102 protein-coding genes, 2 tRNA genes and 2 pseudogenes are annotated in these 93,473 nt (G+C 65.5%); 25 read left to right on the top strand and 81 right to left on the bottom strand.

The window, feature by feature from the left end:
- Positions 1–95: 95 nt before the first annotated feature.
- The 7 genes from cas2 to cas3 all read right to left on the bottom strand — a co-directional run bounded on the left by cas2 (position 96) and on the right by cas3 (position 7,755).
- Positions 96–386, bottom strand: a complete 291-nt coding sequence (cas2, locus tag PARHAE_RS18655; protein WP_126156052.1) for a CRISPR-associated endonuclease Cas2 — start codon at positions 384–386, stop codon at positions 96–98.
- A gap of 1 nt (position 387) precedes the next feature.
- Positions 388–1,422, bottom strand: a complete 1,035-nt coding sequence (gene cas1c / locus PARHAE_RS18650; RefSeq protein WP_126156051.1) for a type I-C CRISPR-associated endonuclease Cas1c — start codon at positions 1,420–1,422, stop codon at positions 388–390.
- Positions 1,419–2,039 (bottom strand): CRISPR-associated protein Cas4, encoded by a 621-nt coding sequence (gene cas4 / locus PARHAE_RS18645; RefSeq protein WP_241232881.1) that lies wholly within the window; start codon positions 2,037–2,039, stop codon positions 1,419–1,421. Before cas4 ends, cas1c begins: the two co-directional genes overlap by 4 nt.
- A gap of 14 nt (positions 2,040–2,053) precedes the next feature.
- Positions 2,054–3,004, bottom strand: coding sequence for a type I-C CRISPR-associated protein Cas7/Csd2 (gene cas7c, locus PARHAE_RS18640; RefSeq protein WP_126156050.1), 951 nt, complete (start codon positions 3,002–3,004; stop codon positions 2,054–2,056).
- Positions 3,001–4,755: a type I-C CRISPR-associated protein Cas8c/Csd1 gene (gene cas8c / locus PARHAE_RS18635; protein WP_126156049.1), complete on the bottom strand. Its 1,755-nt coding sequence runs from the start codon at positions 4,753–4,755 to the stop codon at positions 3,001–3,003. The genes cas7c and cas8c overlap by 4 nt, the downstream gene beginning before the upstream one ends.
- Entirely contained in the window at positions 4,752–5,450 is a 699-nt protein-coding gene (gene cas5c, locus PARHAE_RS18630) for a type I-C CRISPR-associated protein Cas5c (RefSeq protein WP_126156048.1), read from the bottom strand. The genes cas8c and cas5c overlap by 4 nt, the downstream gene beginning before the upstream one ends.
- 76 nt (positions 5,451–5,526) lie before the next feature.
- A complete protein-coding gene (cas3, locus tag PARHAE_RS18625; RefSeq protein ID WP_126156047.1) occupies positions 5,527–7,755 on the bottom strand; it encodes a CRISPR-associated helicase Cas3' in 2,229 nt (742 codons plus the stop codon).
- A 340-nt stretch (positions 7,756–8,095) separates the two neighbouring features.
- Here cas3 and PARHAE_RS18615 point away from each other — a divergent pair.
- A pseudogene (locus tag PARHAE_RS18615) lies at positions 8,096–8,355 on the top strand (transposase); the annotation flags it as partial.
- Between the two features lie 131 nt (positions 8,356–8,486).
- Here the strand turns inward: PARHAE_RS18615 and opgC are convergent.
- From opgC to PARHAE_RS18565, 10 genes are all read right to left on the bottom strand, one after another.
- Positions 8,487–9,620: an OpgC domain-containing protein gene (gene opgC, locus PARHAE_RS18610; protein WP_126156046.1), complete on the bottom strand. Its 1,134-nt coding sequence runs from the start codon at positions 9,618–9,620 to the stop codon at positions 8,487–8,489.
- Positions 9,617–11,716, bottom strand: a complete 2,100-nt coding sequence (mdoH, locus tag PARHAE_RS18605) for a glucans biosynthesis glucosyltransferase MdoH (RefSeq protein ID WP_126156045.1) — start codon at positions 11,714–11,716, stop codon at positions 9,617–9,619. Before mdoH ends, opgC begins: the two co-directional genes overlap by 4 nt.
- Positions 11,713–13,290 (bottom strand): OpgD/OpgG family glucan biosynthesis protein, encoded by a 1,578-nt coding sequence (locus PARHAE_RS18600; protein ID WP_126156044.1) that lies wholly within the window; start codon positions 13,288–13,290, stop codon positions 11,713–11,715. The genes mdoH and PARHAE_RS18600 overlap by 4 nt, the downstream gene beginning before the upstream one ends.
- A gap of 135 nt (positions 13,291–13,425) precedes the next feature.
- The gene (ptsP, locus tag PARHAE_RS18595) at positions 13,426–15,672 is read right to left on the bottom strand and encodes a phosphoenolpyruvate--protein phosphotransferase (RefSeq protein WP_126156043.1); all 2,247 of its coding nucleotides are present in this window, start codon (positions 15,670–15,672) and stop codon (positions 13,426–13,428) included.
- A gap of 63 nt (positions 15,673–15,735) precedes the next feature.
- Complete coding sequence (locus tag PARHAE_RS18590) at positions 15,736–16,992, bottom strand: aspartate kinase (RefSeq protein WP_126156042.1); 1,257 nt, start codon at positions 16,990–16,992, stop codon at positions 15,736–15,738.
- A gap of 100 nt (positions 16,993–17,092) precedes the next feature.
- Positions 17,093–17,725 (bottom strand): SDR family NAD(P)-dependent oxidoreductase, encoded by a 633-nt coding sequence (locus PARHAE_RS18585; RefSeq protein ID WP_126156041.1) that lies wholly within the window; start codon positions 17,723–17,725, stop codon positions 17,093–17,095.
- Entirely contained in the window at positions 17,725–18,129 is a 405-nt protein-coding gene (locus PARHAE_RS18580; RefSeq protein WP_126156040.1) for a DUF1178 family protein, read from the bottom strand. The genes PARHAE_RS18585 and PARHAE_RS18580 overlap by 1 nt, the downstream gene beginning before the upstream one ends.
- Positions 18,126–19,355: a 3-deoxy-D-manno-octulosonic acid transferase gene (locus PARHAE_RS18575; RefSeq protein ID WP_126156039.1), complete on the bottom strand. Its 1,230-nt coding sequence runs from the start codon at positions 19,353–19,355 to the stop codon at positions 18,126–18,128. Before PARHAE_RS18575 ends, PARHAE_RS18580 begins: the two co-directional genes overlap by 4 nt.
- 748 nt (positions 19,356–20,103) lie before the next feature.
- Positions 20,104–20,180 (bottom strand) — tRNA-Arg (locus tag PARHAE_RS18570).
- A gap of 77 nt (positions 20,181–20,257) precedes the next feature.
- A complete protein-coding gene (locus tag PARHAE_RS18565; RefSeq protein ID WP_126156038.1) occupies positions 20,258–21,679 on the bottom strand; it encodes a sensor histidine kinase in 1,422 nt (473 codons plus the stop codon).
- Between the two features lie 273 nt (positions 21,680–21,952).
- Between PARHAE_RS18565 and rpmH the strand changes: the two genes are divergently transcribed.
- The 9 genes from rpmH to PARHAE_RS18520 all read left to right on the top strand — a co-directional run bounded on the left by rpmH (position 21,953) and on the right by PARHAE_RS18520 (position 28,561).
- On the top strand, positions 21,953–22,087 hold the full coding sequence (gene rpmH / locus PARHAE_RS18560) for a 50S ribosomal protein L34 (protein ID WP_126156037.1): 135 nt from the start codon (positions 21,953–21,955) through the stop codon (positions 22,085–22,087).
- A gap of 110 nt (positions 22,088–22,197) precedes the next feature.
- Positions 22,198–22,548, top strand: coding sequence for a ribonuclease P protein component (gene rnpA / locus PARHAE_RS18555; RefSeq protein WP_126156054.1), 351 nt, complete (start codon positions 22,198–22,200; stop codon positions 22,546–22,548).
- Complete coding sequence (gene yidD / locus PARHAE_RS18550) at positions 22,545–22,808, top strand: membrane protein insertion efficiency factor YidD (protein WP_126156036.1); 264 nt, start codon at positions 22,545–22,547, stop codon at positions 22,806–22,808. The genes rnpA and yidD overlap by 4 nt, the downstream gene beginning before the upstream one ends.
- The gene (ttcA, locus tag PARHAE_RS18545) at positions 22,792–23,667 is read left to right on the top strand and encodes a tRNA 2-thiocytidine(32) synthetase TtcA (protein WP_126156035.1); all 876 of its coding nucleotides are present in this window, start codon (positions 22,792–22,794) and stop codon (positions 23,665–23,667) included. The genes yidD and ttcA overlap by 17 nt, the downstream gene beginning before the upstream one ends.
- A gap of 88 nt (positions 23,668–23,755) precedes the next feature.
- The gene (yidC, locus tag PARHAE_RS18540) at positions 23,756–25,582 is read left to right on the top strand and encodes a membrane protein insertase YidC (protein WP_126156034.1); all 1,827 of its coding nucleotides are present in this window, start codon (positions 23,756–23,758) and stop codon (positions 25,580–25,582) included.
- The gene (locus PARHAE_RS18535; protein WP_126156033.1) at positions 25,579–26,340 is read left to right on the top strand and encodes an MOSC domain-containing protein; all 762 of its coding nucleotides are present in this window, start codon (positions 25,579–25,581) and stop codon (positions 26,338–26,340) included. The genes yidC and PARHAE_RS18535 overlap by 4 nt, the downstream gene beginning before the upstream one ends.
- Positions 26,337–26,987: a ribosome biogenesis GTP-binding protein YihA/YsxC gene (gene yihA, locus PARHAE_RS18530; RefSeq protein ID WP_126156032.1), complete on the top strand. Its 651-nt coding sequence runs from the start codon at positions 26,337–26,339 to the stop codon at positions 26,985–26,987. The genes PARHAE_RS18535 and yihA overlap by 4 nt, the downstream gene beginning before the upstream one ends.
- A gap of 76 nt (positions 26,988–27,063) precedes the next feature.
- Positions 27,064–27,963 carry an acetylglutamate kinase gene (argB, locus tag PARHAE_RS18525; protein WP_164555313.1) on the top strand — a complete coding sequence of 300 codons (900 nt, stop codon included), beginning with the start codon at positions 27,064–27,066 and terminating at the stop codon, positions 27,961–27,963.
- 79 nt (positions 27,964–28,042) lie between these two features.
- Positions 28,043–28,561 carry a SixA phosphatase family protein gene (locus PARHAE_RS18520; protein ID WP_126156030.1) on the top strand — a complete coding sequence of 173 codons (519 nt, stop codon included), beginning with the start codon at positions 28,043–28,045 and terminating at the stop codon, positions 28,559–28,561.
- Positions 28,562–28,631: 70 nt separating this feature from the next.
- Here the strand turns inward: PARHAE_RS18520 and PARHAE_RS18515 are convergent, their stop codons facing one another.
- The 11 genes from PARHAE_RS18515 to PARHAE_RS18465 all read right to left on the bottom strand — a co-directional run bounded on the left by PARHAE_RS18515 (position 28,632) and on the right by PARHAE_RS18465 (position 38,867).
- A complete protein-coding gene (locus tag PARHAE_RS18515) occupies positions 28,632–29,420 on the bottom strand; it encodes an amino acid ABC transporter ATP-binding protein (RefSeq protein WP_126156029.1) in 789 nt (262 codons plus the stop codon).
- A gap of 11 nt (positions 29,421–29,431) precedes the next feature.
- Positions 29,432–30,886 carry an amino acid ABC transporter permease gene (locus PARHAE_RS18510; RefSeq protein WP_126156028.1) on the bottom strand — a complete coding sequence of 485 codons (1,455 nt, stop codon included), beginning with the start codon at positions 30,884–30,886 and terminating at the stop codon, positions 29,432–29,434.
- 1 nt (position 30,887) lies between these two features.
- Positions 30,888–32,144 carry an amino acid ABC transporter permease gene (locus tag PARHAE_RS18505; RefSeq protein ID WP_126156027.1) on the bottom strand — a complete coding sequence of 419 codons (1,257 nt, stop codon included), beginning with the start codon at positions 32,142–32,144 and terminating at the stop codon, positions 30,888–30,890.
- 107 nt (positions 32,145–32,251) lie between these two features.
- Positions 32,252–33,268, bottom strand: coding sequence for an amino acid ABC transporter substrate-binding protein (locus PARHAE_RS18500; RefSeq protein ID WP_126156026.1), 1,017 nt, complete (start codon positions 33,266–33,268; stop codon positions 32,252–32,254).
- Between the two features lie 160 nt (positions 33,269–33,428).
- The gene (locus PARHAE_RS18495) at positions 33,429–34,142 is read right to left on the bottom strand and encodes an ATP12 family chaperone protein (protein WP_126156025.1); all 714 of its coding nucleotides are present in this window, start codon (positions 34,140–34,142) and stop codon (positions 33,429–33,431) included.
- Positions 34,139–34,795 carry an HAD-IA family hydrolase gene (locus PARHAE_RS18490; protein WP_126156024.1) on the bottom strand — a complete coding sequence of 219 codons (657 nt, stop codon included), beginning with the start codon at positions 34,793–34,795 and terminating at the stop codon, positions 34,139–34,141. The genes PARHAE_RS18495 and PARHAE_RS18490 overlap by 4 nt, the downstream gene beginning before the upstream one ends.
- Positions 34,792–35,844: an RluA family pseudouridine synthase gene (locus tag PARHAE_RS18485; RefSeq protein ID WP_126156023.1), complete on the bottom strand. Its 1,053-nt coding sequence runs from the start codon at positions 35,842–35,844 to the stop codon at positions 34,792–34,794. Before PARHAE_RS18485 ends, PARHAE_RS18490 begins: the two co-directional genes overlap by 4 nt.
- On the bottom strand, positions 35,841–36,206 hold the full coding sequence (gene crcB, locus PARHAE_RS18480; RefSeq protein ID WP_126156022.1) for a fluoride efflux transporter CrcB: 366 nt from the start codon (positions 36,204–36,206) through the stop codon (positions 35,841–35,843). The genes PARHAE_RS18485 and crcB overlap by 4 nt, the downstream gene beginning before the upstream one ends.
- A 31-nt stretch (positions 36,207–36,237) precedes the next feature.
- A complete protein-coding gene (locus PARHAE_RS18475; protein ID WP_126156021.1) occupies positions 36,238–37,554 on the bottom strand; it encodes a replication-associated recombination protein A in 1,317 nt (438 codons plus the stop codon).
- A gap of 48 nt (positions 37,555–37,602) precedes the next feature.
- The gene (locus PARHAE_RS18470; protein WP_126156020.1) at positions 37,603–38,193 is read right to left on the bottom strand and encodes an acyl-homoserine-lactone synthase; all 591 of its coding nucleotides are present in this window, start codon (positions 38,191–38,193) and stop codon (positions 37,603–37,605) included.
- A 62-nt stretch (positions 38,194–38,255) separates the two neighbouring features.
- A complete protein-coding gene (locus tag PARHAE_RS18465; protein WP_126156019.1) occupies positions 38,256–38,867 on the bottom strand; it encodes a helix-turn-helix transcriptional regulator in 612 nt (203 codons plus the stop codon).
- A 97-nt stretch (positions 38,868–38,964) separates the two neighbouring features.
- Here PARHAE_RS18465 and PARHAE_RS18460 point away from each other — a divergent pair, with 97 nt between their 5' ends.
- Positions 38,965–39,159 carry a hypothetical protein gene (locus PARHAE_RS18460; protein WP_126156018.1) on the top strand — a complete coding sequence of 65 codons (195 nt, stop codon included), beginning with the start codon at positions 38,965–38,967 and terminating at the stop codon, positions 39,157–39,159.
- Between the two features lie 24 nt (positions 39,160–39,183).
- Here PARHAE_RS18460 and rplQ read toward each other — a convergent pair whose 3' ends face one another.
- From rplQ to rplO, 7 genes are all read right to left on the bottom strand, one after another.
- Positions 39,184–39,603 (bottom strand): 50S ribosomal protein L17, encoded by a 420-nt coding sequence (gene rplQ / locus PARHAE_RS18455; protein WP_126156017.1) that lies wholly within the window; start codon positions 39,601–39,603, stop codon positions 39,184–39,186.
- A 112-nt stretch (positions 39,604–39,715) separates the two neighbouring features.
- Positions 39,716–40,732: a DNA-directed RNA polymerase subunit alpha gene (locus PARHAE_RS18450; protein ID WP_103173011.1), complete on the bottom strand. Its 1,017-nt coding sequence runs from the start codon at positions 40,730–40,732 to the stop codon at positions 39,716–39,718.
- A gap of 118 nt (positions 40,733–40,850) precedes the next feature.
- Positions 40,851–41,240, bottom strand: a complete 390-nt coding sequence (gene rpsK, locus PARHAE_RS18445; RefSeq protein ID WP_089386342.1) for a 30S ribosomal protein S11 — start codon at positions 41,238–41,240, stop codon at positions 40,851–40,853.
- A 12-nt stretch (positions 41,241–41,252) separates the two neighbouring features.
- Positions 41,253–41,621, bottom strand: coding sequence for a 30S ribosomal protein S13 (gene rpsM, locus PARHAE_RS18440; protein ID WP_089386341.1), 369 nt, complete (start codon positions 41,619–41,621; stop codon positions 41,253–41,255).
- Between the two features lie 154 nt (positions 41,622–41,775).
- On the bottom strand, positions 41,776–42,447 hold the full coding sequence (locus tag PARHAE_RS18435) for an adenylate kinase (protein ID WP_126156016.1): 672 nt from the start codon (positions 42,445–42,447) through the stop codon (positions 41,776–41,778).
- A gap of 35 nt (positions 42,448–42,482) precedes the next feature.
- Positions 42,483–43,853, bottom strand: a complete 1,371-nt coding sequence (gene secY, locus PARHAE_RS18430) for a preprotein translocase subunit SecY (protein ID WP_126156015.1) — start codon at positions 43,851–43,853, stop codon at positions 42,483–42,485.
- A gap of 109 nt (positions 43,854–43,962) precedes the next feature.
- Entirely contained in the window at positions 43,963–44,442 is a 480-nt protein-coding gene (rplO, locus tag PARHAE_RS18425) for a 50S ribosomal protein L15 (RefSeq protein ID WP_126156014.1), read from the bottom strand.
- A gap of 192 nt (positions 44,443–44,634) precedes the next feature.
- On the opposite strand from rplO, the gene PARHAE_RS18420 reads away from it, so the two are divergent.
- A complete protein-coding gene (locus PARHAE_RS18420; RefSeq protein WP_126156013.1) occupies positions 44,635–45,243 on the top strand; it encodes a hypothetical protein in 609 nt (202 codons plus the stop codon).
- A gap of 1 nt (position 45,244) precedes the next feature.
- Here PARHAE_RS18420 and PARHAE_RS18415 read toward each other — a convergent pair whose 3' ends face one another.
- Positions 45,245–45,973 carry a hypothetical protein gene (locus PARHAE_RS18415; RefSeq protein WP_126156012.1) on the bottom strand — a complete coding sequence of 243 codons (729 nt, stop codon included), beginning with the start codon at positions 45,971–45,973 and terminating at the stop codon, positions 45,245–45,247.
- Between the two features lie 203 nt (positions 45,974–46,176).
- On the opposite strand from PARHAE_RS18415, the gene PARHAE_RS18410 reads away from it, so the two are divergent.
- Positions 46,177–46,860 (top strand): VPLPA-CTERM sorting domain-containing protein, encoded by a 684-nt coding sequence (locus PARHAE_RS18410; RefSeq protein WP_126156011.1) that lies wholly within the window; start codon positions 46,177–46,179, stop codon positions 46,858–46,860.
- Positions 46,861–46,927: 67 nt separating this feature from the next.
- On the opposite strand, the gene rpmD is transcribed toward PARHAE_RS18410, so the two are convergent.
- From rpmD to PARHAE_RS18280, 26 genes are all read right to left on the bottom strand, one after another.
- A complete protein-coding gene (gene rpmD / locus PARHAE_RS18405; RefSeq protein WP_103173018.1) occupies positions 46,928–47,113 on the bottom strand; it encodes a 50S ribosomal protein L30 in 186 nt (61 codons plus the stop codon).
- Positions 47,114–47,125: 12 nt separating this feature from the next.
- A complete protein-coding gene (gene rpsE, locus PARHAE_RS18400; protein ID WP_126156010.1) occupies positions 47,126–47,704 on the bottom strand; it encodes a 30S ribosomal protein S5 in 579 nt (192 codons plus the stop codon).
- A 124-nt stretch (positions 47,705–47,828) separates the two neighbouring features.
- A complete protein-coding gene (rplR, locus tag PARHAE_RS18395) occupies positions 47,829–48,188 on the bottom strand; it encodes a 50S ribosomal protein L18 (RefSeq protein WP_126156009.1) in 360 nt (119 codons plus the stop codon).
- A gap of 12 nt (positions 48,189–48,200) precedes the next feature.
- Positions 48,201–48,734 (bottom strand): 50S ribosomal protein L6, encoded by a 534-nt coding sequence (gene rplF, locus PARHAE_RS18390; protein WP_126156008.1) that lies wholly within the window; start codon positions 48,732–48,734, stop codon positions 48,201–48,203.
- Positions 48,735–48,744: 10 nt separating this feature from the next.
- On the bottom strand, positions 48,745–49,143 hold the full coding sequence (rpsH, locus tag PARHAE_RS18385; RefSeq protein ID WP_126156007.1) for a 30S ribosomal protein S8: 399 nt from the start codon (positions 49,141–49,143) through the stop codon (positions 48,745–48,747).
- A 9-nt stretch (positions 49,144–49,152) separates the two neighbouring features.
- Positions 49,153–49,458, bottom strand: a complete 306-nt coding sequence (gene rpsN / locus PARHAE_RS18380; RefSeq protein ID WP_126156006.1) for a 30S ribosomal protein S14 — start codon at positions 49,456–49,458, stop codon at positions 49,153–49,155.
- A 17-nt stretch (positions 49,459–49,475) separates the two neighbouring features.
- The gene (gene rplE, locus PARHAE_RS18375; protein WP_126156005.1) at positions 49,476–50,036 is read right to left on the bottom strand and encodes a 50S ribosomal protein L5; all 561 of its coding nucleotides are present in this window, start codon (positions 50,034–50,036) and stop codon (positions 49,476–49,478) included.
- Positions 50,036–50,341 carry a 50S ribosomal protein L24 gene (gene rplX, locus PARHAE_RS18370; RefSeq protein ID WP_126156004.1) on the bottom strand — a complete coding sequence of 102 codons (306 nt, stop codon included), beginning with the start codon at positions 50,339–50,341 and terminating at the stop codon, positions 50,036–50,038. Before rplX ends, rplE begins: the two co-directional genes overlap by 1 nt.
- Positions 50,341–50,709 (bottom strand): 50S ribosomal protein L14, encoded by a 369-nt coding sequence (gene rplN, locus PARHAE_RS18365; protein ID WP_010400243.1) that lies wholly within the window; start codon positions 50,707–50,709, stop codon positions 50,341–50,343. The genes rplX and rplN overlap by 1 nt, the downstream gene beginning before the upstream one ends.
- 78 nt (positions 50,710–50,787) lie before the next feature.
- Complete coding sequence (gene rpsQ, locus PARHAE_RS18360) at positions 50,788–51,033, bottom strand: 30S ribosomal protein S17 (RefSeq protein WP_126156003.1); 246 nt, start codon at positions 51,031–51,033, stop codon at positions 50,788–50,790.
- A 10-nt stretch (positions 51,034–51,043) separates the two neighbouring features.
- On the bottom strand, positions 51,044–51,250 hold the full coding sequence (rpmC, locus tag PARHAE_RS18355; RefSeq protein WP_126156002.1) for a 50S ribosomal protein L29: 207 nt from the start codon (positions 51,248–51,250) through the stop codon (positions 51,044–51,046).
- Between the two features lie 194 nt (positions 51,251–51,444).
- Positions 51,445–51,858, bottom strand: a complete 414-nt coding sequence (rplP, locus tag PARHAE_RS18350; protein WP_126156001.1) for a 50S ribosomal protein L16 — start codon at positions 51,856–51,858, stop codon at positions 51,445–51,447.
- A 12-nt stretch (positions 51,859–51,870) separates the two neighbouring features.
- Entirely contained in the window at positions 51,871–52,587 is a 717-nt protein-coding gene (gene rpsC / locus PARHAE_RS18345; RefSeq protein WP_126156000.1) for a 30S ribosomal protein S3, read from the bottom strand.
- A complete protein-coding gene (rplV, locus tag PARHAE_RS18340; protein ID WP_126155999.1) occupies positions 52,587–52,967 on the bottom strand; it encodes a 50S ribosomal protein L22 in 381 nt (126 codons plus the stop codon). Before rplV ends, rpsC begins: the two co-directional genes overlap by 1 nt.
- A 5-nt stretch (positions 52,968–52,972) precedes the next feature.
- Positions 52,973–53,251, bottom strand: coding sequence for a 30S ribosomal protein S19 (rpsS, locus tag PARHAE_RS18335; protein WP_126155998.1), 279 nt, complete (start codon positions 53,249–53,251; stop codon positions 52,973–52,975).
- 3 nt (positions 53,252–53,254) lie between these two features.
- A complete protein-coding gene (gene rplB / locus PARHAE_RS18330; RefSeq protein ID WP_126155997.1) occupies positions 53,255–54,094 on the bottom strand; it encodes a 50S ribosomal protein L2 in 840 nt (279 codons plus the stop codon).
- A gap of 93 nt (positions 54,095–54,187) precedes the next feature.
- On the bottom strand, positions 54,188–54,484 hold the full coding sequence (locus PARHAE_RS18325) for a 50S ribosomal protein L23 (protein WP_126155996.1): 297 nt from the start codon (positions 54,482–54,484) through the stop codon (positions 54,188–54,190).
- Positions 54,481–55,101: a 50S ribosomal protein L4 gene (gene rplD, locus PARHAE_RS18320; RefSeq protein ID WP_126155995.1), complete on the bottom strand. Its 621-nt coding sequence runs from the start codon at positions 55,099–55,101 to the stop codon at positions 54,481–54,483. The genes PARHAE_RS18325 and rplD overlap by 4 nt, the downstream gene beginning before the upstream one ends.
- Complete coding sequence (rplC, locus tag PARHAE_RS18315; RefSeq protein WP_126155994.1) at positions 55,098–55,994, bottom strand: 50S ribosomal protein L3; 897 nt, start codon at positions 55,992–55,994, stop codon at positions 55,098–55,100. Before rplC ends, rplD begins: the two co-directional genes overlap by 4 nt.
- Before the next feature lie 10 nt (positions 55,995–56,004).
- Positions 56,005–56,313 carry a 30S ribosomal protein S10 gene (gene rpsJ, locus PARHAE_RS18310; RefSeq protein ID WP_089386317.1) on the bottom strand — a complete coding sequence of 103 codons (309 nt, stop codon included), beginning with the start codon at positions 56,311–56,313 and terminating at the stop codon, positions 56,005–56,007.
- Between the two features lie 274 nt (positions 56,314–56,587).
- Positions 56,588–57,763: an elongation factor Tu gene (gene tuf, locus PARHAE_RS18305; protein ID WP_126155972.1), complete on the bottom strand. Its 1,176-nt coding sequence runs from the start codon at positions 57,761–57,763 to the stop codon at positions 56,588–56,590.
- Positions 57,764–57,828: 65 nt separating this feature from the next.
- Positions 57,829–59,952, bottom strand: a complete 2,124-nt coding sequence (fusA, locus tag PARHAE_RS18300) for an elongation factor G (protein WP_126155993.1) — start codon at positions 59,950–59,952, stop codon at positions 57,829–57,831.
- A gap of 18 nt (positions 59,953–59,970) precedes the next feature.
- Entirely contained in the window at positions 59,971–60,441 is a 471-nt protein-coding gene (gene rpsG, locus PARHAE_RS18295; RefSeq protein ID WP_103174464.1) for a 30S ribosomal protein S7, read from the bottom strand.
- Positions 60,442–60,453: 12 nt separating this feature from the next.
- The gene (gene rpsL / locus PARHAE_RS18290; RefSeq protein WP_022705687.1) at positions 60,454–60,825 is read right to left on the bottom strand and encodes a 30S ribosomal protein S12; all 372 of its coding nucleotides are present in this window, start codon (positions 60,823–60,825) and stop codon (positions 60,454–60,456) included.
- A gap of 233 nt (positions 60,826–61,058) precedes the next feature.
- A complete protein-coding gene (locus PARHAE_RS18285) occupies positions 61,059–61,901 on the bottom strand; it encodes a glycosyltransferase (RefSeq protein ID WP_241232880.1) in 843 nt (280 codons plus the stop codon).
- Positions 61,901–62,839 carry a DMT family transporter gene (locus PARHAE_RS18280; RefSeq protein WP_126155992.1) on the bottom strand — a complete coding sequence of 313 codons (939 nt, stop codon included), beginning with the start codon at positions 62,837–62,839 and terminating at the stop codon, positions 61,901–61,903. Before PARHAE_RS18280 ends, PARHAE_RS18285 begins: the two co-directional genes overlap by 1 nt.
- Before the next feature lie 223 nt (positions 62,840–63,062).
- On the opposite strand from PARHAE_RS18280, the gene PARHAE_RS18275 reads away from it, so the two are divergent.
- Positions 63,063–63,572, top strand: a complete 510-nt coding sequence (locus PARHAE_RS18275) for an AmiS/UreI family transporter (RefSeq protein ID WP_126155991.1) — start codon at positions 63,063–63,065, stop codon at positions 63,570–63,572.
- An 81-nt stretch (positions 63,573–63,653) separates the two neighbouring features.
- Here the strand turns inward: PARHAE_RS18275 and rpoC are convergent, their stop codons facing one another.
- The 8 genes from rpoC to secE all read right to left on the bottom strand — a co-directional run bounded on the left by rpoC (position 63,654) and on the right by secE (position 75,617).
- A complete protein-coding gene (gene rpoC, locus PARHAE_RS18270) occupies positions 63,654–67,886 on the bottom strand; it encodes a DNA-directed RNA polymerase subunit beta' (protein ID WP_126155990.1) in 4,233 nt (1,410 codons plus the stop codon).
- 49 nt (positions 67,887–67,935) lie between these two features.
- Positions 67,936–72,081: a DNA-directed RNA polymerase subunit beta gene (rpoB, locus tag PARHAE_RS18265; protein WP_126155989.1), complete on the bottom strand. Its 4,146-nt coding sequence runs from the start codon at positions 72,079–72,081 to the stop codon at positions 67,936–67,938.
- A 229-nt stretch (positions 72,082–72,310) separates the two neighbouring features.
- Complete coding sequence (gene rplL / locus PARHAE_RS18260; RefSeq protein ID WP_126155988.1) at positions 72,311–72,685, bottom strand: 50S ribosomal protein L7/L12; 375 nt, start codon at positions 72,683–72,685, stop codon at positions 72,311–72,313.
- A 64-nt stretch (positions 72,686–72,749) separates the two neighbouring features.
- Positions 72,750–73,265 (bottom strand): 50S ribosomal protein L10, encoded by a 516-nt coding sequence (gene rplJ, locus PARHAE_RS18255; protein ID WP_126155987.1) that lies wholly within the window; start codon positions 73,263–73,265, stop codon positions 72,750–72,752.
- A 217-nt stretch (positions 73,266–73,482) separates the two neighbouring features.
- Positions 73,483–74,181, bottom strand: a complete 699-nt coding sequence (gene rplA / locus PARHAE_RS18250; RefSeq protein WP_126155986.1) for a 50S ribosomal protein L1 — start codon at positions 74,179–74,181, stop codon at positions 73,483–73,485.
- Positions 74,182–74,184: 3 nt separating this feature from the next.
- Positions 74,185–74,637, bottom strand: coding sequence for a 50S ribosomal protein L11 (gene rplK, locus PARHAE_RS18245; protein WP_126155985.1), 453 nt, complete (start codon positions 74,635–74,637; stop codon positions 74,185–74,187).
- 74 nt (positions 74,638–74,711) lie between these two features.
- Entirely contained in the window at positions 74,712–75,248 is a 537-nt protein-coding gene (nusG, locus tag PARHAE_RS18240) for a transcription termination/antitermination protein NusG (RefSeq protein WP_126155984.1), read from the bottom strand.
- A gap of 171 nt (positions 75,249–75,419) precedes the next feature.
- Positions 75,420–75,617, bottom strand: coding sequence for a preprotein translocase subunit SecE (gene secE, locus PARHAE_RS18235; protein WP_126155983.1), 198 nt, complete (start codon positions 75,615–75,617; stop codon positions 75,420–75,422).
- Between the two features lie 148 nt (positions 75,618–75,765).
- Between secE and PARHAE_RS18230 the strand changes: the two genes are divergently transcribed.
- The gene (locus PARHAE_RS18230; protein WP_241232879.1) at positions 75,766–76,911 is read left to right on the top strand and encodes an HPP family protein; all 1,146 of its coding nucleotides are present in this window, start codon (positions 75,766–75,768) and stop codon (positions 76,909–76,911) included.
- Between the two features lie 12 nt (positions 76,912–76,923).
- Here the strand turns inward: PARHAE_RS18230 and PARHAE_RS18225 are convergent.
- From PARHAE_RS18225 to PARHAE_RS18215, 3 genes are all read right to left on the bottom strand, one after another.
- Positions 76,924–76,999 (bottom strand) — tRNA-Trp (locus PARHAE_RS18225).
- A gap of 56 nt (positions 77,000–77,055) precedes the next feature.
- Positions 77,056–77,436, bottom strand: coding sequence for an acyl-CoA thioesterase (locus PARHAE_RS18220; protein WP_126155981.1), 381 nt, complete (start codon positions 77,434–77,436; stop codon positions 77,056–77,058).
- A gap of 64 nt (positions 77,437–77,500) precedes the next feature.
- A complete protein-coding gene (locus PARHAE_RS18215) occupies positions 77,501–79,351 on the bottom strand; it encodes an ABC transporter ATP-binding protein (protein ID WP_126155980.1) in 1,851 nt (616 codons plus the stop codon).
- 149 nt (positions 79,352–79,500) lie between these two features.
- Here PARHAE_RS18215 and PARHAE_RS18210 point away from each other — a divergent pair, with 149 nt between their 5' ends.
- On the top strand, positions 79,501–80,004 hold the full coding sequence (locus PARHAE_RS18210; RefSeq protein ID WP_126155979.1) for a ferritin-like domain-containing protein: 504 nt from the start codon (positions 79,501–79,503) through the stop codon (positions 80,002–80,004).
- Between the two features lie 46 nt (positions 80,005–80,050).
- Here PARHAE_RS18210 and PARHAE_RS18205 read toward each other — a convergent pair whose 3' ends face one another.
- The 7 genes from PARHAE_RS18205 to tuf (PARHAE_RS18175) all read right to left on the bottom strand — a co-directional run bounded on the left by PARHAE_RS18205 (position 80,051) and on the right by tuf (PARHAE_RS18175) (position 85,201).
- Positions 80,051–80,464, bottom strand: a complete 414-nt coding sequence (locus tag PARHAE_RS18205) for a GFA family protein (protein ID WP_126155978.1) — start codon at positions 80,462–80,464, stop codon at positions 80,051–80,053.
- Positions 80,461–80,856: a VOC family protein gene (locus PARHAE_RS18200; RefSeq protein WP_126155977.1), complete on the bottom strand. Its 396-nt coding sequence runs from the start codon at positions 80,854–80,856 to the stop codon at positions 80,461–80,463. Before PARHAE_RS18200 ends, PARHAE_RS18205 begins: the two co-directional genes overlap by 4 nt.
- 80 nt (positions 80,857–80,936) lie before the next feature.
- Positions 80,937–82,511 (bottom strand): GMC family oxidoreductase, encoded by a 1,575-nt coding sequence (locus tag PARHAE_RS18195; RefSeq protein WP_126155976.1) that lies wholly within the window; start codon positions 82,509–82,511, stop codon positions 80,937–80,939.
- A 14-nt stretch (positions 82,512–82,525) separates the two neighbouring features.
- Complete coding sequence (locus PARHAE_RS18190; protein ID WP_126155975.1) at positions 82,526–83,047, bottom strand: Twin-arginine translocation pathway signal; 522 nt, start codon at positions 83,045–83,047, stop codon at positions 82,526–82,528.
- A 56-nt stretch (positions 83,048–83,103) separates the two neighbouring features.
- Complete coding sequence (locus tag PARHAE_RS18185) at positions 83,104–83,499, bottom strand: VOC family protein (protein WP_126155974.1); 396 nt, start codon at positions 83,497–83,499, stop codon at positions 83,104–83,106.
- Between the two features lie 83 nt (positions 83,500–83,582).
- Positions 83,583–83,873 carry a ribbon-helix-helix domain-containing protein gene (locus tag PARHAE_RS18180; RefSeq protein WP_126155973.1) on the bottom strand — a complete coding sequence of 97 codons (291 nt, stop codon included), beginning with the start codon at positions 83,871–83,873 and terminating at the stop codon, positions 83,583–83,585.
- 152 nt (positions 83,874–84,025) lie between these two features.
- On the bottom strand, positions 84,026–85,201 hold the full coding sequence (gene tuf / locus PARHAE_RS18175) for an elongation factor Tu (RefSeq protein ID WP_126155972.1): 1,176 nt from the start codon (positions 85,199–85,201) through the stop codon (positions 84,026–84,028).
- Between the two features lie 223 nt (positions 85,202–85,424).
- Here tuf (PARHAE_RS18175) and PARHAE_RS18170 point away from each other — a divergent pair, with 223 nt between their 5' ends.
- From PARHAE_RS18170 to PARHAE_RS18155, 4 genes are all read left to right on the top strand, one after another.
- Positions 85,425–86,357, top strand: a complete 933-nt coding sequence (locus PARHAE_RS18170) for a tellurite resistance TerB family protein (RefSeq protein ID WP_126155971.1) — start codon at positions 85,425–85,427, stop codon at positions 86,355–86,357.
- 150 nt (positions 86,358–86,507) lie between these two features.
- Entirely contained in the window at positions 86,508–86,975 is a 468-nt protein-coding gene (locus PARHAE_RS18165) for a c-type cytochrome (RefSeq protein ID WP_126155970.1), read from the top strand.
- Entirely contained in the window at positions 86,975–87,559 is a 585-nt protein-coding gene (locus PARHAE_RS18160) for a cytochrome b/b6 domain-containing protein (RefSeq protein ID WP_126155969.1), read from the top strand. Before PARHAE_RS18165 ends, PARHAE_RS18160 begins: the two co-directional genes overlap by 1 nt.
- Before the next feature lie 54 nt (positions 87,560–87,613).
- Entirely contained in the window at positions 87,614–88,513 is a 900-nt protein-coding gene (locus PARHAE_RS18155) for an SDR family oxidoreductase (protein ID WP_126155968.1), read from the top strand.
- A gap of 248 nt (positions 88,514–88,761) precedes the next feature.
- On the opposite strand, the gene parC is transcribed toward PARHAE_RS18155, so the two are convergent.
- Positions 88,762–91,014, bottom strand: coding sequence for a DNA topoisomerase IV subunit A (gene parC, locus PARHAE_RS18150; protein WP_126155967.1), 2,253 nt, complete (start codon positions 91,012–91,014; stop codon positions 88,762–88,764).
- Between the two features lie 126 nt (positions 91,015–91,140).
- Here parC and PARHAE_RS18145 point away from each other — a divergent pair, with 126 nt between their 5' ends.
- The 5 genes and pseudogenes from PARHAE_RS18145 to PARHAE_RS18125 form a co-directional block, all read left to right on the top strand.
- The gene (locus PARHAE_RS18145) at positions 91,141–91,638 is read left to right on the top strand and encodes an SH3 domain-containing protein (RefSeq protein ID WP_126155966.1); all 498 of its coding nucleotides are present in this window, start codon (positions 91,141–91,143) and stop codon (positions 91,636–91,638) included.
- On the top strand, positions 91,635–92,453 hold the full coding sequence (locus PARHAE_RS18140; protein ID WP_241232878.1) for an SDR family NAD(P)-dependent oxidoreductase: 819 nt from the start codon (positions 91,635–91,637) through the stop codon (positions 92,451–92,453). Before PARHAE_RS18145 ends, PARHAE_RS18140 begins: the two co-directional genes overlap by 4 nt.
- A gap of 27 nt (positions 92,454–92,480) precedes the next feature.
- A complete protein-coding gene (locus PARHAE_RS18135) occupies positions 92,481–92,681 on the top strand; it encodes a twin transmembrane helix small protein (protein WP_126155964.1) in 201 nt (66 codons plus the stop codon).
- The gene (locus tag PARHAE_RS18130) at positions 92,681–93,253 is read left to right on the top strand and encodes a cob(I)yrinic acid a,c-diamide adenosyltransferase (protein WP_126155963.1); all 573 of its coding nucleotides are present in this window, start codon (positions 92,681–92,683) and stop codon (positions 93,251–93,253) included. Before PARHAE_RS18135 ends, PARHAE_RS18130 begins: the two co-directional genes overlap by 1 nt.
- A gap of 124 nt (positions 93,254–93,377) precedes the next feature.
- Positions 93,378–93,473 (top strand): annotated as a pseudogene (locus PARHAE_RS18125) (electron transfer flavoprotein subunit beta/FixA family protein); the annotation flags it as partial.

Here is a 93,473-nt window from a genome sequence, read left to right as displayed (position 1 = left end):
CATCGCCATGCGTGCTTGCAAGACCGACCGGAGCTTTGAAGCAATGATCTACCTCGCTGCCGCCGTTATCAACTCACGATGAATCCCCACAGACCCTAGAGAATCAGCGGGCTGTTAAGATCCATCGCGGGTTTTGCACCGACATGCTCGACCCGGCGCGACCAGTTCGAACCAAGATAGTAATAGCGCAGGCTGTCGACCTCGGGGCGGATGATCCCTTCCAGGCGCGCCTTCAGCCGGGTCCATTGCGCCGGGTCCACCTCGATCTCGAAGACCGAGAACTGCACCCGCTGGCCGAAATCCTCGCACGCCTTGGCAACCTGACGCAAACGCTTCTTCCCACCGGGGTCCAGCGTCTTCACGTCATAGGTGACCAGGACCAGCATCTCAACTCCAAAACCAGGGCGGATAGGCGTCCAGATCGCCACGCAGATGACGCGCCAGCATCTGCGCCTGAAGATAGGGCACCAAGCCGAACGGCGCCTTTTCCTGCAGGAAAGGATGCTGGCGCTCTTCCTTCTTGCGCTCTTGCCAGGCGGTCAGGACAGTGCGGCGGGCGTCGTCGGTCAGCAGCACCGCACCGCCGTCCATGCGGCGAAAATCCCCCGCTCGCAACTGGCGGCGATTCACCAGGGACAGCGCCAGACGATCCGCCAAGGGTGCGCGAAGCTCTTCCATCAGGTCCAGCGCGAGGCTGGGCCGGCCGGGGCGGTCGCGGTGCAGGAAGCCGACGGCGGGATCCAGCCCGACCGCCTCGCAGGCCGAACGGCAATCATGGGTCAGCAGGGTATAGAGAAAGGACAGGACCGCATTCATCGGATCGAGCGGCGGGCGGCGCGAGCGGCCTGTCCAGCGAAGCTCGGGATCGGGTGAGCGGATGAGGTGATCGAAGACGCCGAAATACAGCGTCGCCGCCTCACCCTCGGAGCCGCGCAACAGATCCACACTATTGTCGGACAACTGCACGCGGCGCAGGATCATGGCCATGCGATCCGTTGCCCGCTCGAGCCCATTACGCGCCTCGGCCGTCATCTCGCCGCCGTAATCGCGCAACGCGCGCCGGATCACCGCACGCTGGTTGGCGATCTTGCCCATGACGATGCCACGCACCACATCCGTCGCGTCGTCGGCAGCCTGATATTGGGCACGCCGCAGCAGGACATTCCCCGCGACCGGCCCCTCGACCCTGGCCTGGAACCGCCCAGCACGATCCAGAAGCACCAACGAGATGCCGCGCTCGGCACAGATGCCGATCAGCGCCGGAGACAGCAGGATCGGCCCGAAGGCGACGACCGAGGCCAGCATATGCAAAGGCACACGCGCCTTTTCGGCCCCCTCGATTTCGGCCACCAGGTTCTCGCCATCCTTCTTCAGGGCGGTCCCCTCGGTCGTGACATAGACGGTGTTCAGCAGCTTCTTCATTCCAGCGCCCTTGCCAGCATACGATCGCGCCATTGCCGCACGGGACGGCTTACCGCCTCGGGCCGGCACAGATCCAAAAGCGAACAGGCCCGGCAGCGGCTGCGATGCGGCGTCGGGGGCGGCGTGCGACGATTGGTCAGGACCGCGGCCAGTTCGGCAGCGGTGCTTTCGGTCAGCGCACGCAGATCGGCATCGAAGGGCACGGTGACTCGGCGTTTGGTCTGGCCGTAGAACAGTGCGCCCTGTGCCACCGGGCGGCCGGTCATCTCTTCGAGGCAGAGCGCCTGCGCGCAAAGCTGCACCTCGTCGGCGCGGTGCAGCTTGGGCTTGCCGCGCTTGTATTCGATGGGAAAAGCGGTCTCGCCATCTGGACCGGGGAGGAACTCGACCAGGTCGGCGGTGCCGGTCAGGTTCAATCGATGGCACGCCAGCGGCAAGGCCATCACCCGCCGCACGCCACGCGCCTTGCGATGACCACCCTTGTCGGCGACGGCGTGCAGGACGTCGCCTTCGGCGGTAAAGCGGTTCTCGGCCCAAAGCCGCTCCAGATGGATCAGCGCGGCTTGGCGCAGACAATAGACCGCATGTTGCAGCGCCGAGAGGGGAATGGGTTCCACGACGCCAGTCGTAGTCACAGCAGCTCGAGGATTTCGACGCCTTCGGGCAGCCTCTCACGGTCGATATGGACGCTGTAGTCGGTGAATTTCCGCGCCGGTGGCAGATTGCTCAGGCCACGGTCATCCAAGGCACGGAATTCGCCATCCACGTTGCGGCCGATCTGAACCAGATCGAACAACCGGTGTGCCGGCGCATTGCCAAGCGCATTCGCATGGCGGAAGACGATCAGCTTGCGCGAGGTCATCTCGCCCCGCGCGGCCGCGCGGTCATGCTCGAACATGTTCGCCAGCGCCTCGAACAGCAGGTCCAGATCTGCTTCGGAAAAGCCCGTACGTTCGGCGAACTTGGCCGAAACGAAACCATGCGCGACATAGAGGCCATAGGGCACGATATGCTTGCGGCCCATCGTACGGTTGTCGGTGCGCTGATCGCTGTCATCCCCCTCGGCCTTCTTCTTTTGCTCGGCCTCGTTGGTGGCCGCCATGCGGGTGATCGAAATCTCGACCGGCAGAACCGGCTCGACCGAATTGGCGAAGGTCATCTGCACCGGCCCTTTGACCTGACCGCAGTTGATGCCCGTGGACATGACGGCACCGAATGTTCGCACGTCGAAGAAATTGCGGCACATGAAGTCACGCAAGGCGGTCGCCTCGGCATCGTCCCTTGGGTTCAGCTTGGCGTCCTTTTTCGACTTTTCGTCGCCACGCAGAGCGACATAGGCCTGGCGGTGTTTCTCGTTGAGGATCGCGCCTTCCTGGACATAGATGTGATGCCCCTCTGCACCCTCTCGCGCTAGTTCGACGTAATTGCGGATCTTCCGCTTCAGGCTGACGTCGGTGACCAGGCCGTGATTCGTCTCGGGATCAAGCCGCGGCAGGTTGCCCGCATCGGGGTCGCCGTTGGGATTGCCGTTCGTCACGTCGAAGATCAGCACGAAATCATGGCGGCGGGAAAGCGTGGTCATTGGGATACCTCGGGGGTCTTGTCATCGTGCTTGCGGAAACTGGCTTGGTGGTAATAGCCCAGTGCAAACTTTGCCTGTGCCTCCTGAGAAAGAGACGCTGGAAAAGGCTCCTTCGAGACGTCGAGCAAATTGGCGATCTCCTGCAATTCAGCTTGCAGATAATGAGCGAACGCCGGCTTGTCCTTGCGGATCCTCGCCAGATGATTAAACGCGTTGCCTGCAAGCGAGCCGAACACGCGCGCTGGCGTGGACGAGGCTGAGCCATAGAACTTGTCGCGAATCGTAGCATTCACACTTTTGCCAAGTGCGGCTCTCTGGATGTTCTCATAGACGGCGAACAGACGCCCCAACACATAGCCCGTGTCTCTGGATGTGGGATCAAGCGCCACCGGGGCCTCCTTATAGTGGAAATTGCGGATCAGGACGGATTTCAGCATGGCGCATCGCAGAGCGTTGATCTCGCCATCGGCGCGCATGCGCATCAGCACCGTAGAAAGCAGGGTCAGCGGATAGGCCGTGCCGGTCAGGATCGCACGCAGCCATTCGCCGGCGATCAGGGGCGGCACATTCTCGCGCTTGCCTTGCGAAGCCAGTTCCAGAAGATAGCGCCACAGCGGCGGCCAGCCATCGCGCGGAGGTGGGTCGATCGCCATATCCGCAAGATACTGCTGGAAGTTCCCGGTCAGCCGACCGAAATCGTCCTGCCAGTAGAAGCGTACCGAAAGCCGGGCGGCATTGGGGGCCAGCCCTAGGATATGAAAGCGCACCCCCTCGGCCAGTTCCGGCGCGACCCGCGACAGGCGCTGACCACTGCGGATGGCATCGAGACGGGACTGGATTTTGGCGGTTTCAAACCTCTCATCCTCGGCAACCAGCTTCTCCTCGGAAGCGGAGTCCAGCAACGCCGCAAAGAAGACCTCTGCCTCTGCGGCCAGGTTCATATCGCTGCAATCCGCCCAGAACACCGTCGAGGCATCGCCGATCTGGATGCGATGGCCGCTATTCTTGTCGAGATAGCGGTTCAGCACCGTGCCATAGGCAAAGGCCGCTGCCTCAGAAACGGGGGCGTTGTCGCCTTGATCGTGACCGTAAGACTCGAAGGCGTCGAGATTGAAGGACACCAGGCTCGCACCCGAGGATTGCGCCCCCCAGACCCCCTTGATCGAGGGATGCAGCCGGGCCACCGGACCGGGCTCGCCCGTCACCAGGCAGACCTGCGGGTCCGAGGCGCCTTCGGCCCCGAGACGCCGCCACAGCGCGCGCGCGGCCGGGCGTTCATGCAGGAAACGCTCGCGATATTCCTCGGCCAGGGCGAAGACGATGTTCTGGTCGCGCATCTCATCGCGCCAGAGGGGTGGAGCGAAGGCGTCCGGGCGCCAGCCGTCCAGGAAGCGCAGGAAAGCCCGCAGGCCAGGATCGTCGATCTCCGCAAGCCATTCCGCGTGGCGAGCGCGGAAGGCGGCATGCTCCTCCGCCGTCCTTTTGCCGTCACCAGCGGTCACCCCCAGCACATAGGCCGACTTGTCCCACAGGAAATTCGGGGCAATGCCGGCGGTCCGCTTTACGGCCTGCGGCACCAGCAGCATCCTGGGGCTGCGTTTCCTGTCGTCGCCGCGCAGATCCTCGACGCTGGCGACCGATCCGTCCGCGTTCAGCAGCACGCAGAAGCCGATCTTCTCGGTCGAGAAGCCGAAGGGCGGTGCATCGGGCAACCGATCATAGGCCCGCACCAACGAGGCAAGCATGCTCATCCCTTCACCTCTGCGCTGCCGGGTTGCGGCACATCCAGTACGCCATCGCGCAGCGCGGCGCGGAAAAACAGCGAGGGCCGACCCGGTTTCCCGTGGTCGATGTCCCACAGCATGAAACCAAGATCGCGTGGCGCGCCGAAACCATGCTCGGCGGTTTCCGCCTTGGGATTGCGGGCGGGCAGCGGCGCCTCCGGCGGGATCAGGTCGAAATGCGCGGTGAATTCACGGGTGCCAAGACAAGGCTGATGAAAGCACTGCCCCCGCGCGGCACGGCGGTTGAAGATGTCCAGATGCTTGCCCGCGCTATCGTCGGGGCCTGCTTTGCCCGTCATGTCGAAATGCGCCTCGATTACATAACGGGGTGCGACCAGGACGGCCGAGGCGCGCTGCTGGCGATCCTCATCAACCAGAAGCTGCAAATCCTCCAGGTCGCCGCGCTTCATCGCCTGCCTGATCTTGCCGGCGGGGGCCTTGTGGCCGACCTCGTTGCGGCGGATGGACTGGAAACGGATCGGCTCCAGCACATGGATGCGGTCGATGACCCAGCGGATGGCGGGCTTCCAGTGGATGGCTTCGAGGATGCCGCGCGCTGCCGAGGGCGTCATCACGTCATAGGACATCCGCTCGACCTTTAACTCGGGACGCGTGAACAAGGCGTGCTGGCCCCAGACATGCAGGCGGATACCGTAAGCCATTATTCCTCGTGCTTTTTTGTCAGCTTATCGCGCAACGAGAGTCAGGCAAGCGGAAATCCGCCTAAAATTACATCGATCACCAGATCGACCGCTCGGTCTCCAGATACTCTGCATGTTCCCACCACAAACCGCTATCCGCATGATAAAGCGCTGTATTGTCCAGCACGCAGAACTGATCCCCTCGCACCGCAGGCTGGTGAAAGGACGCATGGCCTGCCTCGACCAGCAGCGCGCGCGCCTTGGCTGGCATCTGGACGGTATAGACCTGTAGCGCCCGCGCCAGCTTGCCGGAGGAAATATTCTCAAAGGCCAATTCCCGGATCGCGTCCTCTGCCACCGCATCGCCGCGAATGATGACCGGGACCATGGTGGTCTCGATCATGCGAAAGGACTCGGCCATGCTGCGGAAGGGGAAATCCGTGCCGCTGCGGCCAAGGATCATCTGATCGACCATCGGCTGCCCCAGCTGCGCGGACCCGGCCTTCCAGTAGACATGCTCGAACCAGTCGCGGATCGCGGCGGGGGACAGCAGGTCGTCATGCCGCCCGGCAGTGCTGCGCATTGCCTGGGCCAGAGCCTTCACCTCGGCGGGCATCGAACGACCGGGGGCCGAGAAAACCGTCAGCGTGCTGTCTTCGAGCGGCCATTCGCCATTGCGCGACACCCGCCCGGCGGCCTGCACGCAGCTATCCAGCCCCGCCTCGGCCCGCCAACCCTTGGGGAAGGACAGATCCACGCCTGCCTCGATCAGGCTGGTCGCGATCAGCCGGCAGGGCGCGCCAGATTTCAGGCGCGTGCGAATATCGTTCAGAATTGCCCGCCGATGCACCGGATATTGCCGCGTGGTCAGGTGGACCAGCCCCTCAAGTCCCGCAGCCTTGGCGGCGTTGAACAATTCCAATGCATGAGCGCGGCTGTTGACGATGACCATGCCCTGCGGCGTGTCGCGCAAGGCCGCGATCAGGGCGTCGTCGTCCATCTCGCCGCCCTGCACGATGCGGGCGCGGCGCAATTCGCGGGCGAGGCGCACCGGATCGGGGGCCAGTTCGCGGCCTTCCAGCGGCAAGCCGCCCTGCTTCAACTGGCGGCTGTCGAAGGCGGGTTGCGTCGCGGTGCAAAGCACCACCGAACAGCCGTAATGCGCACAAAGCGTGTCGATCATCCGCAGCGCGGGCATCAGCAGCTTGCGCGGCAGGGCCTGCGCCTCGTCCAGCACGATCACGGAACCTGCGATGTTGTGCAGCTTGCGGCAGCGCGACGGACGCGCCGCGAAAAGGCTTTCGAAGAACTGCACATTGGTCGTGACAACCAAGGGCGCGGCCCAGTCCTCCATGGCAAGACGCAGCTTGTCCTTACGCTCCGAGTGGGTCTTTTCGTCGTCGATAGCCGAATGATGCTCCAGCACCGCATCGCCGAAAAGGCCGCGGAAAATGCCGGCAACCTGATCCAGGATAGAAGTGTATGGAATTGCGTAGATAATTCTGCGATGTCCGTGGCGCGCCGCGTGGTCCAGCGCAAAACCCAACGAAGCCAGCGTTTTGCCGCCGCCGGTGGGCACGGTCAGCGTAAAAAGCCCCGGCGACATCGTGGCGCCATCCCGGACATGCGCCAGAATTTCCGCGCGCAGGCGATTGATCCGACCGCTCTGCTCGAACCCGGCCATATGCGCATCGAAGGCGCCTCTCCATTCCGGCAACAGATCGGCCAGGGCCGGCCAGTCGCGATCCGGCCGCGTGCCGTTCAGTCCGGCATAGAATGCCTCGGTGTCGCGGAAATCCGCATCGACCAGACAGGAAAACACCATGCGGGCTGCGACCGACAGGTCGAAGCCGCAAGATGCCGGGCGCATCAGCTTGGCCAGTTCCCTGGCGACCGGGCCAAAATCCGGGCTGGTCGCGGCCGAGATTTCCGGCGCGATCGGGTCGCGGAAGGCATCCAGCCGACGCTCCATACTGCTGTCGGCTCCACGGCGATCGGGCAGCCCGGCGTGATGGCCCAGGATGGCATAGCCGATCACTTCGGAAATCGGTCGCAAACCGGCAGGAGTCCGGGCATGCAGCAGGGCAGCCCCAGCCGTCGAATGATCCACACGCGATTTTTCGCCAGAGAGGATGCGATCAAAGGCGGGGTCGTATTTGCCAAAGTCATGGAAAAATCCCGCCATATGCGCCGCCGCCCGCAGCCCGAGGGGCGCAGCTCGTTCGGCAGCCAGAGAAGCCGTATTTTCCAGATGGTCGGCCAGCAATTGCCAATCGCTTCGATCCTCACGAATACCCGAATGCGCATAGTATTTCAAAATCTTCATTCCTCCAGCCGCAGGCTGTTGACTGGTAATGATTCGAGCAACGAGTATTACCGGCGTTGGGGCAGAGCTGCTCCTACTCGCAAACCAGTGCTTTCCGAGGTCTTAATTCCCAGCCTCGGGTGGATCCGGTTCAGGATGAATCGATCCGGCTCTGAAGTCCAGATTTCGCAGATGTATTCGTAGGGCGTAAGACCACCCAGGGTTAAGACCACCCAGGGTTTTGAGTCGACGGGCAAAGTGTCGGCTGCCATGAAGTCGGCAAGATGCGTGCGCCGTTGCTTATGGCTGTCATGGTGGAAGCGCCTGACAGTCGCCTTCCTAATCGTGCGGTTCATCCGCCCTGCGTCGGACGGATGAATTTCGCAAGGATGCGGTGCGGATCGCGCTGACCAGTGGGCTTTCGCAACGTCAGATGGCGAATGATCTCGCGGTCGGCTTATCGACCTTGAACAAATGGCTGACACGGATGTGGCCTCGGCTGAGGATCGTAACCTGGCGCGAGAGAACGAGCGGCTCCGTCGCGAGAACCGCATCCCCCAGGAGGAGAGGGGCATCCTAAAAAGCCACCCAGTTCTTCGCGAACCACAAGCCGTGAGGTTCATGCCCGTGAACAAAGCAGGGACGTTTACAGGGCTTGTCGGCATTTTCAGCAACGGGCGCAGGATTGCAAATCCGTGAAGACCGTTCGATTCCGGTACCCGCCTCCAAGGTTTCCTTGAAATCCGATGCCGTCAGGCCTTGATTTCGCGGCGAAAGCGGACGGAGAGCTGCCAGGGCGCGCCGAAGGTCAGCCACAGGACGGAAATCCACCACAGCGCGACCATCGCCCAGACATCGACCGCCATGCGGCGCGCGATGCCTTGGTCCAGGGGGTTCATCTGGAAGGCGTCGCCCATCACCGACAGCAGCACGCAGGCCAGGAAGGAAAACAGCCCGCCCCGGCCGATCTGTTGCAGCGCCGTCCCTAGGCGGCTGGCGGCCATGCGCTCCATGATCCCGGCCAGGGGCACGGCGACCAGCCAGCTTGCGCCCATGATCGCCATGTAGCGCGTGCCGTCCAGATCCCACTTGCCGATCTCTCCGCCATAGACCAGGCGCAGCGCGTCCCGCAGGGGCAGCGCGGGTTCGCCGAACTTGGCGGCGATAACGATGGCGCTGCCGAAGGCGAACATGCCCGCCGACAGAATCGTCAGCAGCCGCCTGTGCGGCATCAGGACCGGCATGACCTGCTTGCGGAACAGGCCCATGGCGATGCCCGAGAAGAACAGCATCTGCCAACCGAAGGGATTGAACAGCAGCCCGCCCAGCCGGTGGTTCGGCACGAAGGCGTTCAGGACCGGGGCAAAGCACCACAGGGCAAACGATCCCGCCGCGAAGCTGATCGGATGGCGCAGCAGCAGCGGCACCAGCACCGGGACCGAGGCCAGCAGGATCACATAGACGGCCAGCACGTCCAGCAGGTTCGGCTGCAACCACATGCTTGCCAGCACACCGAAGAACCCGACCGGGTTTTCCAGGATCCACACCGCGTATTGGTGCCAGATCGCAGTGTGGTCCATGTCCAGGGCCAGCAGCCCGGCCGAAACCAGGGCCATCAGCAGCCCGCCGAACACCAGGGCGCGCCACACCTCGAACGCGCGGCGGGCGAAACGCCATTGCGCGGCGCGGCGGCCGTGCTTCGTCTCGACGGACAGCCAGACCATGCCGACCAGAAAGCCCGACAGCAGCACGAACAGTTCCGCCGCGTCGAAGATCGCGAAATTGGCCAGCGTGAACCGCCGCAGGGCCGAAATCGGCATGTGATCCAGCATGATGCAGACCAGCGCATAGCCGCGCAGCATGTCCAGGGCGATCAGCCGGTTCATGAGGGAAGGACGCTCCACTGCCGCAGCAGGGCGGCGTCGGAAACCAGGGCGTCGGTCTCGTCGCGGGTCAGATAGTCCAGGGCCTGCGCCCGGCTGCGGGCATGGGCGATCTTGGCGGCGGCGGTGATGCGGGCCAGGCGCTTGTCCTCGGGCAGGGCAGGGTCTTCGGGCAGCAGTGCGACATGACGGCCGATCCGGTCGGCATCGCCGCCGAAATCCAGCAGGCCCGCCGCGCCCTTCAGCGGCCGGGGCATGGCCCTGACGACGGCATTCGCATCCGAGAGGATCGCCGGGGGATCGCGCTCCTCGGGCGTGACCAGCAGGCCGCGCATCCGCGCCCAGCGGCCGAAGACCGGGCTGGCGGAATAGCGCGAGGTGACGGGCGACAGGATCAGCCCCGCCAGGATGGGCGACAGCCAGATCAGTTGCGCGGGCGAGAACTGCGCCAGCACGATCAGCGTGCCGATGCCCAGCATGACATGGACCCAGTGCCGGGCGATCACCACGTTCCAGTCGGGCATGGATCCGGCCCGGACCTGCGCGTTCCAGCCGCTGTCCCGCCCGCGCAGGATTTCATAGATCTGGCGGGTCTGGATCAGCATCTGCACCGGGGCGATCAGCGCCGAGAGCAGGATCTCGAACAGGGAACTGGCGAAGATCCGCACCGGCCCGCCGGAATTGCGCGCCAGGGGACGCATCCAGGCGCGGAACGTGGCGATCAGCTTGGGCAGCAGCAGCAGGGCCATGGCGGCCGCGAACAGCCACAGCATCCTTTGTGCGTCGAAGACCGGCCAGTCGGGGAACAGCTGATAGGCGGTCGGGAAATATTCCGGCGTGGACAGCAGCACGGTGGCCGAAAGCACCAGGCCCACCAGGATCAGCGCCAGCCACAGGGGGCTCATCGCGAAGCCCAGGATGCCGATGGCGAAATGGGCCAGCGTGATGGCGCGGGCGCCGCGCATCCCGAACAGGCGGGAATGTTGCAGGTTGCCCTGCGCCCAGCGGCGTTCGCGCGCGGCCATGTCCAGAAGGGTGGGCGGGCAGCCTTCGAAGCTGCCGCGCAGGTCGTGGTCCAGCCGCACCTTCCAGCCCGCGCGGCACAGGGCGGCGGCTTCGACGAAATCGTGGGACAGGATGGTGCCGCCGAAGGGCGGCTTGCCGGGCAGGCGCGGCAGCCCGCAGGCCGAGGCGAAGGCCGACATGCGGATGATGGCGTTGTGGCCCCAGAAATTGCCGGTATCGCCCGACCAGGCGGACACCCCCCGCGCGATCATCGGGCCATAAACCCGGCCCGCGAACTGCGTCAGGCGGGCGAAGATCGTCTCGCCCCCCACCAGGATCGGCATGGTCTGGATCAGCGCCAGCCGGGGATCGGCGGTCATCCGCGCGGACAGCGCCCGGATCGTCGCGCCGGTCATGATGCTGTCGGCGTCCAGGACGACCATCTGGTCATAGCGCCCGCCCCAGCGGCGCACGAAATCGCTGATATTGCCGGTCTTGCGGTCCTCGTTGGTGATGCGGCGGCGATACCAGATCGGCAGGGGCGACAGCTTGCGCGCGGCGTCGATCACCAGCGTCTCGTTCACGGCGATCACCGGGTCACGGCTGTCGGACAGCACGAAGATCTCGGTCCGGCCCGCCATTCCCTCGCGCTCAAGCTCGCGCGCCAGGGCGGTCAGCAGGCCGATGCTTTTCTGCGCGTCCTCGTGATAGATCGGCATCACCACCGCAAGGCGCGCGTCGTTCGGGCCGTCGGGCGTCGTCAGGCGGGACGCGAACAGCCCGGCCAGCACGTTGCAGAACGAAAAGCCGACCCAGGCGAAGGTGGGCACGAACAGCACCAGCAGCGCCCATTGCATCGGCGTCGGGTTGTCGCCGAAGGTCCGCAGCATCTGCTGGAAACCGACGAAGGCGATGGCCGCGGTGCCGCCAAACGCCACGAGCCGCGCCATCCAGACGCGCCAGCCGTTCCGCTGGCGCGGAAAGGCCAGCCGCGGCGGCGCGCCGAAATCCTGCACCGGCATGGCCAGGGGAGATTCGGGCGGCGTGGCCGAGGAAACCGCCGGATCGCCGGAACGCGGATCTGCGGGGCTCATGCGGTCCAGCGCGCCAGCCAGGTTTCGCTTTGGGCCACGCCCTCGGGGCTGGTCAGCACCGCCTGCAAATCCGCCAGAGTCGCGGCGCCCGGTTCGAATTCGAAGGCCAGCCGCAGCACGCCCTGATCCACCAAAGGCTTCAGATAGGCATGGATGATCGTCCCCGCCGAGGTCGTGACCTTCGATTCCGGCATCGCGTCGGTGAACAGGGACAGGTCGAAATCCACGATGACGCTGCGCGCGGCGGGAGAATTGATCGACCGCCCGCTGCGCACCTGCCGCACCTTGGCCAGGGGCAGGTCGTTGGCGGGCAGCGGCGCGAAGATCAGGCGATACTGGAATTCGTGGCGCTTGTCGCGGGCCAGCGGCTCCTTGGGGATCCAGCAGCTGACGATATTGTCGTTGAATTCGTTCTCGACGGGGATTTCGACCAGCCGGACCTCGCCCTCGCCCCAATTGCCCTCGGGTTCGATCCAGGCCGAGGGGCGCAGGTGATACAGCGCCTCGGGATCCTCGAAGGCGTCGAAATCGCGGCTGCGCTGGACCAGCCCGAAGCCGCGCGGATTGTTGTCCACGAAGGACGAGATCTGCAACGTCTTGTGCGCGCCCAGCGTGCGCCACAGCGCCTGGCCGGCGCCGGTATGCATCTGCAAGCCGTCGCTGTCATGGACGGCGGGGCGATAGTCGTCCACCGCGCGCCGGCTGGCGGGGCCGAACCAGAACATCGAGGTCAGGGGCGCCAGCCCGGTGTTTTGCAGATCGACGCGCGGGAACAGCGCCACGCGGGTGCGCACCACCGTCACCGCGCCGGGATTGACATCGAACTGATAGGCGCCCGCGACCGACTTGCTGTCCAGCACCGCATAGATGCGCACCCAGTCCGACCCGTCGGTCGGCTCCTGGATCCAGAAATCGGTGAACAGCGGGAATTCCTCGCCATCGGGGCTGCCGGTCTTGATCGCCAGCCCGCGCGCGGACAGGCCATAGATCGTGCCGCGCGCCACCGCACGGAAATAGGTCGCGCCCTGAAAGACCAGGAATTCGTCCATCACGCCGGGGCGGTTCAGGATCGTGCGCAGGCGAAAGCCCGACCAGCCCATCTGGCCCTTGGTCTGCACATCCGCGCCATCGGGAAAATGCGACGGGTCGAACTCCAGCATCGAGGGGTCGAATTCCAGCCGGTGCGGCACGCCGTCGCGCACGATGCTGATATTGACCGGCTCATAGAAGATCGCGCCGGGCGGCAGCAGATCCATGCCGAAGCGCGGATTGCCCGCGAAGGGATCGCGGTCGCGGCGGAACCGGATGGCGCGATACTGGTCATAGGTCAGGTTCGCGAAACTGCCCACCTGTTCGGCCACCGGCTGTTCATAGACGCGGGTGGCGCGTTCCGCCGCAAGGGCCGCGACCTCCTCGAATCCGAAGGTGGTCGGCGGCGCGGGCGGAGGGGTGTCGGTCCCTGCCCCGGCTGGCGCCGTTCCGGCCGGTGCTGTCTGCGCCTGCGCGGGCGTGGCGACAAACGCCCCCCCTGCGGCCAGGGCGGTCGCTGCGTTGAGAAAATGACGGCGTTTCATATCAGGTGATGCTTGCCAAAAACCGTTTCATTATAAGGATGCTGCGGGGGCGCAGCAAGGCGCAAGCCGAAGCCCGCGGGGCCAGTCCGGGCTGGCGCGGCAGCCCCGTCCCTGCCCGGTTTCGCGGCTTTCCGCCTATTGCTGCGCCAGCCATTCGGTAATGGGGCGGCGCAGGTTCGGCTGGCCCGAATCCAGCCGTTCGTCGATCAGCTTGCGCAGGTCGGCCAGCGAGACCCTGCGGATCAGGTGCTTGACCGGCCCGATCGAGGCCGGACGCATCGACAGGCGCGGAATGCCCAGGGCGGCGAAGGTCAGCGCCTCGACCGGGCGGCCCGCATCCTCGCCGCAGAAGGACAGCGGCACGCGCGCCTCCTCGCAGCGGGCGATGATCTGGCGCAACAGCAGCAGGAAGGACGAGCTGAGCGTGTCGTAACGCCGCCGCACCCGTTCGTTTTCCCGGTCGGCGGCAAAGAAGAACTGCTTCAGGTCGTTGCCGCCGATGGAAATGAAATCGCACATCTCGAAGAACTTCTTGGGCGCGAAGGCGAGCGACGGCGTTTCCAGCATCGCGCCCACGCGGATGTCGCTGGGCATCGGATGGCCGACGCGCTGTTCGCGCGACAGCTCCTGCATCAGGATCTTATAGGCGGCCTCGTATTCGCCGATATCGGCGATGAAGGGGAACATGACATGCAGCGGGCGCCCGACGGATGCCCGGATCAGCGCCTGCAACTGCATCCGCAGGACGCCGCGCTTGTCCAGGCCCACGCGGATCGCGCGCCAGCCCATCGCGGGGTTCGGCTCGTCCTGCGGCTTCATATAGGGCAGCACCTTGTCCGACCCGATGTCCAGCGTGCGGAACATCACCGGCTTGCCCTGGGCGTTGTCCATGACGCGGCGATACAGTTCGGCCAGTTCGCCCCGGCGGGGGACGTGATTGCGGATCAGGAACTGCAATTCGGTGCGGAACAGGCCCACGCCCTCGGCCCCCGAACCGGCCAGGGACGGCAGGTCGGCCATCAGCCCCGCGTTCATGTAAAGCTGCACGGTCGTGCCGCAGGTGCCCGTGGCAGGCAGCCCGCGCAGGCTGGCATAGCGGTTCTGCGCCTCGGCCTGCATGGCGATCTTGTCGAGAAACGCCTTGTAGACCGATTCCTCGGGGCGCAGGTGGACGATGCCTTGGTCGCCGTCGACCAGGATCGTATCGCCGTTCAGCGCCTCGGTCGTGATGCGAGAGGCGTGGATGATCAGCGGGATCGCCAAAGCCCGCGCGACGATGGCCGCGTGGCTGCCGACCGACCCTTCCTCCAGCACGACGCCGCGCAGGCGCCGGCCGTATTCCAGCAATTCGGCGGGGCCGATGTTGCGGGCGACCAGGATCGGGTTGTCGGGCATTTCGGCGCCGGTATTGGTGCCCTGCCCGGTCAGGATGCGCAGCAGCCGGTTCGACAGGTCGTCCAGGTCGTGCAGCCGGTCGCGCAGATAGGGATCGGCGGACATCTCCAGCCGGGCGCGGGCGGCAGACTGTTCCTTTTCCACCGCGGCTTCGGCCGACAGGCCCAGGCGGATGTCCTCTTCCATGCGCTTCAGCCAGCTGCGCGAATGGGCGAACATGCGATAGGTTTCCAGGACGGCGGTATGTTCGCCGTCGCCGCCCATGTCGGCAGCCGCGACCATCTTGTCCACGGTATTGCGCAGCATCGCCACACCCTCGTGCAGGCGCGCGATCTCTCGGTCGGGATCGTCGCCCACCGGGTTGGTGACGACCACGCGGGCCTCGTGCAGCCAGACCCGCCCTTCGGCCGCGCCCTCCTGCCCGGCGGACCCCCGGATCATCAGCGGGAAACGGTGCTTGGGCGGCAGGCTGTCGGCCTGGGTGCCCTGGAAGGCGCCCAGTTCGGTCATTTCGGCCAGCACCATGGCGACGACTTCCAGGCCATAGATCTCGTCTTCGGAAAACAGCCGCGCCTCGCGGCACTGCACGACCAGAACACCCAGCTTTTCGCCGACCCGCTGGATCGGCACGCCCAGGAAGCTGGGAAACACCTCCTCGCCGGTTTCGGGCATGAAGCGGAAACCGGGTTCCGAGGGCGCGTCGGCGGTGTTCACATAGCGCCCGGTTCGGGCCACCCGGCCCACCAGCCCCTCGCCCAGGCGCAGGCGGGTGCGGTGGACGGATTCGGGGCGCAGTCCCTCGGTCGCGCACAGTTCCAGGGTGTTGGGATCGCGGAACAGATAGATGGAACAGACCTGCGTTCCCATCGAATCGGCGATGTGATGGGTGATCTGGTCAAGCCGGTCCTGGCCGCCGCCGGGGGCGCCCAGGATTTCCTTCAACCGTCGCAACAGCTTGCGTGAATCGCTGTCCTTGCGGTCTTGCATCGCCTGCCTTGCCCTGCCTTGCTTTTGCCCGCAGATGCCGTCCGGCACGCCGTGGCGAAGATATCAGGCCGCTTCCAGGCCAAAGGCATCATGCAGCGCCTGCACCGCCAATTCCATATATTTGCGGTCGATCAGCACCGAAATCTTGATCTCGCTGGTGGCGATGACCTTGATGTTGACGTTTTCATCGGCAAGCGCCTTGAACATCTTCGCGGCAACGCCCGCATGGCTGCGCATCCCGATCCCCACGACCGAGACCTTGGCGACCTCGGTATCGACGACCAGTTCGTCATAGGCGATGTGGCCCGCAGCCTTCGCCTCTTCCATGGCGCGCTTGGCGCGTTCGACCTGGTTGATCGGCACCGAGAAGGTCATGTCGGTCACCGAACCGGGGTGATCCTCGTAATCCTTTTCGGAAATGTTCTGGACGATCATGTCGACGTTCACGCCGGCATCCGCCAGGGGCGCGAAGATGGCGGCGGAAATGCCGGGGCGATCCTCGACCGTGACCAGGGTGATCTTGGCCTCGTCGCGGGACGAGGCGACGCCGTTGACGACTTTGGATTCCATGATTTCCTCCTCGGCACAGATCAGGGTGCCCGAATTTTCGTCCGTGTCCTCGAACGAGGATAGCACGCGCAGCCGCACCTTGTAGCGCATCGCAAGCTCGACCGATCGGGTTTGCAGCACCTTGGCGCCCAGCGAGGCCAGTTCCAGCATCTCCTCGAAGGCGATCTTGTTCAGCTTGCGGGCCTTGCTGGTGATGCGCGGGTCGGTCGTATAGACGCCGTCCACATCGGTATAGATGTCGCAGCGTTCGGCCCCGAAGGCGGCGGCGAAGGCCACGGCGGTGGTATCCGACCCGCCCCGGCCCAGCGTGGTGATGCGCCCGTCGGGGCCAAGCCCCTGGAAGCCCGCGACCACGGCGACCTTGAAGCCCTCGGCGAATTTCTGGTCGATATTGGCGCGCGGAATGTCCACGAAACGCGCGGCGGAATGCTGCGCGGTGGTGTTGATCGGCACCTGCCAGCCCTGCCAGGACCGCGCGGGCACGCCCATTTCCTGCAAGGTCAGCGCCATCAGCCCGGCGGTCACGTTCTCGCCCGAGCTGACGACGGCATCGTATTCACGCGCGTCGAACAGCGGCGAGGTCTGCTCGACCCAGCCCACCAGTTCGTTGGTCTTGCCCGACATGGCGCTGACGATGACGATCACGTCATAGCCGCGCTCGACCTCTCGCTGGACCTTGGTGGCGGCGTTCTTGATCCGGTCAAGATCGGCCACGGAGGTTCCGCCAAATTTCATCACCAGAAGCGGCATCGCGGGGTCTCCGACCTGGGGTTGCCTGTTCGGCGCGGCTTTTATGGGCGGGGGGGCGAAACCGCAAGGGCGGAAAAAGGCGGCGGAAAACCGCAGCGGGTCAGAACGGCACGGAACTGCCGTCGAAGGCCAGGAAACAGCCGCTGCTGTCCGTGTCCAGCTCGGCAAAGCGCTGCATCAGCCCCGCTACCGATTGCCGCACGTCGATCTCGGCCCCCGCCCCGCCCGTGTCGGTCCTGACCCAGCCGGGGTGATAGATGCCCACCGGCAGGTCCAGATCGGCCGCCAGATTGCGGCCCAGATTCAGCAGCGCAGCCTTGCTGGCGCGATAGGCATAGGATCCGCCCGGCGCGCGCTGATCCGACCCCATGGCGCTGCCGATCAGCGCGATCTTGCCCCCACCGCGCCGCAAGGCGGGCAGGCAGGCCTGCACTGTCAGGAAGGCGCCGGTGACGTTGACCGCGAAAGTCCGAGCCCAGAGTTCGGCGGTCCGCTGGGCATCCGCCGACGCCTCGTCGTTATAAATCCCGGCGTTGCAGACCAGCAGGTCAAGGCTCTCGCCCTCCAGCCGGTCCCGCAGCGCATCGAAATCGGCGGGCCGCGTCACGTCCAGCCGCCATTGATCGCCCACCGGGTTGCGGTTGGCGCGGATGACGCGCTGTCCCGCCGTTTCATACGCCAAGGCCAGCGCATGGCCGATACCCCGGCCGGCGCCCGTCACAAGGATCGTCATCAGTTCGCCTTCTGTCGGGGAATGAAGGGCAAGGGCGCCACCGGCACCCCGTCCTCGATCAGCTTGCGCGCATCCTCGATCTTCGCCTCGCCATGGATCGCGCGGCTGGGGGCGCGGCCTTCGTGCATGGCCCGCGCCTCGTCGACGAATTTCAGGCCGACGTAATCGCTGTTCGCCTCGACCTGCTGGCGCAAGGCGCGCAGGGCGGCCTCGGCAGGGCCAAGGGCCGGTTCCGAGGGCTTGGCGGCGACCGAGGGCGCCATCAGGGTCTTTTCGACCTTGGCCGATCCGCAATGCGTGCAGGCGACATGACCGGCCGCCCGAGTCGTCTCGAACGCGTCGGACGAACGGAACCAGCCGTCGAAATCATGGCCCTGGTCGCAGCGCAAAGCATAGCGGATCATCGGTCGAACCTTTCCCCTTCCCTGCCTATATCGGGTCGGCGCGGCCGTCCCGCAAGTTCCCGCAGATGCGCGATCAGGGCCGCCGGATCGCCCGCGCGCCCATCCAGCACCGCGCGGGCCGCCCGCCCCATCCGGCGGGCCTGCGCCGAATCCTCCGCCAGCCGCGCCGCCTGATCGGCCAGTCCGGCCGCATCGACGGACCATGCCCCGCCCGCATCGTCCAGGGCGGCATAGGCATCGCGGAAATTGCCGACATGCGGGCCGTGCAGGATCGCGCAGCCATGGGCGGCGGGTTCCCAGGGCGTATGCCCGCCCCGGTCGGTCAGCGATCCGCCCACAAAGCAGATCCCCGCCGCCGCATACCAGCGGTCCATTTCGCCCAGTGTGTCGGCCAGCAGCACCGCGCCCCCCGTCCCGCCCTGGGATCGCCGCTCGAAGGCCAGGCCGCGCTGCGCCAGCAGAGCCGCCACCGCATCGCCGCGCGGCGGATGGCGGATGGCCAGGATCAGCCGCAGGTCGGGGCGATGCCGCCGCGCCTGCGCCCAGGCGTCCAGAACCGCCGCCTCCTCTCCCTCATGGGTCGAGGCCGCCAGCAACGTCCGGTCTCGGTCGGGTCCGGGCGGGGGCGGCACGATCCCGGCCGGGGTCAGCAGCTTCAGGTCCAGCGGCGGCAGGATGGAGGCGGCGGGCAGCCCCAATCCGCGCAGCCACGATTCGCTGTCGGGATCCTGCGCGGACAGGGCGGCAAGCCGCCGCAGGGTCGGGCCGATCAACCCCGGCAGGCGCGCCCATCGCGCGGCGGAACGCTGCGACAGCCGCGCGCCGATCACCGCCTGGGGAATGGCGCGCGCCGCCAGGGCCTGCGACCGCAGCGGCCAGAATTCGGATTCGACCGTCACCTGCAATCGGGGCCGCACCCGGTCCAGGAACCGCGCCAGCGCCCCCGGCACATCCAGCGGCGCCAGGCGCGCGGGCAGCCCCCAGCCCGCGGCCCGGTCCCGCCCCGTGGTGCTGTTGGCCGTCACCAGCACCCGATGCGTCTGCGCCAGGGCCGCGATGACCGGCCGGGCCGAGGTCAGTTCCCCGACCGATGCGCCGTGGACCCAGATATCGGCGGGCGCCACGGCATCCAGGGCCAGCCGCTGCCGCAGCGCCTCGGCCCCGCCCGCCAGGGCGCGCAGGCGAAGAGAGGCTTCGACGACATGGGCAAGAGCGCGATAGGACATGGCTTTCCAGACAGCACGACCCTGCCGCTATAGCCCACGAAGCCGCCGCCATGAAGGCCGGGCGGAACTGAAAGAATAACCCCACGTTAGCCCTTCAACTGCACAACATCCGAAGGAGGTTCTCATGAAAGGTCTTGTCGCCTGGTGGCTGGGCGTGCCCGTGATCGTCATCATCATCCTGTATCTGACGGGAATCTTCTGAGGCGAGACCCCGACCAACCTGATGAGCCGTTTCCTAGGAAGCGGCCCGTCAGGCAACTTAGATTACGTCATATTTTTTAGACTTTCAGGAATCATTCCCCGCCAGTCGCCCAAGACCGCCATTCTGAACATTTGATCCTCAATGGAAATCCGGCGATTTCGGGATCAACCTGACATCGCGCGAATGGATCTGGGGGCGATCCGACAGGGCGCGGGCAGATCGTTCGACCCCGACAGGGGCTTCAATTCGCCCGACAAGCGCGCTCACAGGTCGCTGCTGTCGGCCAGCCCAGGCATCCGCACCGGCTGGTCCTAGTCGATCTCTGACCTGCCACGGATCTTCCGACGATCCGGCATCTGTATCACAGGCGCCAGAGGCCGCAGGACATGAACAGACATACATGACGGCGGCAGATGTATGTTTATGTTTTGCTCCACGCCTCGCGAGATGAATCGACAATTTTCGCGCGGGACGGATGTCTGTGAATACAGTATTGAGAAAAAGAAAAAAAGGCCAAGGCAGCGATGCCTAAGCCCTTGTTTCAAATGGCGGACCCGGAGCGATTCGAACGCCCGACCCCCAGATTCGTAGTCTGGTGCTCTATCCAGCTGAGCTACGGGTCCGTCGTAGGGCGGTCATGTAGCCGCCCCCTTTGCGGGATGCAAGGGGGCGCGGCGGAAAAAACGCCGGCGGCCCGATTTTATCGGCCCCCGGCCATCTGCCGCGCGGGAAGGATGGCCATGTCGCGCGGGATGTGGATCATGAATTCGCTGCCCTCGGCATCGCTGCGCACCAGATCCAGCCGTCCGCCATGGCCGCGCACCAGATCGGCCGCGATGGTCAGGCCCAGGCCGGTGCCACCCTTGCGGGCGCTGCCCGCGAAGGGCTTGAACAGGTATTCCCGCGCCTTCTCCGGCAGACCGGGGCCGGTGTCGCCCACGCGGATCCACCAGTCGCTGTCCGTCTCGCCCGCACCGATCTCGACCGTGCCGGGCTGGCCGGTGCCCTCGATCGCCTGGCGGGCGTTTCGGGCCAGGTTCGCCAGCACGCGATACAACTGGTCGCGGTCGGCGCGGATCGTCAGGCTGGGCGGGATGTCGCACAGGAACTCGACCCGCGGGCCGTCGCCGCTGGCCAGGGTCTCGGCCTCGACCACCTCGGTCGCGAGCTGCGCGAGGTTGAACCGCGACAGCGTGGGCGCGGGCTCCTCGGCCTTGCCGAAGGCCAGGGTCGTCTCGCACAGGTTCACCGCGCGGCTGATCGAGTTCACCAGCTTCGGCGCGGCGCGCTTGACCTTGGGATCGCCGCTGTCCTCCAGCCGGTCGGCGAAGATCTGCGCGGTGGTCAGGATGTTGCGCAGGTCGTGGCTGATCTTGGCGACCGCCTGGCCCAGCTGCGCCATCCGTTCCTTTTGCTTCAGCGACGACGTGACGGTCTTCTGCAAGGTCTGAAGCGCGGTTTCGGCGTCGCGAAGCTCGATCAGGCGGGCATCGGGGGTGATGATGTGGCGGGCATCCTCGGGCGCCTCGGCATAGGACACCATGTGGCTGATCACGCGGCGGATCGGCACCAGGACCAGCCGCTGCACCGCCACGTTCAGCAGGATCGCCGTCAGGATCGAGAAGGCGGCCGACAGCAGCAGCAGGCGGATGCCGAACTCGATCATGCTGGTGCGCAGGGGGGCGGTTTCCATCGTGATCTCGATCAGCTGGCCCGCTTGGTTGACCGGCGCGCCGATGACGCGGATCACCTCGTTCCGGCGGTTCAGCAGCGTGCCCAGGGCGTCGTCGATGGTCTGGACCAGGCCGTCCTCGCGCAGGTCATAGGTCTGGACGACCGGACTGGGGATGCGCGACGACAGGACCAGCTGGCGGATGTCGTCGCGGCGCAGCACGACGTTCAGCAGCCCGGCGCTCTGCAACAGTTCGGCCTCCAGTTCGTCGGCTAGGGACTTGTCCGATGCCAGCACGGCAAGGCTGGCGATCTGGCCCCGCTCCAGCCGCGATTCGAGATAGTCCAGCCGGAAGCTGGCCAGGGCCGGAACCAGGATCAGCACTTCGGCCAGCATGACGAAGATGATCGTCAGCGCGGCGAATCGGCCAGAGATCGTATTCAGTTGCATGTAATCTTGATCGTCAGCGCCAGGTCTTGCGCGTGTTTCAGCCCGGCGGGCGGGGTTTGCACATCAAACGAATGTGATCTGTCGCAGGTTCCGGCCGCTGGATAAAGCAGTTTCCGCCTGATGACCGCCTTACAGGTTGACGGGGCAGGCGGTCTGATCTATCCAGCGGGCTTCGAACAACCGGCGCGTTCGCGCGCAGGGTGGAATGTTGCCATTCCGCGCCTGCCGCCCGCAAGACCCGCCACCCGCAAGACAAGACCTCGGAGACGCACCATGAAGCGCACCTTTCAACCGTCGAACCTCGTTCGTGCGCGCCGCCACGGCTTCCGCGCCCGCATGGCCACCAGCGGCGGCCGTCGCGTGCTGAACGCCCGCCGCGCCAAGGGCCGCAAGCGCCTGTCGGCCTGATCCCTTGCGGCGGGTCCGTCCCGCCGAACAAGAGGGCCTACGACATGCCGCCCCTGCCCCATCCCGTTGCCGATGCGCGACCCCCGGATGACGGCACGGCGGCATTTCGCATGACCGCGCCCCGGCTGTCCATGCCCGCCGTCATCGCCAAGCGCGCCGATTTCCTGGCCGCGTCGCGGGCGCTGCGCCAAGGAACGCCGGGCTTTCTGCTGCAAGCCCGTGACCGGGGCGATGGCGATCAGTTCCGCGTGGGCTTCACCTGTTCCAAGAAGATCGGCAATGCGGTGATGCGCAACCGCGCCAAGCGCCGGCTGCGGGAAATCGCCCGGCTGCATCTGCCGCAAGGTGCGCGGCCGGGCTGGGACTATGTGCTGGTGGGCCGCCCCGAGGCCACCGTCAGCCGCGATTTCGCCGCCCTGTGCCGCGATCTGGCGGGCGCGCTGCGAAAGATCCACCCGTGACGCCGCTGGCCCATCTGCTGGCGCTGCCGGTGCGGGCCTACCGGCTGGTCGCCTCGCCCTGGGTGGGGCATGGCTGCCGGTTCCAGCCGACCTGTTCGGCCTATGCCCTGGATGCGTTGGCCCGCCATGGCGCGCTGCGCGGGGGCTGGCTGGCCGCGCGCCGGATCGGGCGCTGTCATCCCTGGGGCGGGTCGGGCTATGATCCGGTGCCCGGCGCCGATCCCGACCACGAAAGGCACACCGATGCTGGACGACACTGACGACCTGACCGAGATTCACCCGCTGTTCGCGGGCGCGCCGTCATCCACCGAATTCCGCAAGCTGCGCAAGCGTCTGGTCCGCGAGACCCGCCAGGCGATCGAGGATTACGGCATGATCCGCCCCGGCGACCGCTGGCTGGTCTGCCTGTCGGGCGGCAAGGACAGCTATACCCTGCTGGCGGTTCTGCACGAATTGAAGTGGCGCGGGTTGCTGCCGGTCGATCTGCTGGCCTGCAACCTGGACCAGGGACAGCCGAACTTTCCGGCCACCGTCCTGCCGAAATTCCTGACCGAGCGCGGCGTGGCGCATCGGATCGAATACCAGGACACCTATTCCATCGTCACCGACAAGATCGCGCCGGGGGGCACGATGTGTTCGCTGTGTTCGCGCCTGCGCCGGGGCAACCTGTATCGCATCGCGCGCGAGGAAGGCTGTTCGGCGGTCGTTCTGGGCCATCATCGCGACGACATCCTGGAAACCTTTTTCATGAACCTGTTCCACGGCGGCAGGCTGGCGACGATGCCGCCCAAGCTGTTGAACGAGGACGGCGACCTGACCGTGCTGCGCCCGCTGGCCTATGTGGCCGAGGCGGATTGCGAGCGGTTTTCGCGGGCGATGAACTATCCGATCATCCCTTGCGATCTGTGCGGCAGCCAGGAGGGCTTGCAGCGTGTGCAGGTGAAACGCCTGCTGGATGAATGGGAGGCGCGGACGCCCGGCCGCCGCCAGGTGATGTTCCGGGCGCTGATGAACGTGCGCCCCTCGCATCTGCTGGATCCGAAACTGTTCGATTTCGCGGGCCTGTTCCCCGGCGATCCTGCCCCGCCCAAGGGCGACGTTCCCCGGCTGCGGGACTGACCCCACCCCCTGCGCGGACCCAATTCCGCTTGACCTTTAAGCGCCCCTTCTGTTGAAGCGGCGCGACGGACGCGATGAGGCTGTAAGCATGCAAGACAACAACCGCAATCTGATCCTGGCGACGGTGCTGTCGTTCCTGGTGATCCTGGTTTGGTACACGGTCTTCGCGCCCGAGCCTCCGGTCCAGACGGAACAGCCGGTCGCGGTGGAAACCCAGACCCAGGACGTGCCGCTGGCCAATCCCGAAAGCAGCACCCTGCCCGCCGACCTGGGCGCGGCCCCCGCCGATGCCGCCCCCCAGGCGGGCCGGGTCCAGATCCAGACGCCGTCGCTGTCGGGGTCGATCTCGCTTCTGGGCGGGCGCATCGACGATCTGCTGCTGACCCGCTATCGCGAGACGCTGGACGATAGTTCGCCCAATGTCCGCCTGCTTTCGCCCTCATCGCCCACCGAGGCGATCCAGACGGGCGCGGCCAAACCCTATTACGCCGTCTATGGCTGGACCCCCGGACCGGGCGTCGATCCGGCGCTTGTTCCCGGCCCCTCGACCATCTGGTCGGTGGAATCGGGCGAGACGCTGGCCCCCGGACAGCCGGTCACGCTGGCCTGGGACAACGGCGCGGGCCAGATCTTCCGGCGCACCTTCTCGGTCGACGACAACTATCTGTTCACCGTCAGCCACGCCTTGCAGAACAACGGCGACGCCGCCTTCACCGCCGCGCCCTATGGCATCATCGCCCGCCACGGCCGCCCGGATACGCAGAACTTCTTCGTGCTGCACGAAGGCGCGGTCGGGATGCATGACGGCACGCTGATCGAACTGAAATACAACAAGATCGCCGAACTGGACCCGGTGGACCGCGAAGGCCGCGCCGAAGTGACCCAGGTCCAGGCGAACGGCTGGATCGGCTTCACCGACAAATACTGGATGACCACGCTGGCCCCGGCGCCGGGCCAGGCCTTCACCTCGGTCGTGAAATATGCGGAAGGCGCGGGCATCTATCAGACCGAAGCCCGCTATCCGATGCAGACCGTCCAGCCGGGCACCCAAGTCAATGCCGACAGCTATCTGTTCGCGGGCGCGAAGGTCTGGGAAACCATCAACGCCTATCAGGAAAGCCCCGGCATCCAGGGCTTCGTGGATTCCATCGACTGGGGCTGGTTCTATTTCCTGACCAAGCCGATCTTCCGCCTGCTGCACTGGCTGCACGGCATGATCGGCAACATGGGCTGGTCGATCATCGCGCTGACCTTCGTGCTGAAGATGCTGGTCTTCCCGCTGGCGCGCAAATCCTACATCTCGATGGCGAAGATGAAGGAATTGCAGCCGCAGATGGAGGAACTGAAGAACCGCACCGGCGACGACCGCATGAAGTTCCAGAAAGAGATGATGGAGCTCTACAAGCGCGAGAAGGTGAACCCCGCCGCGGGCTGCCTGCCGGTGCTGCTGCAAATCCCGATCTTCTTCGCGCTGTACAAGGTGATCTTCGTCACCATCGAATTGCGCCATGCCCCTTGGGTGGGCTGGATCCGCGACCTTGCCGCGCCCGATCCGTCCTCGCTGCTGAACCTGTTCGGGCTGCTGCCCTTTGCGCCGCCGGCCCAGGGCACGCTGCTGCATTCGCTGTCGCTGCCCGCGCTGGCGATCGTGCTGGGCATCAGCATGTGGATCCAGCAGCGCCTGAACCCGGCCCCGGCGGATCCGGCGCAGAAGATGATCTTCGCCTGGATGCCGTGGATCTTCATGTTCATGCTGGGCGGCTTCGCATCGGGGCTGGTGCTGTACTGGATCACCAACAACCTGATCACCTGCGTGCAGCAATACACGATCATGTCGATGCACGGCCACCGGCCCGACCTGTTCGGCAACATCAAGTCCTCGCTGCCGTCGCGGCCGCGCAAGGACAGCAAGTGACCGCGCGTCTGGCCCATATCCGCCGCCACCCGATCAAGTCGGTCGGCGGCGAGGGGCTGGACCGCGTGACCCTGGCCGCCGCGCGCCGCCTGCCGGGCGACCGGGAATGGGCGGTGCTGACGCAGGCGGGCGAACGCAACGCCCAGGCCAGCCAGACGGGCGGCGAACCTGACCGCTGGCTGCCGAAATCCTGCTTCGTGCGCGGCGTGCAATCGCCGCAGGTCCAGGCGATCAGCGGCGGCTGGGCCGACGGACGACTGGTGCTGCGCCAGCCGACCCAAGCCGATCTGGTAATCGACCCCGAAACCGAGGGCGACCGCCTGGTCGACTGGTTGCGGCCGCTGTGGCCCGCCGATGCCCCCGCCCCCACCCGCCTGGTGCGCGGCGCGGGCATCTGGACCGACCAGAAATGGCCGTGGATCTCGATCCTGTCGCTGGCGAGCCTAGCCGATCTGGAAGCCCGCACCGGCCAGCCCCTGGGCATCCACCGCTGGCGCGGCAACCTGTGGGTGGACGGCTGGGCGCCTTGGGCTGAACGTGATCTGATCGGCCACGTCATCCGCATCGGCAGCGTAGAGCTGCGCGTCACCGACCAGATCGGCCGCTGCGACGCCACCACGGCCAATACGGACAGCGGGGAACGCGACATCGACATGCTGGCAACGCTGGAACGCCTTTACGGCCATACCGATTTCGGCATCTTCGCCGAGGTCGTGACCGGCGGAGAGATCGCCCTGGGCGACGCGGTGGCGGCATGAAGGTCGCCTTTCCCGTCGCCCCCGAACCGGATGCCGACACCGCCGAGGCCGCGCGCCTGCTGTTCGCCGGGCCTGTCGATTTCCTCAAAGGCGTGGTCGCCATGGACGGCCTGCCCCCCGCCGACCGTCCCGAGGTCTGCTTCGCGGGGCGCAGCAATGTGGGCAAGTCCAGCCTGATCAACGCGCTGACCGGCCGCAAGGGGATCGCGCGGGCCTCGAACACGCCGGGCCGGACGCAAGAGATCAACTATTTCACCCTGGGCGACCGCAGCTATCTGGTCGACCTGCCCGGCTACGGCTTCGCCAAGGCGCCGGTCGCCGTGGTCGCCAAATGGCAGGCGCTGCTGAAGAACTATCTGGCGGGCCGCCCGACCCTGCGCCGCGCCTTCTGCCTGATCGATTCGCGCCACGGCGTGAAACCCGTCGATCACGAGATCATGACCCTGCTGGACAAATCCGCCGTGCCCTTCCAGGCGGTGCTGACCAAAGCCGACAAGCTGGGACCGAACGCGATCCAGCCGGTCATCTCCCAGGTCGAGGCCGAATTGCAAAGGCATCCGGCCGCCTTTCCGCAGATCGTCGTCACATCGTCGGACAAGGGCCAGGGCATCGCCACGCTGCGCGCCATCATCGCGGGCCTGGACTGAACGTCTGGACTGATCCGCCGTTGCGTCCTAGGGTCCGCCCGTCAGACAGGGGCCTTCAAGGATGAGAACGCAAGACATGAACCGGGATTGGACCGCCACCGCCAGAACCCTTTCCGAGGCCCTGCCCTATCTGCAACGCTATTCCGGGGCGGTCGTGGTGGTGAAGTTCGGCGGCAACGCCATGGGCGACGACGACGCGATGGCGGAATTCGCCCGCGACATCGTGCTGATGAAACAGGTCGGCATGAATCCGGTCGTCTGCCATGGCGGCGGGCCGATGATCAACGAACTGCTGGCCAAGCTGGGCATCGAAAGCACATTCGTGCGCGGCAAGCGCGTCACCACCAAGGAAACGGTCGAGGTGGTGGAAATGGTCCTGTCCGGCCTGGTCAACAAGCGCATCGTCCAGGCGATCAACGACGCGGGCGGCCGCGCGGTGGGGATCAGCGGCAAGGACGACGACCTGATGGTCTGCGAGGCCGACGACCCCGAACTGGGCTTCGTCGGCCGCCCGGTCGAGATGAACGTCCAGATCATCCGCGACCTCTACAAGGCGGGCATGATCCCGGTGATCGCCCCGGTCGCGACCGGCATGGCCGACAACGAGACCTTCAACGTCAACGGCGACACGGCGGCGGGCGCCATCGCCGGCGCGCTGCGCGCCGACCGGCTGCTTCTCTTGACCGACGTGGCGGGCGTCAAGGACAAGAACGGCCAGGTTCTGACCCAGCTTCACCCCGACCAGGTGCGCGCCATGATTGCCGACGGCACCATCGCGGGCGGCATGATTCCCAAGACCGAAACCGCGCTGAAGGCGTTGGAGGACGGGGTGCGTGCCGTGGTAATCCTGGACGGGCGGGTTCCGAATGCCAGTCTGCTGGAACTCTTCACCGAACACGGCGCGGGCAGCCTGATCCGGTCGACCCCGCCCAGCACCCGTCCGCGTGGGCTGCGCCAGGGCGAGGCATCCCTGTAAATCCACGGCCTGCCTTGCCGAAGGCGCAGCGCCTGTGGCAGGCTGCGCCCAGAACAGGCACATGGGGGGCAGATCGCTTATGACACCGCTTGGACATCGACGGCTGATCCTGACCCGCCACGCCAAATCGGCCTGGGATGATCCGAACCTGGCCGATCACGACCGCCCGCTGAATGACCGGGGCCGCCGCTCGGCCCTGGCGCTTGGCGACTGGATGGCCTCGCGCGGATACGAGCCTGAAGAAGTGCTGTGTTCCTCGGCCGCCAGAACCCAGGAAACCTGGGCGATGATCGCCAGCGCCCCCCTGGAGGTCCGCCCGCTGCTGCGGATCGAGGCCGGGCTGTACCAGGCCGGGCCGGAAAAGATGCTGTCGATCCTGAAGACCGCGACCCAGCCCACGGTGATGATGCTGGGCCACAATCCCGGTATTTCGGAACTGGCGGCGCTTCTGCCCGCGCGCCTGCCGATGGATCCCGATTTCCGCCGCTATCCGACCGGAGCGACGCTGGTGGTCGATTTCCAGGTGGACGATTGGGCCCAGGTCGAACCCGGCCAAGGCAGCGTCATGGATTTCGTGCGCTTGGACGGACGCAACTGATTCTGCTTTATCTTCTGTGTTCAAGTATCCCACAGGGGGGCGGGGGGACGTGAAGTCCCCCGGCCTTTCTTCAATGTCCCAGGATCTGCGACAGGAACAGCTTGGTCCGCTCGGATTTCGGATTGTTGAAGAATTCCCGCGGTTCGTTCTGTTCGACGATCTGGCCCTGGTCCATGAAGATCACCCGGTTGGCAACGGCCTGGGCGAAGCCCATCTCGTGCGTGACGCACAGCATGGTCATGCCTTCCTCGGCCAGCTCGATCATCGTGTCCAGGACTTCCTTGATCATCTCGGGGTCAAGGGCGGACGTTGGCTCGTCGAAAAGCATGATCTTGGGCTGCATGCACAACGACCGGGCGATGGCGACGCGCTGCTGCTGACCGCCGGACAACTGGCCCGGATACTTGTTCGCCTGTTCGGGGATCTTCACCTTTTCCAGGAAACGCATCGCCGTCTCCTCGGCCTGGCGGCGGGGCACCTTGCGGACCCAGATCGGCGCCAGGGTGCAGTTTTCCAGAACCGTCAGATGCGGGAACAGGTTGAAATGCTGGAACACCATGCCGACTTCGGACCGCACCTTGTCGATGTTCTTGATGTCGTTGGTCAGTTCGATCCCGTCCACGACGATATGGCCGGACTGGTGTTCCTCAAGCCGGTTGATGCAGCGGATCAGCGTCGATTTGCCGGAACCGGACGGCCCGGCGATGACGATCCGCTCTCCCCGATGCACGGTCAGATCGATGTCGCGCAGGACATGGAACGATCCATACCATTTGTTCATGTTGCGGATGTCGATCGCGACCTCGTCGCTGACCTGCATCTGGGTGCGGTCGATGGGGCGGGTGGTGGTGTCGCTCATGGGCGGTGTCCTTACCTGTGGCCGCGGGCCAGCCGGCGTTCGAGATACATCGAATAACGCGACATGCCGAAGCAGATCAGAAAGAAGATGAAGCCGACGAAGATATACGGCTCCCAATAGATGCCTTTCCAGCTGGTGCTGGCGCGCACCGCGTCGGACATGGATTTCAGCGGGTCGTAAAGGCCCACGAAGGTCACCAGGGTGGTGTCCTTGAACATGCCGATGAAGGTGGACACGATGCCGGGGATGCTGATCTTCAGCGCCTGGGGCAGCACGATCAGCCGCTGCGCCTTCCAGTAATCCAGGCCCAGGGCGTCGGCGGCCTCGTACTGGCCCTTGGGCAGGGCGGCCAGGCCGCCTCGGATCACCTCGGCCATGTAGGCGGCCGAGAACAGCGTGACCATGATGATGACGCGCAGGATGATGTCGAAGGTCACGGTCGGCGGCAGGAAATAGTTCAGCAGCAGGGATGCCACGAACAGCAGCGCGATCAGCGGCACGCCCCGGATGAACTCGATGAAGATCACCGCCAGCGACTTGACCAGGAACATGTCCGAACGCCGCGCCAGCGCCAGCACGATGCCCAGGGGCAGCGACATGGCGATGCCCGCGACGCCGATGGTGATCGACAACAGGAACCCCCCGAACCGATCCGAGGCCACCGCCGGGATCGCCAGCGAGACCAGGCTTTCCGCGTCCGACGCGGCCTCGCCCGCGTAGAAATACCACCAGACCAGCGGCACGACCAATGCCACGACCGTCGCCAGCAGGCCCGACACCCTGCCCAAGGCCAGCCAGGCGATCCAGCCCAGCAGCGGACCGGCCAGCACCATGATCGGTCCCCAGGCCGAGCCGCCCCACAGGAACCAGACCCCCATCAGCGGATAGAGGACCGAAAAGATCAGCAGCCAGGACACATGCCGTTCGGACACCGCCAGCCCGCCGATCAGCATGACGGCGGCAAAGACCAGCCAGGCGGCGGGGGCGTTCAGGGTGACCATCAGCCACAGCGTCAGAACCGTCGCCAGCCCCAGCACGATGCGGCGGATGCCGGGCGATTCGGAAAACAGAACCGGCGCCAGCGCCAGGAACAGCAGGCCAAAGGCCATGGTCGGGCGCCAGTACAGCGCGGGCGGATAGAAGCCATAGACATACTGGTTCCAGCGTTCGCGGATCACCGCCCAGCAGGCGCCCCGCGCGCCCTCGCCCCAGGTTTCGGCGATGATCTGGCGGCATTCGGACAGGCTGTTCGCGTTCCAGACGGAATGGGCGAACCAGTCCCAGAAATGGCTGACCAGGAACCAGACGATCAACACGCCGATGATCGTCAGCACCGTGTTCACCGGACCCGAGAACAGGTTCTGCCGCAGCCAGTGAATCGCGCCGGCCTCGCGCGCCGGGGGATCGGACGGAGGCAGCATGGTGTCGCGGACAAAGGGCACGGTCTGGGCGTGGGTGTCGCTCATCTCACCGCTCCTTCAGTTTGACGCGGGCGTTGAACAGGTTCATCCCGGCCGAGATGATCAGGCTGAGAACCAGATAGACGCCCATCATCAGCACGATGGATTCCAGTTCCCGCCCCGTCTGGTTCAGCGTCGTGCCGCCCAGCGTGCCCTTGATGTCCATATAGCCCACGGCGATCGCCAGAGAGCTGTTCTTCATCAGGTTCAGATATTGCGAGATCAGCGGCGGAATGATCACCCGCAGCGCCTGCGGCAGGATCACCAGGCTCATGGTCCGGCGCGGGCGCAGGCCCAGGGCGAAGGCGGCCTCGGATTGGCCGCGATTGACCGCCAGGATCCCGGCGCGGACGATTTCCGCGATGAAGGCGCCGGTATACAGCGTCAGCGCCAGCCACAGCGCGACCAGTCCGTTCTGGACGTTGATGCCGCCCGAGAAGTTGAAGCCGCGCAGTTCCGGGGTTTCGAAATGCAGGCCGAAATACAAGATCAGCAGCAGCGACGGCACGGTCATGACCGCAAGGCTCATCCACCAGGTCGTCGGGCGGCCGCCGGTCTGGTCCTGCACGCGCTGCGCCCAGTCCCGGATCATGCGTCGGGCGATCCACCCGGCGATCAGCACCACGACAAAGGCGATGGTCGCCCAGTTGAAGGTGATCCGCGCGCCCAGATCCAGGCTGCCGGGATCGTTGGTCATCGCCAGCGTGGGGATCGCGGTATAGCGGTTGGTCAGCGCCACATGGTCGAACAGGATCATGCTGGCCGCCGGATCGTCGCCGCGAAAGGCGTTGGGCGGCGGCATCACTTCGGTGAAGACGGCAAAGACGATCAGAATCCACAGCAGCAGGGGAACGTTGCGGAACGCCTCGACATAGACGGTCATCAGCCGCGCGATCAGCCAGTTGTTCGACAGCCGCGCGACCCCGGCGACGATGCCGACGAAGGTCGCGGCGATGCAGCCCAGGATCGACACGATCAGCGTGTTCAGCAGGCCCACGAAGGCCGCGCGCAGATGCGTATCGTCCGAGGTATAGGGAATCGGCGTCTGCGGGATGTCGTATCCCGCCCGCTGCCACAGGAAGCCGAAATTGAAATCCTTGCCCAGGGCCGCCAGGTTGCGGATCGTGTTGTTGACCAGCCACCAGGCCAGGGCCATCACCAGGATGAAGACGATCACCTGGAAGGTCATCGACCGATAGCGCCGATCATAGATCAGCATACTGGGCCGGAACGGCGGATTACCCGGCGCTGACATGTCCGTCATTCGATTTTACCCCTGTAGCCGGTCATGCCTTTGCGGCGTTTCGTGCGACCGGTCTTTTCATTATGGGAAAGGGGCGCGATTGCGCCCCCTTCGGTCTTGTGCAGGTCTTAGCGGAAGGGCATCGCGTACATCAGGCCGCCCTGGGTCCATTGCGCGTTCAGGCCGCGCGCCAGACCAATCGGGGTCTGTTCGCCGATATTGGCCGCGAAAATCTCGCCATAGTTGCCGCTGGCCATGATGGCGCGTTTGGCCCATTCCTTGTCCAGTCCGATCATCGCGCCCAGATCGTCGGTCACGCCCAGCAGACGCTGAACCTCGGGGTTCTGGGACGAGCTGGTCAGTTCCTCGATATTGGCCGAAGTGATGCCGTATTCCTCGGCCGCGATCAGCGCGTACAGCGTCCAGCGAACGATATCGCCCCAGTTGTTGTCGCCGTGGCGCACCGCAGGCCCCAGCGGTTCCTTGGAGATGATCTCGGGCAGGATGATGTGGTTTTCCGGGTCGGCGAAGGCCGCGCGGGTGGCGGCCAGGCCTGATGCGTCGGTCGTATAGGCGTCGCAGGCGCCGGCCATGTATTGCTGCTCGCCCTCGGCGTTGCTGTCGATGTTGACGGGCTGATAGGTCATGTTGTTGGCCTTGAAGTAGTCGGCCAGGTTCAGTTCCGTCGTGGTGCCGGTCTGGATGCAGACGGTCGCGCCTTCCAGTTCCTTGGCCGAGGTCACGCCCAGATCCTTGCGGACCATGAAGCCTTGGCCGTCATAGTAATTGACGCCGATGAAATCCAGCTTCAGGTCGGTGTCGCGCGAAAACGTCCAGGTCGAGTTCCGGGCCAGCAGGTCCACCTCGCCCGAGGACAGCGCGGTAAAGCGCGTCTGGCCGGTGGTGGGGACGTATTTCACCTTGCTTGCATCGCCCAGCACGGCGGCGGCGACGGCCTTGCAGATATCGACATCGAAGCCCGTCCAGTTGCCGTTCGCATCCGGCGCCGCGAAGCCGACAAGGCCGGTGTTCACGCCGCAGTTCAGCTCGCCACGCGCCTTCACGTCGGCCAGCGTGTCGGCCATGCCGGCCCCCGCCATCAGCGTGGCGGCGGCGACGGTGCCCAGAAATACCGAAGTCTTCATGTCTACCCCTTTGTTGGTTGCCGTCCCGGCCCCGCCCGGACGTCACCCGGACCTTTGCGGCCGAGCCTTCGCGAAAGCCCCCCGGAAGGGGCATCCCATAGGCGACATAGTGCCGATCCTTCCCGATGCGTCAAGCGCGACGCCCGGCGGGCGGGCACATTCAACCCGTGCGCGACAGGCGCCACAGCCGTTCGGCGTCCATCATCGCCGCCCTGCGGCTTTCGGCGGCAAGGCGCGCCTCGTCGTCCTGGCCCCATTGCTCGGCCTGGAAATCCTCGTCGATGCGGGACAGGCGGAAGGCCGTATCCGCGTCGATCCGGCCCCGGATGACGGCCAGGCCCAGGACCAGCGAACCGGGCAGCGTCACAAGATCGTGCAGCGCGGTCAGGCCGAAGGCGTCCAGTGCGGCGACATGGCCGTGCAGCCGGGTCAGGGCCTCGGGATCCTGGGCGATGGGGATGACGCCGTGGGTGATGCGCAGGGGCGCGCGCAGATCGGTCGCCGCCCAGTCGACCAGCGGATCCCACCCCTCGGCCTGGCGCCGCGCCAGTTCCGCCGGCTGGTCCGCGCGATAGGACAAAAGATCGGTGCCGCCATAATCGGCAAGCATGCCCGCGACATCGGCAAACTGGGGCGTCACCTTCTCGATGGCGGAATTGGCGGCGCGGGTCAGCGGCATGGTGTTCGGATCGATCACATCCGCCTGCGCGTCCCATTCCGCCGCCACCGCCGCGGCCAGGGCGGCGGTCGGCAGCAGCAGCGGCAGCTTGCCAGGGGTGCGCAGGGGGCGGTCGTCCAGCGCGATCCCGAACCCCTTGTCGGCGGGCCGAACCGAAGCCGCCTTCCAGAACCGCCGCGCTTTCCATTCGCTCATGCCGCCCACCTTGCCACTGCCTGGCCCAAATCCGTGAAATCCTCCGCCACCAGCACCGCGCCCGAGGCCGCCAGCCGGTCGCGGGCGTGATAGCCCCAGCCAACGCCGAACGCCGCCATTCCCGCCGCCCGCGCCATGTCCATGTCGAAACTGGTATCGCCGATCATCACCGCGTCCCCGGCCGCCACGCCGGTCTCGGCCAGCGCGGCCAGAAGCATGGACAGATGGGGTTTCGACGGGTGGTCATCCGCCGTCTGAAGGCTGACGAACCGGCCTTCCAGCCCATGCGCGGCGATCATCGCCGCCAGCCCGCGCCGCGACTTGCCCGTGGCCACCGCCAGCAGCAGGTCGTCGCGCGCGGCAAGCCCGTCCAGGCAGGCCAGCGCACCGGGATACAGGGGCGCGGCCTGGGCCAGCCGCGCCTGCATGAAGGCCCTGCGATAGGCATCGGCAATCAGCGCCTGGGTCGCGGCATCCTGGCCGGGGGCCAGATGCGCCACCGCCACCGGCAGCGACAGGCCGACGATCTGCAACACCGCGTCGCGCGGCAGCGGGGCCAGCCCGGCCGCCTGGAATGCCAGCGTCATGGCGCCGTGGATATGGTGCTGGCTGTCGACCAGCGTGCCGTCCACATCGAAGACGACCAGCTTCATTCGACATCTGCGAAAGGATCGTCCGGCACGTCGTTTTCATGCCATCCCAGCGTTTTCCAGGTCCGCGCCATGTGGTCGGGCAAGGGCGCGGTCAGGGTGATGCGCTTCTTGGTGATCGGATGGTCGAAGGACAGGCTGCGGGCGTGCAGGTGCAGCTTCTTGCTGATCTCTCCGCCCAGTTGCGCGCCCCAGCCGTCGCCCAGGTTTTCCTGCCCCGAGCCGCCATATTTGCCGTCGCCGACGATGGGATGGCCCAGTTCGGCCATATGCGCGCGCAACTGATGGGTCCGCCCGGTGATCGGCACCAGGGCGCACCAGCTGGCCCGCGTGCCAAGGGCATCCAGCACGGCATAATCGGTGGTGGCGCGCTTGGCGCCCTCGGTCGCGTCGATGTCGCGGGGGTGGACGGCGATCATCTTCTCATTGTCGCCGCGCCCGCCCCCGCCCTTGACCAGGCCGAAACGGATCGTGCCCATGCGCGGATGCGGCACGCCCGCCACCGCCGCCCAATAGATCTTGCGGGTGGTGCGGGACCGGAACGCCTCGGACAAGGCCCGCGCGATGCGGTCGGTCCGCGCCAGCAGCAGCACGCCGGACGTGTCCTTGTCCAGCCGGTGGACCAGCTTGGGCCGGTCCTTGTAGCCGAACATCAGCGCCGTGGTCAGCCCGTCCACATGCCGGTCGCCCTGCCCGCTGCCGCCCTGGCTGGGCAGGCCCGGAGGCTTGTTGAGCGCGATGATATGGTCGTCCTTCCACAGCACGGCGGCCTGGATCATCTGCTGATCGCTGTCCGACACGCGCGGACCCAGCGGGCGGCTGGCGCGCGCGGGCGCAGGGGCTGTATCGGGCAGCGGCGGGATGCGAACCTCTTGCCCGGCCTCGATCCGGGTGGCAGGCTTCACCCGCCCGCCGTCGATGCGCAACTGACCCGTGCGGCACAGCTTCTCGATGGCGATCTGACCCAGTTGCGGGAACTTCTTCTTCAGCCAGCGGTCAAGGCGCTGATCGCCTTCATCCTCGCCGACGCGGATGGTCTGGACGCCGCTCATGCGAAAATCCCCCGGCCAATGGCCATGCCCGCAAAGACCGCCCCCAGCGACAGCAGCACCGATCCCGCGACATACAGCGCCGCCGAGGCCGCCTGCCCGCGTTCCCACAGGGTCAGCGCGTCCAGCGAAAAGGCCGAAAAGGTCGTGAAGCCGCCCAGGACGCCGGTCAGCAGAAGGGGCGCCCAAGCCCCGCCGCGCACCGTCAGCACCACGGCCAGCAGGCCCATGATCAGGCTGCCCGCGACATTGACGGCGATCGTCGCCAGCGGAAAGCCTTGCACGGGCATCGCGCGATACACGCCAAGGCGCGCCGCCGAACCGATGGCGCCGCCAAGGGCGACCTGAAGATATGGGTTCATCATGGGCCGGTCCTGTGCCGGGACGCGCGCAAAGTCAACCGCCGCGCTTCAGCCGCTGCGACACGAACCAGTCCAGCCGCTTCTTCAGTTCCCGTTCGAAGCCGCGTTCGACCGGGACATACAGAACCGGGCGCTTCATGCCGTCGGGGAAATAGTTCTGGCCGGAAAAGCCGTCCTCGGCGTCGTGGTCATAGGCGTAACCCGCGCCATAGCCCTGTTCCTTCATCATCTTTGTCGGCGCGTTCAGGATATGGGCGGGCGGCATCAGGCTGCCGGTGCGCCGCGCCTCGGCTCGGGCGGCCTTGTAGGCGACGTATCCGGCATTCGACTTCGGCGCCAGCGCCAGATAGATCACCGCCTGCGCCAGGGCCAACTCGCCCTCTGGCGATCCCAGCCGTTCGTACAGCGCCCAGGCATCCAGGCAATGGCGCTGCGCCGCCGGGTCGGCCAGGCCGATATCCTCGACCGCCATGCGGGTGATGCGGCGGGCGAGATAGCGCGGATCCTCGCCCCCCTCCAGCATCCGGCCCAGCCAGTACAGCGCCGCGTCGGGGTCCGATCCGCGCACCGATTTGTGCAGGGCGGAAATCAGGTTGTAATGCTCGTCGCCCGACTTGTCGTATTTCGCCGCCCGCCGCATCAGCCGCTGCGCCATGGCGGGCTGGTCGATCGGCTTGTCAGTCTTCCAGGCCGCCACCTGCTCGATCAGGTTCAGGGCGGCGCGGCCGTCGCCATCGGCCATCTCCAGCAGCGCCTCGCGCGCCTCGGCCGTCAGGGGCAGCTTGCGGCCCAGTTCCCGTTCGGCGCGTTGCGCCATCAGTTCCAGATCGCGCAGCGACAGACGTTCCAGCACGACGACCTGGGCCCGCGACATCAGCGCGGCGTTCAGTTCGAACGAGGGATTTTCGGTCGTCGCACCGACCAGAAGGATCGTCCCGTCCTCCATATAGGGCAGGAAACTGTCCTGCTGCGCCTTGTTGAAGCGGTGGATCTCGTCCACGAACAGCAGTGTGCCGCGCCCTTGGCTGCGGCGCAGCTTCGCGGCCTCGAACACCTTGCGCAGTTCGGGGACGCCGGAAAAGATCGCGCTGATCTGCACGAAGGCCAGGTCGGTCTCGTCCGCCAGCAGGCGGGCGATGGTGGTCTTGCCGACGCCCGGCGGACCCCACAGGATCAGCGACGACAGGCTGCCCGAACCCAGCATCGACCCCAGCGGCCCATCCGGGCCAAGCACCTTGTCCTGACCGATCACATCGCCCATGCGCACGGGGCGGATGCGGTCGGCCAAGGGTCGCACCGCCGGGGAGGGCGGCGGATCGGACAAGGGGCTGGCGTCGAACAGGTCGGGCATGATGCCGTCAATGTAGGATGGCCGGACGGCCGCGAACAGCCCCCGCCGTCAGTGCATCTTCGGCGCCAGGTTGATCGCAACGCACTGGAAGTTGGCGTCGTCGATCCACATCACCCGGCCGATCGCTTCGGCTTCCAGGCCGCAGCGCCCGTACCAGCGGGGCCAGGACGCGCCGGTCAGCGCGATCAACCTGGTGGCGCCCAGTTCGCGCGCGGACGCGGTCATCGCCTCGACCATCTTGTAATGGACCTTGCGGCGATACATCTGCGGGATGTCGTGGCTGACGAAAACGCGCGAGCATTCCCAGACCTGCGGATCGACGGGGGCCTCGCCGTCCAGCAGATCCTGCGGGATCGACCCGCCCAGGATGCCCTTTTGCGCGTCGCGGATCATATAGCTGTAGATCCCGCAGCGCGCCGTGGTCGGGGTCAGGCGGAAGCCCGCCAGAACCTCGCCCTTGTCATGGACCGCGATCCAGCGGCTTTGCGGCGTGTCATACTGGTCGAATTCCATGTCCTCGGCCTCGGGCAGATCCCAGTTCTTCTGGATGATGAAGCTCTGCTTGCGGGCGCGGAACAGCTTGGCGAACAGTTCGCCATGGTTGTGAAGGTTCGAAAAGGAAAGCGTGGTCGTCTGCATTGTCATTCTCCTGGGGTGTAAGGACAGCCCCTCGTTGCGTCCCGGATCCCCTGGGCGAACGCCTAAAGCAGGCGGTATTCCTTGGCCCTCTGCAACGCCTCGGCGGTCGTGCGGGCCTTCAGTCTTTCCCGGACTGAGATCAGCCTTGCCTTGAACGCGCTTTCGGTGATGCCAAGCTTGGCCGCCGCTGCCGCATGACGATCGCCCTCCGCGACGCAACGAAGGGCATCTTTCTGAGCCTTTGTCAGGCTCGCCGGCGGCTCCGTTGAATCGTGAAGCCGACGTACCGTGGTCGAGATCTCGGCGATCTCGTCATCCGTGAATTCGCGGTCGTCGCGGGCGAAGCTGGCGATGGTGCGGGAACTGATCGGCCCGCAAGAGACCGTCAGCCCGAACGTCAGGCCGTGGTTCGCCGCGTCCTTCAGGATGCTGAACGGATCCGGGATCGGCAGACTGGACCAGCGGCAGGCCCCCGTCGTCGAAAATCCCCAGGCGATCGTCGGATCGCGCAGCGCGTAGCCGTTCTGGGAATAAAAATCCGCCCATTCCTGCGCATATGTCTGAAATTGCATCAACGGGGCGGCAAAACGGATATGCAGCCCCACGAAATAGCCTGCCGGGGCAAGCTTCCCCAGTTTTTGCAGGCCAGCATTGATATCGGCGCGTGATGACATGACTTTTTAGACAAATTGCGTTCGAAGGCGTCAACGTACAAAGTAGTCTTGGAGCATAATAGTTGCCATATCCTTAATGGGATAGGAGATCCCGCCTATGCGGCTGTCTCGCGACGTTCTGACGCTGCCCGTCCCTCTTCGCCAGCAACTGCTGGCGATGCCCCTGACGGCGGATGAGCGGCAAGACGCCGCCCGCGCGATTTCCAAGGCTATCAACCCTCCAGCGCCCAACCAACTGTGCCGCGACATCACGAAAAACGCCCCGCAACCGGATGGGCTGCGAGGCGTCTGATTCGCTCAGCCGACAGATGCGGCGTTATTCGGCCTCGGCAGCCTCGGCCTCGACGCGGGCACGATCGGCCGCGCCCTTGGCCGAGGTGTCGCGGTCCACGAATTCGATGATCGCCATCGGCGCCATGTCGCCATAGCGGAAACCGGCCTTCAGGACGCGGACATAGCCGCCCTGGCGGTCCTTGTAACGCTCGCCCAGAACGTCGAACAGCTTGGCGACGTACTGGTCCTGCTTCAACTGCGCGGCGGCCTGGCGGCGGGCGTGCAGATCGCCGCGCTTGGCCAGCGTGATCAGCTTTTCGATGATCGGGCGCAGTTCCTTGGCCTTGGGCAGGGTCGTCTTGATCTGCTCGTGCTCGATCAAGGATCCGGCCATGTTGGCGAACAGCGCCTTGCGGTGTTCATGGGTGCGGTTGAGGCGGCGATAGCCACGGGCGTGACGCATGATGATTCTCCGTTAACGTCTTTTGCTTTGTCCGGCAGCCCATGCGTGCGGGCCGCTCTCCTTGGGGCGGAATGCCCGGTCGTACGGGGGCGGCGAACCGCCCCCGAATCCGTCAGAACTGGTCGTCGAAACGCTTGGCCAGATCCTCGATGTTTTCCGGCGGCCAGTCGACCACGTCCATGCCCAGGTGCAGGCCCATCCCCGACAGCACTTCCTTGATTTCGTTCAAGGACTTGCGGCCAAAGTTCGGCGTGCGCAGCATCTCGGCTTCGGTTTTCTGGATCAGGTCGCCGATATAGACGATGTTGTCGTTCTTCAGGCAGTTGGCCGAACGCACCGACAGTTCCAGTTCGTCCACCTTCTTCAGCAGGCGCGGATCGAATTCCAGCCCGTCCTCGGCATCCTGGCGGTTGGCCGATTCGGGTTCGTCGAAGTTCACGAAGACCGACAGTTGGTCCTGAACGATGCGCGCGGCATAGGCCACGGCGTCCTCCGGGGTCAGCGAACCGTCGGTCTCGATCTTCATCGTCAGCTTGTCATAGTCCAGCACCTGCCCCTCGCGGGTCGGCGTGACCTCATAGCTGACGCGCTTGACCGGAGAGAAGATCGCGTCGATCGGAATCAGCCCGATGGGCGCATCCTCGGGGCGGTTCTTGTCGGCCGCGACATAGCCCTTGCCGGTCTGCACCGTCAGTTCCATGTTCAGGTCGGCGCCGTCGTCCAGATGGCAGATGACGTGATCGCGGTTCAGGACGGTAATCCCGGCGGTTTCCTGGATATCGCCGGCCTTGACCTCGCCCGGTCCCTTGGCCGACAGGGTCAGGCGCTTCGGCCCTTCCACGTCCATCTTCAGCGTCACGCCCTTGAGGTTCAGGACGATGTCCGTCACATCCTCGCGGACGCCCGCGACGCTGCTGAATTCGTGCAGCACGTTGTCGATCTGAACCGAGGTGATGGCCCCGCCTTGCAGCGAGGACAGCAGCACGCGGCGCAGCGCGTTGCCCAGCGTCAGGCCGAAGCCCCGCTCCAGCGGTTCGGCGACCAGCGTGGCGGTGCGGGTGGCATCCGCACCCGGCTTGACAACCAATTGCGTCGGCTTGATCAGCTCGGCCCAATTCTTGTGGATCATGCGTTTGCCTCCATTCTTGCTTCCGCCCCATGTCCGTGGTCGGAAACGCCCGAGGTTGAAAACGGAAAAGACCGGACCGCGCGAGAGACGCGCGATCCGGGGAATCGCTACCTGAAAATCAGACGCGGCGGCGCTTCGGCGGGCGGCAGCCGTTATGCGCGATCGGGGTCACGTCGCGGATCGCGGTGATGTTGAAGCCGACCGAGGCCAAGGCGCGCAAAGCCGATTCGCGGCCCGAACCGGGGCCTTGCACTTCGACTTCCAGGGTGCGGACGCCGTGTTCCTGCGCCTTGCGGCCCGCGTCTTCGGCGGCCATCTGCGCGGCATAGGGGGTCGATTTGCGCGAGCCCTTGAAGCCCATGGTGCCGGCGGACGACCACGAGATCGCATTGCCCTGCACGTCGGAAATCAGGATCTTGGTGTTGTTGAAGCTGGAATTCACATGCGCAACGCCGGTGGCGATGTTCTTGCGTTCCTTGCGCTTCATGCGGGTCTTGTCGCGTGCCATGTCCGTTACCCCTTATTTCTTCTTGCCAGCGATGGGTTTTGCCGGGCCTTTGCGGGTACGGGCATTGGTGTGGGTGCGCTGGCCGCGCACCGGCAGGCCGCGGCGGTGACGCAGGCCGCGATAGGAACCCAGGTCCATCATGCGCTTGATGTTCATCTGCCGTTCGCGGCGCAGATCGCCCTCGACCGTCAGGTTCGCGTCGATATATTCGCGGATTTGCAGCACTTCGGCATCCGACAGATCGTTCACGCGGCGGGCGCGGTCGATGCCGACGGCCTCGCAGATCTGTTCGGCATACATCGGGCCGATGCCGTGGATATAGGTCAGGGCGATCGGGACGCGTTTCCCGGTCGGAATGTTGACGCCAGCAATACGAGCCACGCGTTTTCCTTTATCGGTTGCGGTTCCGTAGCGCCGGAACCTTTTTTCACAACGTAAGGCCCGAAAGCCGTGCCTTCGGGCCGCTGATGGGCCACCCCTTCGACGGGTGATTCTCTTGCGAGATGCCGTGACTTAAAGGCCGCGGCTCATGGCGTCAAGTGCCGGTCGCGATTTCGCTTGACACAGGCAGCACACGGCCGATCTGGCGCGCAACCTCGTCCATTTCGGCCAGCCCGTCGACCGGGGCCAGCTTCCCCTTGGCGTAGTAATAGCCGATCAGGGGCGAGGTCTTCTTGTAATATTCCAGCAGCCGGGTCTTGAGGCTGTCCTCGTTGTCGTCGGCGCGGCGGCGCAGGTCGGTCGAGCCGCAGACATCGCAGACGCCATGCTTGGCGGTGGGCTTGGTCTCGTCGTGATAGACCTCGCCGCAATTGCCGCAGGTGTAGCGGCCGGTAATGCGGCGGACCAGGGCTTCGTCATCCACCTGCATTTCGATCACGGCGTCCAGCACCATGCCGGTTTCGTCCAGAAGCTGCCCCAGGGCATCCGCCTGGGCCAATGTGCGCGGAAATCCGTCGAAGATGAAGCCGTTGCCGCCTTCGGACAGCTTTTCGCGGATCAGGCCGATGACGATCTCGTCCGTCACCAGTTCGCCCCGGTCCATGACCTCGGCCACGCGCTTGCCCATCTCGGTCCCCGAGGACCGGGCGGCGCGCAGCATGTCGCCGGTGGACAACTGGACCAGCCCGCGTTCCTCGACCAGCTTGCGGGCCTGGGTTCCCTTGCCGGCGCCGGGAGGCCCCAGCAGAATGATATTGATCGTCATCTTTGGTCTGTCCCCCTCGTCGGCCCGTCGGGCCGTTAGCGGCGCGACGGTGCGCGACGCGGCTTTGCGCTTCCCTCTTTGCGTTTACCACGCAACTGGGATTTCTCAATCAACCCTTCGTACTGGTGGGCCAGAAGATGGCTTTGCACCTGGTTGATCGTGTCCATCGTCACCGACACCACGATCAGGACCGAGGTGCCGCCGAAGTAGAAGGGCACCGACCACTGGTGGCGGATGATTTCCGGCAGCAGGCAGACGGCCGCCAGATAGGCCGCGCCGATCACCAGCACGCGGTTGACGACATAGTCCAGGTATTCCTCGGTCCGCTTGCCGGGCCGGATGCCCGGAATGAAGCCGCCCTGGTTCTTGAGGTTGTCGGCCACGTCGTCGGACTTGAAGCTGACGTTGTGGGTATAGAAGAAGGCGAAGAAGACGATCATCGCCGCGAAGAAGATCAGATACAGCGGCTGGCCCGGCCCGAAATAGGCCAAGATCGTCGACATGATCGGCCCCGTCTGGTTGCCCGAGAAGGTGGAGATCGTCACAGGCAGCAGCAGCAGCGAGCTTGCGAAGATCGCCGGAATCACGCCCGCCGGGTTGACCTTGATCGGCAGATGCGACGACTGGCCGTCATAGATCTTCATGCCGACCTGGCGCCGGGGATACTGGATGCGGATCTTGCGCAGCGCGCGCTCCATGAAGACCACAAAGGCGATCACGGCGACGACCATCAGGATCACGCCCAGGATCACCGGGGTCGAGATCGCGCCCGACCGGCCCTGCGCGAAGAAGTTCGCCAGCGCCGCCGGGATTTCGGCCACGATGCCCACGAAGATGATCAGGCTGATGCCGTTGCCGATGCCGCGCGCGGTGATCTGTTCGCCCAGCCACATCAGGAACATGGTGCCGCCGACCAGGGTGATGACCACAGACGCCTGGAAGAACAGGCCCGGATCATGGGCCAGCCCGCCCGCCTCCAGCGACTTGGCCAGGCCATAGGCCTGGAACAGCGCCAGGGCCACGGTGCCATAGCGCGTGTACTGGTTGATCTTCTTGCGCCCCTGTTCGCCTTCCTTCTTCAGCTGTTCCAGCGAAGGCACCATCGAGGTCAAGAGCTGCACGATGATCGAGGCCGAGATATAGGGCATGATGCCCAGAGCGAAGACGCCCATCCGGCCCAGGGCGCCGCCGGTGAACATCGACAGGATGCCGCCGATGCCCGCCTGTGCCTGGTCCATGAAGTTGCGCAGCGCGGCGCCGTCGATGCCCGGCACCGGGATATAGGTGCCCAGCCGATAGATGATCAGCAGCCCGATCGTGAACCAGATACGCTGGCGAAGTTCCGTGGCCTTGCCGAATGCGCTCCATGAAAGGTTCGCGGCCATCTGTTCTGCGGCTGACGCCATGTGTTTTACGTCCCGTGTCATGACAGCGCCGCCGACCCGTTTCCGGGGACCGGCGGCGCCAGGAAAACCTGTTCGCTATCTATGGGGCGGGAAGGCCCCGATCAACAGCTTATTCCGCCGCCGCTTCGGTCGCGACCGGCAGCGACACCTTGCCGCCCGCCTTCTCGACCGCCTCGACCGCCGCTTTCGACGCTCCGGTGACGCTGATGGTCAGGGCCGAGGTGACTTCGCCCTTGGCCAGCAGGCGGATGCCGTCCAGCTTGCGGCGCACCAGGCCCGAGGCGACCAGGGCATCCTCGGTCAGGTCGGCCTTGGCGTCGATCTTGCCCGCGTCGATGAAGGACTGGATCTGGCCCAGGTTCACCACCGCGAAGGATTTCGCATTCGGCTTGGTGAAGCCACGCTTGGGCAGGCGGCGGTACAGCGGCATCTGGCCGCCTTCGTAACCGTTCAGCGCAACGCCCGAACGCGAGGTCTGACCCTTGATACCCCGGCCGGCGGTCTTGCCCTTGCCCGAGCCGGGACCGCGCGCCACGCGTTTCTTCTTGCGGTTGGCGCCCTCGTTGTCGCGGATTTCATGCAGTTTCATGTCGCTTCTCCTAAGCCGGACGCACCCCCGAAGCGATGATGGGGCGGACACGGCATGTCGTGTTTCGTGAATCGGTGCCCATCGGCACCCGCGGGCGTATAGACGGAACGTCGGGCTGCGGCAAGTCCCGCCATGCGCCGTCCACAAGCGGATGTGAGTTGCCCTTGCCGATGCGGGGCTTATCAGGAAACTATGATCCGCCCTACCCTTTTCCTTGCCGCGCTGCTGTCGGCTCCGCTTGCCGCCCAGGCGGAACCGGCCTTCTGCACCGCGCGCATCAATGCCCGCGACGTGCCCCTGGCCTATGACCGGGACGAGCCGGGCCTGCGCGATCATTTCAGCCGCCGCGAGATCCTCTTTACGTCATGGGGCCGCGACACCTGTCCCAGCTATGTGGTGCTGCGCAGCCTGACGCCGGACCTGACGGACGATGAACGCGGCCCCTTCTGCCTGCGCCACGACAAGGCCAGCGATTCGATCATCGGTTACGACCTGGGCCGCCGCGATGCCTATGGCCGCTGCGAAACGCCCGCCAAGACGGTCTGCCAGCGGGTCAACCAGACCAAGAACGCCGCCGTCGCCATCACCCGGGCGGCCGCGCGCGGGGCCATCAACGGCGCCCGCGCCCTGCCCGACGGATCGGGGGCGGTGATCCTCAGCGGATCGCAGGGCTATATCTCGGGCGTGCTGTCCTCGATCGGCGGGGCGGCGGCGGCCATGGCCTCCTCTCCGGCGATCGTGGCGGGGGCGGCGGTGTCGGTGGTGGCCGTCGGCGGCGCGGTCTACGCCTGCCGGGAATAGGCTAGAACTCCAGCCAGGTGCCGATCTTGAGGGCCGGTTCGCTGGGACCGGCCAGCGGCACGACGATCCCGATCTCCAGCCGCGCCGGTCCCGCCAGGTCGTAGACCGCCGAACTGGCCAGCCTGGCCGAGAAGTCGCTGTCCTTGCGCGCCTCAAGCCGCAACTGATTCACCACGGCCCAGGCTGGCGACGGGCGAATGCCGACCGTCAGATCCAGTTTGGTCACGATCTCGGGCGTCAGATAGGCGTATTCGACCTGGGTCATGCCCTGTCGGACCCTGACCTCCTCGGTCTTGCCCGCCACCTTGACGCGGGCCTCGGCGGTCAGCCAGCCGCCGTCCCACAGGCCCGAAAAGCCGCGCCCCCACATTAGCGCGGCCTGGCTCAGCGGCAGCAACTGGCCGTCCCGGCGGATGGCGCCGAAACCCAACGCATAGGACAGCCTGTTCGGCCCCTGCCCGCCGTCCAGGGATTTCTGGTACCAGGCCATCGCAGTGGTTTCGCCGACATCGGTATGGCTGATCTCCAGACCCAGGGTGCGGCGTCGTGCCAGCCCGTATTCGGCATAGAACCCGGTAAAGGAGTTGCCCTCCCGGTCCCGTTCGCCGGTCAGCGCGATGAAGGCCTGCCCCGGTTCGCGCGGCCAGGGCCCCGCCTGGGCCGGTCCGGTCATCGCCCCCGGAAAGGCGCAAGCAAACAGGGCGGGCACCAGATGCTTGCCAAGGGACATGGAACGCTCCTGACTCGGGACACGGGGTCCAGTCTAGATACAACCATCTGTTGTGGCGATCCGCCGCATACACGCCGCGCCGCTGCGTGCTTCCGCGGCAACACCCCGTCGCCGATGGCCTGTCCAAAAAGACAGGCCAATTCCGGCAAGAATTGATCACCGGCGTGCTATTCTTGCCGCGTCACAAGTTCGCGGAGGAGTTCATGAAGCATTACGTCCTTGCGGCGCTTGCAAGCGCCGCGTTTGCCACGGCGGGCCAGGCCGCCACGCTGATCGACGGAAGCACGGCCGGGTATTACAACAATGGCATCGGCACGGCGCTTGACGGCAGCAATCCTTTCGGCGGCAGCTGGATGTTCCCTGGCCCCAATGTCACTCAGGGCGATCCCTCGCTGGCCATTCCGACGGGCAGCCCGCCCGACCTGACGCCGGCCGCGGCCGCCCTGGGGGCATGGCTGACGACCCCCGCGACTCCGGGCGGCACCTGGTCCGCGGGGCCAGTCCCCATTCCCGCGATTTGGGCGATCAATACCGAGACGGCAATCATCTATGAGCTGGATGGCGGCAGCGGAGGGCTGAGCAATGTGCTGGCGTCCTTCGGGGTCGATAACGGTCTGTTCGTCTGGCTGAACGGCACGTTCCTGGGCGGGCATCTCAATGCGGGCGGGGTTTCGGCAGGTGAATTCACCCTGTCGTTGGGCAATCTGGGCAGCGGCCTGCACCATCTGCAAATCCTGCGCGAAGACCACGGAGGCGCCACCGGATACAGCGTCACGGTCACGGGCGATGTGAACCCGGCGCCGGTTCCGCTGCCTGCCTCGGGCCTGCTGCTGGCAGGGGGTGCCGCCGCGCTTGGCGCGTTGCGCCGCCGGTCGCGCCGCGCCTGACCGGATTGCCGACAAACGAAAACGCCCCGGATTTCTCCGGGGCGTTTCTGTTCGCGGTCCTTGCGGATTACGCTTTTTCTTCGATGATCGTCACCAGATGCGGGATCTTGGCGACCATGCCGCGGATCGAGGGGGTATCCTCCAGCTCGCGGGTGCGATTCATCTTGTTCAGGCCCAGGCCCTTCAGCGTCTCGCGCTGGATGGCGGGGCGGCGGATCGGGCTGCCGATCTGCTTGACGACGATGGTTGCCATACGCCTGTCTCCTTACGCTTCGACGGTTTCGGCGGCGGCTTCGGCAGCAGGCTTGTTGTCCTGCGGCAGGATGTCGGCCACCTTCTTGCCGCGACGCTGCGCGACCGAACGGGGGCTGGCTTCCTTCTTCAGGCCGTCCAGCGTCGCGCGGATCATGTTGTAGGGGTTCTGCGACCCTTGCGATTTCGCAACGACATCCTGAACGCCCAGCATCTCGAACACGGCGCGCATCGGACCGCCGGCGATGATCCCGGTGCCCGGAACGGCGGTGCGCATGATCACCTTGCCCGCGCCGTGGCGGCCTTCGATGTCATGGTGCAGCGTGCGGCCGTCGCGCAGCGGCACGCGGACCAGGCTGCGTTTCGCCTGCTCGGTCGCCTTGCGGATGGCTTCCGGCACTTCCTTGGCCTTGCCCTTGCCGAAGCCGACTCGGCCGCGCTGATCGCCGACGACCACCAACGCCGCGAAGCCGAAGCGCTTGCCGCCCTTGACGGTCTTCGAGACGCGGTTGATCGCGACCAAACGATCCTGGAATTCCGGGTTTTCCTCGCGCTCTTCGCGGCGGCCCCGGCGGTTGTCACGTTCTGCCATATGGCATTCCTTGCATTCTGGCGCGCGATCCGCGCCGGTTGATGTCAATCCTGGTGGGCCACAGGATGATGGCCCCCGGATCATCGGGGCGGCGCGCCCTTGTAGGAAGGCGCCGCCCGCAGGATCAGAACTTCAGACCACCTTCACGGGCGGCGTCGGCCAGAGCCTTCACCTTGCCGTGGAAGATGAAGCCGCCACGGTCGAAGACGACCTCCTCGATCCCGGCGGCTTTCGCCCGCTCGGCGATCGCGGTGCCGATCTTGGCCGCGGCCTCGACGTTGTTCTTGCCGACCAGGCCGAAGTCCTTCTCCAGCGTGCTGGCCGAAGCCAGGGTCACGCCGTTCAGGTCGTCGATGACCTGGACCGAGATGTTCTTCGACGAGCGGTGGACCGACAGACGCGGACGGCCGTTCGACATCGCCCGCAGCTTGTTGCGAACGCGCAGGCGGCGCTTTGCGAACAGCTCTTGCTTTTTCAGTGCCATTTCATGCGCCCCTTACTTCTTCTTGCCTTCCTTGCGGAAGACGAACTCGCCCTTGTAGCGAATGCCCTTGCCCTTGTAGGGCTCGGGGCGGCGCCACTCGCGGATGTTCGCGGCCACCTGACCAACAAGCTGCTGGTCGATGCCTTCCACAACGATTTCGGTCTGCTTCGGCGCCGTGATCGTCACGCCGTCCGGCGTTTCGAAGTTCACGTCATGCGAATAGCCCAGGGCCAGCTTCAGGGTCTTGCCCTGCATCGTCGCACGATAGCCGACGCCCTGGATTTCAAGCTCTTTCTTGAAGCCTTCCGACACGCCGACCGTCAGGTTTTCCACCATCGAGCGGGTCAGGCCCCACTGCTGGCGGGCGCGTTTCGAGGTGCCGCGCGGTTTGACCGCGACCGCGCCGTCGTCCAGCACCAGATCCACATCGTCGGTCGCCGTGAAGCTGCGGGTGCCTTTCGGACCCTTCACCTCGATCGTCTGACCCTTGATCTCGGCCGTCACGCCCTTGGGCAGCACGACCGGCTTCTTACCAATCCGAGACATTCTGCCCTCCTTAGAACACGGTGCAGAGGACTTCGCCGCCGACATTGGCATTGCGAGCCGCTGCATCCGACATGACGCCCTTGGGGGTCGAGACGATGGACACGCCCAGACCCTGACGGACCTGCGGGATTTCCCGAGCGCCCGCATAAACGCGGCGGCCCGGTTTCGAAACGCGCGACAGTTCCCGGATGACCGGGGTGCCGTCGTGGTACTTCAGACCGATTTCCAGTTCCTTGTGACCGGCATCGGTGGTGACTTCTTCATAGCCGCGGATGTAGCCTTCGGCTTTCAGCACGTCCAGAACCCAAGCGCGCAGCTTGGAGGCCGGGGTGCGCACGGTCGATTTGCCGCGCATCTGCGCATTGCGGATGCGGGTCAGCATATCGCCGAGAGGATCGTTCATCGACATTGTGCCCCCTTACCAGCTGGATTTGACAAGGCCGGGGATCTGACCGTTCGAGCCGAGCTCGCGCAGCATGATCCGCGACAGTTTCAGTTTGCGGTAATACGCGTGCGGACGGCCGGTCAGTTGGCACCGGTTGTGCAGACGCGTTTCCGACGAATTGCGCGGCAGCTCGGCCAGCTTCAGCGAAGCCTTGAACCGCTCTTCCATCGGACGGGACTGATCGTTGATGACCTCTTTCAGAGAGGCGCGCTTGGCGGCGAACTTCGCGACCAGACGCTCGCGCTTCTTCTCGCGCTCGACCATGGATTTCTTTGCCATATCTCTTACCTCCGCGATCAGCTGTTGAAGGGCATGTTGAAATGCTTCAACAGCGCTTTCGCTTCGGCGTCGGTCGGCGCCGTGGTGCAGATGATGATGTCCATCCCCAGAACTTCGTCGACCTTGTCGAAGTTGATTTCCGGGAACACGATGTGCTCCTTCAGGCCCATGGCATAGTTGCCGCGGCCGTCGAACGAGGTGCCCTTCACGCCGCGGAAGTCGCGGACGCGCGGCAGCGCGATGTTGATCAGGCGGTCCAGGAATTCGTACATCCGGTCGCCGCGCAGGGTCACCTTGGCGCCCAGCGGCATTTCCTCGCGGACGCGGAAACCGGCGATCGAGTTCTTCGCCTTGGTGATCACGGCCTTCTGGCCGGCGATCAGCGACAGTTCCTCGGCGCCCTGCTTGACCTTCTTGGTATCCTTGACGGCCTCGCCGATGCCCATGTTCAGGACGATCTTGTCCAGACGCGGGATCTGCATGTCGTTCTTGTAGCCGAATTCTTCCTTCAGCGCGGCCCGGATCGTGTCGCGGTAAACCGACTTCAGGCGCGGCGTGTATTTGCTTGCGTCCAGCATCAGATCACGTCTCCCGTGGTCTTGGCGAAACGGACCTTCTGGTCGCCTTCCACGCGGAAGCCGACGCGGGTCGCTTTGCCGTTCTTGTCCAGCAGCGCCAGGTTCGACAGGTCGATCGGCATCGCCTTCGGCGTGCGGCCGCCCTGGGTCGTCTGGGTCTGACGCTGGTGGCGGATGGCGATGTTGATGCCGTCGACCACGGCCTTGTTCTCTTTCGGGAACACGGCGGTGATTTCACCTTGCTTGCCCTTGTCCTTGCCGGCCAGCACGACGACCTTGTCGCCCTTTTTCAGCTTGGCAGCCATTACAGCACCTCCGGCGCAAGCGAGATGATCTTCATGAAGTTCTTCGCGCGCAGTTCGCGGACGACCGGCCCGAAGATACGGGTGCCGACCGGCTCGCCCTGGTTGTTCAGGATGACGGCGGCGTTGCGGTCGAAGCGGATGGACGTGCCATCCTCGCGCTTCACTTCCTTGGCGGTGCGAACGACGACGGCCTTGCGGACATCGCCCTTCTTCACCCGGCCCCGCGGGATGGCTTCCTTGACGGACACGACGATAATGTCGCCCACCGACGCATAGCGACGGTGCGAACCACCCAGGACCTTGATGCACTGAACCCGGCGAGCGCCGGAGTTGTCAGCAACATCCAGATTGGTCTGCATCTGGATCATTTGGTTTCTCCCGACCTTTGGGGACCGGCCTTATTCCGGCCCCAGGGTTTCGATCATTTCTGATCTGTGATGATGGACTTACGCGGTAACCGCGTCGTCCGTCAGGACAGTCCAGCGTTTCGTCTTCGAGATGGGGGCGCATTCGACGATGCGAACCTCGTCGCCCACCTTGAACTGGTTCAATGCGTCATGCGCCCGATATTTCTTGGACGAACGAACGGTCTTGTGCAGCAGCGGATGCTTGAAGCGGCGCTCGACCAGAACGGTGATGGTCTGCTCGTTCTTGTCGCTGGTGACGCGGCCTTGCAGGATGCGTTTGGGCATGGGCCGCTCCTCAGTTCGCTGCGGCGGCTTCGGCCGCCTTCTGGTTCAGAATGGTCTTCACACGGGCCACGTCGCGGCGCACGGCGCGCATCCGGGCAGTGCTTTCAAGCTGGCCGGTGGCCTGCTGGAAGCGGAGGTTGAAGGCCTCCTTCTTCAGCGCGATCAGTTGATCCTTCAACTGGTCGGGCGTCTTCGACGTCAGATCCTGCGCTTTCATGCGCTGTTCCTTTCAACATCACCGGAGAGCCCCTGCACGCAGGGCCACCCTGATTCCCGGTGGAGTTTCGTGATGAAGGCCGTCCCATACAGGCAACGGCCCTTTCCTGCAAGCCCTTTCCCGAATGGGAATGGGAAAACCCCGCCAGTCACCCGGCGGGGCCTGTTTCGAACGGTGGGGCAATGCCCCTGCCCTTACCAGTCTTCGCGCGCGACGATGCGGGTCAGGACCGGCAGCTTGTTGGCGCCCAGACGCAGAGCCTCACGCGCGATCTCGTCGGACACGCCGTCGATCTCGAACATGATGCGGCCCGGATGAACGCGGGCGGCCCAGAAGTCGACCGAGCCCTTACCCTTGCCCATCCGCACTTCGGTCGGCTTCGAGGAAACCGGCACGTCCGGGAAAATCCGGATCCAGACCCGGCCCTGACGCTTCATGTGGCGGGTGATCGCGCGGCGGGCCGCTTCGATCTGGCGGGCGGTCACACGCTCGGGCTCGGTGGCCTTCAGCGCGAAGGATCCGAAGTTCAGGGCGAAACCGCCCTTGGCTTCACCGTGGATCCGGCCCTTGTGCTGTTTGCGGAACTTGGTCCGTTTCGGTTGCAGCATCTTGTTTGCTCCTTAGCGCGCGTCGCGGTCACGGCGCGGACCACGGGGGGCCGGACCTTCCTGAGCCTCGGCGGCCTTGCGGTCGCGGGCCTGGGGGTCGTGCTCCATGATCTCGCCTTTGAAGATCCAGGTCTTCACCCCGATGATCCCGTAAGGGGTCGTGGCTTCGGCCAGCGCATAGTCGATGTCGGCGCGCAGGGTGTGCAGCGGCACACGGCCTTCGCGGTACCATTCCGTCCGCGCGATCTCGGCGCCGCCAAGACGGCCCGACACGTTCACGCGGATGCCCAGGGCGCCCATGCGCATCGCGTTCTGCACCGCGCGCTTCATGGCGCGGCGGAACGAAACCCGACGCTCCAGCTGCTGGGCGATCGATTCCGCGACCAGGGCGGCATCGACCTCGGGCTTGCGCACTTCGACGATGTTCAGGTGAACTTCGGACTTGGTGAAGTTCGCCAGCTTGTTGCGCAGGACTTCGATATCGGCGCCTTTCTTGCCGATGATCACACCCGGACGCGCGGCATGGATCGTCACCCGGCACTTGCGGTGCGGACGCTCGATGATCACGCGGCTGATGCCGGCCTGCTTGGCTTCCGTCTTGATGAAGTCCCGGATCTTCAGGTCTTCAAGCAGCAGGTTGCCATAGTCCTTGTCGTCGGCGTACCAGCGGCTGTCCCAGGTGCGGTTGACCTGGAGGCGCATACCGATCGGATTGACCTTCTGACCCATTACGCTTGCTCCTCGACTTGGCGCACCTTGATGGTGATTTCCGAAAACGGCTTCATGATCTTGCCATAACGGCCACGCGCCCGCGGACGGCCGCGCTTCATCACCAGGTTCTTGCCAACCCAGGCTTCGGCGACGACCAGGTTGTCGACATCCAGCCCATGATTGTTCTCGGCATTCGCGATCGCCGATTGCAGGCACTTCTTCACGTCGCCCGCGATCCGCTTGTGCGAGAAGGTCAGGTCGGCCAGGGCCTTGTCCACCTTCTTGCCGCGGATCAGCTGCGCGACCAGGTTCAGCTTCTGCGGCGATGTGCGAAGCATCTTGGTCTTGGCGAACGCCTCGTTCTCCGCCACGCGGCGCGGATTGGTTTCCTTACCCATGACGATTACTTCCTCTTGGCTTTCTTGTCCGCCGCGTGGCCGTAATAGGTCCGCGTGGGCGAATATTCACCGAATTTCTGGCCGATCATCTCTTCGGTGACGGCAACGGGGATGTGCTTCTGCCCGTTATAGACGCCGAAGGTCAGGCCGACGAATTGCGGCAGGATGGTCGAGCGGCGCGACCAGATCTTGATGACATCGGATTTCCCCGAGTCGCGGGCCTTTTCCGCCTTCTTGAGCACATAGGCGTCAACAAAGGGGCCTTTCCAGATAGAACGTGCCATAGGTCAGCGCCCCTTCTTCTTCGCGTGACGCGAACGCAAGATATACTTGTCGGTCGCCTTGTTGCTGCGGGTCTTCTTGCCCTTGGTGTCCTTGCCCCAGGGCGTGACCGGCGTGCGGCCACCCGAAGTCCGGCCCTCACCACCACCATGCGGGTGGTCGATCGGGTTCATCGCAACACCGCGAACGCTGGGACGGATGCCCTTGTGGCGGTTGCGGCCGGCCTTGCCCAGGTTCTGGTTCGAATGGTCGGCATTCGACACGGCGCCGATGGTCGCCATGCATTCCTGGCGGACCAGGCGCAGCTCGCCCGAGGACAGGCGGATCTGGGCATAGCCGCCGTCGCGGCCGACGAACTGGGCATAGGTGCCTGCCGAGCGGGCGATCTGGCCGCCCTTGCCGGGCTTCAGCTCGACGTTGTGGACGATCGTGCCGATCGGCATGCCGCTGAACGGCATGGCGTTGCCGGGCTTCACGTCCACCTTGGCGCCGGCGACGACCTTGTCGCCGACGGCCAGGCGCTGCGGCGCCAGGATATAGGCGCGCTCACCATCCTCATAGCCGATCAGGGCGATGAAGGCGGTGCGGTTGGGATCGTATTCGATCCGCTCGACCACGGCGGCCATGTCGAACTTGGTGCGCTTGAAATCGACGATGCGATACAGGCGCTTCGCCCCGCCGCCCTTGCGGCGCATGGTGATCCGTCCGGTGTTGTTCCGACCGCCGTTCTTGGTCAACCCCTCGGTGAGGGACTTGACCGGGCGACCTTTCCAAAGCTCCGAACGGTCGATCAGAACCAGCCCGCGCTGGCCAGGCGTCGTCGGTTTATACGACTTCAATGCCATCTTTCTGTCTTCCGTTGCTTTGGACCAGGGTGGTCCGTTGTCGTCAAAAGATCGCGGCCCCGGTTGCCCAGGGCCGCAGATTCCCGCCTGCTATCAGAGTCCGGTGGACACGTCGATAGTGTTGCCCTCTTCCAGGGTCACATAGGCCTTCTTCACGTCGCTGCGACGGCCCAGGATGCCCCGGAACCGCTTCTGCTTGCCCTTGGTGATGGTGGTGTTGACCGCCTTCACCTTGACGCCGAACAGGGCCTCGACCGCCTGCTTGATCTGCGGCTTGCTCGAGTCCTTGGACACCTGGAAGACCACGCCGTTGTTTTCCGACGTCATGGTGGCTTTTTCGGTGATGATCGGCTTGACGATCACGTCGTAATGTTCGGCTTTCGCGCTCATTTCAAACGAGCCTCCAGAGCTTCGACACCCGACCGCGTGATCACCAGCGTATCGCGCTTCAGGATGTCATACACGTTGGCGCCCATCGACGGCAGGATGTCCACGCCTTCAATGTTGCGGGCGGCGCGGGCGAAGCCTTCGTTGACCTCGGCCCCGTCGATCACCAGCACGCGCTTCCAGCCGTTTTCCTTGACGGCCTTGGCGACAGCGGCGGTCTTCGCGTCGGCAAGGTTCAGATCCTCGACGATCACCAGTTCACCGGCCGTGGCCTTCGCGGACAGGGCATGGCGCAGGCCCAGGGCGCGCACCTTCTTGGGCAGGTCGAAGGCGTGCGACCGGGGGGTCGGGCCTTTGTAGACGCCGCCGTGGCGGAAGATCGGCGCCTTGCGGGAACCGTGGCGGGCGCCGCCGGTGCCTTTCTGGCGATAGATCTTCTTGGTCGAATAGCTGACATCCGACTTGCCCAGCACCGAATGGGTGCCCGCCTGCGCCTTGGCGCGCTGCCAGCGGACGACGCGTTGCAGGATGTCGCCGCGCGGCTCCAGCCCGAAGATCTCGTCCGCCAGCTCGATTTCACCGGCCTTGCCGGTGTCCAGCTTGATCACATCGAGTTTCATTGTTTATCTCCTTCGGGCGCAGCATCCGCACCATCAGAAGCCTTGTCGGCGTTCGGATCGGCAGCTTCCTTGTCGGCCTCGATCGAAGCCTGCGCCTCGGCCAGGGCGGCCTCCTCGGCGGCGGCGGCTTCGGCGGCGGCAGCCTCGCGGGCGGCCTCCTCGGCGGCGGCGGCTTCGGCGGCGGCGGCTTCGGCCAGGCGGCGGGCTTCGTCAGCGGCCGATTTCAGCGCGGCGGGATAGATCACGTTCTCGGGCGCCGCTTTCTTCACGGCGTCCTTGATGGTGACCCAGCCGCCCTTCGAACCGGGAACCGAGCCCTTGACCATGATCAGGCCACGGTCGGCATCCGTGCGCACGACTTGCAGGTTCTGCGTGGTGACGCGGACGGCGCCCAGGTGACCCGCCATCTTCTTGCCCTTGAACACCTTACCGGGATCCTGGCACTGGCCGGTGGACCCATGCGAACGGTGGCTGATCGACACACCGTGCGAGGCGCGCAGACCGCCGAAATTGTGACGCTTCATGGCGCCCGCAAAGCCTTTACCGATCGAGGTGCCGGCGATGTCCACGTACTGACCGGCGAAGTAATGGTCAGCGGTGATTTCCTCGCCCACGTTGATCAGGTTTTCCTCGGCCACGCGGAATTCCGCGATCTTGCGCTTGGGCGCAACGCTGGCCTTGGCAAAGTGGCCGCGCATCGCGGCGGTGGTGCGCTTGGCCTTGGCGACCCCGGCGCCCAGCTGGACGGCGGTATAGCCGTCGCGCGCGACGGTGCGCTGATCGACGACTTGCAGGTTGTCCAGTTGCAGGACGGTCACGGGAACCTGACGACCGTCTTCCAGGAACAGACGGGTCATGCCCAGTTTCTTGGCGATGATACCAGTACGCAGCATGGTCGCCTCCTTACACCTTGATCTCGACATCCACGCCGGCGGCGAGGTCGAGCTTCATCAGGGCGTCAACGGTCTGCGGAGTCGGATCAACGATGTCCAGCAGGCGCTTGTGGGTGCGGATTTCCCACTGATCGCGCGACTTCTTGTCGATATGCGGGCCACGCAAGACGGTAAATTTCTCGATCTTGTTCGGCAGCGGAATCGGGCCGCGGACGGTCGCGCCGGTGCGTTTGGCGGTGTTGACGATTTCCTGGGTGCTGGCTTCCAGCACGCGGTAATCGAACGCCTTCAGCCGGATGCGGATATTCTGACTTTGCATAGTCATCCCTCTGACGGGGAGTTCCAGTCGAGAGGCTGACGACGCACCACGCGGCGCCAGCATCGGACCGTATAAAAAAGTGCAAGGCCGCCCAGAAGGCGGCCGCGCGCAGGACAGGCGAATCTCGCCCTGGGGCGGATCCGGCTGCGATGGGGGCCTATAGCCGTTTTGGCGGGCCAGCGTCAAGGCCGGATCGCCGGAATCGGCGCCTTCCAATAAACAAGGCCGCCTCCTTGTGGGAGACGGCCCTTTTGGGTGTGGTGTTTGGGTCAGATCACTTGATGATCTTCGAGACCACGCCGGCGCCGACGGTGCGGCCGCCTTCGCGGATCGCGAAGCGCAGCTTTTCCTCCATCGCGATCGGCGCGATCAGCTCGACCTCGAACTTCAGGTTGTCGCCCGGCATCACCATCTCGGTGCCCTCGGGCAGCTTCACCGTCCCGGTCACGTCCGTCGTGCGGAAGTAGAACTGCGGGCGGTAGTTCGCGAAGAACGGCGTGTGGCGGCCGCCCTCCTCCTTGGTCAGGATATAGGCCTCGGCCTCGAAGGTCGTGTGCGGGTTCACCGATTTCGGCTTGCACAGCACCTGGCCGCGCTCGACCCCGTCGCGGTCGATGCCGCGCAGCAGGACGCCCACGTTGTCGCCGGCCTCGCCGCGATCCAGCAGCTTGCGGAACATCTCGACGCCGGTGCAGGTGGTCTTCTTGGTGTCGCGGATGCCCACGATCTCAAGCTCGTCGCCCACGTTCACCGCGCCGCGCTCGATCCGGCCGGTCACCACCGTGCCGCGCCCCGAGATCGAGAACACGTCCTCGATCGGCATCAGGAAGGGCTGGTCCACGGCGCGCTCGGGCGTCGGGATGTATTTGTCGACCGCCGCGATCAGCGCGCGGATCGAATCCTCGCCGATCGCCTGGTCGCGGCCTTCCAGAGCGGCCAGCGCCGAGCCCTTGATGATCGGAATGTCGTCGCCCGGATAGTCGTAGGAGGACAGAAGCTCGCGCACCTCCATCTCGACCAGCTCCAGCAGCTCCTCGTCATCCACCTGGTCGACCTTGTTGAGGTAGACGACCATGTAGGGGATGCCCACCTGGCGGCCCAGCAGGATGTGCTCGCGCGTTTGCGGCATCGGGCCGTCGGCGGCGTTCACCACCAGGATCGCGCCGTCCATCTGCGCCGCGCCGGTGATCATGTTCTTCACGTAGTCCGCGTGGCCGGGGCAGTCCACGTGGGCGTAGTGGCGGTTTTCCGATTCGTATTCCACATGCGCGGTCGAGATCGTGATCCCCCGAGCCCGCTCCTCGGGCGCGCCGTCGATCTGGTCATAGGCGCGGAATTCGCCGAAATACTTCGTGATCGCAGCCGTCAGCGTCGTCTTGCCGTGGTCAACGTGACCAATCGTGCCAATGTTGACGTGCGGTTTCGTCCGTTCAAACTTTGCCTTTGCCATCGTGCAGGGCTCCTCAATTCACCGATTCATGGGGGATGGGCGGGACCGAGGCCCCGCCCCGCCTGTCAGGCGTATTTCTTCTGGATCTCGTCCGAGATGTTCTGCGGCACAGCTTCGTAATGGTCGAACTGCATCGTGAACACCGCGCGGCCCGAGGACATCGAGCGCAGGTTGTTGATATAGCCGAACATGTTGGCCAGCGGCACGAAGGCGTCGATGACGTTGGCGTTGCCGCGCGAATCCTGGCCGCGGACCATGCCGCGACGGCTGGTCAGGTCGCCGATGATCGAACCCGTGTATTCCTCGGGCGTCACCACCTCGACCTTCATGATCGGTTCCAGCAGCTTGGCGCCGGCCTTCTTCAGGCCTTCGCGCATGGCGGCGCGCGAGGCGATCTCGAAGGCCAGGACCGAGGAGTCGACGTCATGGAAGGCACCGTCCAGCAGCGCAACCTTGAAGTCGATCACCGGGAAGCCCGCCAGCGGACCCGAGTCCATGACCGACTTGATGCCCTTTTCGACGCCCGGAATATATTCCTTGGGCACCGCGCCACCGACGATCTTGGATTCGAACGAATAGCCCTCGCCCGGCTCGGTTGGGGTGATCTGCAACTTGACGCGCGCGAACTGGCCGGTCCCGCCGGTCTGTTTCTTGTGCGTATAGTCGATCTCGGCCGGCTGGCTGATGGTTTCGCGGTAAGCCACCTGCGGGGCGCCGATATTCGCCTCGACCTTGAACTCGCGCTTCATGCGGTCCACCAGGATGTCGAGGTGAAGTTCGCCCATGCCCTTCATGATGGTCTGGCCCGATTCCAGATCGGTCTCGACGCGGAAGGACGGATCCTCGGCGGACAGGCGCTGAAGGGCGAGGCCCATCTTCTCTTGGTCGGCCTTGGACTTGGGCTCCACGGCGATCTCGATCACGGGTTCCGGGAAGGTCATGGTTTCCAGAACCACCGGCTTGGCGGGATCGCACAGCGTGTCGCCCGTGGTGGTGTCCTTCAGGCCCGCCAGCGCGATGATGTCGCCTGCAAAGGCTTCCTCGATCTCTTCGCGGTTGATGGCGTGCATCATCATCATCCGACCGACACGCTCGCGCTTGCCCTTGGTCGAATTCAGCATCTGGTCGCCCTTCTTGAGCTGACCGGAATAGAGACGCGTGAAGGTCAGCGAGCCGACGAAGGGGTCGTTCATGATCTTGAAGGCCAGCGCCGAGAAGGGCTGCGCGTCATCGGCCGAACGCTCGATATTGCGGGTCTCGGTCTCGTCGTCGGGGGCGAAGCCCATCAGTGCCGGAACGTCGATCGGCGACGGCAGGAAGTCGATCACCGCGTTCAGCAGCGGCTGCACGCCCTTGTTCTTGAACGCCGAACCGGCCATGACCGGGAAGAAGGACAGCGACAGCGTGCCCTTGCGGATCAGCTTGCGCAGGGTCGCCTCGTCGGGCTCGTTGCCCTCCAGATAGGCTTCCATGGCGTCGTCGTCCTGTTCGACGGCCAGTTCGATCATGTTGGCGCGCCATTCCTCGGCAACGCCCTTCAGGTCGTCGCGGATCGGCTGGCGGATCCAGTTGGCGCCCAGATCCTCGCCCTTCCAGACCCATTCTTCCATCTTGATCAGGTCGATGATGCCTTCCAGCGTGTCCTCGGCGCCGATCGGCAGCGCGATCGGGCACGGAGTGCCGCCGGTGCGGTCCTTGATCATGCGGACGCAGTTGAAGAAGTCGGCGCCGATCTTGTCCATCTTGTTGACGAACACGATCCGCGGAACCTTGTAGCGGTCGGCCTGGCGCCACACCGTCTCGGTCTGCGGCTCGACGCCGGCGTTGCCGTCCAGCAGGCAGATCGCGCCGTCCAGCACGGCCAGCGAACGCTCGACCTCGATGGTGAAGTCGACGTGGCCCGGCGTGTCGATGATGTTGAAGCGGTATTTGGTCTCCGAGGTGCCCTCGGTGGTCGGGTCTTCCTGGCGCTGCCAGAACGTGGTGGTCGCGGCAGACGTGATCGTGATGCCGCGCTCCTGCTCTTGCTCCATCCAGTCCATGGTGGACGCACCCTCGTGGGTTTCGCCCATCTTGTGGTTCTTACCCGTGTAGAAAAGGATACGCTCGGTCGTTGTCGTCTTGCCGGCGTCGATGTGGGCCATGATGCCGAAGTTACGGTAACGCTGCAGCGGATATTCGCGTGCCATGGTCTGGATCCTTTCGCCTTACCAGCGGTAGTGGCTGAACGCCTTGTTGGCGTCGGCCATCTTGTGCGTGTCTTCGCGTTTCTTGACGGCCGTGCCGCGGCCGTTCACGGCATCGGCCAGTTCGCCCGCAAGGCGTTCTTCCATCGTGTTTTCGTTGCGCTTCTTGGACGCATCGATCAGCCAGCGGATCGCCAGGGCCTCGCGGCGGGTCGGACGAACCTCGACCGGAACCTGGTAGGTGGCACCGCCGACGCGGCGCGAACGCACCTCGACCGAGGGTTTCACGTTGTCCAGGGCTTCGTGGAAGACTTCGATCGGTTCGCGCTTCAGGCGGGACTGGACGCGGTCCAGGGCCGAATAGACGATGCGCTCGGCAACCGATTTCTTGCCGTCAACCATCAGGTTGTTCATGAATTTGGTCAGCACGCGATCGCCAAATTTGGCGTCGGGCAGGACTTCGCGCTTTTCAGCGGCGTGACGACGGGACATGGATGCCTCTCCTTATTTCGGACGCTTGGCGCCGTATTTCGAACGACGCTGGCGACGATCCTTGACGCCCTGGGTATCCAGCACACCGCGCAGGATGTGGTAACGGACACCCGGAAGGTCTTTCACGCGGCCGCCACGGATCAGCACGACGCTGTGTTCCTGGAGGTTGTGCTTTTCGCCCGGAATATAGGAAATGACCTCGAAGCCGTTGGTCAGCCGCACCTTGGCGACCTTCCGCATGGCGGAGTTCGGTTTCTTCGGCGTCGTGGTATAGACGCGCGTGCAGACGCCGCGTTTCTGCGGGCAGCCCTGCAGGTGCTGCGACTTCGAGCGCTGCACCTTGGGCTGCCGCGGTTTGCGGATCAGCTGTTGGATCGTCGGCATTCGGTTCCCCGTCTTGCTCTGTCAATACTCGCAACCGGCTGGTTGCGCCGCTTCTCGACGGCACGTCGCGCGAATCGCGAAATGCCAAACCCATCCTGCCCCGATAACCGAGCTGGACGGGAAAATTCCAGAGGATCGAGGCAGTTACGGCCCGGATCGTGACCACGAAAGGTTCTGGCCCCCGGCCGGTTCCCCGGCGGGTGTGGGGCGTATAGGGGGAATCGCCTGGGCTGTCAACATGACGGCCCGGCGCCGACCCCCGCCTCCAGCCGCCGCCCGAGGCCGTTCAGCGCCGTGCGATCCAGGCCAAAGCGCAGGGCCAGTTGCCGGTCCAGCGCATCCGGCGCGATGTCCCAAGGCAGGCCCGGACCCATGTCGCCGGAATCGCTGTCGGCATGGATCCCGCGAATGAACATCAGCGGACGCGTGACCGCCACCCCCGGCATCCACAGGGGCAGCCGGGTGTGATTGAAATGCAGCGCGGTCTTGGGCTGGTCGGGGCGCAGGAAGATCGTCAGCGCCACACCCATGTTATGCGCGATCCGGGGGATGAACTGTGCGCCCGGCCCGTTCGCCCGCATCATCAGCCCGCGCGCATGATCCAGAGACAGCCGGCCTTCGGCCCGCCACAGCCCCTCGACCGTCGCGAAATCGGCGCGGGCGCGCGCGACATAGTCAAGCGCCACGGCGTCGTCGTCGTCATGGCGGAAATGGCCCACGACATCGGCCGAGGGATCGACATGGGGGGCGACGGCCGCGTGGCAGGCCTCGAGGTGGCGGTCCATCGGGGGGATCAGGGCCAGGCGCAGTTGCGGGTGCCGCGCGGCCAGGCCGCGCAGGCGCGTCAGATAGGGTTCCGGCAGATCCGGGCCGGTCATGATGACCAGGGTGAAATCGGGATCCGTCTGGGCCAGCCAGCCAGGCAGCGCCAGGGTCGTGAACCACAGCCACCGTCGCGCCAGCCGGGCAGGATCGTACAGAAACGTCCTGCGTTCGCTGACACTGGCATGGTCGCGCTGATAGCCCCGCAGCCCGACATAGGAAAACCGGCACAGGCCCAGCATCTGCACCCGCATCAACGGACCCTGCCCAGCCGCGCCTCGCGCAGGATGGTATAGATCCCCGCTGCCACCACCAGGGCCGACCCGGCCCAGGTCCACAGGTCGGGCCATTCGCCGAACACGATCAGCCCCATCGCGATCGCCACCAGCAGCGAGGTATAGCGGAACGGCGCGACATACGAGATCTCCCCCACCCGCATCGACGCCACCGCGCTGACATAGCCCACCGTCAGAAACACGCTGCCAAGGGCCAGCAGCAGCATCTGCGCACCGCTGGGCATCACCCATCCCTGCGCCAGGCTGACGGCCAAGCCCGTCGCGGTCACGCCCGTCGCCGCATAAAAGGCGATGGTGGCCGAGCTGATCTCTTGCCCGAAGCCGCGCGTCGCCATGTCGCGCAGCACGATCATCGCCATGGCCGCAAGCGCGACGACCGCCCACAGGCCGAACACGTTGCCGCCCGGCCGCAGGATCAGCAGCACGCCCAGGAAGCCGACGATCACCGCGCCGATCCGCCGCCAACCCAGCGTCTCGCCGAAGAACAGCGACGCCGAGACCATCACCGCCAGGGGCAGCGCCTGCATGATCGCCGACACGTCGCCCATCGCCATGTTCTGCAAGGCGTTCAGGAACAGGATGGTCGAGGCGATCTCTCCGACCAGCCGCCAGAGCATCGGCCGGCGCGCCCGCGCGGGGATGCGCAGCGAAAGCCCGCCCATCCGGGGCGCCAGGGCCGCGATGAAGGCCATGGCGAACAGTCCGCGCAGGGTGATCGCCTGATACAGCGGCATGTCCTGCACGACGAATTTCATCACCGTGTCGTTCAGGCCGAAGGCGACCATGCACAGCGTCATCAGCGCCGCGCCGTGCAGGTTGTCCCCCGGCTTGTGCGCCAGCGGACGAACCGAAGCAGGCCGGACGCGCCGGATCGGGGACAGGATGGGCGTACGCATGGCCGGATTCACCAGGGGGAACACAGCTTTCCCGTTAGGCATTGCCACTGCATCGGGCAAGAAATTTCTGCGGCTTACGCAAGCGACCCCGCCGCGCGGCATTCTTTACTGCCACGATATTCTGCTTGGCGGAATTTTCCGTAAACCGTCCCTGCGTCCTGCCGTAAGCAGACCTTGCGGTCCCCTGTCGGCTGGCGGGGGGACAAGTTGTCAGGAACCCCAGATGCTGCTTCCCCTTTCGCTTCTTTTCGTCGGCGCGGTCCTGACGCTCAACGGCTTGGGGATGATGAACCGCATCGCCGACAAAGAGATCGTGGTCATCAATCTTGCGGCCGCGTTCATCACCGGAACCGTCGCGGTCCTGTCCATGGCGGGGGCCGACTCGCCGCAAACCGTCAAGGGCGCAGCCCTGACATTGCTGTTCAGCCTGACCTATCTGTGGGTGGGGATGAACCGGCTGTCGGGCTTCGATGGGCGCGGGCTGGGCTGGTTCAGCCTTTTCGTGGCGATCTCGGTCCTGCCCGAAGCGGCGGTCACGCTGCGCCATGCCACGGATGGGATGACGCTGTGGCTGGGCCTGTGCTGGGCCTTCTGGGCCGGGCTCTGGTTTCTGTATTTTCTTCTGCTGGCGCTCCGCTGGCGGTTGGAGAGGACTGCGGCCGCCGCCACCCTGGCGGGCGGCATCCTCACCGCCTGGATGCCCGCCTTGGCGATGCTCTACGGCGCGGCCTGAAGTCAGGCAGTCCGGCAACGCCGCGAAGATCGCAAAAGGCCCGGCATTGCTGCCGGGCCTTTGCATGTCACGCCGGAACGATCACTCGTCGCGGTCTTCGGGCAGGTCGGCGACCCTGTCCGACGCCGTGGTCTCCATCGCCGGGGCGATCAGAGCCGCCGCGGCCTCGGCCTCGGCGCGGCGCGCCTCGATCACCTCGGCGTCGCGTTCGGTCGCGATGCGGCGGACGCGGGCGGTGGCGCCGCCCGTGCCTGCCGGGATCAGACGGCCGACGATGACGTTCTCCTTCAGGCCAAGCAGCTTGTCGCGCTTGCCCTGGACGGCGGCCTCGGTCAGCACGCGGGTCGTTTCCTGGAAGGACGCGGCCGAGATGAAGCTGCGGGTCTGCAGGCTGGCCTTGGTGATGCCCAGCAGCACGGGTTCCCCCTGGGCCGGACGGCCGCCCTTGGCTTCGATCTTGGCGTTTTCTTCCTCGAACTCGTCGCGCTCGACATGCTCGCCCTTCAGCAGGGTGGTGTCGCCGCTGTCGGTGATCTCGATCTTTTGCAGCATCTGGCGAACGATCACCTCGATGTGCTTGTCGTTGATCTTCACACCTTGCAGCCGGTAAACGTCCTGCACCTCGTCGATCAGGTAATCCGCAAGCGCCTCGATCCCCATGATCCGCAGGATGTCGTGCGGGGCCGGGTTGCCGTCCATGATATAGTCACCCTTCTGCACGAAGTCGCCTTCCTGCACCGGGATGTGCTTGCCTTTCGGCACCATGTATTCGACGGGCGCGGCACCGTCTTCCGACGGCTCGATGGTGATGCGGCGCTTGTTCTTGTAGTCCTTGCCAAAGCGCACATAGCCGTCGATCTCGGCGATGATCGCGTGATCCTTGGGACGACGGGCCTCGAACAGTTCCGCCACGCGGGGCAGACCCCCGGTGATGTCCTTGGTCCGGGCGCCTTCCCGCGGAATACGCGCCACCACGTCGCCCGCGCGGATTTCCTGCTGGTCCTCGACCGACAGGACCGCGTCCACCGACATCGGATAGCTGATCGGGTTGCCCTGTTCGTTGCGGACCGGCTCGCCGTTCTCATCCATGATGATGATCTCGGGCTTCAGGTCGTTGCCTTTCGGCGCGGAACGCCAATCGGTCACGATCTTCTGCGTCATGCCGGTCGCATCGTCCGTTTCGTCGCGGACCGAGATCCCCGACAGCAGATCGACGAACTTGGTGATCCCCGCCTTTTCGGCGATGATCGGCAGGGTATAGGGATCCCATTCGAACAGCTTGGCGCCGCGAATGACCCGTTCGCCTTCCTTCACGAACAGCTTGGAACCATAGAACAGCTTGTGGCTGGCGCGTTCCTGCCCCTGGTCGTCGACGATGACCAACTGCATGTTGCGCGCCATCACGACCTGCTCGCCATTGGCGTTGGTCAGAATGTTCTCGTTGCGGAACTGCACCGTGCCTTCATGCGAAGCGGCCTGGAACGACTGCTGGCCGCCCTGGGCGATGCCGCCGATGTGGAAGGTCCGCATCGTCAGCTGCGTGCCCGGTTCGCCGATCGACTGCGCGGCGATGATGCCCACCGCCTCGCCGATGTTGACCAGCGTGCCGCGCGCCAGGTCGCGGCCATAGCACAGCGCGCAGACCCCGTCCTCGGATTCGCAGGTCAGGGCCGAACGGATGCGGACGGTCTGCACGCCCGCCTGTTCGATGGCGTCGGCCTTGCGCTCGTCGATCACCTCGTTCGCGCGGACGATGATCTCGTCCTCGCCCGGAACCAGCACATCCTCGGCGGCAGTGCGGCCCAGCACGCGTTCGGACAGCGGGCTGATCACCTCGCCGTCGTTCACGGCGGCAGAGGCCGTGATCGCCTGCTCGGTCCCGCAGTCGTGTTCGCGGATGATGCAGTCCTGCGCCACGTCAACCAGACGCCGCGTCAGATAGCCCGAGTTCGCGGTCTTCAACGCCGTATCCGACAGACCCTTCCGGGCACCGTGGGTCGAGTTGAAGTATTCCAGAACCGTCAGGCCTTCCTTGAAGTTCGAGATGATCGGCGTCTCGATGATCTCGCCCGAGGGCTTGGCCATCAGGCCGCGCATCCCGCCCAGCTGCTTCATCTGGTTGGTCGAGCCGCGCGCCCCGGAATGGGCCATCATATAGACGCTGTTCGGCTCCATCTCGGCGCCATTGGCGTCCTTCTTGGTGGCCGAGATCGTGGACATCATGGCCTCGGTCACGCGGTCGTTGCACTTCGACCAGGCGTCCACGACCTTGTTGTACTTCTCGCCCTGGGTGATCAGGCCGTCGAGATACTGCTGCTCGAACTCCTTCACCTGCTCCTGGACTTCCTCGACGATGGTCCACTTGTTGTCGGGCACCACCATGTCGTCCTTGCCGAAGCTGATGCCGGCGCGGAAGGCCTCGCGGAAGCCCAGGCCCATGATCTGGTCGCAGAAGATCACCGACTCCTTCTGCCCGCAGTAGCGATAGACGGTGTCGATGACGTGCTGCACGTCCTTCTTGCGCAGCAGGCGGTTGACCAGTTCGAACGGGGCCTTGGCGTTCATCGGCAGCAGCGCGCCCAGCCGGACGCGGCCCGGCGTGGTTTCGTAGCGCTTGACGACCTCGTTGCCGTTCTCGTCGATCTGCTTGATGCGCGCGGTGATCTTGGCGTGCAGATGCACCTCGCCTGCGGCAAGGGCGTGCTCGACCTCGTTCACGTTGGCGAAGGCCATGCCCTCGCCCTTCATGCCGTCGCGCTGCATCGAAACATAATACAGGCCCAGAACCATGTCCTGGGACGGCACGATGATCGGCGCGCCGTTGGCGGGCGACAGCACGTTGTTCGTGGACATCATCAACACGCGCGCTTCCAGCTGCGCTTCCAGCGACAGCGGGACATGCACGGCCATCTGGTCACCGTCGAAGTCGGCGTTGAAGGCCGAACAGACCAGCGGGTGAAGCTGGATCGCCTTGCCCTCGATCAGGATCGGCTCGAATGCCTGAATGCCCAGCCGGTGCAGCGTCGGCGCACGGTTCAGCAGGACCGGATGCTCGCGGATCACCTCGTCCAGGATGTCCCAGACCTCGGGGCGTTCCTTTTCGACCAGCTTCTTGGCCTGCTTGACGGTGCTGGACAGCCCCTTCGCCTCAAGCCGCGAATAGATGAACGGCTTGAACAGTTCGAGCGCCATCTTCTTGGGCAGCCCGCACTGGTGCAGCTTCAGCTCCGGCCCGGTCACGATCACCGAACGGCCCGAGAAGTCGACCCGTTTCCCCAGAAGGTTCTGGCGGAAGCGGCCCTGCTTGCCCTTCAGCATGTCGGACAGCGATTTCAGCGGGCGGCGGTTGTTGCCGGTGATGACGCGGCCGCGACGGCCATTGTCGAACAGCGCATCGACCGATTCCTGCAACATGCGCTTTTCGTTGCGCACGATGATGTCTGGCGCGCGCAGCTCGATCAGCCGCTTCAGGCGGTTGTTGCGGTTGATGACGCGGCGATACAGGTCGTTCAAATCGGACGTGGCGAAACGGCCGCCATCCAGCGGAACCAGCGGACGCAGTTCCGGCGGAATGACCGGGATCACCGTCAGCACCATCCATTCGGGACGGTTGCCCGATTCCAGGAAGGATTCGACGATCTTCAGCCGCTTGATGATCTTCTTCGGCTTCAGTTCGCCGGTGGCTTCCTTCAGATCCTCGCGCAACTGATCGGCGGTTGCGGCCAGGTCGATATTGGCCAGCATCGCCCGGATCGCCTCGGCGCCGATATCGGCGGTGAAGGCGTCGGCGCCGAAGTTGTCCTGGGCGTCCAGGAATTCTTCTTCGGTCAGCAACTGGCCATAGGTCAGGTCGGTCAGGCCCGGTTCGATCACCACATAGTTCTCGAAATACAGGATCCGTTCCAGATCCCGCAGCGTCATGTCCAGCATCAGGCCGATGCGCGAGGGCAGCGATTTCAGGAACCAGATATGAGCCACCGGCGCGGCCAGTTCGATATGGCCCATGCGTTCGCGGCGGACCTTTTGCAGGGTCACTTCCACGCCGCATTTCTCGCAGACCAGGCCGCGATACTTCATGCGCTTGTACTTGCCGCACAGGCATTCATAGTCCTTGATCGGACCGAAGATGCGCGCGCAGAACAGACCGTCCCGTTCCGGCTTGAACGTGCGATAGTTGATAGTTTCGGGCTTCTTCACCTCGCCATAGGACCAGGCGAGGATTTCCTCGGGCGAGGCCAGCGAGATCTTGATTTCGTCGAACTGCCGCGGCGGGGCCAGCGGGTTCAGGGGATTGGTGGCAAGTTCCTGGTTCATCTTTTTTCCTAAATGAAGGGCACGGGGAAGGCGATGAGGGCCAAGGCCCTCATTCCTCCTCCTCCGCATCCAGGAGTTCCATGTTGAGGCCCAGACCCCGGACCTCCTTGACCAGCACGTTGAAGGATTCCGGCACGCCGGCCTCGAAGTTGTCGTCGCCCTTGACGATGGACTCATAGACCTTGGTGCGGCCCGCCACGTCGTCCGACTTGACCGTCAGCATCTCCTGCAAGGTATAGGCGGCGCCATAGGCTTCCAGCGCCCAGACCTCCATCTCACCCAGGCGCTGACCGCCGAACTGCGCCTTCCCGCCCAGCGGCTGCTGGGTGACCAGGCTGTAGGGGCCGGTCGAACGCGCGTGCATCTTGTCATCGACAAGGTGGTGCAGCTTCAGGACATACTTCATCCCCACCGTCACCTTGCGCGAGAACTGCTCGCCCGTGCGGCCGTCGAAGACCACGGACTGACCCGAGGTGTCGAACCCCGCCCGGCGCAGCGCGTCGTTCACATCCGCCTCTTTCGCGCCGTCGAAGACGGGCGTGGCGATGGGAACGCCGGTGCGCACGGTGTTGGCGTGTTCGACCAGCGTGTCGTCATCCATGCCGTCGAAGGTCTCGGCATACATCTCGTCGCCATAGCCGATGCGCATCGCCTCGCGGACCGGAGCCATGTCGCCGTTGCGGCGATACTCCTCCAGCGCCTCGTCGATCTTGACGCCAAGACCGCGCGATGCCCAACCCATGTGGGTTTCCAGGATCTGACCGACGTTCATGCGCGACGGCACGCCCAGCGGGTTCAGAACCAGGTCGACCGGGGTGCCGTCGGCCAGGAAGGGCATGTCCTCGATCGGGACCACCTTCGACACGACGCCCTTGTTGCCGTGACGGCCGGCCATCTTGTCGCCCGCCTGAAGCTTGCGCTTCACGGCGACGAAGACCTTGACCATCTTCATCACGCCCGGCGGCAGGTCGTCGCCCTGCCGGACCTTCTCTACCTTGTCCTCGAAGCGGGCCTCGAGGGCCTTCTTCTGGGCGTCATACTGATGGTTCAGCGCCTCGACTTCCTTGGCGGTGTCTTCCTCGCTGACGGCAAGCTGCCACCACTGGCCGCGCGACAGCGTGCCCAGCAGATCCTCGGTGATCTCGGAATTGGCCTTGATCCCTTTCGGACCCTTCACGGCGATCTTGCCCAGGATCAACGATTTCAGGCGCGCATAGATGTTGCGGTCCAGGATCGCCTGTTCGTCGTCGCGGTCGCGGGCCAGACGCTCGACTTCCTCGCGCTCGATCTGCAACGCGCGTTCGTCCTTGTCCACACCATGGCGGTTGAAGACGCGGACTTCCACGATGGTGCCATAGGCCCCCGGCGGCAGACGCAGGGACGTGTCGCGCACGTCGGACGCCTTTTCACCGAAGATGGCGCGCAGCAGCTTTTCTTCCGGCGTCATCGGGCTTTCGCCCTTGGGGGTGATCTTGCCCACCAGGATGTCGCCCGGCCCGACCTCGGCGCCGATATAGACGATACCGGCTTCATCCAGGTTGCGCAGGGCTTCCTCGCCCACGTTCGGGATGTCGCGGGTGATCTCCTCGGGCCCCAGCTTGGTGTCGCGGGCCGCCACCTCGTATTCGTCGATATGGATCGAGGTGAACACGTCGTCGCGGTGGATCCGCTCGGAAATCAGGATCGAGTCCTCATAGTTGTAGCCGTTCCAGGGCATGAAGGCCACGACCACGTTCCGGCCGATGGCCAGTTCCCCCTGGTCGGTCGAGGGACCGTCCGCGATGACCTGGCCGCCCACGACCTTGTCGCCCACCTTGACCAGCGGACGCTGGTTGATGGTCGAGGACTGGTTGGACCGCTTGAACTTGCGCAGGCGATAGATGTCCACGCCCGCATCGCCCGATTCAAGCCCCTCGGTGGCGCGCACCACGATCCGCTGCGCATCGACCTGGTCGATGACGCCGCCCCGGCGCGCCATGATGGCGGCCCCGGAATCGCGGGCAACGGTGGCTTCCATGCCGGTGCCGACAAACGGCGCCTCGGCCCGCAGCAACGGGACCGCCTGACGCTGCATGTTGGATCCCATCAGCGCGCGGTTGGCGTCGTCGTTTTCCAGGAACGGGATCAGCGCCGCGGCGACCGAGACCAGCTGCTTGGGCGACACGTCGATCAGGTCGATGGCATCGACCGGGTTCAACGTGAAGTCGCCCGCCTGACGGGTCGAGATCAGCTCGTCTACAAACCGGCCGTTCGCATCCAGCGTCGCGTTGGCCTGGGCCACGGTGTGACGCATTTCCTCGGTCGCGGACATGTAGACCACGTCGTCCGTGACCTGCCCGTCCACCACCTTGCGATAGGGCGTTTCGATGAAGCCGTACTTGTTCACGCGGGCGAATGTCGCCAGCGAGTTGATCAGGCCGATGTTCTGGCCTTCCGGCGTCTCGATCGGGCACATCCGGCCGTAATGGGTCGGGTGAACGTCGCGCACCTCGAATCCGGCGCGTTCGCGCGTCAGACCGCCCGGCCCAAGCGCCGACAGGCGACGCTTGTGCGTCACCTCGGACAGCGGGTTGGTCTGGTCCATGAACTGCGACAACTGGCTGGAGCCGAAGAATTCGCGCACCGCCGCCGCCGCCGGCTTGGCGTTGATCAGGTCCTGCGGCATCACCGTGTCGATTTCCACGCCCGACATGCGTTCGCGGATCGCGCGTTCCATGCGCAGCAGGCCGACGCGGTACTGGTTCTCCATCAGCTCGCCGACCGAGCGCACCCGGCGGTTGCCCAGGTGGTCGATGTCGTCGATTTCGCCCTTGCCGTCGCGCAGTTCGACCAGCCCGCGAACGCAGGCCACGATATCCTCGGGGCGCAGGGTCCGCTGGGTGTCGGGCGCATCCAGATCCAGGCGCATGTTCATCTTCACCCGGCCGACGGCGGACAGGTCATAGCGTTCGCTGTCGAAGAACAGGCTGTTGAACAGGTTCTGCGCGGCCTCGACGGTGGGCGGCTCGCCCGGACGCATGACGCGATAGATATCCATCAGCGCGCCTTCGCGGCCCATGTTCTTGTCGGCCGCCATGGTGTTGCGGATATAGGGGCCGACGTTCACATGATCGATGTCCAGCACCGGGATCTCGGTGATGTCGTTGTCCAGCAGAACCTTGAGCAGACCGCCGTTCAGTTCGCCGTCGCGGTCGTATTCCGCCGTGATCTCGTCGCCCGCCTCGGCATAGATGAAGCCGGTGGTGTCGTTCACGATATCCTTGGCCACGAAGCGGCCGATGATCCGCTCGAACGGGACCAGCAGGTTCAGGGCCTCGCCCGATTCCTGCAATTTCTTGACCAGGCGCGGGGTCACCTTGTCACCCGCCTTGGCGATGATCTCGCCGGTTTCGGCGTTCACCAGGTCATAGGACGGACGGGTGCCGCGAACGCGTTCTGGGAAGAAGCGCGTGACCCAGCCCTGCGACCGGCCCTCGCGGCGCAGGGTATAGTCCACGGTTTCATAGAAGGCATCCATGATGCCTTCCTGGTCCATTCCCAAAGCATAAAGCAGCGTCGTCACCGGCAGTTTGCGGCGGCGGTCGATGCGCGCGAAGACCAGATCCTTGGCGTCGAATTCGAAATCCAGCCACGACCCGCGATAGGGAATGATCCGGCAGGCGAACAGAAGCTTACCCGAGGAATGGGTCTTGCCCCGGTCATGGTCGAAGAACACGCCGGGCGAACGGTGCATCTGGGACACGACGACGCGTTCGGTGCCGTTCACGATGAACGTCCCGTTCGTGGTCATCAGGGGCATGTCGCCCATGAACACGTCCTGTTCCTTGATGTCCTTGACGGACTTGGCGCCGGTGTTTTCGTCGACATCGAACACGATCAGGCGCAGCGTCACCTTCAGCGGCGCGGCATAGGTCATGTCGCGCTGCTGGCATTCGTCCACGTCGTATTTCGGGCGCTCAAGCTCGTATTTCACGAATTCCAGCGTCGCGGTCTCGTTGAAATCCTTGATCGGGAAGACCGACTGGAAGACGCCCTGGATGCCTTCGCCGTCGTGATGCCCGTCGCCCTCGCCCGAATTCAGGAACAGGTCGTAGGAGGATTTCTGAACCTCGATCAGGTTCGGCATCTCCAGCACTTCGCGGATATTGCCGTAATAGCGCCGGATGCGCTTCTGGCCGACATAGGATTGCGCCATGGGGTCTTGTCACCTTTCGTCTTCGCGCGGTCCTGGTCGGGGCACCCAGGACACGGGCCTACGAATGCAGGGGGTAAAGGTTCCATTCGTGCCGTGCGTCCCACCGCCCGGCTCCCGAACCTCGAACATGCCCTGAAGGATTGTCTGATCCAGACCGCCCTTCAAGACAGGTTCGGCAGGGACCGGGAAAACCCGGACCCTGCCCTGTTCACACCAGCCAGAAGGCCGATTACTTCAGCTCGACCTTGGCGCCAGCCGCTTCGAGCTTCTTCTTCATGTCTTCGGCGTCGGCTTTCGAGGCGCCTTCCTTGACCTTGCCGCCGGCTTCGACCAGATCCTTGGCTTCTTTCAGGCCCAGGCCGGTGATGCCGCGCACTTCCTTGATCACGTTGATCTTGTTGGCGCCGGCTTCGACCAGAACCACGTCGAATTCGGTCTTTTCCTCGGCGGCTTCAGCCGGGCCAGCGGCCGGGCCGGCCATCATGACGGCGCCACCGGCGGCCGGCTCGATGCCGTATTCGTCTTTCAGGATGGTTTTCAGTTCCTGAGCTTGCAGCAGCGTCAGGCCCACGATTTGTTCGGCGAGTTGTTTCAGATCAGCCATTTTTCCGTTCTCTCAGTTAATGTTCCAACGTCGGGTTTTCAACCACACGCGGGGATCGGGTTGCTTACGCAGCCTCACGTTCCTCAAGGGTCGTAAGGATGCTCGCGATGTTGCTTGCAGGCGCGCCAATGGCACCGGCGATGTTGCTGGCAGGCGCACCGAGGCAGGACACGATCTGAGCGATCAGCTCTTCACGCGACGGCATCGAGGCGACGGCTTTCACACCGGCCGGATCCAGGGCCGAATCACCCATTGCACCGCCCAGGATCACGAAACGATCGTTGTCCTTGGCGTATTTGTCGGCGATCCGGGCCGCAGCGGTCGGATCTTCCGAATAGGTGATCACGGTCATGCCCGTCAGGTAGTCGGCGATGCTTGCGCAAGGCTTACCTTCCAGGGCGATCTTGGCGAGCTTGTTCTTGGCGACGCGAACCGAACCGCCGGCTTCGCGCATGCGCGAGCGGAGGTCCTGCATATGTGCAACCGTCATCCCCTCGTAGTGGGCAACCACCACGACGCCAGAGCTTTCAAAGATCTGGCCGAGTTCTTCGACCACCTGTTCTTTTTGTGCTCTATCCACGGTTTCACTCCAAGTTGGGGGTTTCCCCCCGGCTCTCACTTTTCCCGCCCCGAAGGGCAGGTCGGGTCCGCTAGGGCAAGATCACCCGAAGGTTTCCTTCGGAAAAATGCTTCCCCATCTCAGGAAGGACATTAAGCCGGTTTCCCGGCACCCTCCGTCTCGGACAGGACGGGGCGGCTTTCGCCCCGCCATTCCCCGCCCGGAGGCGGGGAAATTCTCAGTTGGCGGTCGCCGAGGCAACGTCCACGGACACGCCCGGCCCCATGGTCGAGCTGATCGAGACCTTCTTCATGTAGGTCCCTTTCGCGCCCGAGGGCTTGGCCCGGCTGACCGCGTCCACGAAGGCGCGCAGGTTCTGGGCCAGCTTGTCGGCGTCGAAGGACACCTTGCCGATCCCGGCATGGACCACGCCCGCCTTTTCGGCCTTGAACTGGACCTCGCCGCCCTTGGCGGCTTCCACGGCGGATTTCACGTCCATCGTCACCGTGCCGACCTTGGGGTTCGGCATCAGGTTGCGCGGACCCAGGATCTTGCCCAGGCGGCCGACCAGCGGCATCATGTCCGGCGTCGCGATGCAGCGGTCGAACTCGATCTTGCCGGACTGGATCGTCTCCATCAGGTCTTCGGCGCCGACGATATCCGCGCCGGCGGCCTTGGCCTCGTCAGCCTTGGGACCGCGGGCGAAGACGGCGACGCGAACGTCCTTGCCGGTGCCAGCGGGCAGCGTCACGACGCCGCGGACCATCTGGTCGGCATGGCGCGGATCGACGCCCAGGTTCAGCGCGATCTCGACGGTTTCGTCGAACTTGGCCGAGGCGGCGCCTTTCACCAGGGTGATCGCGTCTTCGACGGTCAGGTTGGCCTTGCCTTCGAACTGGGCGCGGGCGGCGGCTTTTTTCTTGGAAATCTTCGCCATGGCTTAGCCTTTCACCTCGATACCGATCGACCGGGCGGAACCCAGGATGATCTTCATCGCCTGTTCGACATCATTGGCCGACAGATCCTTCATCTTGGCTTCGGCGATCTCGCGCACCTGCTTGACGGTCACGGTCCCGGCGACGGCGCGGCCGGGCTTGTCCGAACCCTTGGCGCGGTTGCGCTTGCCGACCGGCTTCAGACCGGCGGCCTTCTTCAGCAGGAACGAGGCGGGGGCGGTCTTCGTTTCGAAGCTGAACGACTTGTCCGCGTAATAGGTGATCACGACCGGAACCGGGGAACCCTGCTCCATCTCCTGCGTCTTGGCGTTGAATTCCTTGCAGAAGGCCATGATGTTGATCCCGCGCTGACCCAGGGCCGGGCCGACGGGGGGCGACGGGTTGGCTTGGCCCGCCTTGATTTGCAGCTTGAGGCTGCCGACAACTTTCTTGGCCATAGGGCCTTCTCCTTTATCATCACGCCCCGGAAGGGGCCGACTTAGCGGTGCGGCTCAATGCCTCCCGCGCGCGATCACGAGGCCTTGGAGACCTGCGTGAATTCCAGCTCGACCGGCGTGGGCCGGCCGAAGATCGAGACCGTGACCTTGAGGCGGGACGAAATCTCGTCCACTTCCTCGACCATGCCGGAAAAGCCGTCGAACGGTCCGTCGGTCACATTGACCTTTTCCCCGATCTCGAAGCGGATCAGGTTGCGCGGCGCGGCCTTTTCGCCCTCGCCGCTGCGGTTCAGCATCGCGTTCACTTCGTCGTCGCGCATCGGCATCGGCTTGCCCTGCGCGCCCAGGAAGCCGGTGACGCGGTTGATCGAGTTCACCAGATGATAGGTGCGGTCCGACATGTCCATGTGGACCAGCACATAGCCCGGCATGAAGCGGCGCTCGGACGTGACCTTCTTGCCGCGCCTGATCTCGATCACTTCCTCGGTCGGGACCAGCACCTCGTCGATCTGATCTTCCAGACCCTTTTCGGCGACGGCCTGCCGGATCGCCTCGGCGACCTTCTTTTCGAAGTTCGACAGGACGCTGACCGAATACCAACGCTTTGCCATGTTTCGACCAATCCCTGTTCGTCAAAAGGGAATCACCCGGCACGCCGCGCAACCCCTTGAATTTTCGCGTATCCGTCAAAATTGAAATCGGCGCGCAACCGCATTCGATGCACGCCGTTTGCCGGACAGTCGGGGGCAGATACCCCCGCAGGCCCGGAAATGCAAGCCCGATCAGTTGGCGATCAGCCGCAGCCCTTCGGTGATGCCGAAGCGGATGGCCAGGTCCACCAGCGAAAAGAACACGCTGAACAGCGCCGCCAGGATCAGCACCATGATGGTCGTCGTGATCACCTCGCGCCGCGTGGGCCACGAGATCTTGGCGGCCTCGGCGCGGACCTGGTTGATGAACTGGACGGGATTGGTGGCCACTGACAGGCTCCTTGACAGATGCAGAGGGGCATGTAGCGGGATGCGTCCGCCGTTTCAAGCCCGCAAAGGTCGCAGCATCGGCACGGGCATCTTGCAGCCGCCGCGCCTTCTTCCTAGGGATCGTGGCGCCAGAAAGAAGGGGCCAGTCTTGCGGATCCTTGTTGACCGGACGGGCCATTCCCGTCTTCGCGCGCTTGGGCCGTCCCTGGCCGCCGTGCCCGCCGCCGAGGCCGTGCGGGCGGGGATCGGCGCGCTGATCGGACTGGCGGCGGCGGCAGGACTGGCACTACTCGCCTCGCCCGAGTTGTGGCTGGGCGTGTATCTGATCGCGCCCTTCGGGGCGACCTCGGTGCTGATCTTCGCGGCGCCGAACAGCCCGCTGGCCCAGCCCTGGCCCGCGGTCCTGGGCAATACCCTGTCGGCCTTCGTCGCGCTGCTGGTCTGCCGCCTGGTCGCCGATCCGATGGCCGCCGTGCCGCTGTCAGTGGGCGCGGCGATCATCGCCATGGCGCTGTGCCGGGCCACCCATCCGCCCGGCGGGGCGGTGGCGATGACGGTGGCCATCGGCGCCGACAAGATCGCGCCCCTGGGCCTGGGCTTCGCGCTGATGCCGGTGGCGGCGGGCACGGTGCTGCTGGTGGTGATCGCCACGGCCTATGCCCATGCGACCGGGCGGCGCTATCCCTTCCGCCAGTTCGGAGAGGTCAATCCCAGCGGCACCACCGACCCCGCCCCGCCCGAGCGCCTGGGCCTGTCCGAGGACGAACTGGCCGCGATCCTGGTCCGCTACAATCAGGCGCTGAACCTGGGCGTCGAGGATCTGGCCCGCCTGATCGCCGCGGCCGAGATGCAGGCCGCATCGCACCGCACCAAGGCCCAGGTGGCGGGCGACATCATGTCCCGCGACCTGGTGACGGTCGCGCCCGACACGTCGATGCTGGACATCGCGGCGCTGTTTTCGCGCCACGGCTTCACCTCGCTGCCGGTGGCAGAGCCGGACGGGCGCTATCTGGGGGTGATCTTCCAGCTGCACCTGATCGCCCGCGCCCATGCCCGGTTCCGCCCCGACGGGCGGCTGTCGCGCGCGGGCCACGACCTGCGCGCCGCCGATGTGATGGGCGAACGCCTGCCCACCGCGACGCCCGACACGCCGATCGCCGCGCTGCTGCCGAAGCTGGCGTCCAGCGACACGGACGCGGTGCCGGTGCTGGACGGCGACCGGATCGTCGGCATCGTCACGCGCACCGACCTGATCGCGGCACTGGCGCGCGAGAGCCTGCGGCGGGACGACTGATGTCTGGGGACCTGGCAGGGGTTGGGGGACTCGAACCCACGACCCTCGGTTTTGGAGACCGATGCTCTACCAACTGAGCTAAACCCCTGCGGTGCGCGTGTGATAGGGTTTGCGGACAAGGCCGTCAAGCCGGGAAACGCCGGATCAGCCCCGGACCGGCCGCGCCGCGCCCGCCTCGTCCAGGGCCACGAAGGTGAACACCGCCTCGGTCACCTGTTCGCTGTCGTCGCGGTGGCGTTCGCGGCGCCAGGCCTCGACGTTGATGCGCATCGAGGTGCGGCCGACATGGACCACCTCGGCATAAAGCGACACCTCGTCGCCGACCTTGACGGGGCGGTGGAACTTCATCCCCTCGACCGCGATGGTGGCGCTGCGGCCCCGCGCGATCAGGGCGGCGACCGATCCTGCGGCAAGGTCCATCTGGCTCATCAGCCAGCCGCCGAAAATGTCGCCCGCCGGGTTGGTGTCGGCGGGCATGGCGATGGTGCGGATCGTCGGATTGCCGGGAGGCTGGGTCTGGCTCATGGCGGGTTCCTGCGGCTGGACCGGCGTATCAGCGCACAGGAGCGGTCGCCGTGCAAGCCGGCCGTCACGCGTCGGCGTCGACCAGGAAACCGCCCGACTGCCGCGCCCACAGCCGCGCATACAGCCCGCCTTGAGCCAGCAGGTCGGCATGGCTGCCCTGTTCGATGATCCGGCCCGCGTCCATGACGATCAGCCGGTCCATGGCAGCGATGGTGGACAGGCGATGCGCGATGGCGATCACCGTCTTGCCCGCCATCAGCGCGTCCAGCCGCGACTGAATCGCGGCCTCGGCCTCGCTGTCCAGGGCGCTTGTCGCCTCGTCCAGGATCAGGATCGGAGCGTCCTTCAGCGCCACGCGGGCGATGGCGATGCGCTGGCGCTGCCCGCCCGACAGCTTGACGCCGCGTTCGCCGACATGGGCGTCCAGGCCCCGGCGGCCATGGCTGTCCGACAGCAGCGGCACGAAATCCTGCGCCTCGGCCATGCGCTGGGCCTGGGCGATGTCGGCCTCGGTCGCGTCGGGGCGGCCATAGGCGATGTTGTCGCGCACCGACCGATGCAGAAGCGAGCTGTCCTGCGTCACCACCCCGATGGCCGCGCGCAGGCTGTCCTGCGTGACCTTGGACACGTCCTGCCCGTCGATGGTGATGCGGCCCCGTTCGATGTCGTGGAAGCGCAGCAGCAGGTTGATCAGCGTCGATTTCCCGGCCCCCGACCGGCCCACCAGGCCGACGCGCTCGCCCGGTGCGACATGCAGCGTCAGGTCGTCCAGCACCGCCATCGGCCGAGCGCCTTCCACGCCGCGATAGCGGAAGGTGACATTGTCGAAGCGCACCGCCCCCGGACCCCGGACCAGCGGCCTGGCGTCGGGCGCATCCTTCACCTCTCTCGGCAGCGCCAGGCTGGAGATGCCGTCGCGCACCGTGCCGATATTCTCGAACAGCGCGGCGAATTCCCACATGATCCAATGGGCCATGTTGTTCAGCCGCATGGCCAGCGGCACCGCGACCGCGACGGCGCCGACCTCGATCAGGCCATTCGTCCACAGCCACAGCCCGACCCCCGCCACGGATCCCACCAGGGCCACGTTGATCGTGTTCAGCGCGATGTCCTGGATGCTGGACAGCCGCATCTGCGCGTAGACGGTGCGCAGGAACGCGTCCATCCCGTCGCGCATCCACGCCTCTTCCCGCGAGGAATGAGAGAACAGCTTCACGGTGGCGATATTGGTATAGCTGTCCACGACCCGGCCCGTCATGCCCGCCCGTGCGTCGGCCTGCGCCTCGGCCACCCGGCCCAGGCGCGGCACGATCTGCCACAGCATGATCCCGTAGGCCGCCACCCAAGCCAGGAAGGGCAGCGCCAGCCGCCAGTCCTGGCTGGCCGCCAGGAACAGCGCGCCCAGGAAATAGATGATCACATAGCTGCCGACATCCATCGCCTTCATCGCGACCTCGCGCACCGCAAGCGCGGTCTGCATCAGCCGCTGGGCGATCCGGCCCGCGAACTCGTCCTGGAAATAGCCGACCGACTGCCGCATCAGATACCGATGCGCACGCCAGCGGATCCGCTGCGGGAAATTGCCCATCAGCCCCTGATACAGCACCAGCGACCCCAGCAGGTTCAGCGCCGGCAGCACGATCAGCAGGACCGCCGCCATGAAGCCCAGCCGCCCGCCATGCTGCGCCCAGAATTGGTCGCGCGGGGTCTGCGACAACTGGTCGATCAACTCGCCCAGCCAGCCGAACAGCGCGACCTCGACGATGGCGATCAGCGACGAGGTGACGGCCACGATCGCCAGCCACGGCAGCGCGCCCTGGCTGTAATACAGGACGAACCGGACCAGCGACCGGGGCGGCATGTCCGGGATTTCGGTCGGATAGGGATCTATGCGTCGCTCGAACCACGCAAACATGGCGTCACCGGACTGTCGTGAACGGAATGGGGCAAGGGTGCGCTTGCTGGACCGTTCCGCAGCCGCTGTCAAGCGGCGCCCACCGGAACGATGCGACAGGCCGCACGTTGCACCGGATGAAACGGCCTGCCACCCGAAAGGACATCCCCATGGCGATCAAGAACCTGAACGACCTTTACCTTCACCAACTGAAGGATCTGTATTCCGCCTGCAAACAATCCATGGCGGTCGTCACCGAAATGGGCCGCGTCGCCAAGTCGCGCGAATTGTCCGAGGCGCTGATCGCCGGCAACCAGGGCATCGCGCGCGGGATGGAGGTGCTGGCCAGCATCTGCAACCGGCACGACACCGACCCGACCGGCGAACATTGCCGGGGCATGGAGGGCCTGGTGAACGAGGCCCGCAAGCACGCCATCGAAACCGATTTCGGCGACGAGGATACCCAGGACGCTGCGATCATCACCCAGTACCAGCGGCTGACCCATTACGCCATCGCCGGCTATGGCTGCGTGCGCACCTTCGCAAACCGGCTGGGCCATAACGACGACGGCGCCGAGCTTCAGGAATGCTTGGACAACACGCGGAACGGTGACGAGCACATGACCCGCATCGCCGAGGGCGGGGTGAACCAGGCCGCCGTGGACGGCCAGTAAGAACCGACGCGCCGCGGCCCCTGCCGGCAGGGCCGCGGCGCAGGCGTCACAGATGACGCGTCTCGACGGCCGGGTTTCCCCAATCGTCATGCGCTCCGTCGGCGTGAAAGACCGGCGCGGCGACCAAGTCCGCCTGGGGCACGTCGTCCAGGGCCGGGACGAAAACCGCCGTGAAGCGCCCGCCCATCTCTGCGATGGTCCCCCGAGTCCATAACCGCGTTCCGCAGCGGCGACAGAAGACGTGGTGCATGTCGATTCCGTCATCCTCGGCCCTAGGGGTTTCCGCCAGCATTTCGGCCCCGCACAGAATCCGCAGGCCGTCCGCCTGCGGCAGCCGCAGTTCCCAATACCGCATCTTGCGGCAGAACCGGCAATTGCAGCGCATCGTGCCATCCGCCAGATCGCCATCGGCCTCGAAGGCGACGGCGGCGCAGAAGCAGCTTCCGCGATAGGTCTTCACGACGCCTCCTCCCGGTGGCAGACGGCCTCGACATTGTTGCCGTCGGGATCGATCACGAAGGCGCCGTAGTAGTTCGGGTGATACTCCGGCCGCAGGCCCGGCGCGCCGTTGTCGCGCCCGCCTGCCGCCAGCGCCGCGTGGTGGAAGGCATCGACCAGGGCGCGGCGGTCGGCCGCGAAGGCGACATGCAGCCCGGTCACGGGCACGCCCGCGCTGCCGATCCAGAACTCCGGCTTGCCGTCGCGGCCATAGCCCAGATGCGCGCCCCGGCCGCCGGTCATCTTCTCGGTCACTTCCATCAGCAGTCGATACCCCAGGGGCGCCAGGGCCTGGTCATAGAAGGCCTTGGCGCGGGGCAGGTCGGCAACGGTCAGTCCGATATGGTCGATCATGGCGGTCTCCTTATTCCGATGCGCCGTTATGGCACCGGCGTGCTGACAGATGATGTCAGCACAGCCAGGAGACCGCAGGATCAGACGTTGCCCGCCGCCATCTCCTTCGCGATATGGTCGGCCTGCCGGATCGCCAAGGCGACGATGGTCAGCGTCGGGTTTTCCGCCGCGCCGGTGGTGAACTGGCTGCCGTCCGAGACGAACAGGTTCGAGACCTCATGCGCGCGGCCGTTGCGGTTCACGACGCCGTCCTCGGGCTTTTCCGACATGCGGTTGGTGCCCAGGTTGTGGGTCGAGGGATAGGGCGGCGTCGGCAGGATCCGGGTGGCGCCCACCGCCTTGTAGATCGCCTGACCCTGCTGATAGGCATGGTTGCGCATCGCGATGTCGTTCGGATGGTCGCTGAAATTCACGTTCGCGACCTTCAGGCCGAACTTGTCCTCGGTGTCGGACAGGGTGACGCGGTTGTCGGCCTGGGGCATGTCCTCGCCCACGATCCACATCCCCGCCATGTTCTCATAGCTGTCGAGCGCGGTGGTGAATTCCCGCCCCCAGGCACCGGGATCCAGGAAGGCCGCCATGAAGGGCAGGCCCAGAGACAGGGTTTCCAGTTCATACCCGCCGACGAAGCCGCGCGACGGATCGTGCCGGGCCTCGTCGCGGATGATCCCGGCCATGGTCGTGCCGCGCCACATCTTCACCGGATGTTCGAAGGTCGCATAGACCGACCCGGTGGTATGGCGCATATAGTTGCGCCCGACCTGGCCCGAGCCGTTGGCCAACCCGTTCGGGAACATGCTGCTGTGCGAATTCAGCAGCAGGCGCGGCGATTCGAAGCTGTTCCCGGCCACCGCGACGATGCGGGCCTTTTGCAGTTGAAGGTTGCCGTCCTTGTCGAAATATTCGACCCCCGTCACCTTGCCGCTGTCGTCATGCAGGATCCGGGCGGCATGGGCATGGTCGCGCACCTCCAGGTTGCCCGTCGCCTCTCCGTTCGGGATGTCGGTATAGGCGGTCGACCATTTCGCGCCCCATTTGCAGCCTTGGAAGCAGAAGCCCGTCTGCTGGCAGGCCATGCGCCCGTCATAATCGGCGCTGTTGATCGCCATGTTGCCGGTATGGACATCCTTGTAGCCGATGGCATGGGCGCCCTTTTCGAACACCTTGTAGTTGTTGTTGCCCGGCAGGCGGGCGCGGCCGCCGGTGCCGGTCACGCCCAGCTTGGCCTCGGCCTTGTCGTACCAGGGCGCCATCTCGGCGGTGTCCAGCGGCCAGTCCAGCAGGTTCGCGCCCTGAACCTCGCCATAGGTGCTGCGCGCCTTCCATTCGTGATCCTGGAACCGCAGCGAGGCGCCTGCCCAATGAATGCTGGTGCCGCCCACCGCCTTGACGATCCAGGCGGGAAGGCCGGAAAAGTCCTTGGCCACCCGCCAGTCGCCGCTGGTCGTGCGCGGATCGGTCCAGGCCAGCTGGCCGAAGCTTTCCCATTCGTCGTTGATGTAATCCTCGGGCAGATAGCGCCCGCCCGCTTCCAGCGCGACGACCTTGACGCCCTTCTGCGCCAGTTCGTTGGCCAGCACCCCGCCGCCCGAGCCGGTGCCCACGATGACGACCACGCTGTCGTCGGTCAGTTCGAATTTGGCTGCCTTTGCCATGGTCCCTGCCCCCCTCACAACCAGTCGATGTCGTCGAAGCCGCGGTCGATATAGCCGCCCTTCGAGAAGGACTCGCCCTCATAGCCGAAGATCGGCCAGACGTCCTTCTGGTTATAAAGCCCCGTCACCAGCCCGCCCCGCACGGTCTGGAAGAAGGGCGTCTCCTCGATGCTGCGCAGGATCGCCACACGCTCGTCCTCCCAGCCGGCGGCCAGGTAGGTGTCGAAGCCCGCCTGCCGGGCGGCGGCATCCAGGGCCGCGATGCCTTCGGTCACCAGTTGCTTCTGTTCCGCCGTGTCATAGGACTTGACCGCCACCGCATAGAAGCGGTCGCCGACCCGGTCATGCGGATAGATGTCGCGGGCCATTTGCAACAGCGTCGCCATCTCATGCTCGCCGATGGCCGTGACCTCGACGGCCCAGGCGGCGTCCGGCGCGGCGATGAAGCCCGGCCCGGCGACCGCCAGCGCCCCAGCCGCCACGGCGCGCGACAGAAGCGCACGCCGGGTCAAGCCCTGCTTGTTCAAACGGGTCATGTTTCCTCCTCCCTTGGTCTCGCGCGCCTGGGGTCTCCCCTCCCCGGCGGCGCGCGCTATTTGTAGCGGCCGCCCCGCTGGATCACCTCGATCTGGTATCCGTCGGGATCGGCGATGAAGAAGAACCGCGCGATCACCTCGCCGCCGGGCGCGAAGTCCACCAGCTTGCGCGGCGCGAAGCCCTCGGATTCCAGCCGGGCGTGCAGCGCGTCCAGGTCATCGACGGTAAAGGCGACATGGCCATAGCCGTCGCCCAGGTCGTAAGGCTGGGCCCGGCCCTTGTTGACGGTCAGCTCCAGCTCGGTCTCGCTTTCGCCGTTGGCCAGATAGATCAGGGTGAATTCCGGGAAATCCAGCCGCTCGGCGACCTTCAGCCCGAAGCAGCGGTCGTAGAATTCGACCGAACGCGCCTCGTCCAGAACGCGGATCATCGAGTGGACGTATTTCGCCATGCCAAGCCTCCGTAGCCTTTTCTTCTCCTCAGGCTAGGGAATCGCGGAACGGGGCGGGTAGTAACGGATTACTACAGGCGTTTTTATTCGGCGGCGATGGCCTGGGGCAGGTGCTGGTCCTCGCCCAGGTGGATCGTGCAGGCGCAACGCAGCAACGAGGTGAAGTTGCGCGCCTCGCCATGCAGTTCCAGAACCTCGGCGTGCAGCTTGGAAATGAAGGCGGGCGTCGTCACCCCCTGCCGGGCGGCGATGTCGTCCAGGATGCGCCAGAAGGCCCGTTCCAGCCGGATCGAGGTCGATTGCCCGTTCAGCCGCAGACGGCGGGTCACGGTTTCATAGCGGTCGGGATCCTGGCCCGCGAAGATCTGGCACATCAGCTTGATCCGGCAACTTCGGTGATGCCCATTCTTGCGCTGGATGGTCGTGTGGGTCAACGCGCTTGCTGCGCGCCCCTCCAGAAGGACCAATCGAAAAAGGCCGCCTCCTTATGGGAGACGGCCCTTTTGGGTGTGGTGTTTGGGTCAGATCACTTGATGATCTTCGAGACCACGCCGGCGCCGACGGTGCGGCCGCCTTCGCGGATCGCGAAGCGCAGCTTTTCCTCCATCGCGATCGGCGCGATCAGCTCGACCTCGAACTTCAGGTTGTCGCCCGGCATCACCATCTCGGTGCCCTCGGGCAGCTTCACCGTCCCGGTCACGTCCGTCGTGCGGAAGTAGAACTGCGGGCGGTAGTTCGCGAAGAACGGCGTGTGGCGGCCGCCCTCCTCCTTGGTCAGGATATAGGCCTCGGCCTCGAAGGTCGTGTGCGGGTTCACCGATTTCGGCTTGCACAGCACCTGGCCGCGCTCGACCCCGTCGCGGTCGATGCCGCGCAGCAGGACGCCCACGTTGTCGCCGGCCTCGCCGCGATCCAGCAGCTTGCGGAACATCTCGACGCCGGTGCAGGTGGTCTTCTTGGTGTCGCGGATGCCCACGATCTCAAGCTCGTCGCCCACGTTCACCGCGCCGCGCTCGATCCGGCCGGTCACCACCGTGCCGCGCCCCGAGATCGAGAACACGTCCTCGATCGGCATCAGGAAGGGCTGGTCCACGGCGCGCTCGGGCGTCGGGATGTATTTGTCGACCGCCGCGATCAGCGCGCGGATCGAATCCTCGCCGATCGCCTGGTCGCGGCCTTCCAGAGCGGCCAGCGCCGAGCCCTTGATGATCGGAATGTCGTCGCCCGGATAGTCGTAGGAGGACAGAAGCTCGCGCACCTCCATCTCGACCAGCTCCAGCAGCTCCTCGTCATCCACCTGGTCGACCTTGTTGAGGTAGACGACCATGTAGGGGATGCCCACCTGGCGGCCCAGCAGGATGTGCTCGCGCGTTTGCGGCATCGGGCCGTCGGCGGCGTTCACCACCAGGATCGCGCCGTCCATCTGCGCCGCGCCGGTGATCATGTTCTTCACGTAGTCCGCGTGGCCGGGGCAGTCCACGTGGGCGTAGTGGCGGTTTTCCGATTCGTATTCCACATGCGCGGTCGAGATCGTGATCCCCCGAGCCCGCTCCTCGGGCGCGCCGTCGATCTGGTCATAGGCGCGGAATTCGCCGAAATACTTCGTGATCGCAGCCGTCAGCGTCGTCTTGCCGTGGTCAACGTGACCAATCGTGCCAATGTTGACGTGCGGTTTCGTCCGTTCAAACTTTGCCTTTGCCATGATGGCCTCCTGATCGCGGGGCATGGCATGAGACGGCCCCGAATTGACGTGCGCCGCGATGTATAAGCCTGCCTGGGAAAAATCAAGGGCGCCCGCGCGCCATCGGGCGGCTGTCCCCGCGCCCGATCCTGTTGCCCGGCGGAACCATTCCGGGCACAGTTCGGTTCAGGGCAAACCGGGGCGCGCCTGTGTGTCTGTCGCCCCGCCAGAGAGGATGTATTCGATGAGCCTGATGAAAACCCTGGGTCGTGTGGCGGCCGGTGTCATTCTTGCCAAGGGCATTGGCGCGGCCATGCAGCATCGCGGGACGGGCCAGTCGGGCGGGCGGGTCACCCAGAACCGGACCGGCCAGGGGGGCCTGCTGGGCGACCTGTTCGGGAACAACACCACGCCCGGCGCGGGCGGCAGTCTGAACGACATGCTGGGCCAGGTTCTGGGCGGCGGCCGGGCGGGCAGCGGATCGCGCTATGGCGGGCCGAATTCGCGCGGCGCCCAGGGCGGGCTTGGCGGGCTTCTGGACAACCTGACCACCAAGGCCCGCAGCGGCGGCGCGGGCGGCAGCGGCGGCCTGGGCGATCTGCTGGGGCAGTTGAGCGGCGGTTCCAAGACGCGCAGCGCGGGCGCGGGTGGCAGCCTGGGCGATCTGCTGGGCGGGCTTCTGGGCGGCGCGGCGGCGGGCGGCGTGGCCGGGGGCCTGGCGCGCAAGGATTCGCAGCCCACCAACGACGCAAGCTTCGGCGAGTTGTTCAACGACGCCATCGTCAACAAGGGCGAACCCGAGGTGGCCCCCACCCCGGAACAGAACGCCGTCGCGGGCCTGATGCTGCGCGCGATGATCCAGGCCGCGAAATCGGACGGCACCATCGACGATGCGGAAAAGCAGCGCCTTCTGGGCAAGCTGGGCGACGACCTGGACGACGAGGAACGCCAGTTCATCCGCGACCAGATGGCCGCCCCCGTCGATCCGGAAGCTTTGGCGCAAGAGGTGCCCAAAGGGCTCGAATCCCAAGTCTATCTGATGTCGCTGATGGCCATCGACCTGGATCACGAGGACGAGGCCCGTTATCTGGACCGGCTGGCCCGCGCGATGAACCTGGACCGCCCTTCGGTCAACCAGATCCATGACGAAGTCGGCGTGACCCGCCTTTACAACTGATCCCCGTCGATCCCTGCCCGGCGGCCCCTGCGGGGGCCGCTTTCGCAAATCCGTGATCGCCTTGCAGGCCGGTTGATCCAAGCCCTTGGCTCTGCCATGGTTTTCCCGACAGTTCCGTCTTTACAGCCAGTCCTTTTCAGGAGCCAGCCCATGCCCCCCGTCAAAGCGATCGCCGTTGCCGTTGCCTTGTCCTTGCCGACCCTTGCCGTCGCGCAATCCGCCGAGGAAGCCGCCGAAAGCGCCATCGAGGCGCGGCATGGCTTCATGACGATGCTGGGCATCAACATGGGCCAGCTGGCCGGCATGGCCAAGGGCGAGATTGCCTATGACGAGGCCCTGGCCAGCCGCGCGGCCGCCAATATCGTCGCCCTGACCCAGTACGACGCGCCCACGCTGTTCATCGAGGGAACCTCGTCGGCAGACACGGACGCCTCCGAGGCCCTGCCCGCGATCTGGGAAAACCCCGACGATTTCCGCGCCAAGTTCGCCGCCATGTCCGAGGCCGCGGCAGGCAGCCCGGATGCCGTCAAGGGCGGCCAGGGCAATCTTGGCCCTGTGCTGCAAAAGCTGGGCGGCACCTGCAAGGCCTGTCACGACGACTATCGCAAGGCCGACTGATGCCGGGCGACGGGGCGCGGCGCGAACGGGTCTGGGATCCGGCGCTGCGCGCGTTCCACTGGGCCTTGGCCGTGCTGGTGATCGTCAACTGGCTGCTGGGCAAGATGGGCCCCTCGGACATGACGCTGCATTTCTGGCTGGGCTATGGGGTCGTCGCCCTGCTGGCCTTCCGGCTGATCTGGGGCTTCGTCGGCCCGCCGCCCGCCCGCTTCACGCGCTTCATCCGGGGGCCGCGTGCCGTGCTGGCCTATGTCCGTGACATGGTCCGGCCCCGGCCCAGCCACTGGCCCGGCCACAGCCCGGTGGGCGCCCTGGCGGTGGTTGCCATGCTGGCGGTGCTGATCATGCAGGTCACGACGGGGCTGTTCGCCGACCCCGACGACTATATCAATGTCGGCCCGCTGGCCTCTCAGGTCAGTTCGGCGACCTCTCGGGCGGCGCTGCGGTGGCATCACCGGGGCGCCGACCTGATCCTGATCCTGGTCCTGCTGCACTGGGCGGTGATCGTCTTCTACCGCCTGTGGAAGCGCGAGGATCTGGTGCGCCCGATGATCGACGGCTGGAAATGGGTGCGGCGGCGGTAAGCGGAACCCTTGGTGCCACCGCTTGTTGGACAAGGCAAACCGAAAGGAACGCCCATGTCCACCGACCAACCCTTCCGCAGCGGCGCCATCAGCGACCCCCGCCTGCCGAAACCCGACTTCCCGAAACAGGAACAGCCCTTCCCCGGCCTGGCCTGCCGCATGGACCCGCTGCCCGACCATGGCGAGACCAGCTATCGCGGCACCGGGCGGCTGTCGGGCAAGCGCGCGCTGATCACCGGCGGCGACAGCGGCATCGGTGCGGCCGCCGCCATCGCCTATGCCCGTGAGGGGGCGGATGTCGCGATCAACTATCTGCCGCAGGAACAGGAGGACGCCGACAAGGTGATCGCCCTGATCCGGGCCGAGGGCCGCGCGGCCGCCGCCATTCCCGGCGACCTGCGCGAGGAGGATTTCTGCAAATCCCTGGTCGCCCAGGCCGTCGAGGCCCTGGGCGGGCTGGACATCCTGGTCAACAACGCGGGCCGTCAGCAGTTCTGCGAAAGGCTGGAGGATCTGACGACCGAGGATTTCGACGCGACGATGAAGACCAACGTCTATGCGCCCTTCTGGGTCACGCGCGCGGCGCTGCCGCATCTGAAGCCCGGCGCGTCGATCATCATCACCTCGTCGGTGCAGGCTTTCTCGGCGTCCGAACTGCTGTTCGATTATGCACAGTCCAAAGCCGCCAACGTGGCCTTCGCGCAGTCGCTGGCCAAGCAGCTTGCGCCGCGCGGCATCCGCGTGAACGCTGTCTGCCCCGGCCCGTTCTGGACCGCCTTGCAGGTCTCGGGCGGGCAGCCGACGCAAAAGGCGGCGGAGCACGGCAAGAAGCAGCCGCTGGGACGCCCCGGCCAGCCGGTCGAGCTGGCGCCGATCTATGTGCTGCTGGCCTCGGACGAGGCGAGCTATATCACCGGCGAATATTTCGGATCGGTGGGCGGTTCGGGGTTGTAGGCGAGGGAAAGGATTCTTGCCTCCGGCGGGGATATTTTAACGAAGCTGAAAGGAATTCGAATCCATCCTGAAGGCACGGTACAGGCGGGGACGCCGATGACCGTCGAAGGTGAAAGCCCGCTGTCCGCCACATCATGCGGGCGCGGCAGCGGGCCGCACTTCGTCCCCAATATCTTGGGGCTTCCGCCGCTTGCGGCGGACGGGGCGAAGCCCCCAAGGAAAAACTGTCCGAGGGCGCAGGCCCTTGGTCAGTTGAACTTGTTGTCGCGCGGAAAGCCGCGCGGGGCCATGCTGCCTGCGCTGGCGCGCTTGCCCAGCCAGGCGGTCAGGTCGGGTTCGGTCCGGGTGCGCCCGCCGCTTTCCTGCCAGCGAAGCCCATCGGCCAGGGTCAGGAAAGCCGCGTCGGATAACGTGTCGTCCGCGACCAGCCCGCCGCCGCTGCGGTATTTCTGCAAGCGCACGCCCTTGCCGCGCGACATTTCCGGCAGTTCGGACAGCGGAAAGACCAGCATCTTGCGGTTGGTGCCGACCACGGCCAGGTGATCGCCGCCGACCGGGCGGCACAGCAGGGCGTCGCCGTTCAGCACCTGCTTGCCCGTCTTGGTCTGCGCCAGGATGTCGCCCGCCGCGACGATGAAGCCGTCGCCCGCCTTCGAGGCCACCAGATATCTTTCACCCTCGCGCCAGGGGAACAGGGCGATCACCTCGGCCTCGTTCGGCAGGTCGATCATCAGGCGCAGCGGTTCGCCCATGCCGCGCCCGCCGGGCAGGCTGTTGGCGGGCAGGGTGTAGAAGCGCCCGTTGCTGGCAAAGATCATCAGCTTGTCGGTCGTCTCGGCATGGATCGCCAGGCCGGGGCCGTCGCCGTCCTTGAACTTGACCTCGGCATCCAGCGGCTGATGGCCCTTCATGGCCCGGATCCAGCCCATCTTCGACAGGATCACCGTCAGCGGCTCTCGCTCGATCATCGCATCCATGTCCAGGGGGGCGATGTCCTGCGCCTCGGCGATCAGGGTGCGCCGCTGGCCTTCGGGCCGGGACTTGCCGAACAGGTTGCGGACCTCTTTCAACTGGTCGGAGACGCGCGCCCATTGCGCGCGTTCGTCGGCCAGCATCGCCTGCAAGGCCTGCCGTTCGTCCTGCAAGGCGTCGCGTTCGGCGCGCAGCTCGATCTCTTCCAGCTTGCGCAGGGCGCGCAGGCGCATGTTCAGGATCGCCTCGACCTGGACCTCGGTCAGGGCGAATTCGGCCATCAACACCGCCTTCGGATCGTCCTCGTGGCGGATGATATCGATCACCCGGTCCAGGTTCAGATAGGCGATCAGATAGCCTTCCAGAACCTCCAGCCGGGCGGCGATCTTGTCCAGCCGGAAGGTGGCGCGGCGGACCAGCACATCGCGGCGGTGGTCCAGGAAGGCGCGCAGAACCTCCTTGAGGCTGCACACCTTGGGCACGCGGCCGTCGATCAGCACGTTCATGTTCATGCTGAAGCGAAGCTCCAGGTCGCTGACGCGGAACAGCGCGGCCATCAGCTGTTCGGGATCGACCGTCCGCGCCCGAGGTTCCAGGACAATGCGGATATCCTCGGCGGATTCGTCGCGGACATCGGCCAGGATCGGGATCTTGCGGGTCTGGATCAGTTCGGCCAGACGCTCGATCAGGCGGGACTTCTGGACCTGATAGGGAATTTCGGTCACGACGATCTGCCACAGGCCCCGGCCCAGATCCTCGACCGCCCACCGCGCGCGGACCCGGAACGCGCCGCGCCCGGTGCGATAGATCTCGGCGATGGTCTCGCGGTTTTCGACGATCACCCCGCCGGTCGGGAAGTCCGGCCCTTGCAGGATGCCCGCCAGCGTGTCGTCGCGCGCATCCGGCGTCTTGATCAGATGCAGGCAGGCGTCGATCACCTCATGCAGGTTATGGGGGGGAATGTTCGTGGCCATTCCCACGGCGATCCCCGACGCCCCGTTCGCCAGCAGGTTCGGGAAGGCGGCAGGCAGGACCACGGGTTCCTGCAAGGTTCCGTCATAGTTCGGGCGGAAATCCACCGCGTCCTCGGCCAGGCCGTCCATCAGGCTTTCGGATGTCGCGGCCAGCCGCGCCTCGGTGTATCGGGCCGCGGCCGGGTTGTCGCCGTCGATATTGCCGAAGTTGCCCTGCCCGTCCACCAGCGGATAGCGCATGGCGAAATCCTGGGCCAGCCGCGCCATCGCGTCATAGATCGCGGCATCCCCGTGGGGGTGATAGTTGCCCATCACATCGCCGGTGATCTTGGCCGACTTGCGGAACGCACCGTTGGGCGACAGGCGCAACTCGCGCATCGCATAGAGGATCCGGCGATGCACCGGCTTCAGCCCGTCGCGCGCGTCGGGCAGCGCCCGGTGCATGATCGTCGACAGGGCATAGGTCAGATACCGTTCGCCGATGGCGCGGCTCAGCGGTTCGGTCTGGGTGTTGTCTTCGGGATCGGCGGGGGGTTCGGGGGGCAGGCTGGACATGGCGCATCAGATAGGGCGCGGCGCGCGCGCGGTCCAGCGGGAATCCGTTGGAACGGGCGCGCGACGGTTGGCGTTGCGAAACATCATAGGTTAACAAGGTTCGCAAGAAACCGGCGGGGGCAAGGCATGATCAGACTGGGCGCGCTGCTGCTGGCGACTTTGGCGGGCCTGTTTCTGATCCTGTCGGTCTGGGGCGAGGGCAATCCCCGCGCCGACCGCCGCCCCGTTCCTGTGCCCCAACCTGCGGCTCGGGACGCGGGCACCGAACGTCCTGCCGCGACCGAACCCCAGCCCGTTCCCCCCGCCGTGGTGCAGGCGGAATCGCAGACGCCAGAACGCATCCAGCGTTTTCCCGGACCGGCGCTGCGGCCGTCGCCCGAACATGCCGGGGAAACGCCGGAACCCGCGCCGATGGCTGTGGACGGGCCGGTTCTCTATGTCACCGGCGACCGGGTGAATGTCCGCGCCGGGCCGTCGACCGCCGACCGGGTCGTCGCCGCGCTTGGACGGGGCGTGGCGGTGCAGGCGCTTGGCCCGCAGGACGCCGAATGGGTCAATATCCGCGACGCAGAGGGCCGCACCGGCTATGTCGCGGGCCGCTTCCTGTCGGCGTCGGCGCCTTGACGGGACGTGTGCTGATCACCGGATGCTCATCCGGCATCGGGCTGGACGCCGCGCGGCGGATGCAGTCGCTGGGCTGGCAGGTCGTCGCCACCTGCCGCAAGGACGAGGACATCGCCGCTCGCCGGGCCGAGGGGATGGAGTGTCACCGCCTGGACCTGTCCGACGAAGCCAGCGTGGCGCGGCTGGCCGACCGGGTTCTGTCGGGCGGCCCGCTGGACGCGCTGGTGAACAACGCCGCCTTCGCCCTGCCCGGCGCGGTCGAGGACATGCCGCGCGGCGCCCTGCGCGCGATCTTCGAGACGAACCTGTTCGGCACCCACGACCTGACCGTCCGCCTGATCCCGCATTTCCGCCGCAACGGCGGGCGGATCGTCAACATCAGCTCGGTCCTGGGGCTGATCGGCATCCGCTGGCGCGGCCCCTATGTCGCGACGAAATTCGCGCTGGAAGGCCTGACCGACGTGCTGCGGCTGGAAATGGCGGGCACGCCCGTCAAGGTGATCCTGATCGAACCCGGCCCCATCGCCAGCCGCATCCGCGTGAATGCCATCCCGCATTTCGAACGCTGGGTGAACTGGCAGGACAGCGCGCGGGCCGACGAATACCGCGCCAGCCTGCTCAAGCGGCTCTACGAACCCTCGGGCAAGGACCGCTTCGAACTGCCCCCCTCGGCCGTCAGCGACCGGATCGTCCACGCGCTGACGGCGGCCCGGCCGCGCCCGCGTTATTACGTCACGACGCCCACCTGGCTGTCCGGCACGGCACGCAGGCTTTTGCCCACGCGCGCACTGGACTGGGTCGCGCGCCAGGGCTAGGGTCCAGTCCAACGAAAGGCGCTCGCGATGGCTCATGACCCGCTGTTCTATGTGATCGCATTGGCGATGCTGGCCGTGCTGGGAATCCTGGCCACCGGCATCGGCGGCTTCGCCAGGGGCGGCGAGTGGAACCGCAAGCACGGCAACCGGATGATGCGATGGCGGATCATCGCGCAGGCCGTGGCGGTCGTGCTGATCATGCTGTTCGTCTGGCTTGGGGGGAAATGATGGTCGTTCTGAACAGGATCTATACCCGCACCGGCGACAAGGGCGACACCGCCCTGTCCGACGGCAGCCGCGTCGCCAAGCACGACCCCAGGGTCGAGGCTTATGGCACCGTCGACGAATTGAACGCGACGCTGGGCCTCTGCCGCCTGCACGCGACGGGCGATCTGGCCGCGTGGCTGGGGGTGATCCAGAACGACCTGTTCGATCTGGGCGCGGATCTGGCGCGGCCGAACATGGCCGCCGACGACCAGGCAGGCTATCCAGTGCTGCGCATCATCGACGCCCAGGTGACCCGCCTGGAAACCCAGATCGACGCCATGAACACCCATCTGGATCCGCTGCGCAGCTTCATCCTGCCGGGCGGTTCGGTGCTGTCGGCGCATCTGCACCTGTCGCGCACCGTCGCCCGCCGGGCCGAGCGGTGCGCGACCCAGCTTGCCGCCGGGGGCGACGCGAACGGGGCGGCGATCCGTTACCTGAACCGCCTGTCCGACTGGCTGTTCGTCGCGGCGCGCACGGCCAACAATGGCGGAACCGACGATATCCTCTGGGTTCCGGGGGCCAGCCGCTAGACGCCAGCCCGATCGCGCGCCGATGCTGGCGCAAACGCAGCGTCGGGGGACGCTTTTATATTGTAAAGCGCGCCGATCCGTCGGTAACACTGCCCCGACAGTCAGAGACAAGGGAGCGTAGCCCATGAAGATTCTGGTGCCCGTGAAGCGGGTTATTGACTACAACGTGAAGGCTCGGGTTCGAGCTGACGGGTCTGGGGTTGACTTGGCGAATGTGAAG

It is taken from the genome of Paracoccus haematequi, assembly GCF_900631945.1.
GTDB classification, from domain to species: domain Bacteria; phylum Pseudomonadota; class Alphaproteobacteria; order Rhodobacterales; family Rhodobacteraceae; genus Paracoccus; species Paracoccus haematequi_A.
The sequence above is the reverse complement of the archived record's forward strand: the minus strand, read 5'-3'. Positions and strand labels throughout refer to the sequence as shown.

What these genes read in the sequence shown, in the direction of transcription:
- cas2 (WP_126156052.1), bottom strand. Translation starts at nt 386, where the DNA reads ATGCTGGTCCTGGTCACCTATGACGTGAAGACGCTGGACCCCGGTGGG.
- cas1c (WP_126156051.1), bottom strand. Translation starts at nt 1,422, where the DNA reads ATGAAGAAGCTGCTGAACACCGTCTATGTCACGACCGAGGGGACCGCC.
- cas7c (WP_126156050.1), bottom strand. Translation starts at nt 3,004, where the DNA reads ATGACCACGCTTTCCCGCCGCCATGATTTCGTGCTGATCTTCGACGTG.
- cas8c (WP_126156049.1), bottom strand. Translation starts at nt 4,755, where the DNA reads ATGAGCATGCTTGCCTCGTTGGTGCGGGCCTATGATCGGTTGCCCGAT.
- cas5c (WP_126156048.1), bottom strand. Translation starts at nt 5,450, where the DNA reads ATGGCTTACGGTATCCGCCTGCATGTCTGGGGCCAGCACGCCTTGTTC.
- cas3 (WP_126156047.1), bottom strand. Translation starts at nt 7,755, where the DNA reads ATGAAGATTTTGAAATACTATGCGCATTCGGGTATTCGTGAGGATCGA.
- opgC (WP_126156046.1), bottom strand. Translation starts at nt 9,620, where the DNA reads ATGAACCGGCTGATCGCCCTGGACATGCTGCGCGGCTATGCGCTGGTC.
- mdoH (WP_126156045.1), bottom strand. Translation starts at nt 11,716, where the DNA reads ATGAGCCCCGCAGATCCGCGTTCCGGCGATCCGGCGGTTTCCTCGGCC.
- PARHAE_RS18600 (WP_126156044.1), bottom strand. Translation starts at nt 13,290, where the DNA reads ATGAAACGCCGTCATTTTCTCAACGCAGCGACCGCCCTGGCCGCAGGG.
- ptsP (WP_126156043.1), bottom strand. Translation starts at nt 15,672, where the DNA reads ATGCAAGACCGCAAGGACAGCGATTCACGCAAGCTGTTGCGACGGTTG.
- PARHAE_RS18590 (WP_126156042.1), bottom strand. Translation starts at nt 16,992, where the DNA reads ATGCCGCTTCTGGTGATGAAATTTGGCGGAACCTCCGTGGCCGATCTT.
- PARHAE_RS18585 (WP_126156041.1), bottom strand. Translation starts at nt 17,725, where the DNA reads ATGACGATCCTTGTGACGGGCGCCGGCCGGGGTATCGGCCATGCGCTG.
- PARHAE_RS18580 (WP_126156040.1), bottom strand. Translation starts at nt 18,129, where the DNA reads ATGATCCGCTATGCTTTGCGCTGCGACCAGGGCCATGATTTCGACGGC.
- PARHAE_RS18575 (WP_126156039.1), bottom strand. Translation starts at nt 19,355, where the DNA reads ATGTCCTATCGCGCTCTTGCCCATGTCGTCGAAGCCTCTCTTCGCCTG.
- PARHAE_RS18565 (WP_126156038.1), bottom strand. Translation starts at nt 21,679, where the DNA reads ATGCAACTGAATACGATCTCTGGCCGATTCGCCGCGCTGACGATCATC.
- rpmH (WP_126156037.1), top strand. Translation starts at nt 21,953, where the DNA reads ATGAAGCGCACCTTTCAACCGTCGAACCTCGTTCGTGCGCGCCGCCAC.
- rnpA (WP_126156054.1), top strand. Translation starts at nt 22,198, where the DNA reads ATGACCGCGCCCCGGCTGTCCATGCCCGCCGTCATCGCCAAGCGCGCC.
- ttcA (WP_126156035.1), top strand. Translation starts at nt 22,792, where the DNA reads ATGCTGGACGACACTGACGACCTGACCGAGATTCACCCGCTGTTCGCG.
- yidC (WP_126156034.1), top strand. Translation starts at nt 23,756, where the DNA reads ATGCAAGACAACAACCGCAATCTGATCCTGGCGACGGTGCTGTCGTTC.
- yihA (WP_126156032.1), top strand. Translation starts at nt 26,337, where the DNA reads ATGAAGGTCGCCTTTCCCGTCGCCCCCGAACCGGATGCCGACACCGCC.
- argB (WP_164555313.1), top strand. Translation starts at nt 27,064, where the DNA reads ATGAACCGGGATTGGACCGCCACCGCCAGAACCCTTTCCGAGGCCCTG.
- PARHAE_RS18520 (WP_126156030.1), top strand. Translation starts at nt 28,043, where the DNA reads ATGACACCGCTTGGACATCGACGGCTGATCCTGACCCGCCACGCCAAA.
- PARHAE_RS18515 (WP_126156029.1), bottom strand. Translation starts at nt 29,420, where the DNA reads ATGAGCGACACCACCACCCGCCCCATCGACCGCACCCAGATGCAGGTC.
- PARHAE_RS18510 (WP_126156028.1), bottom strand. Translation starts at nt 30,886, where the DNA reads ATGAGCGACACCCACGCCCAGACCGTGCCCTTTGTCCGCGACACCATG.
- PARHAE_RS18505 (WP_126156027.1), bottom strand. Translation starts at nt 32,144, where the DNA reads ATGACGGACATGTCAGCGCCGGGTAATCCGCCGTTCCGGCCCAGTATG.
- PARHAE_RS18500 (WP_126156026.1), bottom strand. Translation starts at nt 33,268, where the DNA reads ATGAAGACTTCGGTATTTCTGGGCACCGTCGCCGCCGCCACGCTGATG.
- PARHAE_RS18495 (WP_126156025.1), bottom strand. Translation starts at nt 34,142, where the DNA reads ATGAGCGAATGGAAAGCGCGGCGGTTCTGGAAGGCGGCTTCGGTTCGG.
- PARHAE_RS18490 (WP_126156024.1), bottom strand. Translation starts at nt 34,795, where the DNA reads ATGAAGCTGGTCGTCTTCGATGTGGACGGCACGCTGGTCGACAGCCAG.
- PARHAE_RS18485 (WP_126156023.1), bottom strand. Translation starts at nt 35,844, where the DNA reads ATGAGCGGCGTCCAGACCATCCGCGTCGGCGAGGATGAAGGCGATCAG.
- crcB (WP_126156022.1), bottom strand. Translation starts at nt 36,206, where the DNA reads ATGATGAACCCATATCTTCAGGTCGCCCTTGGCGGCGCCATCGGTTCG.
- PARHAE_RS18475 (WP_126156021.1), bottom strand. Translation starts at nt 37,554, where the DNA reads ATGCCCGACCTGTTCGACGCCAGCCCCTTGTCCGATCCGCCGCCCTCC.
- PARHAE_RS18470 (WP_126156020.1), bottom strand. Translation starts at nt 38,193, where the DNA reads ATGCAGACGACCACGCTTTCCTTTTCGAACCTTCACAACCATGGCGAA.
- PARHAE_RS18465 (WP_126156019.1), bottom strand. Translation starts at nt 38,867, where the DNA reads ATGTCATCACGCGCCGATATCAATGCTGGCCTGCAAAAACTGGGGAAG.
- PARHAE_RS18460 (WP_126156018.1), top strand. Translation starts at nt 38,965, where the DNA reads ATGCGGCTGTCTCGCGACGTTCTGACGCTGCCCGTCCCTCTTCGCCAG.
- rplQ (WP_126156017.1), bottom strand. Translation starts at nt 39,603, where the DNA reads ATGCGTCACGCCCGTGGCTATCGCCGCCTCAACCGCACCCATGAACAC.
- PARHAE_RS18450 (WP_103173011.1), bottom strand. Translation starts at nt 40,732, where the DNA reads ATGATCCACAAGAATTGGGCCGAGCTGATCAAGCCGACGCAATTGGTT.
- rpsK (WP_089386342.1), bottom strand. Translation starts at nt 41,240, where the DNA reads ATGGCACGCGACAAGACCCGCATGAAGCGCAAGGAACGCAAGAACATC.
- PARHAE_RS18435 (WP_126156016.1), bottom strand. Translation starts at nt 42,447, where the DNA reads ATGACGATCAATATCATTCTGCTGGGGCCTCCCGGCGCCGGCAAGGGA.
- secY (WP_126156015.1), bottom strand. Translation starts at nt 43,853, where the DNA reads ATGGCGTCAGCCGCAGAACAGATGGCCGCGAACCTTTCATGGAGCGCA.
- rplO (WP_126156014.1), bottom strand. Translation starts at nt 44,442, where the DNA reads ATGAAACTGCATGAAATCCGCGACAACGAGGGCGCCAACCGCAAGAAG.
- PARHAE_RS18420 (WP_126156013.1), top strand. Translation starts at nt 44,635, where the DNA reads ATGATCCGCCCTACCCTTTTCCTTGCCGCGCTGCTGTCGGCTCCGCTT.
- PARHAE_RS18415 (WP_126156012.1), bottom strand. Translation starts at nt 45,973, where the DNA reads ATGTCCCTTGGCAAGCATCTGGTGCCCGCCCTGTTTGCTTGCGCCTTT.
- PARHAE_RS18410 (WP_126156011.1), top strand. Translation starts at nt 46,177, where the DNA reads ATGAAGCATTACGTCCTTGCGGCGCTTGCAAGCGCCGCGTTTGCCACG.
- rpmD (WP_103173018.1), bottom strand. Translation starts at nt 47,113, where the DNA reads ATGGCAACCATCGTCGTCAAGCAGATCGGCAGCCCGATCCGCCGCCCC.
- rpsE (WP_126156010.1), bottom strand. Translation starts at nt 47,704, where the DNA reads ATGGCAGAACGTGACAACCGCCGGGGCCGCCGCGAAGAGCGCGAGGAA.
- rplR (WP_126156009.1), bottom strand. Translation starts at nt 48,188, where the DNA reads ATGGCACTGAAAAAGCAAGAGCTGTTCGCAAAGCGCCGCCTGCGCGTT.
- rplF (WP_126156008.1), bottom strand. Translation starts at nt 48,734, where the DNA reads ATGTCTCGGATTGGTAAGAAGCCGGTCGTGCTGCCCAAGGGCGTGACG.
- rpsH (WP_126156007.1), bottom strand. Translation starts at nt 49,143, where the DNA reads ATGTCGATGAACGATCCTCTCGGCGATATGCTGACCCGCATCCGCAAT.
- rpsN (WP_126156006.1), bottom strand. Translation starts at nt 49,458, where the DNA reads ATGGCAAAGAAATCCATGGTCGAGCGCGAGAAGAAGCGCGAGCGTCTG.
- rplE (WP_126156005.1), bottom strand. Translation starts at nt 50,036, where the DNA reads ATGCTGGACGCAAGCAAATACACGCCGCGCCTGAAGTCGGTTTACCGC.
- rplX (WP_126156004.1), bottom strand. Translation starts at nt 50,341, where the DNA reads ATGGCTGCCAAGCTGAAAAAGGGCGACAAGGTCGTCGTGCTGGCCGGC.
- rplN (WP_010400243.1), bottom strand. Translation starts at nt 50,709, where the DNA reads ATGATCCAGATGCAGACCAATCTGGATGTTGCTGACAACTCCGGCGCT.
- rpsQ (WP_126156003.1), bottom strand. Translation starts at nt 51,033, where the DNA reads ATGCCCAAACGCATCCTGCAAGGCCGCGTCACCAGCGACAAGAACGAG.
- rpmC (WP_126156002.1), bottom strand. Translation starts at nt 51,250, where the DNA reads ATGAAAGCGCAGGATCTGACGTCGAAGACGCCCGACCAGTTGAAGGAT.
- rplP (WP_126156001.1), bottom strand. Translation starts at nt 51,858, where the DNA reads ATGCTGCAACCGAAACGGACCAAGTTCCGCAAACAGCACAAGGGCCGG.
- rpsC (WP_126156000.1), bottom strand. Translation starts at nt 52,587, where the DNA reads ATGGGTCAGAAGGTCAATCCGATCGGTATGCGCCTCCAGGTCAACCGC.
- rplV (WP_126155999.1), bottom strand. Translation starts at nt 52,967, where the DNA reads ATGGGTAAGGAAACCAATCCGCGCCGCGTGGCGGAGAACGAGGCGTTC.
- rpsS (WP_126155998.1), bottom strand. Translation starts at nt 53,251, where the DNA reads ATGGCACGTTCTATCTGGAAAGGCCCCTTTGTTGACGCCTATGTGCTC.
- rplB (WP_126155997.1), bottom strand. Translation starts at nt 54,094, where the DNA reads ATGGCATTGAAGTCGTATAAACCGACGACGCCTGGCCAGCGCGGGCTG.
- PARHAE_RS18325 (WP_126155996.1), bottom strand. Translation starts at nt 54,484, where the DNA reads ATGAGCGCGAAAGCCGAACATTACGACGTGATCGTCAAGCCGATCATC.
- rplD (WP_126155995.1), bottom strand. Translation starts at nt 55,101, where the DNA reads ATGAAACTCGATGTGATCAAGCTGGACACCGGCAAGGCCGGTGAAATC.
- rplC (WP_126155994.1), bottom strand. Translation starts at nt 55,994, where the DNA reads ATGCTGCGTACTGGTATCATCGCCAAGAAACTGGGCATGACCCGTCTG.
- rpsJ (WP_089386317.1), bottom strand. Translation starts at nt 56,313, where the DNA reads ATGCAAAGTCAGAATATCCGCATCCGGCTGAAGGCGTTCGATTACCGC.
- tuf (WP_126155972.1), bottom strand. Translation starts at nt 57,763, where the DNA reads ATGGCAAAGGCAAAGTTTGAACGGACGAAACCGCACGTCAACATTGGC.
- fusA (WP_126155993.1), bottom strand. Translation starts at nt 59,952, where the DNA reads ATGGCACGCGAATATCCGCTGCAGCGTTACCGTAACTTCGGCATCATG.
- rpsG (WP_103174464.1), bottom strand. Translation starts at nt 60,441, where the DNA reads ATGTCCCGTCGTCACGCCGCTGAAAAGCGCGAAGTCCTGCCCGACGCC.
- rpsL (WP_022705687.1), bottom strand. Translation starts at nt 60,825, where the DNA reads ATGCCGACGATCCAACAGCTGATCCGCAAACCGCGGCAGCCCAAGGTG.
- PARHAE_RS18285 (WP_241232880.1), bottom strand. Translation starts at nt 61,901, where the DNA reads ATGCGGGTGCAGATGCTGGGCCTGTGCCGGTTTTCCTATGTCGGGCTG.
- PARHAE_RS18280 (WP_126155992.1), bottom strand. Translation starts at nt 62,839, where the DNA reads ATGCGTACGCCCATCCTGTCCCCGATCCGGCGCGTCCGGCCTGCTTCG.
- PARHAE_RS18275 (WP_126155991.1), top strand. Translation starts at nt 63,063, where the DNA reads ATGCTGCTTCCCCTTTCGCTTCTTTTCGTCGGCGCGGTCCTGACGCTC.
- rpoC (WP_126155990.1), bottom strand. Translation starts at nt 67,886, where the DNA reads ATGAACCAGGAACTTGCCACCAATCCCCTGAACCCGCTGGCCCCGCCG.
- rpoB (WP_126155989.1), bottom strand. Translation starts at nt 72,081, where the DNA reads ATGGCGCAATCCTATGTCGGCCAGAAGCGCATCCGGCGCTATTACGGC.
- rplL (WP_126155988.1), bottom strand. Translation starts at nt 72,685, where the DNA reads ATGGCTGATCTGAAACAACTCGCCGAACAAATCGTGGGCCTGACGCTG.
- rplA (WP_126155986.1), bottom strand. Translation starts at nt 74,181, where the DNA reads ATGGCGAAGATTTCCAAGAAAAAAGCCGCCGCCCGCGCCCAGTTCGAA.
- rplK (WP_126155985.1), bottom strand. Translation starts at nt 74,637, where the DNA reads ATGGCCAAGAAAGTTGTCGGCAGCCTCAAGCTGCAAATCAAGGCGGGC.
- nusG (WP_126155984.1), bottom strand. Translation starts at nt 75,248, where the DNA reads ATGGCAAAGCGTTGGTATTCGGTCAGCGTCCTGTCGAACTTCGAAAAG.
- PARHAE_RS18220 (WP_126155981.1), bottom strand. Translation starts at nt 77,436, where the DNA reads ATGAGCCAGACCCAGCCTCCCGGCAATCCGACGATCCGCACCATCGCC.
- PARHAE_RS18215 (WP_126155980.1), bottom strand. Translation starts at nt 79,351, where the DNA reads ATGTTTGCGTGGTTCGAGCGACGCATAGATCCCTATCCGACCGAAATC.
- PARHAE_RS18210 (WP_126155979.1), top strand. Translation starts at nt 79,501, where the DNA reads ATGGCGATCAAGAACCTGAACGACCTTTACCTTCACCAACTGAAGGAT.
- PARHAE_RS18200 (WP_126155977.1), bottom strand. Translation starts at nt 80,856, where the DNA reads ATGATCGACCATATCGGACTGACCGTTGCCGACCTGCCCCGCGCCAAG.
- PARHAE_RS18195 (WP_126155976.1), bottom strand. Translation starts at nt 82,511, where the DNA reads ATGGCAAAGGCAGCCAAATTCGAACTGACCGACGACAGCGTGGTCGTC.
- PARHAE_RS18190 (WP_126155975.1), bottom strand. Translation starts at nt 83,047, where the DNA reads ATGACCCGTTTGAACAAGCAGGGCTTGACCCGGCGTGCGCTTCTGTCG.
- PARHAE_RS18185 (WP_126155974.1), bottom strand. Translation starts at nt 83,499, where the DNA reads ATGGCGAAATACGTCCACTCGATGATCCGCGTTCTGGACGAGGCGCGT.
- PARHAE_RS18180 (WP_126155973.1), bottom strand. Translation starts at nt 83,873, where the DNA reads ATGTGCCAGATCTTCGCGGGCCAGGATCCCGACCGCTATGAAACCGTG.
- tuf (WP_126155972.1), bottom strand. Translation starts at nt 85,201, where the DNA reads ATGGCAAAGGCAAAGTTTGAACGGACGAAACCGCACGTCAACATTGGC.
- PARHAE_RS18170 (WP_126155971.1), top strand. Translation starts at nt 85,425, where the DNA reads ATGAGCCTGATGAAAACCCTGGGTCGTGTGGCGGCCGGTGTCATTCTT.
- PARHAE_RS18165 (WP_126155970.1), top strand. Translation starts at nt 86,508, where the DNA reads ATGCCCCCCGTCAAAGCGATCGCCGTTGCCGTTGCCTTGTCCTTGCCG.
- PARHAE_RS18160 (WP_126155969.1), top strand. Translation starts at nt 86,975, where the DNA reads ATGCCGGGCGACGGGGCGCGGCGCGAACGGGTCTGGGATCCGGCGCTG.
- PARHAE_RS18155 (WP_126155968.1), top strand. Translation starts at nt 87,614, where the DNA reads ATGTCCACCGACCAACCCTTCCGCAGCGGCGCCATCAGCGACCCCCGC.
- parC (WP_126155967.1), bottom strand. Translation starts at nt 91,014, where the DNA reads ATGTCCAGCCTGCCCCCCGAACCCCCCGCCGATCCCGAAGACAACACC.
- PARHAE_RS18145 (WP_126155966.1), top strand. Translation starts at nt 91,141, where the DNA reads ATGATCAGACTGGGCGCGCTGCTGCTGGCGACTTTGGCGGGCCTGTTT.
- PARHAE_RS18135 (WP_126155964.1), top strand. Translation starts at nt 92,481, where the DNA reads ATGGCTCATGACCCGCTGTTCTATGTGATCGCATTGGCGATGCTGGCC.
- PARHAE_RS18130 (WP_126155963.1), top strand. Translation starts at nt 92,681, where the DNA reads ATGGTCGTTCTGAACAGGATCTATACCCGCACCGGCGACAAGGGCGAC.